The organism is Treponema pectinovorum (genome assembly GCF_900497595.1).
GTDB classification, from domain to species: domain Bacteria; phylum Spirochaetota; class Spirochaetia; order Treponematales; family Treponemataceae; genus Treponema_D; species Treponema_D pectinovorum.
The window spans coordinates 57,672-173,014 of the sequence record NZ_UFQO01000002.1 but is presented as its reverse complement, the minus strand read 5'-3'; the positions used below and the strand labels follow the sequence as shown (position 1 = coordinate 173,014).

The window sequence follows — 115,343 nt, the reverse complement described above, 5'->3', positions numbered from 1 at the left end:
AATTTGAGAAGGATTATCTGATGTGTGAAGAATGTTATTCACAAAAAAATCGTATAACTCCGTTGCTAAATCCGCTGGAGTGTTTGCAAAATCATACTCAATACATTTGCGGAACTTGTGGGCGCTGCATCTGCATTGAACACGACGAAAAGCGAGGACTTCAACGCTGGAACTTCCCTTTTAAATCATTGGAAATCGCGAAACTCTATCTTAGGACGGCAGACTACACTACAAAAAAATCCTGCGGAATTTATGAAATCGAAACGGACAAAGGCCGACTTTCGTACAAAATTTTTAAGGATGACGAAGAGTTGCTTTCATTTCTCAAAAAAAATCGCGACAAAAAATGCGATGGAATGGAAAGCGTTTTTAAGGTTGGATGTTATAAAGAATATCCAAAAACGCAAGTCCGCAAATTGAGCGCGGAAGAAATCGAAAGATATATGACGGAACGGTGATTTTTGAGAGGCTATTACCATGTGGCTGTTATTTGCAATTTTATCCGCTGTGTTTGCGGCACTTACATCGATTTTGGCAAAGGTGGGAATAGATTCCGTCAATTCAAATCTTGCGACGGCCATTCGCACGGTTGTAGTTGTTTTGATGGCTTGGGGAATGGTGTTTTTAACTCATGCTCAAAGCGGTTTGGCAGAAATCGGGAAAAAAAGCTGGCTCTTTTTGATATTGTCCGGACTTGCGACAGGAGCGTCGTGGCTATGTTATTACAAAGCTTTGCAAATGGGTGAAGTTTCAAAAGTTGCTCCTGTCGATAAATTAAGCATTGTAATTACCTGGGTTTTAGCGCTCATATTTTTGCAGGAGCAATTTACCGCAAAATCTTTTATCGGCTGCGTTTTAATCGGAATTGGAACTTTTGTGATGGCTTTGTAGATATAATTTGGGCGTTCGGCGCAAAACTTTGTTTTGCTTCACGAGTTTTTCTTGCTCCGCTATCAAAACTCGTGACGGCGGGCTTTACGGGGCTACGGCTTTTGCCTACGACCACACCTGCGGTGTGTTTTCGCTGCGCTCACCCCTACAATCCCTAACGCTGCAAGGATTGTGCCTAAAGAAAAACATCCGTGTTTTTCTTTAAGCGACAGTTTTTATAAAACTGTCAACATTGTTTGTAGGTGTACATCCGTGTACACAGCCGTCGACCGCAGGAGCGTAGCGACGAGGACGATGCAGCGATAGCGGAACCACGCAAAGCCTGTTTTTGCGCAATGTAATGGAGCAAAAGTCGCCCCAAAAAAACTCATTTTACTTTGCTTTTATAGCCTTTATATCTGCTGTCTATCAATAGAATTTATTTTATCTATATGCTAAAAATTGTGTTTATATATCGCTTTGTGTTTTAGTTTGCCAGGCGAACTTTATAATTTTTTGCGAGGGATAAAATGACTTTGCTAATCTCTTTTTTGATTATTCTTGCGATTATTTCCACAAAACTTAGTTCAAAATTTGGGCTTCCGCTCCTGATTGGGTTTATTCTGATTGGTGTCGTCGTGGGAAGCGATGTACTCAATCTTTTTTATTTTGACAATGCGGATTTAACAAAACGAGTTGCTGATATTCTTTTGATTTTTATTATTTTTGACGGCGGATTTAGAATTACAAAAAAAGCGTTCACCAGCGTTGCAGGTCCGTCTTTAACGCTCGCGACTTTTGGTGTTGCGCTGACGGCAGGAATTTTAGGATTAGCGATTCACTTTATCTTTAATTTTGACCTTGTTTATTCGCTTGTAATTTCTTCTATTATTTCTTCGACCGACGCCGCCGCTGTTTTTATGATTACAAAGGCGAATCCCATAAAAAAGAATTTGGCGACAACTCTCAATATTGAGTCCGCAGCTAACGACCCTATGGCAATTATTCTGACTATAACATTTATTCAGATTGCGACTGGATCTTTTAGTTCACCTTTTTTGGCAATCATAAAACTTTTGTGGCAGTTTGCTGGCGGAGTTCTTGTGGGATACGTCTGCTTCAGAGTGTCGCATTTTATGTTCGATAGGCTCAATTCTGATTCTCGCGGAGATTACAGCGTGCTTTTAATAGGATGCATTTTGCTAACTTATGGACTTTCTGATTTATTAGGGGCGAACGGAATAATTTCTGTGTTTTTTATGGGCTACTGGCTTGGAAATTCGCAGTTCCCGGCGAAAAGATATGTTACAAGTTTTTTAGAAAGCATTTCTACGATTTTTAATATGGCGCTGTTCATAATGCTTGGACTTTTGGCGTTTCCTCATCGTTTTGTGAATATATGGAAAGACGCTTTAATAATTGTCGCGGTTATGATGTTCGTTGCTCGCCCTTTTGCAGTCCTTATTTCCACAATCCCTTTTAAATACTCACTCAAAGAAAAAACATTTTTGATGTGGGGCGGTATAAAAGGTGCAGTTCCTATTGTACTGGCAACTTATCCAATGGCAGCAGGAATAGACAGCAATGGTTTTATTTTTGATACAATTTTCTTTGCGGTATTTTTGTCTTGTCTTATTCAGGGAATGACGCTTGCTCCGCTTTCAAAATTGTTTAAGTTTACAGAAAAGCGCAAGGTTGATTCGCCACACACAGTTGAACTTCACTCGTTAAAGTCGAGCGAAATTGATATGTTTGAAGTTACAGTCGATGAAAAATCTGCAAATATCGATAAAAAAATCTCTGAACTCAATTTTGATAAGGATGTTTTAATAAGTTCTATTGTTCGCGATGGGCAAATTATTTTTCCAAAAGGAGATACTAAACTCAAAGAAAACGACATTCTTTATATATTAACTCATTCATCAAAAATTAAGGAAGTAAAAAAGAGTATAAATGTGACAAAGCCAGCGATTGCTTCAGAGGGGTGATATAAATTGATTGCGTTGTTAAGGGGCGTAACTCCAACTGGAAGAAATAGTATTCAAAAGATGTCTTACTGTGCAGAAATTCTTGAAAATTCGGGCTTAAGCTCGGTCAAAACTTACATTCAAAGCGGAAATATTATTTTTTCAACGGAGAAAGACGAAGCACAAGTACAAAAACTCATACACGACATTATTTTAGAAAAAATAGGGGCTAATCTATCTGTTATAATAAAGAAAAAAGGGCAGTTGGAAAATGCCATAAACGAATGTCCATTCGAAAAATTTCTTGATGCTTCGAGGATTCATCTTGTTTTTACGAATGATAAAATTGATTTGCTAAAACTCAATGCTATTTTGCAAATCGACTTTGGTGCTGAACTTTTTGCAGCGGGAAATCACTGTCTTTATATGTATCTTCCGCGCGAAGCCTCAAAAAAAGTTTTGAACAACACCTATCTTGAGCGAAAACTAGGAGCCGTTTTGACAATGCGAAAAATTAATGTTGTAAAACGTCTTGTAGAAATGGATGAGTAAATGGGTGATTAGGATAAATAAACTTATCTGGGCGTTCGCTGAGATTTTTGCCGCTTTGCTTGCAAAACTCTCAGACGGCGGGCTTTTCGGGGTTCCGCTAACGCTGCATTGGCTTAAGCCAATGGCTACGCCACCCCTACAATCCCTAACGCAGGCGAGGAGTTTTTAATATGGCATCAACTAAAGAATACTTACAATTTATATTAGAGCAGTTATCCGACCTTAAAGGAATAACATACCGTGCAATGATGGGTGGGTACATTATCTATTATCGTGGAAAAATTGTTGGCGGTATTTACGATAACCGATTTCTTGTAAAACCGATAAAATCTGCAATGGATTATATGCAGAACAGCGCGTATGAAAAGCCATACGACGGTGCAAAACAAATGCTTCTTGTAGATAATATAGATGATAAAAACTATTTAACAGGTTTGTTTAATGCGATGTATGACGAATTGCCTGGACTTAAAAAGAAATAATTTATAACACGTCTTACTTTTAGTGTATTTTGGTAAAATAAAAACATCCGTGTTTTTCTTTAAGCGACAGTTTTCTTACGAAAACTGTCAATATCGGTTGTGGGTGTACATCCGTGAGCGGCAAGGATTGGAGTGGCGGCAAAGCCGTTGGCGTAAGCCAATGCAGCGTTAGCGGAACCACGCAAAGCCTGTTTTTGCGGAATGCAATGGAACAAAAGCCGCCCAAATTATCCTATATTAACCGTTTCTCCTTGATTTTATAGTTCCTTTGCTATCTGAACTCCAAGTCCAGAAGACTTTCCTGCAACAGGAACAACCTGACTTGTTAAATCGAAATATTTTTTGTAGGAAAATACTTTCAATTATTAAAATAAACTTCCTTATTTGGATTCTAATATAGAAAAAAATTAGACTTTGCTCGCGAAAGCTTAAAAGATTGAATTAAATATATTCTAAATTTGACAGTTAAAAAAAACTGTCTCAAAATTACTAAATAATAAAATTATAAAAACAAAACGTTGGTTTTTGTAAAAAGGAGGTAATTTTATGAAAAAATCTTTGCTAATTCTTCTAGCGGGAGCTCTTGTAACTGTGGGGTTTGTTTCTTGCAATAAATCTACTGCAAAAAAATCTGCTGTACAGGAAATAATTGCTCAGGCAGAGAATATGAGCTTTGACGAATTGTGTAAAAAGGCAATTGAAGAGTCAAAATCTGCAACTCTTAAGGGTATTGGTAATTCGAGCCGTGGAAAAACTGCTGGTGCAGCTTTTATAAAGTATCTTCAGTCTGTAGATTCTTCTTATGGCGGAAAAATTGAATGGTCTCAGCCAAAAAATAACTCAATATTTACAACTCTTAATGTTGACTATAAAAGTGCAAAACCTGAATATTTTATGACACTCATTCAGGACGGTAATCAGATTCAGAGCAAAATGATGGATACTGGCGTTCTTCGTACATTTATTCCAAAAGAATGGGCAGAAGCAAATAAATTGGCAAAAAAAGACTATCCAGAACTTCTTCCTTTGCAGACTTTGAATAAAGTTTTTATGTACAACAATGTTAACGGTGCTAAATTTTCAAACTGCTGGGATTTTGTTGCACCTGGAAAACACGGTCTTTTTATGGGTGTAAACTCTGAACTTGTAGGAAAAAACTTCCTTTATATGCTTACCGCAGATAAGTATTCAACTTGGCTCAAAAACGCTTTTGATAAACTTCCTGCTGACAAAAAGAGTCTCTATACTGAAACTATTAACGAATGCGAAAAACTTGCAAAGAATTTTGGCCTTGAAAGCAAAAATGCAAAATACGGACTTGCTTTTGTAAAACTTTGGGTTGAAAACTATAACGAAGAAACAGATGATGGTCCAATCTGCAATAGTGTTGTAAAAAAATCTGCTGCAGATGAATTTGCTTTAATCGTTTATTCAAAACTTCGCTCAGTTGCAGAAACTGCTGATGCATCTGTAAAAAATATTTCTGTTGCTGCTTATGAAAATGGTTATGCAGGAATTGGCGGATACGGATATTGTCACTACTTGGAAGTACTGGATTCTTCTCCTTATCCTTGGACTGCATGTGCATTTATCTCTTTCATGGTTACAAAATTGGACGGTTTTGCTGCATGGGGAAAAGACATGGGTGGATATTCTGCTAATCCTGTTCTTGCTGTTCAAAACGAAGCAAAATTCAATCATAGCAAAGCTGGCGGAACAGAATTCACTGCAAAAAATGACAGAGGATATGATTGGTGGACTGCTGAAAATGGTGGCGAACTCGTACTTGAAGATCCAAAATACTGCGCTATGGTTTCTGTAGACTTGGGCGACTGGATTGATATAGTTCGTTCTAATCGCAAGTAAATTGCAGGGCATATAAAAACATCGCGGGTCAAATACGGCTCGTGGTGTTTTTATTTGGAGGTTTCTAAGATGGCCGATACAAATTTAAAAGTTCAACTTAAGTTAAATAAGGTAAAAACCTTTTTTAATAAACCACAGAACGTTATTCTTCTACTTTGTGGAATAGTTTTGTCTATAACTACGATTGCCCCAATTCTGTATCTTTTGCAGGACACAATCGCAGTTCATGCAGGAACTGTTGATTCTTTAAAAACTGGTTTAAAAGAAGGGCAAATAACTTTATATAACTGGAAAGATCTTATTGCAGGAAATCTTGCAAAGGCAAACCTTTGGAAACCTATGCTCAATACGATTCTCCTTTCGGTTTTTACCTGTTTTATAGCAATCGTTTATGGAGGATTTTTTGCTTATTTGATTACTCGCACTAATATGAAATTAAAAAAATACCTTAGTGCGATTTTTATTTTTCCTTATATTATGCCACAGTGGACTTTAGCGATGGTTTGGAGAAACGCTTTTAACAGCAACGCTGTAACTGGTGGCTCTGACGGACTTTTAGCGAGTCTTTTTAATTTACACATGCCTGGCTGGTGGTGTCAGGGGCTTTTTCCGTCTGCATTGGTATTGGGACTTCACTATGCAGCGTTTGCCTATATTTTGATAGGCGGAATTTTCAGGAATATGGATGCAAACCTTGAGGAAGCGGCAACCATTTTGAACACACCAAAATGGAAAACCATGTTAAATGTAACTATTCCTCTTGTAAAACCTGCTGTGCTCTCTACAATTCTTTTGGTTTTTGGAAGTGCAATGGGAAGTTATCCTGTTCCTCATTATTTAAATTTGGAAACACTTTCGACAAAATATGTTGGACTCAGTTCTGCAAGAGCAGGACAGGCGAGCGTTATCGCTGTAATGATGATGATTTTTGGAATTGCAATTCTTTTGTTAAATCAAAGGAGCACCTCTGGTCGTCAAAGTTTTACAACAGTAACAGGAAAATCCGGTCAAATAACTAAGTCGAACCTTGGAAGTTTTGGCAAGTATTTTATCGCTTTGATATTTGTGGTTTTAACTTTGTTTACAAGCATTTATCCAATTATTTCGTTTGCTATAGAAACATTTTTACCAAACCCAGGCGATTATAGTTTCTTAAAGACTGGAGATATGAGCATGCTGACAACAAAGTGGTGGACAACTTCCGACACTTTGGGCGAATATGGTCTTTTTGGTCAACTTGGAATGTTATACAACGTGCAGATAAAAAAATCATTTTTTGGTCAGCTTTTTGTAGCGGTTTGCTGTTCTTTATGTGCAGGAACTATCGGAACTTTTGTAGGTTATGCAGTCAGCAAAAATAGAAGAAGCAAAGGAGCTTCTTATGTAAATTCCGTTGCTTTTCTTCCTTATTTAATGCCTTCGCTTTCTGTTGGTGTTGCATATTTGATTTTTGGAAAAGCGCTTTCTATTGGCGGAACATTTTTAATATTGATTTTGGTTGGAACCGTAAAATACATTCCTTTTGCCAGCAGAAGTTCGCTCAATTCGATGCTGCAACTTTCTGGCGAAATTGAAGAATCCGCTATAATCCATAATATTCCGTGGTTTAAGCGAATGTTCGGCATTATAATTCCAATACAAAAAAATTCGATTCTTTCTGGATTTTTGTTGCCTTTTATGACCTGTTTAAGAGAGTTAACGCTCTTTATGTTGCTGTGCGACCAGTTCAAAATTATGACAACGGCAATGGATTATTTTGACGAAATGGGATTGTACGCTTTTTCAAGCGGAATGAACTTAATTTTGATTATTACTATTTTATTTTTTAACGCGCTCGTAAACAAACTTACTGGTGCAAGCATAGATAAGGGCGTAGGAGGTAACTAATGCCACAGATAAAACTTACAAATGTTACAAAACGTTGGGGAAAATTTTTTGGTGTTGATAATTTAAGCATGGTTATAGAAGATAACGCTTTTGTTACTCTTTTAGGACCTTCTGGCTGTGGAAAAACAACTACTTTAAGAATGATTGCGGGGCTGGAAACTCCAACCAGCGGTAAAATCGAAATAGGCGACACTGTTGTTTTTGACAGCGAAAAAGGGATAAATATTCCAGCCAACGACAGAAGAGTTGGTTTCTTGTTCCAGAATTATGCGCTTTGGCCAAATATGACGGTTTATAAAAATATTGCTTTTGGTCTTGGAAACATAAAACAGGAATTACCAATCTATGATTTTGAAGCAAAGGTGAGCGAGCAGATTGTCGAAATCTTAAAAAGTTCTGTTGAAGTTGTTGAATTGATAAACAACTGTCGAGATAAAGACGGGAAAATTGATGAAGACAAGATTCTTTTAAAACTGATAGATACTTTTACAATTTCGATGTTCACTGCAAAAAAAATATTCAAAATGAATTTGCATGAAGAAGAATTTCCTTCAAAAAAAGCGGAAGAATTGTGCAAAGAATACGAAGCAAAGATTGAAAAAATTACTTCATCTTATCTTGAAAAAGGACTTTCACTGAATGATGATTTTGCTCTAATTCAAAATGGAGCGAAGATAAAAAAATTGCGAAAACTCACGCAGGAAGAAATAGATCTTGCAGTTCGCCGTGTAAGTCGTGTTGTAAAAATTGGAATGTTTATGGATCGCTATCCTTCGGAATTGAGTGGAGGACAGCAGCAGAGAGTTGCGATTGCTAGAACGCTTGCCCCAGAGCCAAAAGTTTTGTTTATGGATGAACCACTTTCCAATCTCGATGCAAAACTCAGACTCGAAATGCGATATGAACTTCAGCGTTTGCATATAGAAACTGGAAGCACCTTTGTTTATGTAACGCATGACCAAATGGAAGCGATGACGCTTGCAACAAAAATCTGTCTTATGAACAATGGTGTTTTGCAACAGTACGATGCTCCATTGGATGTTTATAACAGACCAAAAAATCTCTTCGTAGCAGATTTTGTCGGAAATCCTTCTATTAACTTTATAGAAGCAAAAGGTCAACAAGAAGGCGATGAAATTAAGTTAAAGGTTTTTGGTGAAAAGGATTTGGTATTTAAACCTTCAAAATCATTTAATCTTGAAAAATGGTATGAAGAACGCGAAAAGAATTCTTTGCTTGCACAAAAAGAATTAGAAGAAGCTTCTAAACAAAAAGGTTATGTTGAAAAAGCGAATAAAGATGAAGTTTTTAAATATCACATAGCAAAAGTAGTTGATGAAGAATCGGTTTATGCCACAAAAGAAGTGCCTTTAGATAAGGGAGATTTTATCCTTGCGGTTCGTCCTGAATTTATAAAATTAGAAAAAAATGCTAAATTCGAGGGCGAAATAAGTGGAGCAATGCCTACCGGTATGGAATCTACGATAAAAATCAGCACAGGAAATTTTCTTTTAACTGGAGTTGTATTTGGCGGAACAACATTTACTATTGGAAGCCATCAAAATTTTGATTTTGTAGGTGAAGGAATAATGCTTTTTGACAGGAAGAGTGGGAAGTTGATTACGCTAGGCAGCGTTGAATAGATTTTTTATGTCACCGAAGAATGATTTGTTTTTTTCGGTGACATTTTTTGTTTAAAACTATATAACAGAGAGAATGGCTTCAATTAAAGGTTTTGCACAAATAGATTTAATAAAAGGAAACATTTTTAAATCTATAATTCTTTTTACTCTTCCTCTCTTGGTTTCCTATATTTTTCAGCAACTTTATAATGCTGCGGATACTGTAATAATAGGTCGCCTTCTTGATGAAAATTCTTTAGTTGCTATTGGTGCGTGTGCCGCTCTTTATGAACTTTTGACTGGATTTGGAATAGGCTTTGGGAACGGATTGAGCATCGTTGCAGCAAGGGCTTATGGAGCAGGCAATTATGAATCTTTAAAAAAAATAACTGCTGCATCACTTTTTATAACCTTTGGGATAACAATTCTTATAATGGTTATCTGTCAGATATGGTTAAAGCCAATGATGATTTTATTAAAAACGCCTGCCGAACATTTGGAAGAAGCATATTCATATATTTCTGTAATAACGTTTTTTTGTGGTGTGCTTTTTGCTTACAATCTTTTTGCAGGAATGCTTCGAGCGATTGGAAACTCTGTTGTCCCTCTTATATTTTTGATTTTTTCTTCAATATTAAACGTTATTTTAGACATAATTTTTATAAAGCAGACTGGAGGAATAAAAGGTGCTGCCATTGCTACTGTTTTGAGCCAATTTGTATCTGCTTTGCTTTGTTTGATTTATATTTTTTTTAAAGCAAAAATATTGGTTCCGTCGGCAAGACATTTTTTGCCAGATAAAAAATTGTACAAAGATTTAATTGGGCAGGGGCTTTCTATGGCGCTGATGGGCTCAATAGTACACACAGGAACAGTAATTCTTCAGACCGCGATAAATTCTTTAGATGCAATGATAATTGCAGGTCATCTTTGTGCTCGAAAAGTTTTTAGTTTAACAAATATTCCAGTAGTAACTTTGGGATTTTCTGTTTCTACTTTTGTTTCTCAAAATTTTGGTGCAAATCAAATTGAACGCATAAAAAAAGGTGTAAAAATTGCAATTTTTATAACAGGAATATGGACTTTAATTTTAATCTTACCTGCACGTTTTGTCGTGGTTCCTCTAATAGAATTTATGACAGGCTCCCAAAATCAAACGATAATCGATTATGCTTCAAAATATATATTTTTTACGATTCCTTTTTACTTGGTTCTTGGAGGACTTTTAATAACAAGAAATGCGTTGCAAGGGTTGGGGAAAAAATTGCTTCCGCTGATTTCTAGCCTTATAGAATTTTTGGGGAAGGTATTTTTTACATATTTGATAATTCCAAGAATTGGAAGTTGGGGCGTTATTTTGTGCGAACCGCTTATTTGGTGTGCAATGCTTTCTCAACTTCTGTTTGTATTTATTAGATTACCGATTTTTAGGAGAAAAACTGTATGAATCATTTTGTAGTTTTACAGCAGATGGTAGTAATTTTGATACTCGTTATGGGAGGATTTGTCTGCCAGCGAATAGGAAAAGTTAATGAAACAAATAAAAAATTCCTTTCGTTTTTGGTTGTAAATATCTTTAATCCTGCACTTTTAATTTCCAGCGTAATAACAAATCATGAAGAAAGAGATTACACGAGTGTTTTTGTTTCTTTTGCAATGGCAATAGCGATGTTTGCAATATTCATCATCATTGGAGCGTTTGCATCGCGCACTCAAAAAGAAAAGTCAGACAGAGTTACATTAAATTTGATGTTCATATTTTCAAATTTGGGCTTTATTGGGCTTCCTGTAATAAAAAATGTCTTAGGCGACAAATATGTTATCTACAATGCAATATACAATCTTGTCTACAACATAGTTTTTTACACTTACGGAATTTCTTTAACGAGCACAAAAAAGGGTTTTAAACTTGCAAATTTAAAAGGCATTTTTTCTATTGGAACTGTAGGTGCAGTTGTTGCGATAACGCTTTTCTTTTTAAATATAAGAATGCCACTGATTGTAGAAGAATCTGTTCAATATTTTGGTGCAAGTTGCGTTCCTTTAGCGCTTTTTATGATAGGCATAACTTTAGGCGAAGAAAAAAGTCTCTTTGGAATATTAAAATTGAAGCGAAACTGGATTTTTGTATTCGTAAAAATGTTCATTATTCCTGTTGTGTGTGCAATCGGCATAAAATATTTGCCTATAAAGGAAGAATTAAAATTCTTAGGACTTTTGATGTTTGCAATGCCTGTAGGAAGTCTCCCTCTATTGCTTTTGGCAGAAAAAGGCTGGGACTGCACTTTTGCATCAAATGTGACAATAATGACAACAATAGTTTCTGTATTGTCGATTCCGTTTGTTGTTTTTGTCTATCAATTTTTATAAATCTTGCAGAAAAAATTGTATATAAAATTCATTGCTTGTGTGGCAAAAATTTAATGGTATACTTTTTTATAAACTTTTATTTTGGAGGGAAGATATGAAAAATTTAAAAGATGGATTTAATTCTGCGACAAAAGAATTTGGTGCTTTTAAAAAATTTATTTCCAGAGGAAATGTCGTTGATATGGCCGTTGGTGTTATAATCGGCGGTGCGTTTGGAAAAATAGTAAGCAGCCTTGTGAATGACATTGTTATGCCATTTTTAGGATTGATTTTGGGAAAAATTAATTTTGCTAATTTGACTCTAAAAATAGGCGAAGTCGAAATAAAATACGGAAATTTTATTCAGACGGTTATTGATTTTATAATCGTTGCAATCTGTATTTTTATCGTGATTAGACTTTTTGAACGGTTTAAGAAGAAAGAAACAGAAACCGTTGAGCCACCAGCAGCACCTGTAAAATCTGATGAAACGCTTTTGCTTGAAGAAATAAGAGATATTTTAAAAAATAAATAAGATTTTTTGAGAAAATATCTATATAAATTTTAGATTGAGTGTTTATGTGCGACAAAGATTGTTGTTCAAGAAAAACGTCCGTGTTTTCTTGAACGGACAGTTTTTTGCAAAACTGTCGATTATGGTTATAGGTCGCACTTCCGTGTGCGACAAAGATTGGAAGGGCTGGCGTAGCCAGTTCGTAAGGGACTACGATTAGTAGTCCCGTCGAATGAGCCGCGGTTAGACGGCGAACCCTGAAAAGCTTGTTTTTTGCGACAGCAAAAAGTCGCCAAAATATAAAAATTAATTTTAAGGATATTTTATGTTAAATATAGGAACAAAAGCTCCAGATTTTTCTTTGCCAGACCAAAATGGCGTTATTCATTCACTTGCTGAATATGCTGGAAAGCGTCTTGTTTTGTATTTTTATCCGAAGGACAATACTTCGGGATGTACAAAACAGGCGTGCTCTTTTGCAGAACTTTATCCTAATTTTAAAGAAAAAGGTGTTGAGATTTTAGGAGTGAGCAAGGATAGCGTTCAAAGTCATAAAAAGTTTGAAGAAAAATATGAACTTCCGTTTACGCTTCTTTCTGATACAGAATTGACTGTTATAAAAGCCTATGATGTCTGGAAAGAAAAAAAACTTTATGGCAAAACCTATATGGGCGTTGTGCGAACGACTTATCTTATAGATGAAAATGGAATGATAATTCGTGCAGAAGAAAAAGTGGACGCAGGTAAAAATGCAAACGACACTTTAAAACTTCTGTAAAACAGATTGTTACAATTTTTTATATTTGAATGAAGTTTTTTTGCGAAATTTAGAGAAAATTGTAAAATTTAATAAAAAGAATTTGACAGAATTCTAGTTGAACCACATAATCTAATATATTAGTATACCACTTTTAAAAATTCTAAGTGGATATGGAGGAAATAAAAGTATGAAAAAAACACTCATTGCTGTTTCTTGTGCAATTCTCGCAGTTGCAGTTGGAATGACAGGCTGTTCAAAAAAGGCACCTGAAAAAATGGTTCTTCGCTATGCAGAAAATCAACCACAAGATTACCCTACAACAAAGGCTGCTTATAAATTTGCAGAACTTGTTGAACAAAAAACAAACGGTCGCATTCACATCGACGTTTATTATGGTGCTCAGCTTGGCGATGAAAAATCTGTAATCGAACAGCTTCAGTTTGGAGCAATCGATTTTACTCGTGTATCGCTTTCGCCACTTGCAGAATTTGATAAATCCCTCAATATTCTTCAGCTTCCATACCTTTACAAAGACGCAGCTCAAATGTGGAGAGTTCTTGAAGGCGACCTTGGAGAAAAATTCCTTACAAACGTAAGTTCTTCTAACTTGATTGGTCTTTCTTGGTTTGACGCTGGTGCTCGCAACTTCTACAACTCTAAACGCCCAGTTACAAAACTTGAAGATTTGAAAGGATTGAAGATTCGCGTTCAGGAATCTCAGTTGATGATGGGAATGGTAAACGCTGTTGGTGCAAATGCAACTCCTATGGCTTATGGCGAAGTTTACTCTTCTCTTCAGACTGGAGTAATTGACGGTGCAGAAAATAACTGGCCTTCTTACGAATCAACTTCTCACTACGAAGTTGCAAAATACTACGTGCTTGACGAACATACACGTGTTCCAGAAATGCAGATGATTTCTAAAGCTACTTGGGAAAAACTTTCTCCAGCAGATCAGAAAATCGTAAAAGAATGTGCTCTTGAGTCTGCAAAAGTTGAACGTGAACTTTGGGCTGCAAAAGAAAAAGCATCTGAAGAAAAAGTTAGAGCAGGTGGTTCTACTATAACTCAATTGGAGCCTGGTGAAAAAGAAAAATTCCAGAAGGCAATGGCTCCTCTTTATGCACAGTATGGTGCTGGATATGAGGATATAATCAAAGCTATTCAGAGTAAGTAATTAAAATTCACTTAAAAATTTGGTCGGCTTTTTAGCGGACAGCTATATTTGCCGACCTATTTTTTTATCCAACAACTGATATTTTAATATATTAGGTAATCTAGATGTCGGAAATATTCCGATTATAAGGGATGTATATGAATATAAAGGACGAAATCTTTAAACCAGAGATGAAACTTTGGGAAAAGATTGTTTCAGTAATCACCTTTGTATTTGATTCAATTTATAGAGTTCTTGTTGAATTTGCTAAATTGGTTTTATTGGTGATTGTCGTTGTCGTTAGTGCACAAGTTTTTGCGCGATTTTTCCATCGCTCTATTATGTGGTCTGAAGAAGTTGCACTTTTATTGATGGTTTGGACAGCGTTTATTTCGATGGCGATTGGAGTTGAAAAAGGCTTACACATTGCTATTACGATTTTTTATGGGCTTTTTCCAAAAAAAATTCAGAATGTTATCTACAAGTTGATTCTTGTTGCGATGATTTTCTTTGCATATATCTTAATAAAATACGGAATAAACCTTATTTCTGTTTCTATGGGAAATAAATTGCCTGCAACGCAGTGGCCTAACGGAATTAAATTTATAATGATGCCTGTTGGCGGTATTTTTATCTTCTATTTTGCAGTTTTAGACCTTTTTGGTTTGAATCGATTCCGTCATACATTGATTGAAGATGGAAAAAATGATGATGGTGAAAAAACTGACCAGCAGATTATTGATGAAATGCGTGCTGCTAAGGCAGAAATGCGCGCTGAACAGAAGGAGGGCAAATAATGTTTAATCCTACCGTTGCCATGTGGCTTTTGCTAGGAAGTTTTGTGGTATTTATTTTGCTTAGAATGCCTGTAATCTTCGCTATAGCAGTTTCTTCTTGTATTACTCTTTTTTATGTAAACATTCCTCTTATGTCTTTTATTCAGCAGATGGGAAAAGGTGTAGACAGTTTTAGCCTTATGGCGATTCCGTTCTTTATACTTGCAGGCGAAATAATGGGTGCCGGTGGTATTTCTGACAGATTGCTACAGGCTGCAAATGTTATTGTAGGTAGATTTAGAGGCGGACTTTCTTATGTAAACGTTTTGGCGTCTATGTTCTTTGGACATCTTTCTGGTTCTGCTGTTGCAGACGTTTCTTCTTTGGGTTCAATCGAAATTCCTATGATGGAAAAAGGCGGATATGACAAAGACTTCTCTGTTGCGGTAACTGTTGCATCGTCTTGTCAGGGAGTTTTGATTCCTCCAAGCCACAATATGATAATCTATTCTGTTGCAGCAGGGGGAGTTTCTGTTGGTGCCTTGTTTATGGCAGGTCTTGTACCTGGTGTTATGCTTGGTATTTTGATGCTTATTCTTTGTGCAGTAATCAGCATAATTCGCCATTATCCAAAGGGAGAAGCAATAAGCTTTAAAGAGGCGTGCAAGATAATAGTAAGTGCAGTGCTTGCTTTGTTTACCGCTGTAATTATTTTGGTTGGCGTTACGGCTGGTCTTTTTACAGCAACTGAATCTGCGGCGATTGCTTGTATTTATGCATTTATAATTTCTGTATTTGTTTATAAAGAGTTAAAACTTTCGCTCATGCCAAAACTTTTGATGAATACGATAAAAACTTTGGCGATGGTTTTTTCTTTGATTGCTGCGGCAAATGCTTTTGGTTGGCTTTTGGCTTTCTTAAAAGTTCCTACTTTGATTACAGAAGGATTGCTTGCAATTACAACTAACAAAATTGTTCTTTTGCTTTTGATTAACCTTATGCTCTTAGTGCTTGGTTGTATCATGGATATGGCTCCGCTGATTTTGATTGTAACTCCAATTCTTATTCCTGTAATATCAACTTTGGGAATGAGCAAAGTTCAGTTTGGCGTAATGCTTATATTCAACCTTGCAGTAGGACTTTGTACTCCTCCAGTTGGTTCTGCATTGTTTGTAGGTTGTGGCGTTGGAAGGATAAATATTGAGAGAACTGTAAAAGCGATGTTGCCGTTCTATGGAATTATGGTTGCAGGACTTTTGCTCGTAACTTTTGTTCCTGAAATTTCTCTTTTCTTGCCAAGAATATTAGGATTCCAGGTATAAGTTTTACGAAAAACGTCCTTGTTTTTCTTGAACGACAGTTTTTTATAAAACTGTCGATAGAACTTGTAGGTCGCACCTCGTGTGCGACAATGCGGCAAGGATTGGAGGGGCGGCGAAGCCGTCGACCGCAGGAGCTTAGCGACGAGGACGATGAGCGCTTAGCGAACCCCGCAAAGCCTGTTTTTGCGGAATGTAATGGAGCAAAAGCCGCCCAAAATTAAAACGGATATATAATCTTGCCAATGTTGTAAACCTCAGTAGCAACTTTTGGCAAGGTTATATTTTATCAATTTAGCTGATATACTAGTATACAAGTAGTTTTTGGTAACAAGCATTTTATCGGAGGTAAAAGATGGAAATGACTTTAAGATGGTACGGAACAAAATTTGATTCTGTAACTTTGGAGCAGATAAAACAGATTCCTGGCGTTAAAGGGGTCATAACAACTTTGTATGACCTTCCTGCTGGAGAGGAATGGCCTTTGGAAAGGGTTAAAGAAATAAAGGCGACTGTTGAAAAAGCTGGACTTAAAATTGCAGGAATTGAAAGCGTAAACATTCACGACGCTATAAAAATTGGAACTCCAGAACGCGACAAGTACATAGACAATTACATAAAGTCTTTGGAAGCTTTGGGTAAAGAAGATATTCACATGGTTTGTTACAACTTTATGCCAGTTTTTGACTGGACAAGAACAGACCTTGCAAAGATGCGCCCAGATGGTTCTACAGTTCTCGCTTATGACCAGAAAGTTGTTGATACTATTGACCCTCAGACTTTTTTTGACCAGACAACTGGCAGTTCAAATGGTTTTGTTATGCCTGGTTGGGAACCAGAAAGACTTGCAAAAGTAAAGGATTTGTTTGAAGCGTATAAAGATGTTGATGCGGAAAAACTTTTTGAAAATCTTGTTTACTTTTTGAAAGCTATTGGACCTGTTTGCGAAAAATACAATATGAAGATGGCAATTCATCCGGATGATCCTGCATGGCCTGTTTTTGGACTTCCAAGAATAATAACTGGCAAAGAAGCTATTTTAAAAATGCTAAAAGCTGTTGATAAAGAATACAACGGTATAACTTTGTGTATGGGAAGTCTTGGAACAAATCCAAAGAATGATATTCCAGATATTATTCGCTCATGCAAGGGACGCATTCATTTTGCGCATGTTAGAAACCTTCATCATTTTGCACCAGGAGTTTTTGAAGAAGCAGCACATCTTTCTTCTGATGGAAGCTTTGACATGTACGAAGCTGTAAAAGCGTTGTACGATATAGGATTTTCTGGACCAATGCGACCAGACCATGGACGTACAATTTGGGGAGAAAAATGTATGCCTGGCTACGGACTTTATGACCGTGCTTTAGGTGCAACATATATTGAAGGTCTTTGGGAAGCAATAGATAAAAGCTCGAAAAGAGGCTAAAACTAAGATTTTTGATGATGATTATTTGCATTTATAAAAGTGAATAGAAGGTTTTTATGAAAAAATTAGAAGTTTCGGTATACGAAATTTTAAGAAATCAAATAATAAACCTAGAGTATAAGCCTGGGCAGGAATTGAACGTTAACGCCTTAGTTGAAAAATTAGGCGTTAGTCGTTCGCCTGTGCGAGACGCACTTTTGAGACTTTCTTTAGACAATCTTGTTGATATTTTTCCACAAAAAGGAACTAGGGTTTCTTTATTGGATGTAAAAATAATTCAGCAGGAAAGGTTTATGAGAATAAATCTTGAGCTTGGGGTTCTAAAACAGTTCATGAAAAGTTTGGACGAAACCAAGCAAAAAGTCTGCGGAACAAAACTTCAGGCTATACTTTTGCAGCAGCATGCAAGCCTTATGGATTCTAACAGAAAAGATTTTCTTCAATACGATGATGAAATGCATCACTTTTTTTACGAACAATCTGGAAACGAGTGGATTTGGAACGTAATCTGCAATCACACTGGAAATGACCACAGAATTCGTATGTTAAGTTATAATGCGCATCATATTGCAGACAATGTAGAAGAAGAACACAAGGCTCTTGTAAATGCAGTAATGGCAGGTGATTTTGAAAAAGCGTTGGAGATAGACGAAGCTCATTTGCAAAAACTCACGGAAGTTTTTGAACCGCTTATGAAAAATTTTCCTGAATACTTTTGCGAATAGTTTAAAATCACTCAAAAAATTTCTCAAAGCAAATTTCTATAAAATAAGGAAGGCAGATATGAAACTTACATTGGCAGAATTAAAAGATAAGTCAAAATGGCCAAATTATAAATTTTTTGAATTTGACCACGATAAAGTTCTCTCAAATACTAAAGAGCGCCCAGAATGGATTCATTTTGGAGCAGGAAATATTTTTAGAATTTTCCCAGCGGCACTTTGCCAGAAACTCTTAAATAATGGCGACATGGACACTGGAATTGTTGTTGCAGACAGTTACGATTTTGAAATTGTGGACTTGCTTTTTAAACCTCATGACAATTTAACTTTGGGTGTTACTTTAAAAAGCGACGGAACAATTCAGAAAGAAATAATAGGTTCTGTAGTTGAAGCGGTAAAGGTAAGTCCAGAAGAAAAATCCGATTGGGAAATTCTTGAAAAAGCTTTTACAAACAAGAGCTTAAAAATGATTTCTTTTACGATTACAGAAAAAGGCTATGCTCTCTATGATGCAAAAGGAAATCTCTTAAAACAGTATGAAGAAGATTTTAAAAATGGACCAAAAAAGGCAACTATGCTTCTGTGCTATATAACAAGGCTTTTGCTTTCCCGCTTTAATGCTGGAAAAATTCCTTTGGCAGTAGTTTCAATGGATAACTGTTCCCATAACGGAGAAAAGTTGGGGCAGGCGATTTTTGAAATTGCTGAAAACTGGAAGAAAAATGGCTTTGTAGGGCAGGATTTTGTTGATTATGTAAAAGACGAATCAAAGGTAAGTTTCCCTTGGAGTATGATAGACAAAATAACTCCACGTCCAGATTCCAATGTTGCTCAAATGCTCGAGAAAGACGGTTTTGAAGAAACCAAATTGATTGTTACAAAGAAAAATACTTACTGCGCAACCTTTGTAAATGCAGAAGAGCCACAATATCTTGTAATTGAAGATAAATTCCCTAACGGTCGTCCACCTCTTGAAAAAGCAGGAGTTTATTTTACAGACAGAGAAACTGTGAACAAGGTAGAAAAAATGAAAGTCTGCACTTGTTTAAATCCTTTGCATACTGCACTCGCTTTGAGCGGCTGCCTTTTGGGCTTTAAACTTATTTGCGATGAGATGAAAGACAAAGATTTAAATAAGATGACGAATACTTTGGCTTATAAAGAAGGTTTGCCAGTTGTAGTTGATCCAAAAATTTTAAATCCAAAAGATTTTATCGAAGAAGTAATCAACAAGCGTTTGCCAAATCCGTTTATGCCAGACACTCCACAGCGAATTGCAACTGATACGAGCCAAAAACTTTCGATAAGGTTTGGAGAAACTGTAAAAGCGTACAAAGCAACAGGCAAAAATCTTAAAGATTTAAAAGTTATTCCGCTGGTTTATGCAATGTGGCTAAGATATCTTATGGCAATGGACGATGACTTGAATCCAATGGAACTCTCGCCAGATCCACTGTTAGAAACTGCAAAGCCTTTTGTTGCAAAAGTAAAGATTGGAAGTAAGAAGGGCGATTTTGAAAACGACATAAAACCTCTTCTTGCAAACGAAAAAATCTTTGGTTTTGACCTTACAAAAAGTGAACTTTACGATGCCGTTTTGACAAATTTTGAAAAAATGCTCGCAGGTAAAGGTGCGGTTAGAAAAGCAATTTGCGAAGCTATCGCATAATTAAAAACTCAGGGCGTTCGCCGTACAGTCTGAAAAACTTCGTTCTCAGACTGTACGGCGGCAGGCTTTGCAGGGCTACGCCTTTCGGCTCCGAACAAACGCCATACAAAAATCTTCATCAAAAAAATAATTTTTTTTGCAATGCATATTTCGTTTTGTTTTAGACCACACTACGTGGCGTTTGTTTTCGCTACGCTCACCCTTCCAATCCTTAACGCAAAATTGTCGCATACGAGGAGCGAGCTAGAATTAATGTCGACTGTTTTGCAAAAACTGTGTGTGTTTATACACAAAATTTTAGTCTTTTCTATACCAGTAACTGTTTTGACCTTTAACATTAAAGTATGTTGCATTTGTTATGGGATTAGTTACATCAAAAAGTTGACCATTCATTCCGCTTTCCCAATCATGAAGATTGTCTGTTTTATACCAATTGTTTGTGTTTGCAAAAGCAAATCTTTTTAAAGAAGTACAACCTTCAAATACAGTTTTTTCAATTAAATTGATGGAAGCGGGTATTGTTACACTTTCTAGTGCAGAGCAACCATAAAAAGCAAGATTCTGAATAACAGTAACAGAATTTGGAATAGCTACTTCTTTGAGAGAAGTACAATCCTTGAATGCACCTTCGCCTATTTCAGTAACAGAAGAAAGTATATTTGCACTTGTTATACCGCCTGCTGCGCATAAAAGTAAATCTTGTTCTTTTGTATAAATTATATTCTCTCGACTTGAGAATTTGATATTTTCTTCTTCAACTGTAAGAGTTTTTAACGAAGAACATCCGGAGAATGCTGTATGGTCTAGATAATTAACAGAGGCAGGGATATTTATACTTTTTAACGATTTGCATCCATTGAACGCACCTTCGTCAATTTTGTTAATATCACTGGATAAGATTATTTCTTCAAGAGAAGAACACTCGGAAAAAGCATATCCGTTTATTATTTTTAAATTGGAAGGCAAAATTATTTTTTTAAGTGAGTTACAATTTGAAAATGCTCTTTCGTCAATAGTAGTGAGCGAACTAGGAAGTGCAATTTCTGTAAGCGAATTGCAAGATTCAAAAGAATCGGCAGGAAGAGTTGCTAAATTGGTTGTAGCACTCATGTTTAAAGAAATCTTTGCATTTGAGTTTGCTTTTAATTCATTTTTTATTGAATTAATGTTTTCGTTTGTTATTGTTCCAGTAATTGTAATCTTATGAGGTCCTTCGCCTTGTAGATTTTTAATTATATTTGCGATGTTCTCTGAAGTTGCAGGAATAACTGGATTGGAATGGTCTTCTGTGGTTGTCTTGCAGCCAGCAATAATAATTGCAGTGGTTAAAACCAATGCGATGCGTTTTATTTTGTTTGAGTTTTTCATATAGAAATTATAACACAGGGGTATTCTTTTGTCTGATTTGTTTTGCGTAAGCGATGTGAAAGGCGGCAAAGCCGGACAACTATGCAGTGTAACGAAATAGTTGTCTGGAGCGAAAGCGGAACCTGAAACGTAGCGACCCCCACCGCAAAAAAAATGCACAGTCATAAAAAGTATATGTTTTGTTTGTACATATATTTTTCTGACTGCGCTATTTGGGGGATACGCCCTACTTTGAAATAAGAGAATTCATCGCTTTTATAAAGTCTGTAGGATTTGAAAGTTCTGCACCGCTTACCAAAAGCGACTGATCCAGAAGAACTTCCGAAACATTAGCAATATAGGCTTCGTCTGTTGTGTCTGAGAGCGTTTTTACGATTGCATGGTCTGCGTTTACTTCGAGGATTGGTTTTACCTCTGGCGCTCTTTGACCCATTGCCCGCATCATTCGCTCCATTTGGATTCCCGGGTCATTTTCGTCTACAACTATGCATGCAGGACTGTCGCTAAGTCGTTTTGAAAGAACGACATCTTTTACGCGTTCGCCAAGTGCTTTTTTGATTTTTTCCTGGATTGGCTTAAATTCTTCTTCTTTCTTTTTTGCATCTTCTTTGTCGATTCCGAGTTCTTCGTCCGAACCTGCACGGTTTACGCCTTTAAGTTCATAATCTTTGTACTTCATTAGGCTTGGAATTACTATGTCGTCTATATCGTCCGACATTATAAGGACTTCAAAACCTTTTTTCTTGTATGCTTCGAGGAGTGGGCTAGCGCGAAGATTTTTTTCGTTGTTGCCTGTTATGTAATAGATTGCCTTTTGGTCGCTCTTCATTCGACCGACATAATCTTTAAAACTTGTCCATTTGCCGTCGCCTGTGCCACTTTCGTCGGTAGATTTAAATCGCACGATTTCTGAAATTTCTTCGCGGTTTGCATAATCTGAATATAGACCTTCTTTTAAAGGACGATTGAAGTTTTCTACAAATTTATTCCATTTTTCGATTGCGGCTTTTTCTTTGTCGGTTGGATTTTCGGCTTTGCGAGCTTGGTCGGCTTCTTCTCCCATTTTTCTAAATTCACTTAGAAGTTTTTTTACAGAAGCGGTTTTTATGTTGTCTAAGATTCTGTTTTGCTGGAGGATTTCGCGGCTTACGTTTAAAGGCAAATCTTCGGAATCGATTATTCCTCGAACAAAACGCAAATACGAAGGCAATAATTCTTTATCATCATCTGTTATGAATACTCGTTTTACATAGAGTTTTACACCACTTTGGTAATCTGCCTGATACATATCAAACGGGGCTTGCGACGGGACATAGAAAAGCGTTGTGTATTCTTGAGTGCCTTCTGCGTGTGTGTGAACACAGTGCAGTGGGTCTGATGAATCGTGGCTTATTGTCTTATAAAAATTGTTGTAATCTTCTTCTTTGAGTTGAGATTTTGGTTTTTTCCAAAGTGCAGAGGCGCTGTTTACTTGCTCAACTTTGTTCTCGCTACCTGAGATGTTTCCTTTGTCGTCATATTTATTTTGTGTGTAGTGCAGGTAGATTGGAAACGCGATGTGGTCAGAATAGCGTTTTATGAGCTCTTCAATTCTCCATCTGGAAGCATAATCTTTGCTTTCGTCATTTAAAAGGATTTCGATTGCAGAGCCGTGAGTTTCTTCTTTGTCAAATCCATATTTTTTTGCGGCTTCGCTATCGCTTGCAATTTCTTCTATTGAGTAACTGTTTGTGCCGTCGGAAGACCATTTGTAGATTTTTGAAGTGCCTGCCTTGCGCGTGTAAACATTTATCTGTTTTGCAGCCATAAATGCTGAATAAAATCCTACACCAAATTGACCGATTAAATTGTTTTCGCCAGCATTTTTGTCGTTTGCGATTTTTTCGATAAATGCTTTTGTGCCTGAGCGGGCGATTGTTCCCAAGTTGCTGTTCAAATCTTCTTCGGTCATTCCAATTCCAGTATCTTGAACTGTAAGGATTTTTGCGTTTTCGTTAAATGAAATGTCGATTCGTGGTTCTGTTTTTACATTTTTGTATGAATCGTCGGAAACCATAAGATAGTTTAACTTGTCCAATGCGTCCGAAGCGTTGGATACGATTTCTCTAAGAAAAATATCCTTGTTTGAATACATCGAGTGAATAATCAATTTAAGAAGCTGGTTTACTTCTGTTTGAAACTGATACTGTGCCATTTATTTGTATCTCCAAAAACTTGTTTTGCAGTTTGCAACGCAAACTTTTTATAATCTATCCTTATAAATTAGTAAAAAAAAGTTTTATCGTACAGTAAAAATTAAAGCCGAATAAGATGACTGATTTTATTTTTTGTGTTCGAAAAAATTCTATTATGATAAAATGCGAGTATGAATGTTTTGATTATTCAGCCACCGCTTATGCAATTGAATACCGTTTATCCAAGTGGAGCATATCTTTTTGACTTTTTTAAAAAGCAGAGGTGCGATTGCCGTTGGCTAGATTTGAATATAGAACTTTTTTATTCGATTTTTTCTAGGGAAGGTTTAAAAAAAATATTTGAACTATCTTCTAAAAATGCTTTAAAACTTGCTGAACAAGCAGAGAAAAACGGAGATATTACGACTTGTCTTAATCTTAGACGCTATGTTTCGCAAGCAGAACTTTGGTGTAATTGGATTGAAAAAATATGTTTGATATTGTGTGGCAAAGGTTTTGAAAGTGCACATTCTTTTGTGTTTGGTGCGCACGTTCCTCGTGGTAGCAGAATGGAAAATTTTTTAGAAAATTTAGACCACGATTTAACAACCGACGACGCGAGGAGTCTTGCAAGTTATGCACTTGCAGATTTAGCGGATTTTATAACGCTTGCTTTTGACAAAAATTTTAGTCTTGTGAGATATGCAGAAAGCCTTACGATAAGCGAGTCGACTTTTGCTCAAGTAGAACAAGGAATTGATTCTCCTATTTTAAAAGAATTCTACGAGCCACTTTTAAAAAAAATTGTTGCGAGAGAAATAGAAAATTTTATAAAAAAACAACGCAAAAATTGTTTTGACTGCAATCATAATGTGAACGAAAAAATTTTGGTCTGCATAAGCATTCCTTTTCCTGGAGTTTTTGCAGCAGCGCTTTCTACTGGGCGTTTTATCAAAGAAAATTATCCAAAACAAACATACATAAGTTTTGGCGGTGGTTTTATAAACACAGAGTTGAGAGAAACCTTTGAAAGTTCACTCTATAAATATTGCGATTTAATTTGCTATGACAGGGGTTATGCTTCTTACAAAAAAGTTTTAATGGAGTTAAATGATTGCGATGAAAACAATCTATTGTTTGAGCAGGTTTACAATGTCAGAAAATTTTCTTTTTTAAAGAGAAAAGATGAGGTTAGCACGATTGCGGTCGTAGACCCTATAAACCCAACTGATGAAGAAATCGAATTTGAAAAACTGATGACCAAAACAGTAATCCCAGATTTTTGTGATATTGATTTTTCGCGCTATCCCCGTTTAATAGACGATACAAATTCAATGCACAGATTGTGGTCGGACGGAGCGTGGATAAAAGCATATATGGCACACGGCTGTTATTGGCATAAATGTGCTTTTTGCGATGTTACGCTTGACTATGTAAAAAGTTTTTGCATGACCGACATAAAATCGCTTTACGAAGGGCTTTTGGAACAGTGCAATAAAAAAGGAATATATGGAATTCATTTTGTGGACGAAGCGATGCCACCAAGCATGATGATAGAATTTGCAAGGCTCAATATAGAACACGGAACTCCTTTAACCTGGTGGGGTAACATTCGTTTTGAAAAAAACTTTACTCGTGATGTTGCAGATTATCTTGCTTATGGCGGTTTGATTGGAGTTAGCGCAGGGTTGGAAAGTGCGACAGGAAACGGCTTAACAACTATCCATAAGGGAACAGATTTGCAAACTATTGTAGAAGCTTGTTGTGCTTTTAAAGAAGCGGGAGTTTTAGTTCACGCTTATATGATTTATGGTTATTGGTTTGAAACTCCGCAGGATTTGATAAATTCTATGGAAACCTTGCGTCAATTTTACGTAAACGGACTTTTGGACAGCAGTTATTGGCACAAATTTGTGCTTACTCGGCATTCTAGGGTTTATGACGAATGGAAAAAAGGTGAGCATCCAGAGTTAAAGGTGATTGAGAAAAAATCGATTCCAATTTTTGCAAAAAATGCACTTCATTTTGAAGGCGAAAAAAAATCACAAAAATACGGTGCAGGGTTGAATTATTCTTTAAACGAATGGATGCATTTTGCGCAGATTGAAAAAACAGTTTCGCATTGGTTTGATTTTTCTGTTCCAAAGCCTACAGTCGCAAAGGATTTTATTAAAAAGTTGATAAGCAAGTACGAAGAAAAAAGAGATTTTATTTTTAGAAAGGAACTTCCTCTAGACAGAAAAAAAATAATTTGGTTAGGTGGTCAAAAGTGCGAAATAAAAAGCAAAGGTGAAAAAAAAGTTGAGTGGTTTTTCATGGGAGAAAAATTTATATTAAATGCAGATGCGGATGAAATAGAGTTTAGAGGAAAAGGTTTGTGCGTTTTACCATAAATTAGGAATATTTGCATGAAATGAAATTCCCACTTCTGAATTTGAAAAAGTATATGTTTCCTTATCAAAAAGTTTTGAATCTTCGTTAAAGCCGTTTTTGAATGCAAGGAAAACTTTTAGAGAAACTGGGGTGGCAGATATGGTTACCTCTGTGCCGTAGTTGTAATAAAAATATCGTTTTTTTCCAGAATTATTTAACATTATAGGCGAAAAAGAAAAATAATAGGAGTTGATAAGAAATCTGGTTATTCGCGCATTATATTCAAGTCCTACAGAAAAGGAGTGAAATTGAAAACTTTCTCGCTCATCAGTTGAATATGACTTATAGTATGAATAATTTAAAAATGAATATCCCAAAAAAGGGTAAAAAAATCCTTTGTATCCTATAATAGACGGCATAAGAAAGTGCACGTCTACTTCTATGCAACGCAGGCTTTCGTTTATCGTTATGTTTTCTTCATTTATATTGGGATTGTCTGTCCATAATATGTTTTCTTGTTCGCTAAAACCCATATTCATCTGTGCTTTTAAGAAAGGAAGTTTATTGTAATACGCTGAATATAAAATTCCAGAGAAAAAAAGCGCTTCGTTTGTTTGTGAACTTGAGCCACCTTCTTTTGCCATCATATTATTTAAATTTTGAAACCCCATTGTTGTTTCAAAAATCCAGTCTATTCCTTCAATTGGAGCAACATGAGCCACTGCTTGAGAAAATGAAATATATGAAAAAAGACAGGAGAAAACTGATACAAATATAAGTTTTCGAATAAAAGTTAAATGCCCCATGCCTTTTTATTACAGGCGAGCTAAACCCGCTTTTTTTGCTTCGTCCGAAACCGCTTTTGCTACAGTTTTTGCAACGCGTTCATCAAAAGCATCTGGAATTATTTTGTCTGGACAGAGTTCTTCCTGAGAAACCAAAGAAGCCAGCCCACGGCTTGCGGCAATCTTCATTTCCTCTGTAATTTTTGTTGCTCTGCAATCCAATGCACCTCTAAAAAGTCCAGGAAATGCCAAAATGTTGTTTATTTGATTTGGATAGTCGGAGCGACCTGTTCCAACTATAAACGCTCCTGCTTGTTTTGCTTTTTCGTAAGTTATCTCTGGTTCTGGATTTGCCATTGCAAAGATGATTGATTTTGTTGCCATTGATTTTACCATTTCTTGAGTTACAAGATTTGGTGCAGAAACCCCAACAAAAATATCTGTTCCGACCATTGCTTGTGCCATTGTAATGCGACGGTTGTCTGGATTTGTTATTTGCGTTAACTCTTGTGTTAAAAAATCGTATTTGTCGTAATCATCTTTTATGACGATTCCATTTATGTTAAATCCGTATATTTTTTTTATTCCCAGTTGGTGAAGCATTCTTATTATTGAAGAACCAGCTGCTCCAGTTCCAGAAACTATAACGGTACAATCTTCTGCTTTTTTTTGGGCAACTTTTAAAGCATTTATAACCGCAGCGGTTACAACTATTGCTGTTCCGTGCTGGTCATCGTGGAAAACCGGAATATCCAGTTCTTTTATTAGAGTGCGTTCAATTTCTACGCAGCGTGGTGCTGAAATATCTTCTAAGTTTATTCCGCCAAAAGTTGGAGCAATCTGTTTGCAAAATTCAATTATTTTTTTTGGGTCTTTTGTATCTATGCAAAGGGGAACTGCATCAAGACCTGCAAACTTTTTAAAAAGCACGCATTTGCCTTCCATAACGGGAAGCCCTGCCGCAGGACCTATATCGCCCAGACCCAAAACCGCCGTTCCATCGCTTACAACTGCAATAGTGTTTCCTTTCCAAGTGTATTTGTAAACATCGTCAGGATTCTTTGCAATTTGACGGCAGGGTTCTGCAACGCCTGGAGTATATGCGAGAGAAAGATCATCTCGTGTTTCCAGCGGTGATTTTAATTCCGTAGAAAGTTTACCTTTCCATTGCTCGTGTTTTTCGAGTGCTTTTTCGTAAATTGTTGCCATAGTAGAAAAAGTATAATCCAAAACAAGTAATTGATAAATAACCGCCGAGATTTATTGTTAGTTGCACCTCCTGTGCGACAGATGTCAGTTTGCGACAATGCGTTAGGGTCTACTTGTAGCCCCGCTACCCGCCTGCGAGCTTACAGCGTTAGGGCTTGAAAGGGTGAGCGTAGCGAAAACAAACGCCTTTAAATTTTATGCAACGCAAGGCGAAATATTTATTGAAAAAAATAAATTTTGCAATGCGATATTTTTTTGATGGCGTTTGGTCGAAGCCGAAAGGCGTAGCCCTGCAAAGCCCGACGGCACAAACTTTAGATTGTGCCGAACGCCCTTATAAGTTAGCAAGTGCTAATTATTTTTAAGTTCACCTAACTGAAAATGCTTTGATATATTAATTTTACTCGTGAGGGAGTAGCAGACTTTGAGTAAGTAGAAAGTCAACATGCTGGTTTTTCCTGGCTTTCTTTAATTTGCGAGACTCATGTGCAGATGGATTTTCTGTGCATGCGTTCGTTTTGAATTGACCTGTGCAGATTTTGCAGGTCATTTTTTTTGCTTTGTGCATTTTTGATTTTTAGGAGTTTTGCTTTATGGAACAAAATCTTTTTTCTGTATTCTTTACGATTTTTTTTGCGGAATTTGCAGCGGAATTTGGTGATAAAACTCAACTGATTTTGGTGGGAATGACATCTAAGTACAAAATGCGGCAGATTATTTTGGGATTTTTGCCAGCGGTTATTTTGTTGAATGCGATTGCGGTTTTTATTGGCGGTGCCTTGAATCAAATATTAAATTCTTATCTTTGGTCGGTAAAATTTGTAGCTGCGGTAGCCTTTATGTACTTTGCATTTTCGAGTTTTTTTAAGGAAGAATGCGAAGGCGGAGAAAAAGAATGCAAGATGAAATTCGCAACTTTTGCTATTTTTTGGACTTTTTTTGCTGCTGAATTGGGCGATAAAACTCAGCTGACCGCTTTAACTTTTGGGGCAAATTACGGTTTGAGCGGAATTTTCACGGTATTTTTGGCTTGCGTTGCAGGTTTTTTTGCGGCGGATTTTATAGGAATGATGATTGGATTGCTTTTAAAAAAGAGGGTGCCAGATTCAATTATGAAAATTCTTTCATTTGTGCTTTTTGCATTTTTTTCTTTCTATACTTTTTATCAAGCGCTTGTCCTTTTACAGCAAAACTTTTTTGCTAAGGGATTGGAAGTTGATATTCCAATTTTTGTAATTATGAGTTTAATTTTTGCCTGTTTTTGTTGTGTTTGGTGGCTTACGATGTATCTTAAAAAGAGAAAACTGTCTTGCAAAACTTCTTTTGGGCTGGTTGAATTCCAAAAAACTTGTTAAAATAAAGCAACTTGCGGATATAGTACATCGGTAGTACGTGGGCTTCCCAAGCCTGAGAGACGGGTCCGACTCCCGCTATCCGCTGTGTCTATAAAAAAGCACCATTGCGTAGATGGCAAAACAAAATGCTGTTTACAATGGTGCTTTTGTTTTATCGCGTGAGTTTCCTGTAGACAGTTTTGTGCGGAACTTCATCGTCAATTCCCAAAACATTTTTCTTCCATTCAACATATTCTGACCAGTTGCCTTCAAAAAAGTGAATGTTTGAATTGTTTTCAAAAGCGAGGATGTGCGTACAAATTCTGTCTAAAAAATAACGATCGTGGCTTATGACCATTACAACGCCTGCAAAAGAGTTAATCGCTTCTTCTAGTGAACGAGTTGTTGAAATGTCCAAGTCGTTGGTTGGTTCGTCGAGCAAAAGAACATTGCCTGCTTCTTTGAACATCATTCCCATATTCAGACGATTTTTTTCGCCACCAGAAAGAACGCTTATCTTTTTATTTTGTTCGGAAGAATTAAAATTAAACCAGGAACAGTAAGCGTGAGCGTTTATTTCTCTTATCGCTCCATTTACGGGGCGGCCTTTTTCGTCAACTGCACCCAGTTTTATCATATCGCTACCGCCGCTCAACATTTCGTAAACGGTTTTGTTTAAATCGAGTTTAGAGCGCATCTGGTCAACATAAACGAGTTTTACTGTGTCGCCAATTTTTAAACTTCCAGAATCTGGTAATTCTTTTCCGAGTTTGCCGTCTGGCATTTCAACTTCTTGACCCGCCGCTGTTGCAATCATTTTAAAGAGAGTTGTTTTTCCTGCTCCGTTTGGACCAACAATTCCAACGACTGCTCCAGCTGGAATATGAAAGTCAAGATTTTCGAATAGAAGCCTGTCGCCAAAAGATTTTGTAAGTTTTTCTGCATCTACAATAACATTTCCAAGTCGTGGACCTGCTGGAATAGAAATTTGGCTGTCTTTTAATTGAACACGTTTGGATTCTTCTGCAAGCAAAGTTTCATATTTTGTAATGTGTTCTTTGTGTTTTGCCTGTCTTCCTTTTGCACCAGCGTGAATCCATTCCAATTCTTCTTGCATTTCTCGTCTGCGTACACTTGCTTGTTTTTCTTCAAGGGCCAATCGCTTTTCTTTTGCTTCAAGCCACTGGGTATAATTTCCCTTAAACGGATAGCCTTCTCCCCTGTCCATTTCCAAAATCCAGCCAGCAACGTTGTCTAAAAAATAACGGTCGTGGGTAATTGCGATTATGGTTCCAGGATAGTCTTTTAGATGACGCTCAAGCCATGCGACAGTTTCCGCATCCAAGTGGTTTGTAGGTTCGTCTAGCAAAAGAATATCTGGTTTTTGAAGCAACAGGCGGCAAAGAGCAACACGGCGGCGCTCACCACCAGAAAGAACATCGACAATTTGTTCAGGCGGCGGGCATCGCAAAGCATCCATTGCGAGCTCAAGGTTTGCATCCAAATTCCATGCATCTGCGGCATCCAATTTTTCTTGAATTTCAGCCTGTCTTGCACACAACTTGTCAAAATCCGCATCAGGCTCGCCAAACGCTTCATTTACTTTGTCGAATTCTGCAAGAAGGTCGGTTATAGGTTTTACCCCCTCTTTAACAACTTCAAGAACAGTTTTCCCATTTTCGAGATAAGGCTCCTGTTCAAGATATCCAATGGAATACCCGGGTAAAAGATGAGTTTCCCCAGTGTAGTCTGTGTCGAGCCCTGCAAAAATTTTAAAAAGCGAAGATTTTCCGGCACCGTTTTCGCCGATAACGCCGATTTTTGCACCGTAATAATACGAGATAGAAATGTCCTTTAGGACAACCTTAGTTCCATAGGCGCGGCTTACGCGATCCATGGTGTAGATAATTTTTTTGTCGTCAAATGTCTTAGCCATGCAAAAAGTATAACAAAACCTAAAGGAAGTTTGTAGGGGTGTTTTTTTAAGTGCTTTTAATCTGGGCGCTTGCCGCAAGCGGCACCGGGCTATTCGTGGCTACGCTAACGCTTCGGTGCGATGCACTCGCTTCGCGACCACTACTATCCCTAGCGCTGTAAGCTCGCAGGCAGGCAACGGGGCTACAAGTAGACCCTATCGCAAACATCGTCGCACAGGATGTGCGACCTAAGTTTGTCTGCGCAAGGGATAGTAAGGGCGCCGTTAGGCGTTCGCCGCTTGCGGCGAATGGAGCGAAAGCGGAACCCTGAATAGCCCGGTTTTAAGTTTGCTTTTAGCAAACTTAAAATGCGCCCAACTTTTTTTATTTTACTGCTGCAAAACCCCGCGCAAGATCGGCAATTATGTCGTCTATATGCTCGGTGCCAATCGAAAGTCGGATTGTGCTTTGTGTAATCTGCTGGTCTTCCAATTCCGCTGGGCTTAACTGAGAATGTGTTGTCGAAGCAGGATGAATTACAAGCGATTTTACATCGGCAACATTTGCAAGCAAACTAAAAATCTGCAAGTTGTCGATAAATGCCCAAGCAGCTTCGCGCCCACCTTTTATTTCAAAAGTAAAAATCGAAGCTCCACCGTTTGGAAAATACTTTTTAAAAAGCGCATTGTCGGGATGTGTTGCAAGCGACGGATGATTTACCTTTTGCACCTTTGGATGCTTTGCTAAATATTCGACAACTTTTTTTGTGTTTTCTGCGTGCCGTTCAAGTCGGAGCGAAAGCGTTTCTGTTCCTTGAATCAATGCCCAAGCATTAAAAGGTGAAATTGCAGCCCCCTGGTCGCGGAGTAAAATTGCACGAATGTAGGTTACGAATGCTGCATTAGGAGCAGCATCCACAAAACTCACTCCGTGATAACTTTTGTTTGGTTGCGACAAAGTTGGAAATTTGGAATTTTTCCAGTTTGATTTTCCAGATTCAATTATGATTCCGCCTAGAGTTGTTCCGTGCCCGCCTATAAATTTTGTTGCAGAATGAACGACAACATCTGCTCCGTGTTCAAGCGGACGAATAAAATACGGAGTTCCAAAAGTATTGTCTACTATAACTGCAAGCTCATGTTTGTGCCCCAATTCAATTAACGCATCCAAATCTGGAATGTCGGAATTAGGATTTCCTAAGGTTTCTAAATACAAGATTTTTGAATTTGGTTTTATTGCCGATTCAACTTCTTTAAGATTGTGAACGTCGACAAAAGTTGTTTCAACGCCGAATTTGCTCAAAGTGTGCTTTAAAAGGTTGTACGTTCCACCGTAGATTGTCTTTTGCGAAATAACATGGTCGCCATTTTGTGCAAGTGCTTCAATCGCGTAGGTAATTGCCGCAGCCCCAGAAGCAACTGCCAAAGTCGCAGAGCCACCTTCCAGTGCAGCAATTCTTTTTTCTAAAACGTCTTGTGTGGAATTTGTGAGCCTACCGTAGATGTTACCCGCATCGCTAAGTCCAAATCTGTCTGCCGCATGTTGCGCATTACGAAAAACATACGAACTTGTTTGATAAATTGGAACAGCTCTTGAATCTGACGCAGGGTCTGGAGTTTCCTGCCCAATATGTAATTGTTTTGTTTCAAAATGTGTATTAGAAAAATCTGCCATAATTTACTCCTGTTTACTGTCTTGCATTAACGCAAAACAAATTCTATTTTTATAAAGGGGGAGCGACTCCCCCTAGCTACTGCCACGGCTTAAAACCGAATTTGCCGTGTCATTCGCTACCCCCTTGCCTAAGGGTTCCACCCTTAAAAACCCGGATGGTTAGTTAAAAGTAAAACTACTTCGCATGACTCCATTACGGAAATTTTCTCGAACTAATTTTTCAAAATAAAATTTCATATAAACCCTCCTAAAAAATTTGGTAATAAGCAACAAAATGTATCTTAAAAAAGATGTTTAATTTATAACCTACTATACCTACTAAATCAATAGGTAATAAAAGAAAAAATTGTTTTTTTAAGACTTTGTAAAAAATCTTCGCTGTTTTTTAATAAATAAAGGGGCAATTACAATTTAATTTTGATATATAAAAATCTTTTTGCAGGGATGGATAAAATGTAAAAATATATGCGAACAAAATAAAAAATATTCGTAAGTTAAGGATATAAAAAACGCCCATCACAAAAAAGCGATGAGCGTTTGAATTAAACTTTAATCAGTTTTATATACAATTTTACCAAGTTCTTTCGATTTCTGGTTCGCAGATGTTTATCTCTGTATCCATTGCAAAGAACTTTGCTTTTTCCATATTTGGAGTAAAGTTCACAGTGTCGCCAATTTTTGGATTTACTGTTGGTTGGCACTTTGCTACAACTTTTGAATTTTGAATTTGAACAAATACGTGGGTTTCTGCTCCGAGTGGTTCTTTGTTTGTAACTTTTACAGACATATTATTCACAGATGCTGGTGCATCCTGATATTCCAAATCTTCTGGGCGAACTCCAAACCAAACTTCTTTTCCAACGTATGCTTTTAAATGTTTCTGCTGAGTTTCTGTTGGAACAAGAGAGAATGTTCCTTCTTCTGCTACAACTTTGCCGTTCTTTTCTGCAATCTTTACTTTAAAGAAGTTCATTGGAGGAGTTCCGATAAAGCCTGCAACAAATTTGTTGATTGGATGATTGTAAAGGTATATAGGAGCGCCAATCTGCTGAATGCGTTTTTCCGACATTACAACGATTTTTGTGCCCATCGTCATCGCTTCAATCTGGTCGTGTGTAACGTAAATCATTGTAGCCTGCAAGCGATGATGTAAATCTGCAATTTCAGCACGCATCTGTACACGGAGTTTTGCATCGAGGTTAGAAAGAGGTTCGTCAAACAAGAATACTTTTGGTGAGCGCACTATTGCTCGTCCTACTGCAACGCGCTGTCTTTGTCCACCAGAAAGAGCCTTTGGCTTACGGTCAAGGTAGTTATCCAAATCGAGAATGCGAGATGCTTCGCGAACACGGCGTTCAATTTCTGCTTTATCTACTTTTCGAATCTTAAGTCCGTAGGCCATGTTGTCGTAAACTGTCATGTGTGGATAAAGAGCATAATCTTGGAATACCATTGCAATGTTGCGGTCTTTTGGCGGAATATCGTTCATCAACTCGCCATCGATGTAAAGTTCACCACCAGTGATGTCTTCCAAACCTGCAATCATGCGGAGTGTTGTCGATTTTCCACAACCAGATGGACCTACGAATACACAAAATTCGCGGTCTTCTATAGTTACATTTGATCTTTCTACGGCGAGAACGTTACCGTCGTAAATTTTTGTAATGCCTTTAAGTTCAATCTTAGCCATTTTATCCTCTTTGCGATTAATAAAGTAAAAATTACTCTTGCGTAGTCTAGCATTTTATAACAGGCAAAATCAATATTGAATAAAAGTGCATTTATTGGAAAATACTGATTTGTCATTGTGTGCTAACTGGCGAAAAGTCCATTCATTTTCCGTTTTAAAACTAAGGAAATTCGACATATAAAATCTTTGCAAAAAACGCTTGGAAGCCTTAAAAATGGCACAGGTTTTCGCTTGCTTAAAAAATTAAAGACCTGTGCCTTCGTCTATTGCCATCATTATGTTCATGCATTGGACTGCGGCTCCGCTTGCCCCTTTGCCGAGATTGTCAAAGCGGCTTGTAAGAACGAGCCTTTCGTCGTTTCCACAGATGAATATCTGCATGTTGTTCGTGCCTGCGAGTGTATTTGCTGCTATAAAATTCTCGCTTAAGATGTCTTGTCCCATAAAGTCCGCACATTTTACGAATTTGCTCGAATTATATTGTTCTTTAAAAATTGATGTGAGTTCTTCGCCTGTCAATTTTTTTTGCATCAGGCGAGTATGAATGCTGACTGTAACCGACATTCCGCTAAAATAATCGCAGATGTAAGGATTGAAAATCGGTTTATATTTTAATCCGCTTATGAGAGCCATTTCTGGAAGGTGCTTATGCTCCTGCGTTAAAGCGTATAAGCGCGGAGAATCCAATTCGATGTTTCGTTCTGGAGAGTTGTATTGTTCTATTGCTTTTTTTCCTGCTCCTGAATAGCCAGAAACTGCGTGGCAGACTAAAGGATAATCTGGTGAAATGATATTATTTTTAACAAGCGGATAAACAAGCGACGCAAAACCCGAAGCGTAACATCCTGGAACTGCAACTCTTTTTGATGAAGCGATTTTTTTTCGGTGTTCTGCTGAAAGTTCTGGAAATCCATAAGCCCAATCTGGATTTGTTCTGTGTGCAGTTGATGCGTCAATTATTTTTACATTGGGATTTGTACATAACTTTACCGCTTCTATAGAGGCAGAATCTGGCAGACACAAAAATGTATAATCCGAGGAATTTATCATTTTTGCACGCTCTGCTGGGACTTTGCGTTTTTCTTCGTCTATCAAAAGAATTTCTATGTCTGTGCGTTTTGCAAACCTTTCGTAGATTTTTAAACCTGTTGTGCCTTCTTTTCCGTCGATAAAAACTTTGTACATTTTTGTTTCCTTATATTTTTGTAGGTCGCACATCCTTGTGCTGTTTAAGAAAAACTTCCGTGTTTTTCTTAAACGACAGTTTTTGCAAAACTGTCTGCATTGCTTCTAGGTCGCCCCTCCTGTGCGACAATTTTTGCGTTAGGGTCTACTTGTAGCCCCGATGCCCCCGCCTGCGAGCTTACAGCGTTAGGGATAATAGTGGTCGCGAAGCGAGTGCAACGCACCGTAGCGTTAGCGCAGCCACGAATAGCCCGGTGCCGCTTGCGGCAAACGCCCACTTTATTAAAAAATATATATTTTTTGGTCGATAAATTCGATATGAAAAACAACAAAAAGATTTTTTTATCGGCGATTTTTTCTGTACTCGTTTTGATTTTTGCCGATGGATTTGGATTTTCGGACGACGGCAGCGCACAAAAAATTGTGTACAAAGGCGACGGAGGATATTCGCTTGTTGAACGCATAAATTTACGGCGATATGTTGATGGCAAATACGTTGGACTTACGAGCAGGGAAGTTCGCTCGTTTATAAGCGTTACCGAAGTGCCAAAGCAATTTTTTAACGCAAACGGCTTGGCGAGCGAAGGCGCTACCTGGTACGACGGAAGTTTTTATGTTCAAGAGGCGACAAAGCGAAATTCTGTTTCTGTAGGTTCTGGAATTCACGAAAGCGTTCAGGCGATTTTTTGTATTGCTAGCGACGGAAAACTCACGATGTTTAAAGACAATGGGTATCCGAGTTTTAGAAATTTTCCTGCATATTCAATGCAGGCTGTAAAATCTGGCGACTCGTGGAAGGCTTCGGGTGAGCGAAGTGTTGACCCTTTAAACAAGGGCGTTTTTACAAAGATTCCTATGCTCGTTTTGTACACTTTTGCAGGTGAAGAAATTTATTCTGTTGGTGGCGCTCATAAGGGCGAAAATGTCTACAGAATAAAAGCTGTTTGGCAGACAAATTATGGAAAAGAAAATCTGGATTTTGCAGGCGATTCTTCTTTGGTAAAAGCATTCGGTGGTCATAAGGCGGATATCATTGTCTTAAAAAAGAGCGGAATTCCAATTTTGATTAGCGATATTGTTGACGAAACTTTTGTTTTTGTTGATGGAACACAGGTTAGTTTTAAGGGGAATATCACTCTTTTTACTGAATTTCCTGTTCCGATTGATTCGCAAAAAATAATGTCTGCATTAGATCGCGTTGCAACTGCAAAAAACAATATTTTGGCGGAAGAAACTGCCAGTGGCATAAAACTTAGCATTCGCGATATAAAATTTGCCCCCGACAGTGTAGAAATTTCAGGGGATGAAGAAAAACGGCTCGACGAAATTGCGGAGATTTTAAAACTTGCTCCAAATTCTAAATTTCTGGTGGAAGGGCATACCGCAAGCGTTGGAAAGTTTGCAGGCGAGAAGATTCTGTCCGAAAAACGCGCTAAAAAAATTTGCGAAGAACTTGGAAAACGAGGCGTTGTTGCTTTGGATTTTATATGCAGAGGTTTTGGAGGAACAAAGCCTGTTGCATCCAACGATACAGAAGAAGGGCGAGCACAGAATAGAAGAGTTGAAATTACGATTTTAAAATGATTGTTTAATGATTTGTTTTGTGGGGAGTTTCGAACTTTAAATAGTTTTAAATAATAGAAGTAAAAATTTCTTCTTTGTGCAGACTTCCTAATTTTTGAACTGCTTGAACTTTGTCGGCTTCGCAATTTTTTTTCATAAAATCTGCAAGGTCGATAGAAAATCTATTCATAGAAAAATGCTGAAATACAAAAACTTTATCCCAAAATTCTTTTTCGTGAAGATACGCTTGTTTTAAGCTGTCGCGGTACGAAATGAAAATTCCTTTGTTTTTTAATTCCGCATAACCTACGAGCCAAAGTTCAACAGTTGAGTTTTGCTCGCCATATTTACAAAATTCTTGATGAAATTTTGCAGTTTCTTGCGCCATCCAGACTATGCTGTTTTGAATTGCCTCTTTTAATGGTTGTGATGCATTTTTTAATATAAAGTTAAGATGATTTGTCTTTGCAGAATGAAAAGGGGTCTTATTTAAGATGATTACATTTTTTCTAAAATCCGTATTAAATTCGGGATTTTTGTTAAAAAAACTTGTGGCAATTTTTCCTGCTTGCCCTACAAGATATTTTTGATTTTGTGCAAGTTGTTCGTTTTTGCCCGGGTTGTCGCCTATGACGATTTTTTTTATTTCGGTTTGTTTTGTAATTTCATCTAAAGCCGTGTTGTAAACCACTGGAGTTTGAATCGGATAAAAAGGAGTGTCTTTTTGAGCTGCCGCTTTTTGTAAAGGAATTAGTTCTTCGGCAAAGCGTTCATTTAAGGTGTGGCAGTAATTTTTTAGTTGATTTCGGAATGTATCAAAAATTGAAAATTGTTCGTCTGTCATTTATTCTGTCTTTTTATTTTTGTTCAAATTCAGATTCGATTTCTTGTGTGCGGAAAAAATCTGCTGGCGCACTCATCAAAATTCCATCGGAAAAATCTGCATGCAGACTTGGGAAAAAATCTTTTAAAATTCTTAACTTGGTAAATCCCAAATTTTTATAGATTTTTTTTGCTCCAGTCCATTCTGAATTTACTAGTAACAAGACCGTTTTTATTTTTGGAAAGGTTTTGCAGATTGTGCATAGACAGTCCTTAAAAAACTGTGTTGCCAGATTTTTTCCACGGTATTCGGGAAAGAGTGCAAACGAAGAAACATATAAAACTATTCCATTATCTGAGTGGAGTTTTGCAGGGTCGTGTCCTAGTGTAAAAAAATCGTTGTTCGTTGGAATTGTCTGCCAAATTTCGCTACAAAAATAACCTGCATTTTGAGCGGTTTTTTTTTCTTTTATGGTTTGTTCGCTTGCATCTTGCAGCAATAAAAAACCATTTGGAAAAATCTTTAGGCGTTTTTCAAAAGTTTTTTCGTTTTCTTGAATTTGAGGAATAAAGGACGCTCGTTCTATGTTCATAATTTGAGGAAGGTCAAAATGTTTTGCGGGAACAATATTCATGAGTTTACTTTACTGTTAAACACAAAAAAATAACAACTGTATTTTTATTAAACGGCGAGAAAAGAAGTTTTATTTTTACGACAAAACTTACGCCAGATGGTAGCAGCGCAACGCGTCCAGCATTTTGCTGGATGGAGCGAAGCGCAACTGCGGACAGCTGGTCGAGTAAAAGGATGTCGTCCTTCTACCCGGTAGGCTTTTTTATTTTTATAGGAATTTTTTTTTGGCATAGAGATTTTAGAGAAGGAAAAATGATTAAGAGAGATTTTTTGTAATAATTTTAATTTTTTTGCTATTTAAAATTGAATAAAAAAATAATTCGATGAAATAATAATTATGGTGTTAAAATTGATGTGTATTGTAGGTTTTAATTTTTTTTTATACGATTATTACGCTTAAATAAGTTTTAACTGCAATAAATATTTTAGCACATAGGTTTGAGTGAATTTTTATAACCGAATCTATTAGGAGGATTTATATGAAAATTACAAAGATTTTAGGTTTTCTTTGTGTTTCGGCGCTGTTTTTTAGTTGTGGAACTACTGCAAATACTACAATTTCAAAAGATGATAAATCTTTGAATGATACGAATGTAGTTCAAAAATATAATGGTTTAAAACGGACTGTTGCAATTGCTCGTTTTTCTAATGAAACCGAATATGCAAAGGGAGCGTTCTACGATAAAGACAACGATCCTGTAGGCAAGCAAGCTTTAGATATTTTGTCTGCAAAATTGGCTGCTACTGGAAAATTTATTCTTTTGGAGCGTTCGGATGCGGATAAAATTCAAGCGGAATTGGAAAAATCTGGTTCTTCTACTTCTGGGGCAGTTGCGGATTACCTTATAGTTGGTTCGGTAACGGAATTTGGTCGTAAAACTACTGGCGATGTTGGGCTTTTTACTCGCTCAAAAAAACAGACTGTAGAAGCTGGAGTAAACTTGCGTCTTGTTGAAGTTTCTTCTGGACAGATAATATATTCGGAACAAGGAAAAGGCTCTGCAGAAACTTCTTCTTCAACAACTTTGGGCATGGGAGGCGTTCAAGGATATGATGCTACTTTGTCCGATAAGGCTATTTCTGCTGCTATTGAAAAACTAGTTGAGAATATTGAAAAGACATGTATGGACAGACCTTGGAAGTCTTATTTCCTTTCTTATGATAAGGATGCTGTAATTATTGGCGGAGGAGCAAAACAGAATTTATCTGCTGGAAAAGTTCTTTCTGTCTATGAACGAGGAAAAAAAGTAAAAAATCCGCAAACTGGATTGACCATTGAATTGCCAGGAACAAAAGTTGCAGAAGTTACTGTTCTTTCTACAGGGGGAACTACTGTTACGGATGAATATTCAATAGTAAAAATTTCTAATGGAGTTGTGGATTCTAGCAAATTGAATAATTACGTTATTCAGGAAAAATAATGTTGCCAAAAATCTCGCAAAATAAATCTTAACATAGAGATAATTTTTTAGTTAAAGTTTGCGTTGCAAACTTCTATTAGGAGGAATTATGAAAAAAAAATTGGGGAAGATGGCTTTTGCTTTTCTTTTAGGTACAGCGCTCGTACTTTTTGCATCTTGCGGTACGACAAAGCTCTATTCTTGGTATGATTATCAGGAAGATTACTATCATTTTGTAAAAAATAATGATAAAAAATCGCTTGAAACTCTTATTAAGACTTATGACAAATTAATTAAAAAGCAAAATGAAACTAGAGGTGTTGTTCCTCCTGGAATTTATGCTGACTATGGGTTTGTCTTAATTCAATCTGGAAAAACCACAGAAGGTAAAGCGATGCTTGCCAAGGAAATTGAACTTTATCCTGAATCAGAAGTTTTTGTTGGTGCTATTTTAAAGAGGGCTAAATAATGAAAAAATCTATAATCATCTGTTTTGCGGCAGTATGTGCTGCCTTTATGTTAAATTCCTGTGCAACTACAACAAAATCTGCTGAATTTGCAGCTATGTACAGCGAAAAACCTCAAGTTATGTTGATAATGCCGCCTATAAACAATACGAGCAATGTTGAAGCAAAAGACTTTTTTTACACAACAATGAATGTTCCTATTGCAGAAGCTGGGTATTATGTTCTTCCTCCTGCCGCTTGCTATTCTGTAATGCAGAGAGAAAGTGCTTACGATGCAGAAAGATTTATAGATGGCGATTTGAAAAAATTTAGACAACTTTTTGGTGCTGATGTTTGTATATTTACAATAATAAAATCGTGGACAAAATCATACGTTGGTTCGGCTGTTACAGTAGAAATTGAATACAGGTTTAAATCTACTAAGACTAACGAAGTGCTTTATGTTCGCGATGCAACTCTTATCTGTGATACTTCTTCTAATGCTAAAGTTGGAGGATTTGGTCTTATTGGTGCACTTGTAAATGTTGCTGCTGACGCTATAAAGACTGCAACAACAGATTATGTTGAAGTTGCTAAGATGTGTAATAACAACGCTATTACTGATTTACCTGTTGGAAAATATCGTTCAAATTATGGTGCTGACGGTGGCGAAAGTGCAATGCCTAAAAAGATTCACAGAAGTTTGAAAAAATAAAGTGAATTATCAAAAATTTAAACGGCGAGAAAATAAGTTTTATTTTTACGAAAAAACTTACGCCAGATGGTAGCAGCGCAACGCGTCCAGCATTTTTGCTGGATGGAGCGAAGCGCAACTGCGGACAGCTGGTCGAGTAAAAGGATGTCGTCCTTCTACCCGGCTGGCTTTTTTTATTTTTCTAGGAATTCTGTTGTTGAATAGGCTTCTTTCATTATGTTTTTAATGTCTTCCACAACTGGAACTCTAGGATTTGCTGGGGAACACTGGTCTTCGTATGCTAAGAATGCGAGTTTGTCCAATGAATCCATCCATGCTTTTTCTTCTATACCTTGACTTTTGAAATTCATCTGAATTCCAACTTTCTTTCCGAGTTCACCGCAGGCTTTTGCGTAAGATTCTACGCCTTCTTCTGTGGTTTTTGCTGGAAGATTTAAAAGTCGTGCCAATTCTGCGTATCTTTCTGCTGCCTGATAGTAATTGTACTTTGGCCATGTTGAAAGTTTTGTTGGTTGTGTTCCGTTGTAGCGGATTGTGAACGGCAAAAGTATTGCGTTTGTTCTTCCGTGTGGAACATGGAATTCTGCACCGATTTTATGTGCCATCGAGTGATTCATTCCCAAGAATGAGTTTGCAAATGCCATTCCTGCCAAGCAAGATGCGTTGTGCATTTTTTCTTTGGCTTCTGGGTCGCTTGCACCGTTTTTGTATGAGCGTTCAAGATAAGCAAATACCATTTTTATCGCTTGTATACAAAGTCCGTCTGTAAAATCGTTTGCAAGTGTTGAAACATAGGCTTCTGTCGCATGCGTTAAAACGTCCATTCCTGTGTCGGCAACTATTTTTTGTGGCAGACTCATTACAAATGCCGGGTCGATTATTGCAACTGTTGGTGTAAGAGAATAGTCGGTTAATGGATACTTTTTTTGTTCTACTCTATCGGAAATTACTGCAAATGGTGTAACTTCTGAACCTGTTCCAGATGTTGTTGGAATGCAGACTAAACTTGCTTTTTTTCCTAAAGATGGATAGCGGAATGCGCGTTTTCTTATATCCATAAACTTTTGCTTTAAGTCGTTAAAATCTACTTCTGGATTTTCGTAGAACAGCCAAATTCCCTTTGCACAGTCCATTGCTGAACCACCACCCAAAGCGATTATCGTATCTGGTTGAAAACTTCTCATCAATTCTACGCCTTTGCGTACAGTTTGAATTGAAGGGTCGCTTTCTACATCGCAAAACAGCTGATATTGAACAGGTTCACGGCGCAATTTTAACTGGTCTGTTATCTTGTCTACATAGCCGAGTTCTACCATTGAGCGATCAGTTACGATTATTGTTTTGTGCATGTCGTGCATTTGATGTAAGTATTCGATTGAATCGCGTTCAAAATAAATTTTTGCAGGAATTTTAAACCATTGCATATTGTTTCTTCTTCGCCCCAATTTTTTTATGTTTAAGAGATTTACAGCACTGACATTGTCGTCTGTGGAGTTTTTTCCATAAGAACCGCAGCCTAAAGTTAATGAAGGAATAAATGAATTGTAGATGTTTCCTATTCCGCCAAAAGTTGAAGGGCTGTTCCAAATTATTCTGATTGCTGGCACGAGATCGCCAAATCGTTCTGCAAGTTTTTTATCCTGAGTGTGAATCGCAGCCGAGTGTCCTAATCCGTTGAACCTAACTGATTTTTCTGCTTTTTTTAGTCCGTCTTCTGTGTCTTTTGCTTTTACAAGTGCAAGAACAGGGCTAAGCTTTTCTCTCGTTAAACATTCTTCTTCGCAAACATCCTTGCATTCTACGAGGATTGCAGTGGTTCCTTCTGGGATTGAAAACCCTGCATTTTTTGCCAAAACTTCGGCTTTCATTCCGACTATGTCTGGGTTTAACTTTGCAACTGTTGGATCTGTTGTTACTCCAAACATATATTTTTCGAGTTTTTTCTTTTGTTCTTCGGTTGCCAGATAGGCTCTGTATTCTTTAAAGAGATTCACTGCACTCGTGTAAATTTCTTTATCGATTATTGCAGTCTGTTCAGAAGCGCAAACCATTCCGTTGTCAAAAGATTTTGACATTACTATATCGTTTACGGCTTGTCTTAAATTGCAAGTTTTTTCGATATACGCTGGAACGTTGCCTGCTCCAACTCCCAAGGCTGGCTTTCCGCAGGAATATGCGGCTTTGACCATTGCGTTTCCACCAGTAGCCAAAATTGTTGCAACGTCGTTATGGTTCATCAAAAGCGAAGTTTTTTCCATTGATGGTTCTTCTATCCACTGAATGCAGTTTTTTGGTGCGCCTGCTGCAATCGCTGCTTCGTAAACGATTTTTGCTGCTTCGATTGAACATTTGATTGCGCTTGGATGGAACGAAAATATTATTGGATTTCGAGTCTTTAAGCAGATTAAAGATTTAAATATTGCCGTTGATGTCGGATTTGTAACTGGTGTTAAGCCTGCAACAACTCCTACAGGTTCTGCAATTTTTATTATGCCTGTAACATCATCGTCTTCTACAATTCCAACGGTTTTTAGGTGGCGCATATTGTTGACTACATATTCACAGGCAAAAAGATTTTTTGTTGCCTTGTCTTCAAATACTCCACGCTTTGTTTCGTCTACTGCCAATTTTGCAAGATAGCCGTGTTTGTCTAAGGCTGCAACACTTGCTTTTGCTACGATGTAATCGATTTTCTCCTGATTAAAATCAGAAAATTCATTTAAAGCAACCAACGCTTTTTCTACAAGCGAATTGATTTCTTTTTGTGGTTCGCTCAATTTTTCTGCCATATAAATCTCCCTAAATAGTATTTTTCTTTTAAATTTTAATTTTCAAATTCCGCAACCATCTGCGTTATTGTCTGTTTTGCGTCGCCATAAATCATAACGGTGTTGTCGTTTGTAAAGAGCGGATTTTCTACTCCAGAAAAACCTGTCCCTTTACCGCGCTTTAAAACAAAGACCGTGCGCGCTTCAAAAGCATTTACGATAGGCATTCCATAAAGAGGGCTTGATTCATCGTTTATTGCGTCTGGATTTACTACGTCGTTTGCTCCAATTATGATTGCAACATCTACGTTTTTCATCTGAGGATTTAATTCATCGCTTGTTTTTAATTGCTCATAAGGAACGTTTGCTTCTGCAAGTAGTACGTTCATGTGTCCCGGCATACGACCTGCAACAGGATGAATTGCAAAATTGACTTCTGCTCCATTTGCTTCGAGTTTATCGCACAATTCTTTTACCGCGTGCTGCGCTTGCGCAACGGCCATTCCATATCCTGGAACAATTACAACATTTTTTGCTGCTTCCAAAATCATATAAGCGTCTTCTACAGAAAGTGCTTTTGGTTCTTTTGCAGGACCTGCGTTTTTCTTCTTAGTTGCACCAAAACTTTTGAACAACAGACTTGTAAATGTTCGGTTCATCGCTTTGCACATTATCAAGGTTAAAATGAGACCCGACGCTCCTACTAAGCAGCCAGAAACTACCAATACCGTATTGTTGATTGCAAATCCTGCAAAGGCTGCCGCAAGACCAGAAAGTGCATTCAAGAACGAAATTATTACAGGCATATCGCCACCACCGATTGGTATTACCATCGTAAAACCAAGTATTAAAAATGCTGCCGATGAAATGACGATTCCCAAAAATTCTATGTTTTCTAAACCAAGCGAATTTGAACTTGTAAAAAATGAATAAGCGAATATCGAAACCAGTCCAACGATGCACAACAAAGCGTTTATAGCATTTTTTGCAGGAATCGCTATGTTTTTCTTAAAGAGTTTTCCGCTTAGTTTTCCCCATGCAACTAAAGAGCCAGTAAAGGCCACCGCACCGATTGCTATTGTGAGTCCCAACGAAACTGAAGTGAAATAATCACCTTTTTGTTCTGCGATGTATTGGGTTATTGCAACCAGAAATGAAGAAAGACCACCAAAACCGTTTAAAAGTGCTACGAGTTCTGGCATCTGCGTCATTTGCACTCGCTTTGCCCAGATTGCACCGATTATAGTTCCCACTAAAACTGCTACTGCAATCCAAAGGTAGCCATTTAAAAGAGGCTGTGAATTCCAAGAACCTAAAACTTTATTTTCTGCAAGGACGGTTACAACTGCTATGAGCATACCAACAGACGAATATAGATTTCCTTTTTTTGCTGTTGCTGTTTTACCCAAAAGTTTTATTCCGCGTATAAAAAAGATACACGAAATCATGTAAAGAATTTTGATTAAAATATCACTCATGTTTATTTACCTGCCTTTGAGTCGTCTTTCTTTTTGAACATTCCAAGCATTCTGTCCGTTACCATATATCCGCCGATAACGTTTATAGTTGCAAAAACTATCGCCAAAAATCCAAGAATTGCACCAAGCTTTCCGCCTGTTTTTACTGCGACTGCTGTTATGCTGATTGCACCTACAACAGTGATTCCAGAGATTGCGTTTGTTCCAGACATCAATGGTGTGTGCAGCTGACTTGGAACTTTTGCTATGAGTTCAAGACCTAAAAACGCTGCAATTACAAAAACAAAAATAAGCATTATATCCATACGATTAACTCCAATTATAAAATTTTTCTTTTAATATTAATTTTCTTTAAATCTAGGATGAATGATTGCACCGTCTTTTGTTAAAAGACAACCTTTCATTATTTCATCTTCGATGTTTACTTTTAATTCCTTTTCTTCTTTGTTGTAAAAATGAGTGAGGAACGCTGTTATGTTTCCGGAGAACATTTTGGAAGCGTCGTAAGGAACTTGTCTTTCGAGCAAATCGCCAGACATTATGGTAACTCCGTTTGGTGTAACAACATTTTCAAAAAGTTTAGACCCTTCTACGTTTCCACCAGTTGAGCAAGCCATATCGACAATTATTGAACCACTCATCATGCGTTCTATTACATTTTTTTCGATTAAGAGAGGTGCTTTTCTTCCAAAAACTTTTGCAGTTGTTATTACGATGTTTGCTTTTTCGCAAACTTTTGCCTGTGCTTCTTTTTGCATTGCAATTTGTTCTGGAGTCAGTTCTTTTGCGTAACCTTGTTCGGTTTGACCCATTTGACCCAAATCAATCTTTACGAAATTTGCACCTAAAGATTTTACTTGTTCTTCTACAACTGGACGAGTGTCAAAAGCGTCTACTCTTGCACCGAGTCGTTTTGCGGTCGCGATTGCCTGTAAGCCTGCAACGCCAACACCAATTATGAAAATTCTTGCAGGATTTATCGTTCCTGCTGGAGTTACCATCATTGGAAGCGCTTTAGGAAGGTGAGCAGCTGCATTTAATACTGCAACATAACCTGCGAGTGAAGTTTGAGAAGACTGAACGTCCATTTTTTGTGCGAGCGTTGTTCTAGGAATCATCTCCAAACTTACTGCTTGAATTCCTTTTTCTGCAAAATCGTGCAATAGTTCTTTGTTATTAAAAGGGTCCATATAACTCAAATGAAGAGTGTCTTTTTTTATGCCGTTAAGACTTTCGGGCTTCATTATGCGCACGATGATATCTGAATCTTCGTATGCGGCTTCTTCGTTTGTTACGATTGCTGCTCCTGCATTTTTATATGCATCGTCTGAAAAACCACTTTTTTTTCCAGCTCCAGATACGATTTTTATTTCAAAACCTAGCGGCACAAGTTTTTTTACGTCATCGGGAATAAGGGCGACACGAGTTTCTTTTTCGTCCTTTTCTTTGCAAATCAAGACTTTTTTCATAAGTTCTCCCATTAAAAAAATTCTATTAGTAGATTTTAAATCTGAACAAAGAATTAGGCAAATGGTGCTTAATGAAAATTATTGAAATTTAAAAATATTATTTTGTTTTATCTGCGCTAGTGGGCGGAACGGCGCGAAGCGTTCGTAAGCAAATGCGCTCTTAGCATTTGCGTCGAATGGAGCGGCAGCGGAACCGTGCAGCACACGACGGCAAAGCCGGAGCGCCCATCTTAAAACAAGTTTTTTTATTTGAACACGCCTGCTTTTTTTTGTAGAATGGGTGCCTATGGAATTTACTCAGGAATCTATCGACGCACTCGTTGTTAACGAAGTGGAAATTATGAAAAGAATTGCGGAAGAATTGAATATCCGCGTGAGTCAGGTGAGCGCTGTAATCAGTTTGATTAACGAAGATTGTACGGTTGCTTTTATTAGCCGTTATCGCAAGGAAAAAACCGAAAATCTTAACGAAGTTGAAGTTGCCGAATGCGACCACAAATTTAAATCTTATAAAAATCTTGAAGAGCGCAGATTGGAAATTGTGCGCGGAATTTTTGGTCAAAATAAATTGACCGAAAGCCTTTATAACGCTGTTATGGGAGCTAAAACTCTTACCGAACTGGAAGATTTGTGGGCTCCGTTCAAGAAAAAAAAGAAAACTCGCGGTATGGTTGCAATTGAAAAAGGGCTTGAACCTTTGGCGGACTTTATTGAAGGGCAAAATGATGAAAAAGCGGTTGAGGATGAAGCTGCAAAGTTCATTAAAACCGACAACGAAGATTCTGCTCTAAATGTTGAGTCTGCTATGGATGCGATTTCTGGCGCTAAAGATATTATTGCAGAAAGAACTGCTCAAAATACGGACAACCGCTCGGCTGTCCACGATTTGTATATGGCTACTGGTACTATTGAAACTAAAGGAATTGTTCCTGAAGGTAAGGATGCCGAAACTGCGGAAAAAACTTCTGTTTACAAAATGTATTGGGATTATTCAGAGCCGCTGAATCAGGTTAAGCCACACCGTATTCTTGCAATAAATCGTGCAGAGCGTGAAGGTGCTTTGAGTGTAAGTTTAAATGTTAGCGTTGATGATGCAATTCTGTTGTTGCAAAAAAAGGTTAAAATTTCAAACAAGTATCATTCAGAAGCGATTGAAGATGGACTTGTTCGTCTGCTTTCGCCTGCTGTTCTTAGAGAAATTAGAAGCGATGAAACTGACGGTGCAGACAATCACGGGATTGAACTTTTCTCTGAAAATTTAAAAAATCTTCTTATGACGCAGCCTATAAAAGGAAGCCGTGTTCTTGGTGTTGACCCTGGTTACAGAAACGGAACAAAATGCGCTGCTTTGGACGAAACTGGAAAATATCTTGGATTTTTTAAAATTTATCAGGAGCAAAATCCTCAAGATGCTTACGACCAGATAAATAATGCTATAGACAAATACGATATTCAAGTTATAGCTTTGGGGAACGGCACTGGCTCGCAAGAAGTACAGGCGATTGTTTCTAAAGTTCTTTCTGAAAATTATTCCGACTCTGATGTTCAATACACTGTTGTTGACGAAAGTGGGGCTTCTGTTTATTCAGCAAGTCCTGTTGCTACGGAAGAGTTCCCAGATTTGGATGTTATGGTTCGTGGTGCAATTTCTATGGGAAGGCGTTTGCAAGACCCTTTGGCAGAACTGGTAAAAATCGATCCTAAATCGATAGGTGTTGGCTTGTATCAGCACGATGTAAATCAGAAAAAACTTGCAGAGCAGTTAGACGAAGTTGTTGGTTCGGTTGTTAACAAAGTTGGCGTAAATTTAAATACAGCTTCTTATATGCTTTTAAAATATGTTTCTGGAATAAATCTTTCTACGGCAAAAAAGATTGTCGCCTATCGCGATGCAAACGGAAAAATTACAAGCCGTGAAGATCTTAAAAAAGTTCCGGGGCTTGGTCCTAAAGCGTTTGAGCAGTGCGCTGGATTTTTAAAGATTGCAGAAAGTTCCGATCCGCTCGACAACACTTGGGTTCATCCAGAAAATTACGAAGTTGCAAGGGAAGTTCTCTCTTTTGTAAAAGAAGGAAAAACCGTTCCTGTGGATGTAAAAAAATCGCTTTGCGAAAAATATTCGATTGGAGATACGACCTTAAACGATATAATCGACGAACTTGGAAAACCTAACCGCGACCCTCGCGACGATTATCCAGCACCAATTATGCAAAAAGGCGTTGTAAAGTTTGAAGATTTAACTGTTGGAATGAAAGTTACAGGAAAAATCAAAAACGTTGTTGATTTTGGCGCTTTTGTTGATATTGGTCTCCATGAAACCGCGCTTATTCATATCTCTGAACTTAGCGACAATTATGTAAGCGACCCAATGGACATTGTAAAAGTTGGCGATGTAAAGGAATTTACAATAATCGATTTAGACAAAGACAGAATGAGAATTTCACTTTCTCTAAAAAGCGATGCGAATAATCGTTTGGGACAATCGAACGAAGGCAAAAAGCCAAATTCAAATGCAGCAGGCGACGGCAGAAAAAAAGTTGTTGTTGTAAGAAAAGGCACGGAAAATCGCAAAGAACATTCCTTTGCGGGGCGCAATGGTGAAAAACCTAGACGAGATAATTCGCGCTCTTCTTATGGTGGAAGTTCAGACGGCGACACTTATAACCCATTTGCAGCGTTCTTTAAAAATCAAAAGTAAATTTTGATTTAATTTATTTGCAATTCAAAAAAATATAAAGAATATTCAAAAAATCCAAAAAGGCGGAAGTTCGCTCGAATTGATTTTATTTTCAGTTAGAGAAAACTTCCGTTTTTTTTATAGAATTTTGCTTTGCAAAAATCTGTCCATAATTCATTTATCCTGATTAGCTGATTTTTAAAAATTACTTAAAATTTTGATAATTTCCAGATATATTTTTGAGTTTGTAAAGAATGACTTAAAAATGAGTTATAATTACATCTAACGAATGTTATTATAGAAAAAACTTTGCGATGGAGTTCATTATGGAAAAACAAAGTATAAAAAAAGCAGTTTCAATTTCGATTTTGTCGTTTGCAGTTTTATTGGTATTTTCTTGTTCTCTTATAAGCGATATAAAAAATTTTGAAAAACCAGAATCTTTGGGTATAAAATCTTCTGGTGCAGAGTATTCTGTTCCACTAGGCGATGCAGAGTCAAAATTAAAGGAAAACCTTTCTGTTGCAAAAATTGAGGAAATGGTTGCAAAAAAATCCAAAGAGAAGGCAGAGTCTAATCCTGCGTTAAAAAATGCAAAAATTGAGATTTACGACTTTTTGGACAATAGCGAAAACGATGTTCAAAAATACATATTCGATTATCAACTTGCAGATATTCCTCTTGATTTTTCTTCATATCTAAAAAAACTTGATAATTTTAACTTTGATTCAAATGAAAATTCGATTTCTCAAAAAATTTCTATTCCAAAAAACGATGTAAATTTTTCTCAAAATTTGAATTTAAACTTTGATGATGTTATCCGAAACGCTGTAAACATTCCTATTCCGCAAATTCAAATTCCTCAAAGTGGAAATCCAAGCCCAACTCCTATCGATATAAATAGAATTCCTGTCAATTTTTCAGCTCCAGATTTTTCTTCGATTGAATTTTCGCAAGGAAATTTGATTTTTTCTTTTGAAGAATTGCCAGATTCTGATGGTGGAAATTCTTTAATCTCTTTGCAGGCGACTATCTTTGACTCTAGCGAAACCCAAATTTCTTCTTCTGCAGGCTATTCGGTTGTTAGGGAGCAGGACGGAACTTTACATTCGCTTTTAATTCCAATGGCAGGAAAGACTTTACCAAAAAATATTTTAATCGCACTTAGCGCAAAAACTCAGCATGGAACTTTGGGCAAAATTTCAAAATTTAAAGCGGAGTTAAAATTTTCTAGCGACACAAAGATAAAAAAAGCGAGCGGGCTTACAATAAACCGAGAATTTCTTGAGCCATATTTTTTCAATATCTCTACTACGATTGACACTTCGAGCATAAAAAATATTTTAAAATCAGGAAAAATAAATTCCGGTTCAATTTCTTATTATTTAAAAATTCCTTCAACTTGGACGGGAATTCAAATTTCGCCAAATATCAACCTTTCGCAAGATTTAAATGTGGCTGCCACAGATTTTACAGATTGCCCTCAAAAAGATGGCTCTGTTGTAAATAAATCTGCAAATCTAAATGGAAAAGTTTTTGAACCAAATGCTGGCATCAAGGTGGAAGGTCAAATTCCTTTTTCTATAAACAATGCAACTTTAAATCTTTCGGATAGCGATCAAGCGGTATTCTTTGGAGAAGGCGAATTTTCTAAAATTGAAGAAGCAAAAATTTATGCGGATAAAATTCTTGACTCAGCAACAGCCACAAAATCCATTTCGCAAAGCCTTGGCGATGGAATTCAAGAATTTATAGAAAGTGTAGATTTTTCAAAAATCGGGCTTGAAGGAAATTTCTCGTCAGATTTGCCACATTCGAATTTAAAATTGACGCCTGCAGTTACATCGAATTTTTTTGCGATTCCTGCAAGCGACCCTATAAGTCAGGAAATAAAATTGGGAGAATCTTCTGCATCAACAATCTCGCTCGTAAAAGAATATGCTCCTTCTTATACGGTTTCTGATTTTACGCACGATGTTGACTTAAAGATTGAAATGAAAATTTCTTCCGATGACGCAATAGAACCAAATCTTGTAACTTTTGAATCTATAACACTCGGCAAAACCTATAACGTTAATTTTGCGGTAAAACCGATTTTTGACTGGAACGAGTTGCGTGTAAAAGCATTTGGCAAAACCATAGAAGGAACTTTTGGTGCTGGATTTAATTTAAATTCATTGCTGGAAACAGGAATTTCGGACAACACGATAATAAGCGATGTGCTTTCTAAGGTAGAATTTTCTCCTTCAACTCTTTCCGGATATCTGTTCATAACAAAACCAAAAATGAATAACCAAGATGGAGACGATTTTTTAAAGAGTTTTGATAGGTTGGTTGGAAGCGTAAAAGGGATTTACGGTTCGCATGAAGATTACATTTTTCCAAGCAGTGGAACGAGCGGAAATTTAAAATTTGCAAAAAATGTAAAGACCTTTTCAGAACTTGCAGATAGCGAAAAAGTTATACGAGATATTTCTCCTGCCTTTGAAAACGCAACAGATATGGAGTCGCGAAAAATAAAAGGTGAAACTTTGCTTGCTATGATAAATTCAAAAGATGATTTTTCAATTAAATATAACCTAGGTTTGCAAACTACAGAAACAGGCAGCACTGTTATAAGAAAAGCGGATGTTGAATCTCTAAAAAATTTGGGGCAAGACACTTCGATAAAGGTGAGCATTGCTATGATTTTTGCACTAAAACTGAATGTTACAAATGCAATTAGGATTGACGACACTTTTTCTGCCTTTGGGCTTGAGTTAAAGGATGATCTTCTGGGACGAAACGATGAAAACGATGTTTCAGATTTTAAAAAATTTGCTGATTTAGTAAAAGAAGTAAAATTGAAGTATCTCTTTAAAAATAATTCTGGATTTAATGTTTCTGCATATCTTACAGCCGCCGACAAAGATGGAAATATATATCTTGGACAATCCGGCACTGAATATACAAAAAAACTTGAAATAAAATCCAATTCTACAAGCAATTGGGAAAACGACAGCCGCTCGATAAATCTTTCGCACTCAGAGATAGAAAGTCTGTTCAATAATTATCCTTTTATTCCTAAAGTAACGCTTGAAATAAAACCTGGAGAGATAAAAATCCCTAGAAACGCAAGCTTTGGTGCACGTGCGGTTTTGACTGCGGTTACAGATGGCAAATATAAAATTTGGGGAGATAAAAAATGAATAAAAAACTTTTTTTTCTTATAAATATTATTGCGGTTCTTTTTGTTCCGATTTTTGCAGAAATTGCAGATCCTCATAGATATGTTGAATTTGGAGTTGAAGGTGGTGTTGGGGTTTCGAACAATTATTTTGCGGCGAGTGAATTGCTTGTAAAAGATGTTGTAATAGATTTGAACAAAATTGCTAACGAAATTTCTGATGAAGGTCTTATACTTGATTTTGATGTGAAGTCTAGCTGGCATTTTTCCATAGATAAAAATAGCAAATTCCGTCTGAAAGTTTTTATGGGAATCGAAGGAAATGGACTTGGCAACATTTCTCAAGATTTTTTTAAACTGATTGGCAATGGAATTTCGGAAAATACTTTTAAAAAAATTGATGTAAAACTTTATGGCGACATTTTTGCTCAGGCTGGAGTTTCTTATAAGACAGAAATAAAAGGTTATGGAGTTCGTTTTACGCCAACTTTTTTTGCTCCGATTTTTCATGTGGCAGATACAAAAGCAACTGTTTATTACAGAGCTTCGGACACAGGGCACATAAAAGCAGAAGCGGACCTTCCTGTTAACATCTATTCTCTTTTTAGTTTAGAAGGATTAAAGGCAAATTCTGTGGATTCAGCATTTGTTCAAGATGCTTTGGGCAAAGCGATTAGAGCAGTTGGTTTTGATTTTGAAGGTGCTATTGAAAAAAAACTTACAGAAACCTTTGATATTGCACTCTTTTCAAGATTGCCACTTGTTCCGGGAAGGCTAAAATACAAGACCACAAAACGTTATTGGGGATATTTTGAGCAAAATAACCTTTTGGGATACCTCAACGGTACTCAAAGTGGCTCAAAAGATTACGGAAGCGATGAAATGGTTTATGGTTCTGCGTATAAATTGGTTCACAGACCTTTTATATTAGGTGTGGAAGGTGCTTGGAGACCTTTTGGCGATTGGTGTGTTTTTAGACCAAAATTAAATCTTGCGGTAAGAAACCCTTGGTCTTCAGAAGCACAGCTTTATGGCGAATACAATCTTTCTGCAAATTTTTCTCTGTTTAAAATTATTGGACTTAATTTTGCAACTGCGTATGAAAATTTCGTATTCAAACAGACTATGGGTATTATGTTGAATGCACGAGTTGTAGAAATAGATGCATATTTTCAGTTGAGAGGCGGAGATTTTGCAAAGAGTTTTTCTACAACTGGAGCAGCAACTTACATAGCTTTAAAAATTGGATATTGATTATCTGTAACGGTGAGCCCAGGCGCGTGGGCTCATCCCTGTGTTCTTTTTAAATACTGAACTAAAATAATTTTGATTTTGGAAACCTAATCTTGAAGCGATTTCTGAAAGTTTTATAGATTCAACTTGCAGAAGATTTTTTGCTTGTTCAATTTTTAGTTTTTCATGAAGATTTTGAATAGTAAAACCTGTTAATTCTTTTGCACGCCTTACCAAGTGGCTTTTGCTTACCATGAGATCTTCTGCCATTTTGTCTAAATTAGTCATCTTATTTAAATTTTCAACAAGATAGTTTGTAATTTGTCTAACGGTTATTCCATTTTTGATTTCTTGATCATTTTCGGACGGTAAATGGAGAATGCTAACTAATTGTTCCCCACTTAGAAGCATTGAGCGTTCTTTTGTTCGACCTTCTTTTAAGTAGACAGAGTAAAGCGCATTGCTTAAAAGCATGCGAACCGTATCGTAAACAGAGATATTTGGAGTTCCAATTTCTAAAAAAGCGTAACCAAAATATCTATCTGCATGATAAAGAATTTCCAACATCAAAGAATATCGCCTTCCTTGAGGGAAAAAATTTCTTGGAATGCAAGATGGGTCATAAATCTTAAACGGCAATTTTTCTTTTATATCGCTTGGAGGCTCGGGCAATATGAGTTCGATATTTGAAGCGCTTAAATCCATCGTCATATTGTCAGAAAGGCAGAGTATTATTCCAGGAATTTCCATTTCTGAAAGCTGATAGCGAAGTACATCTTGAATTTGCCTTCCCGTCGTAGCACTCGCAAAATTCATTGCAATCTGCGACATATTGTTCATCATATAGGAATTTTCTCTGGTCGAAAGCGTGTCGTATTCTATAAATACAGAAACCAAAGCTCGCAGTTGATGAAATATATTTTCTATTGACGAAAATTGCTTTTCATCATCGTGCACCATTGGCAAAATTACGCGACGCAAATTTGTTATGCTCTGTTGAAGTTCGTTGTTGATTAAAGTCGAATCTTTTCGAATATCCTGCAACATTCGCTGAAACCATCGCAGCATTGCGCTTGGATTTGAAGGCTCGTATATATCTAAAAAAATTGAATCTATAAGTTCTTCGATTTCTTTTTCTGTTTGGTGTGTAAAAATATTTTTTGTCTGATTTAAAAGATAATTGCGCACTTCTTCTTCAGAAGAGTTTGGATTGATTTGATTTTGAATGGAATTTTCTATCGGCTTTCCAGCATCGAGAATGCTTTGTTCAAAACATCCGCAGGACTGGCGCAAAAGAATCGTAGTCGGTACAAGCCTAGTTTGATATTTTGTTTCGGGGTTCATTATGCGGTCGATTAAGAGTTCTACCGCAGCATAGCCACGCCTAAAATATTCAAGATTCATAGTTGTAACTGGCGAGCGTGCATTTATTCCGTTGTACTGATTGTTAAAGCCTGTGATTGCAACATCGGACGGAACATTTATTCCTTTTTTATCCAATTCTTCAATAACGATTTCTGCAATTATATCGGAAGTTGTGATTATGCAATCTATTTGAGAGCGATTTTTTAGATTATATGCGGAGCAAAGTTGGTTAACGGCCATTGCAATGTCGATTGAATCCATTGTTTTTGTCATATAGATTGAATTTGGTAGTTCTGCTATTCCATATTTTTTTAATTCCGCTTTATATGCTTCTAAACGCCGTAAGTGCGGTTCAGAAACTTTTGAGCCCATGAAGATAAAATTTTTATATCCGTGAGTATGTACAAGATGGCTTATAAGCAAAGCGATTGAAGATGTGTTGTCGATTCGTATGCATGGAATTCCTTCGATGTCCAAATAACCAATGTCGACCATTGGAAGAGGTTTTAAAGCGTTAAATGTGTTGAGCAAGGTTTTATTATCTAAAAACGAGCAGAGCGAAGAAGCCCAAGTTACAAGCCCATCGACTAAAGGAGCTTTCATAAATCGAAAGTTTTTTAGGTAGTGAGAGATAAAATCTATGTCATCAAAAAGTGAATATTTTATTGCACCTGCAAAATTTATAAAGTTAAGGTCGTAGTCGCTGGCGGCTTTCATCATTCCAGCGATATATTCTTGTCCTATAAAAGAGCGAAAATCTGCGATTCCAGTAAAACCTATTGTTACTCGGCTACCATGATTTTTTCTTCCAGTTAAAAAAGCTCTTCTTTTTGCTATGCTTTGGTTCATATAATTATTGTATCAATTGTTGAGCATTTTTTATAGAAAATAAGTTTTAAAACATAAAAAAATCGCAGGAAGATATGGATTACAAAAGGATATCGGCTTATTTATTTTATGTAGAAATTGAAAACTAAGATAATCTTTTGGCCAAAGATTATGAATTTTTGCAGTCGCAGCTTCAGTTAGATTCTATTATACTTCTGTGTTTGATGTAGCGTTCAAAACAGCCAGAAATAAAAAGAGCGTGCGATACTGTCCATGGTACTACGGTCTTATAACGTGCAAATTAGCCTTTTGTAATTTTTGGTGTGCAAGAATGCCGTACTTCGGTGCAAAAATCATCGTCAAAACGAAAAACAACGATTCGGTTAAAATAATGCACGCTCCGGTTGCTCCGTTCAAAAAGTAACTCACATAAGTTCCGATGAGCGCACTCAGCACGGCCGACAGCGCGGAAATAAAAAGCATGCGGTTAAGCCTGTCCGTTAAAAGATATGCGATACAGCCCGGAATAATCAGCATTGCGACCGTAAGTAAAATTCCAACTGCCTGTAGCGAAGCGACAATCGTTAGCGCCGTGAGCGCAAGAAAAAGATAATGTATAAATGCTACATTAAGACCAATCGCTTTGGCATGATTTTGGTCGAACAGATACAACAAAATGTCCTTTCGTTTGAAAATTATCAAAACAAGCGTTATAAGCGCACAGACGACGGCCTGTATCATATCGTCCTTTTCAATTCCCAAAAGACTTCCAAACAAAATATGCATAAAGTGAATGTTAGAACGCACCTTCGTAACGAGTATAAGCCCCAGTGCCATCATTCCTGTAAACACTGCCCCCATAACCGAGTCTTCCCTGATTCGACTTCGCTCTTTTATCCATCCAGTTGTGGCCGCATTGAGCAATCCCGCAACAAAAGCTCCCACACCCAGAGGGATATGAACTAGGTATGCTACTACAATTCCTGGCAACACTGCGTGCGAAATTGCATCTCCCATGAGCGACCATCCCTTCAAAATAAGGTAGCACGAAATTACCGCGCACACGCAACCGACAAGCGCCGCAATCACAAGCGCTTTTATCATAAAGCCATACATAAACGGTTCTATAAGTTTTGTCCAAAACATAACTTTCTCCAAATAATCTTCATTGCATCAATTTCTTTTCGGGCGGCACGGTTTTCGCTTCTTCGAAAACCGTCGGACTTTTCGGGGTTCCGCTACCGCTGCATCGTCCTCGTCGCTAAGCTCCTGCGGTCGACGGCTACGCCGCCCCTACTATCCCTTCCGCGGGGTCGCACACGGGTAGCGGGACTACAAGTAGACCCTGCCATAAAAATACTTTTAGCCTTCGTTCATCCTTTTCACAAAAAAATCTTTCAAGGATTTTACAGCGTTCAGTTTTGCGGCAAGTATTCCATGCCGTGGTGCAAAAAACAAAACGGCTAAAAAAAACAAAAATTGCAGCGTAACTATGCAACCACCTGCCGAGCCGTTCAAAAAATAACTGATATACGCGCCCAATGCGGAAGTTGTCAACCCAATGAGCGACGAAAGGCACATCATCGACGAAAATTTATCCGTAAGCAAATAGGCGGCCGCCCCTGGAGTTACAAGCATTGCAACGACCAAAATACTGCCGACCGTTTGCAGAGCGGCAATCGCAGTAACGGCAAGCAGCGTAAGCAGCAAAAGATAAAGTGCGTTCGTGTTGAGCCCTATCGCGCGCGCTTGTGTCGGATCGAACGAAAACAGTCGCAAATCCTTCCACTTAAGCAAAATAATTGCCAAACTGCTTCCGGCTATTATCAACGTTTGAACGATATCTCGGTCGGCGATACCGAGGATGTTTCCCATGACTATTGTCGAAAGCGTTATGTTGCTCGGAAACAGCGAAATTAGCAAAACTCCCAGCGCAAAAAACGTTGTATACACGATTCCTATAACGGCGTCTTCGCGAATCCTCGTCTGTTTTTTTACAAAACCCATCGCAAGCGCGGCGAGCATCCCGCTTATAAAAGCGCCGAGAGAAAACGGTATTCCAATTATGTACGCGACCGCAACTCCAGGAACCACCGCATGCGATAAGGCATCGCCGAGCAGCGACCAGCCTTTGAGCACGACAAAGCACGAAAGCAGGGCGCACACCCCGCCGATAAAACCGCTGACGAGAATCGCCTTTACCATGTATTCATACTGAAATGGAATCAATAAATTCGAAAGCATTTGTATTCCTCCGCAATTTTTGTGCGCCGATTATTTTGGCGAAACGATTTCCGTATTTCTGACGCCACTTCGATAAGGCTTACCCTCACCCTTTGTAACTAACGCTCCTTCATCATCTGTAAATACTCTAAACTCGTGAGTACTTTCTTCTGGATTGTCAGTGTGGTCGAGTTTAATGCTGCGCAACGCTCCCCCAAAGGCTTTTATAAGATTGTCGGCCGTAAAGGTCGTTTCTGTTGGCCCCGAAGCGAGCACCGTTCTGTTTATAATCACAACGTGATCGCAGAATTCTGGAACCGAGCCCAAATCGTGCGTCGATACAAAAATCAAGTGTCCATCGTTTTTAAGTTCGCGCAAAAGATTGATGATTGCAGTTTCTGTTTTTACGTCAACTCCGGTAAAAGGTTCATCGAGTAGGATGATTTTTCCCCGTTGTGCCAAAGCACGCGCCAGAAATACTCGCTTTTTTTGTCCGCCGGAAAGCTCTCCAATCTGTCGGTCTTTAAAGTCGAGCATTTGGACTCTCTCGAGGCTGCGCTCAGCAATTTCTTTGTCTTCCTTATTCGGTACGCGCAAAAAATTCATATAGCCGTAGCGCCCCATCATAACGACGTCCCACACGCTCACCGGGAACGACCAGTCAACTTCTTCAGACTGTGGAACGTATGCAAGCAGGTGCTGTTTTTGAGCCTGGCGTACAGGTTTGCCACAAATCGTTACACAGCCGTTCATAGGTTTAATAAAACCCATAATCGTTTTAAACAGCGTAGATTTACCACTGCCATTTACGCCGACAAGCGCTGTAATCGTTCCTTTTTGCAGATGGAATGACGCATCGTACAGCGCAACGTGGCCGTTATTGTACGCGACGCTCACATTTTGTACCGCAAGTTCAACTGAAACTTCCGTATCGATATTCATATTCGCCTCTCGTATTATTTTGACAAACTGTCTTGAAAACCTTTTACAATCGTATCCGCATTGTATTCGAGCATCTTCAAGTAGGTCGGTGCGTCTCCGTCTTCGTAGGTTAGCGAGTCTACATACAAAACTCCGCCGTAGTGTGCACCCGTTTCTTTACACACTTGAAGTTGAGGTTTATTGCTGATTGTACTTTCGGAAAATGCTACAGGAATGTGATTTTTGCGAATTGTGTCCACAACCTTTTGTATTTGCTGAGGAGAGCCTTCTTCGTCGGCATTTACCGGCCACAAGTACAATTCCTTCATATTGCAGTCGCGAATAAGGTACGAAAAAGCACCTTCGCAAGTTACAAGCCAGCGTTGCTCTTCTGGAATTTCTGAAAGCTTTTCTGCCAAAAATGAGTCAATCTTTTTTATGCTTTCGCTGTAGGACACCGCATTTGCATTGAAAGTGTCGGCATTAGCAGGATCCAAAGCGACAAAGGCTTTGCGGATATTTTCGACATACACAAGGGCGTTTTTCGGCGACATCCACGAGTGAGGATTTGGCATGCCATTGTATGGACCTTCGCCGATACCCAAAGGTTCAATGCCGTCGCTAAGAGTTGCACTTGGCACGTTTTTAACGCTCCCCATAAATTTTTCAAACCAGCGTTCAAGACCAAATCCGTTCCTCAAAACCAAATCCGCTGATTGAGCCTTTACAACGTCGAGAGGCGTCGGCTCGTATTCGTGAATTTCCGCGCCTGGCTTTGTAATCGATTCGACGAGAATCTTATCGCCTGCAATAATCTGCGCCATATCCTGCAAAATTGTAAACGTAGTTACAACGCGTTTAGGGCGTGCTGAATTTTGAATGTTTGCTACATCAGCATTTTTTTTTGTGCATCCAGTGAAAACTCCTACGCACAACGCTGCCACAACAATAGAAGTGGCGATAAAACTTATGTTCTTTTTCATATAAACTCCTAAAAAAACTATGAGAATTTCATACAGAAAGTTTTGTAGTATTTACTACATATTCTGTATCTCGAAATGTAGTATAAACTACAAGATTTTGTCAAGCGATAAGCAAAAATTGATATTGAAAAGCGGTTTTTACTTTTTTGACATTTTCAATCATTTTCCCTTCGTTTAATTTGTTATCAATATATTCACTTTCCTTGCTTGAAACGGCGTCTTTAAAAACTATACAATGTGATAAAACAGAGGAACACCTGTTCGTTTGAATGTTGCTGTATGCCGCTTGCGTCCTTTTCAATCGAAAAAGGAAAGGGGAAGCACGCTAGTTGTCGTTATCGCAATGGGGAGGAACCGAAAATGCCAGAAAAAAAAACGGAAGCGTCGGTCGCTTTTTCCCGAACGCGCGCCGACCATGCGATGGAAATCTTAGAAGACTATACAGAAGTTATCTCAAAAATAATCAAAGAAAACGGCGAGTGTCGCGTTATGGATCTTGCACGGTATTTTGGTGTGAGCCACGTATCTGTAATTCAGGTTTTGCAACGTTTGACTGCCAATGGTTTTATAGAAAGCGAAGCGCGAAAGCCAATCATTCTTACAGAAGAAGGTTGCGCTTTGGCACGCACGTGTGCAAATCGGCATAGAATTGTCCGTAGCTTTTTATTGAAAATCGGCGTGAGCGAAAAAACTGCCCTCATCGATTCCGAAGGCTTGGAACATCACGTTAGCGCCGAAACGCTTGAGTGCATGAAAAATTTTATCGCCGAGCATTAAAGGCTCTTATCATTTTTATCTGCTTCTTCCGTACAAAAATCAACTGTTGAGAATTTTTATAGAAAATAAAATTTAAAAATTAAAAAAATGATATTTTAGAGGAAATTTTGCGTTTTTATATGGAATAATTTAACGTTTAACTTTTTTATTCGTCTGATAACAAAGAATATTGTCGTTATAATGTGAAAAATCATGAATATTTTAACTTTGTGAGCTTTTTGCTGCACAGAAAAAATTAGGAGAAATTGGGAAAAATGAAAAAATTTGCAAAAATTATTATAGCACTTGCAATTTTGGGTTGTGCTTTTGCCTTTAGCAGTTGTGGGGATTCTTTTGAAGAGATACTTGCGCCAAAAGATATGTGGTGTAAAGATGTTATTGAATATGGTTCGGGGGAAGATGTAAGCAAAGTAAGATGCTATTTTTATTACGCAACAAAATCTACAGCTATGACACTTGCAAAAACTTCAACTGTTCTTGAACCAGGTTTAACGATTGCCGTAATTTCTATTGCAGACGATGGTAAAGTTCTTGATATTTTAGCTGGGAAGAAAGTTGTTATTAAAACTTTTAAAGAAGGTGTAAACTACAACGCAAATGGAGAAGAAGATTCTTCTGGAAAATTTTCTATGAGTTATCTTTTGTGGAATGGAATTTGCCTTTTTAATTCTGACATTCCTAAAACTAAGAGTAGCTCGACTCAAGAATATCTGGAAGATTTTACTAAATTTGACGGAACTTTTGACTGGTCAAAGATTACAAAAAAGTTTTTGATAAACAAATTGGTTGAATAGTTGTTTAAAAAATTTGCCTTGCGGGAAACTGCAAGGTTTTTTTTATTTTTTTAGAATTTGCCATTTGGCTTTTTTAAACTAAATCTTTTGATATTCAGCGAGTGCAGGATTTGTTTGTTTAAAAATAAAACTTAGCCCGGCATAGAGGGGCGCGAAGCGGTGCAGCGCACCGGAGCGTTTAGCGTAGCCCCGGCACGCCGGTCGAGTAAAGGATTGTGCTCCTTATCCGAATTTATTTTATGGACTTTCCGTTTACGGTTATTGTGCCGATTGTTGGAGATTTTCCTGTTGGAATTGGGATATCGCTCGACCCGCCTAAACCGTAGAGTATTATGCGGACTGTTATTGTTTCACCTTTTTCTACTGTTTTTGGCGATACAACTTTGTAACTTTTTTTGGTGCTGCGCACTGTTCTTGAGTCGTCGTCAAAGATGTTGCCGCGCTCGCCGCCTTTTAGCCACATTATCTGGCAGGCTATGTTGCCTGTGCCGTGATTTCCATAAGCAACTTCTACATCTGTTAAAATAAGTTTTTGTTTTGCTGTGATTGGTAAATCGATGTAGACTTTGTCGCGGCCTTTTATGTCTTCGCTGTAGTCGGAATATGTTAATGCTGCTTTTGCTACGTCCGAAGTTATTTTTCCTTGATTGTATGCCCATGTTCCTGAGGAAAGTATTGCGTTTTGTGCGGTAATAACTTCTGGTGCGTCGCCAATTCCTTGCAGAGTTTTTGTGCTTTCTACAGTTGAAAGCCAGGTTGCAGAGAATGAGCCTTCTTCTGGTTTTAAAATTTTGAGTTCTTTTTCGCCTTTTACAGCGTTTGAATCTTTTGCAGTTGCAATAACTTTTATAACGGTGTCTTGTGTTACGCTTTTCGCTTTTAAAAATCCGTTCTGGTTAATTTCTGCGGCATCTGTATTTGACACTGACCATGAGTATTCTGGGTTTGTTGGATTTAGCGGAGTTAAAACCGCACTCATCTGTATATTTTTTTTGCCCATAACTTCGTTCTTGTTTTTGTGCGATTTTACTTCGATTGCTGTTACAGGTCTTAAAGTAAGGCTTTCATCAGATTCTACAGTTATTTTTGAGATGTAAGTTTTTGCGTCTGCCGTTAAGGTAAAATCCGTTGCTCCTTCGTAAACTACATAATATTTGTCGATTGTTATTTCTGTTGAGCCGTTATTAAAGTCGTAAGCGGATTCTCCCTGATTTGTAGTTTTTATCGTTCCGTTGCCAGCATTCAAGCCTGTAACTTTTACTATTGCTTTTGAAACGAGTGGAACTGTGATTGAAGAACCAGCGTTTCCTACAAAATAAGATTTTCCTTGTTCTTGGGCAAAACCGTTTATTTTTAATGATGAGAGGTCGCTTTTTCCGTCAAAACTGTATACAATTTTTTTGCTTTCAACTTCGCCTTTTAAAAGCGAAGATGATTTATCTTTTGAAACTTTCCAACCGAGTTTTTCTGCAAGTTCTGTTGCGTTCCAGTTTGTGTCCAAATCTTTTCTGTATTTGTCGCTTAAAATGTCAAAATAGCGATTTAAAATTGCGTCGCGTCCTGCAAATTCTGTTTTTACTTCGCTCTCTGGAATAATATCGTTGCGTCCTTTTATTGACGCTTTTATGTTCTTTGCAGTTTTTGTGTCCATCTTCCAGCCAATTTTTGTGCGTTCTACGCCAGGTGCTGTAAGAGGAGTTCCTGACCAGACATCTTTTTCAATTCCGCTTGCTTTTGTGTTTATAAAAGCAAGCTGGTTGTAATAGCCAGAACTCCAAGGTGTGCGTCCAAAGTAGGTTTTTTGGTTAGTTGCACAACTTATGTTTGAATTAAAAATTACGAGTCCCTTGCCTGCGGTTGAGCCAATTTCCATTCTAGGAGCGCCAATATAAGAAGTATGTGCTGAATGTTTTTCGTCGTAATGTGAATAAATTTCGCATTCTTCAAAGAGCGCAACTTTTCCAGCAGACTCCATCCAAATAAAATCTGTGTCGCCTTCTACAAAGCATTTGTAAAACCATGTTTTTCCAGTCATTCTAAGAGTGTCTTGGGTGGATTTAAAAGAGCAGTTGTAAGAAGCAACCCAGCCTGTGCCGTCATAGCCAAGTGTTTCTGCCTGAGTGTTTGAACCTTTTACAGTTCCTCGAACATAAGTGTTGTGTAAAGTTAAATTTTCAAGAATTAAATTTCCGCTTCCTTCAAATTCAAAAAGACAGCGGCGTTTTTGTATTCCGCTTGCGCGAGTATTTAGCGAAAGGTCGCCGTTATTTGCTTTTGCAATTATTACATCGCTTCCGTATTTTTCAGAAGTTTCGCCCAAAAGTCTTACGGTTGCAGGCCCATTATAGTAAAGAACTTCTTCATAAATTCCTTTAGGAATACTTATTGTAAATTCTCCATCTCCTTTTATTCCGTCTAAAGCGTCTTGAATTGTTTTATACGAAGTTTTTTCGATTCCTGTCCCGGAAAGAGTTACAGCAGGAGCAGCACTCAATGCGCATATTGAGCTTAGAGCAACGGCAAGTGCAAAAAATTTTTTTAGCATAAAAACCTCCATAATTTATGTTTATACTTTATTTTACATGATTTTTATTGATTTGGACGATGTTTTATTAGGAAAAATAAGTTGTTTTTTATTTTGGGCGGCTTTTGCTTCATTACATTCCGCAAAAACGGGCTTTGCGTGGTTCGCTAACGCTCATCGTCCTCGTCGCTACGCTCCTGCGGTCGACGGCTTCGCCGCCACTCCAATCCCTGCCGCTGTGGACTCGCAGGCAAGATGCGGGGCTACAAGTAGACCCTTCCGCTTGTGCACTAAGAAACCTAATTTTTATAAAAAAATAGGATAGATTTTATAAAATATCGTAATTCTCCAAAAAAAAGAAAATTTACTGATTTTTCTTTGTTATTTGTAAGCAATCTTGATATTTATCTAAAAAAAAGTTCGTAAAAATCTCTTTTTTATCAATTTTTAGCATATTTTATAAATTCTTGCTAAATCTTTATAAAAATAATGGTCAATCTTTAAATTCAGACTAAATTTTGAAATTTCTAGCATATAAATTCAATAAAGTTTATTAAAACTTATATATCTTTACAGTTAAAAAGCCCTTAATCTTTATATTAGGTTAAAATTTTAGCCGTTTTGTTAGTAAATAAAAGAAAGAGGTATTTAGAAAAAGGAGGATTTTCTATGAAAAAATTATGGAAAGCATTTGCAATCTTTGCTGTAACCGCAATGCTTGGTTCTGCTTTTATCGCTTGTAAATCGGATGATAGCGGTGGTGGAGGTGGCGAGTCTGGTAGCCAACCAACTCCAAGTGGAGAAGGAAAAAAGATTACAGTTATCGATTCGAGCAATAACAATACAGATTTTGATACAATTCAAGCTGCGTTAAATTCTATTACTGATAGCGGTTCTTATACAATAAAACTTGGAAAAGGAACATACAACGAAAATTATATCAATTATAATGGTGCAGCTACAATAAAAATTATAGGTGATACATCTGAAAAATACGGTTCAGACGTAATAATAACTGGGCACGGTACAGCAATGGGACAAGAGCGCGGACGCGAATTGATTGAAATTCAAGGTACTGCAAACATCATTCTTGAAAATCTCACTTTGCTTAGCGACTACAGTCGAAAAGATCATCCTGGAGATGTTCAAGCAGAAGTTTTAGGATTCGATTCTACAGGAACACTTGCTGCATACAACTGTGCATTTAAAAGTCATCAAGATACAATGCGCACTACAGGAAAAACTTGGTTCTATAAGTGTTATGTAGAAGGTGATACTGATTTTATTTGGATGGAGTCTGCTGGAATAGTAGCACTTTACGAAGAATGTGAAATTGTATCTGTTTATGATGAATTTGCACCAACCCACGCTTCTTATATTCTTGCTCCTAGGGCAACTGTTGCAAATACACTAGGAAAGGGTGCTGTAATATTCAACTCTTCTATAAAAGTTACAGAAAATCAAGACACTTTCCTTTTCAGAAATCCTTGGGGAAATAACAACAACTACTATAACCAAGGAGCTTTTGTTGGTTGTAATGTAACTGGAACTTTAAATCCTGTTCTTGCAAAAAGTGCTGCAATGGGTACTTCTGATCAGCAATATATAGGCTGGAAAATTGATTCTACTTTTGCAACTGCTTATCCTTCAAAGATGGCTTCCGTTGGAACAATTTCCGATGACAATCTTTCAAAAGAATACAGTGGTCGTCGTGCAATTCTTAACAGAAATTACAGCATAAAAACAGGTGCTTTTTCAAAAGATGCTACAAACGCTTGGGATATTGATGCTCTTATCGCTTCTGCTGGATGGGAAGTTACTCCAGATACTTCTAAACAAGTTCTTGATGGAGAAACAGAAACTTCTTCAACGACTTATGTTCTTAACACTGCAACAGTTGCTGGAGTTACTGGAACAGGATTTGAACTTGAAAATGGAAAAACTCACTGGAAAGGAACTCCATCTTCTACAATTACATTCAATGTAACTGGAAAATGTACTGTTGCTGTAACTGGCTATTATGCAGGAAATGGAACTATAAAAGCTGGAACTCAAGGAGAATCTTTCTATAGTTTTAACAATGGTTCTACAAATAAGACAGAAACAAAAGAATATATCGTATATACACCTGGAACAAACACAGTAACTATAACTGCTACAAAAACATCTTATATTACAAAAATAGTTGTAATTTATGATGAAGCAATAACTTTTGTACCTGTAACAGCTATTGCAGTTTCTACTGCTGATAATACAGCAGAAATTGCTGGAAAAAAATCTTTGCAGTGTTCGGCTGTTGTTTCACCGTTTAATGCTTCTAATACAGATTTTTCTTGGTCTGTTTCTCCTGCAACTGCAGCGACAATTGATGAAGATGGACTTCTTACTGCTAACGATGTTTCTGCGGAAATAGATGTTACAATTACTGCAACAGCAAAAGACGAAAATGCTGCAATCGGAACTAAAATTGTAAAAATAGTTCCAGCTAGTGCAAGTGCTGTTGACTTTGTATGGTTAGATAACACAACAGGTAATTTTGCAGGTTCAACTTCTAATGCTGCAATCGCAACTGTAGCTAATTGTGTACCAAAGACAGAAAGCAATGGTGTTACAGGAACTTGGGCTTATAATGCTTCAAAACTTCCTGGCACTTGCAAAACTGGTATTACTCTTAGTGCTGCAGACACAGATCCACAAAAAGGTGAATGGTATGTTGAGTATCCAATTACAGCAGTTGTTGATATGAGAATTGACACTCTTAAAATTTACTGGGGAAATCCCGGAACTGGAAACTTACGTACCTATGTTACATTTGTAGACAATGCTGGTACAGAATCTGTCGTTTATGATGTTATGGACGAAACAGGAATTGTTCCTCGCAGTAGTGTAAATGATAACTCGACTTATAATATATACAAGGTTGTAAAGGCTGGCGAAACTGCAAAAGTTCGCGTTTGTATACACGGCCATAGAACTGTTAGCGGAGCTGAGAGTGTACAATCAATTTCGGGAAAATCTCCAACCTGGGGAAAAACCATTATATCTGCAGAAGCTGGTTCATTCCCTGAGGCAGGCAAGTCTTATACTTATAATCTATGTTTAGCAGAAAATTTGAAGGCTGCAGGTTCTACTAGCGACGGCTTACTTAGTTGGACTGGAGCAAATCCTGGTTCAGGACATGGATTAAACGGTGGTAAAGGAACTTTGAAAGTTGCTGGTACTGTAAAGATTTTTGTAGGACTTTGTAGATATGGGCAAGGAACTATTACAGTAAAAAATGGCGATACCGTAGTTACAACGTTAAATGTTGTAAAAATGACAGAGTGTTATGCAAAAGGAGTTGCAACTCCAGAATTTAAAACTGTTAATTCACAGAATTTTGTATACACAGGTGACCCTACAGAGTTGACTTTTGAATGGCCAAGTGGGTTGTATCTGGAAGGTATAAAAATGGGACCTAACGAATAATCTATAAAAAATAGATTATAGTTTGAAAAATTTTAGGGCGTCTAAGATTTCTTAGACGCCCATTTTTTTCCGAATAATCAGCGAGAAAAATAATTGTTTTAATTTGTATATACTTACGCCGTGCCAGAGCCATGCCGCAAGGCAGTGCGTAGCACCGAGCGTAGCGAGTGGCGGCGGGACGGTCGAGTAGAGTGGCTTCGTCCTAATTAATTTTTTTTATTGCAAAACATAGAACGATTTTATTTTTGTTTTGAGTCGTCGTCTTTTGTGGCAAAATAATGTGATTGTTGATTATGCTTAGAAAGGCTTCGAAACGCTTTTAGCAAGCGGCTGACACGATTTTTTTTGCCAGCAGACAAAGCTCTTCGAATTTTCCTTCGTTGATAAGGCTTTCTTTCATTATATTCGAGCCTATTCCACAACTACAGTAGCCTGAGTTTAAGAAATCTTTTATATTTTTTTCATCTACACCGCCAACTGCCATTAGAGGAACGTTGCTTATTGGAGCTCTGACTGCTTTGATATAGTCAAGTCCCAAATATCCTGCTGGGAAAACTTTTACTATGTCGGCTCCTAGATTCCATGCATTTTGAATTTCTGTAGGGGTCATTGCACCAGGAACGCAGATTAGACCTAGTTTTTTTGCTTCTGAAATTACGGCGGGATTTGTATCTGGGGCAAGTATAAAGTCTGATCCAGCTTCGAATGCAGCCCTTGCCTGTTCTACGGAAATTACCGTGCCAGCTCCTACGCACATTTTATCGCCTAAGGATTTTTTTACTGCGCTTATAGACTTTGCTGTGTCGGCGATGCAACTGTTTGACGATTGATTAAATGTAATTTCCAGACAAAAAATTCCACCTAAATTTATAGCCGTTGCTGCTTCAACAATTCTATCTGGTGAAATTTTTCGTGCGATTGAAACGATTTTTTTTTGTTTTATAAAAGAAAGTGCGTCCATTTATTTTACCTCTGCGTACTTAGTATTATTGATGAGGAAAATTGCGTCTGTCAATAAAACTTTGGGATAGGCTTGTCTAGCAGCTGTATTTATAGAATATTATGTCGACTTTTGCTAAAATCTTGCCTAGATAGGAGATGTCGCCTTTATGTATAATGTTTATTTTGATTCTGGGACTACAAATACTAGGATGTATGTATTTAATGATAAGGGAGAACTCGTTTTTAAGTCTGAAAAAGCCGTAGGTTCTAAGGATGCGGCTCTTTCTGGCGATAGAGATTTACTTTCTCGCGAGCTACATCATCTTTTGGAAAACTGTTGCGTCGAATCTAAAATTGACTGGAAAGATGTGGGTGAAATTTGGATGAGCGGGATGATAACTTCTCCTAACGGAATCGTAGAAGTTCCTCACATTACAGTTCCCGTAGACTTGCATAAACTTGCCCAAAATGTGTTTGTGTTTTATGAAAAAAAGTTTTTCAAAAAAGAAATTCATTTTATTCCTGGAATAAAAAGTCTTCCTGCTGAATGTAAAATAACCGCTGAAAATGTGGACAAAATAAATAATATGCGTGGGGAAGAAACAGAGATATGCGGAATTATGAGTTCTTTTTCTGCTTCAAAAGGGAATTTTATCTTTGTTCTGCCTGGTTCTCATACACAGGTTGCTGCTGTAAAAGATGGAAGTATTGTGAATATCGTTTCGACGATTACTGGCGAACTTTTTAAAGCTTTAAAGAGTCAGACGATATTGGCTTCCTCGCTTGAAGGTGAATATGAAAAAATCGATACCGAAATGGTTAGGCTAGGCTATAGGAATCTTCAAAACTATGGGTTTAACCGTGCAATCTATATAGCTCGCTCTTTGTTGCTTTTTACAGATTCTACTGCGGAACAACGGCATAGCTATTTGGAAGGGGTTTTAAATGGCGGAGTTTTACAGGCGATAAGTGCAGCTTTTGGTTTTAAATCAAAATCTGATACGGATTCTAAAAATCTAAATAAAGAGGAAGATAAAAACTGCGATTTAAAAAAAGTAGACGAACAAATCGATATGTATATTTGTGGTTCTGAAAACCAATTCCAGATATATAAAGCTATAGCGCAGGATTTTTTCCCTGAGTATTCTGTAAAGCAGATGGATTGCGGTAGCTTACCATTTTCCGTACTTGGCTATAAAGCGGTATCCGCGGAATACAAAAAACTAAGGTAAGTCGAATTTTTTCCGAATAACCAGCGAGAAAAATAATTGTTTTAATTTTTATAATACTTACGCCGTGCCAGAGCCATGCCATAAGGCAGTGCGTAGCACCGAGCGTAGCGAGTGGCGGCGGGACGGTCGAGTAGAGCGGCTTCGTCCTGATTAAATTTTTCCTTTGGTGGAAGGAATTTCGCCGTTTCTGCGTGGGTCTATCGAAACAGCTTCGCGGAGGGCTCTTGCGGCAGCTTTAAAAAGTCCTTCTATTTTGTGATGGTCTGAGCGGCCGCGGATTGTGTCCAAATGGATATTGCATTTTGCATTTGCGGAAAACCCCTGCCAAAAATCTTCAAAGCAGTCTGTTTGGAAAAGTTCTTGCGCTCCTTTTTCGTTTACGCTTACGAGTGGAATTCCTGTGAGTTTTGCATTGCATACGCAAAATGGTCTGCCACCAAAATCCACTGCAACCTGACTTGTCGCTTGTTTTCTCTCTTGTGTTGAGTCTTTTTCGATTGTTGTAAAATCGACTCCGCACCTTAAAAGGCTTTCGTCCATTGGGTAAATAAAATAGCCGGCTCGTTTTATTCCTGCGCAGTCGCCTAGTGCCATTGCAAAGGCTTGCCCCAAAGCGATTCCTGTGTCTTCTATAAGATGGTGCTGGTCTACGTCTAAATCTCCGGCGATTGAACCAGAAAGGTCAAAAAGTCCGTGCTTGCAAAAAGAATTTAACATGTGGTTAAAAAAACCGATTGGATTTTTAACCGTGCATTTTCCTGAACCATCCAGGTTTAAGGTGAGTTCTATCTGCGTTTCTTTTGTTTCGCGTTTTATTGTTGCTGTTCGTTCCATAGTTTTTCTTGTGCAAAATTCTATTATTGCATTACCTTTCTAAGCGCGTATTCCAAAATGTCTGTTGCGCCAAGTTGATGTAGTTTTGGAAGTAGTGTTGGAACTTCGCTTTTTTTGACTGCAATTTTTACAGCATAACCGCTGTCGCCAAAAAGTGGAGAAACCGTTGGGCTTTTCATAGAAGGAATGCCGCTTATTAAAGCGTCAAAATTCTCTTTAGAAACATTCATTTCTAACATTACTCGGCTTCTTGCCGCAAGAACTGCTTCGAATAACATTTTTAATTCAAGGATTTTTTGTTTTTTTTCAGGATTTTTTAGCGCGAGTTTTGAAGCGTACATCCTTGTCGAAGATTCCATTATAGTGTCGCAAATTTTCAAATTGTTTGCCCTAAGGCTTGAACCTGTCGAAGTGTTATCAATTAAAATTTGTGCGAGTGCCTGCTCGTTGTCCTGCACAAAACCTTCTGAAGTTCCCCAAGTTCTAAAAATTTTCCCATTAATTTTTTTTGATTGCACCCATTGCTTGCTCAAATTCTGGTATTCGGTTGCTATTGTGAGTGGAGTTTTTATCAATTTTTCGTAATCAACTGTTTCAGGAATCGCAACAACGATTTTTACGGGGTCAAAACCCAAATCCAATATTTCTTCAATTTCGTCTTGAACGGAATTTTCATAAACCCAATCTTTGCCAGAGAATGCAACATCTGCCTTGTTGTCTGCCAAAAGTGCGCTTGAAATTTGCGGTTTTACAACTTGAAACGCCAAATCCGGCTGATTTGTAATTGGATAATAAGTGCGCTCTGGAAGATAGATGGAAATTCCTACGTCTTTTAAAAGTTCAACTACAGATTCGTAAATTCTTCCTTTTGCAATGAGGATGTTAAGTTTTTCCATAGAAAATTCCTTTTGGGTCAAAACCCTACTTATAGATAAAAGTTTGATTGCAAACAAAAAAGCAACGCCAATTTTGGAGCCTTTTTCTTATATGATAAAGAAATATATGCTTAAATTCAATTAGAGTATTGATTTAGAAAATTTGGGCGACTTTTTGCTCCACTTTGTTTTGCAAAAACCGCGCTATCCGAAGTTCCGCCTTTTCGGCTACATTCGTAAGCAAAAATTTTTGTTTTGCTTTTAATTTGTGTAAAGCGAACATTTTTATGCAGATATTTCGCTCCGCTTAAATATGTAGTTTTGTATTGCTTACGAACTGGCGCTTTGCGCCAGCTTCTACTATCGCTGTCGCAAAATCAAACGCTAATCGATTAGGATTTTAGTATATTTTTCTGACCAAATCTATCATTTCGATTGCACCTAAAGCACAGTCGTAGCCTTTGTTGCCAGCTTTTGTGCCTGCGCGCTCAATCGCCTGTTGAATCGTGTCAGTTGTAAGAATTCCAAACATTACAGGCAAGCCAGTTCTTAAAGAAACCTGTGCAATTCCCTTTGAAACTTCTGCGCAAACATAATCGTAGTGGCTTGTTGCCCCACGGATTACCGCACCCAAACAGATTATTGCATCGTATTGTTTTGTTTCTGCAAGGCGCTGTGCTGCAAGAGGAATTTCAAAACTGCCCGGAACCCAGCAAAGAGAAATGTTTTCTTCTTTTACATCGTGCCTTAAAAGTCCGTCGCGTGCACCTTCTATCAATTTGCTAACGATAAATTCGTTGAACCTTGAAGCAACGATTGCGATTTTAATTCCTTCTCTGGAAACTAATTTTCCTTCAATGATATTCATAGATTTTCTCCCTTTTGGAAAACTTTTATGCAGCCGTTTGTATTAAATTTAACGGCAAAAATTGGAAAGTTTGCAACGCAAACTTGTTTACTAAAGAAAATGTCCCATCCTCACCTTTTTTGTTGTAAGGTAGCCAATGTCTTGTGGTCGTGTTGGAACGCAAAGAGCAACTCGCTGTGTTATTTCAATTCCGTTTTCTTTGCTGTTTATCTGCTTTATTTTGTCCGGATTGTTTGTCATGAGTTTTATTTTGTGTATTCCAAGCGATTTTAATATTTGAATTCCGCAGTTGTAATCTCTGGCATCTGCCGGAAGTCCCAGCGCAAGATTTGCGTCTACGGTATCCATGCCTTTATCCTGCAAAGCATACGCTTTTATCTTGTTTAAAAGTCCAATTCCTCGGCCTTCCTGTCGCAGATAGATGAGAACGCCTTTTTTTTCTTCTGCAATTTTTTTCATGGCGGCATCAAATTGATCTCCGCAATCGCACTTTAATGAAGAAAAACAATCTCCTGTAAGGCATTCGCTGTGGACCCTGCACAAGATGCTTTCGTTTCCGCTTATATCTCCCAAAATTAAGGCTGCATGTTCTGTGCCTGTTATCTTGTCTGCAAAACCTACAATTTTAAAATCACCATATTTTGTGGGCAGTTTTGCTTCTGCAACTTTTTCTACGATTGGTTCGGTCGCTTTTCTGTATCGTATTAACTGCTCGATTGAAACCAGTTTTAATCCCCATTCCTTTGCCAGCTTGGAAAGTTCTGGAAGGCGAGCCATTTGTCCGTCTGCACTCATTATTTCGCAGCAAAGCCCTGCTTCTTCAAGCCCTGCAAGCCTGCAAAAGTCCACAGTTGCTTCTGTATGACCGGTTCTGACAAAGACTCCGCCATCTTTTGCTATTAACGGAAACATGTGTCCGGGTCTTCTAAAATCACCTGGTTTTGAATTTTTATCTACCAATTTTTTTGCTGTAAGCGAGCGGTCATAGGCGCTTATACCTGTTGATGTTTCAATGTGGTCTATGCTAACGGTAAAAGCGGTTTCGTGATTGTCTGTATTGTTCGAAACCATTGGATCTAGTTCAAGAGAGCGTGCAATTTTTTTGCTTATTGGCATGCAGATTAAGCCTTTTGCGTTTGTTGCCATAAAATTTACGATTTCGGGACTTGCAAATTGAGCTGCACATATCAAATCGCCTTCGTTTTCGCGATGCTCATCGTCGGTCACCATTATCATTTTTCCATTTTTTAGATCTTCCAGTGCTTCTTCTATCGTGTTAAATGTGTTTTCCATCTTATACCTCTTTTTTTTCGTGAATCTTAAAAATTGATTTCTTATTCATCAATGAAAACTCGTAAATTCTGTCATAAAAGATTGCAAGTTTTGTTCATCATCTTTTTTTTGATTTTTATCCCAATTTAAAAGATGTTCTATATATTTACCAATCAAGTCGCATTCTATGTTAAGAATTTGCCCCGATTTTTTTTTGCATAAATTTGTATTTTGCCAAGTGTGCGGAATTACTGCTACTGTGAACAAAGTTTTTTCGCCTTCCGTTTCCACTCCAGAAACTGTAAGGCTTATTCCGTCGAGACAGACAGAGCCTTTTTCTATTATATAGCGACCAAATTTTGACTCGACCGAAAGTTTTATGTTTACGGCATTTTCTTCTTTTGTGGAACTTATAAAACGCGCAGTTGTATCCACGTGTCCGCTCACTATGTGGCCGCCGAATCTTCCGTCTGCTTTCATTGCGCGCTCAAGGTTTACAATGCTTTCTGTGCTTAAAAGAGAAAGGCTTGTTCTTCTAAAAGTTTCTGGTGTTACATCTGCGTCAAAATCTTCCTGAGTTTTTTTGCTCACCGTAAGGCACGCTCCATTTACTGCGACGCTTTCTCCAATTACGAGCTCTTTTGCAAACGAGCAAGAAATTTTTAAGATTAGCGATGTCGTGTTTTTTGCGATGGATTTTACAATTCCTGTTTCTTCTACAATTCCTGTAAACATCATTCTTCTCCGCAGTCTTTAAGCGTGTATTTTAAAAGTATATCATCTTCAAAAAATGAAACTTCAGGCTTACCTAAATTTATACATTCGTCTGGGAATTCAATTCCTTTGTTTTTTACAGGAGAAAAAATTGATTTTCCGTCGTTGCCAAAAATTTTTGGCGCAATATAAGCGTGAACTTCTTGAACAAGATTTTTATCGTCAAAAAATAAACTTGCGTTCAAAGTGCCGCCGCTTTCTACCAAAATTGAATCTATTCCAAGTTCTGCAATCGCAGAGAGAATTTTTTTTATCGGCAGATGTTTTTCTTTTGCGGGATTTTCAACTTGTATTATTTTTGCCCTAAGTTTTTCTAATTCATTTTTTTTTGCCAAAATTTGTGCATCAACTTTATTTTTATCACAAAAAATTATCAGTGGAACTTGTTTTGCAGTTTGCACCAGCTGGCTTTGCAAAGGAATTTGAAGGCAAGAATCCAATACAATTCTAGTCGGCTGCCTGTATTCGCCTTTTTCGTTCAACCGCACAGTAAGAAGCGGATTATCTTTTTTTACGGTTTCTATGCCGGTCATAATTGCCATAACATTTGAGCGAGTTTTGTGAACATTTTTTCTTGCTTGGCTTCCTGTAATCCATTTGCTGTTTCCCTTATAAGTTGCGGTTTGCCCGTCTGCGGTCATAGCATATTTTACAATTACATAAGGCATTTTTGTTTTTATATAATGAAAAAAAACTGGATTTATTGAATCGCATTCCTCTTTTAAAAAATCGAGTGTAACTTTTATTCCTGCATCCTGTAGAGTTTTTATGCCTTTTCCGTTTACAAGCGGATTTGGATCGCGGCTTCCAATAAAAACTTCTTTAATTCCTTCTTCAATTATCGCCTGTGTGCAAGGTGGCTGACGGCCTGTGTGGCAGCAAGGCTCTAAAGTAACAAAGAGTGTAGCACCTTTTACATCCACATTATTTTCTTTTGCATTTTTAAAGGCTTCTCGTTCTGCATGTAAACTACCAATTTTTTTATGATAGCCTTCTGCAATTATTTTGCCATTTTTTACGATTACCGCTCCAACAAGCGGGTTTGGATTTGTAAAGCCTAAGCCTTTTTTTGCAAGTTCTATGGCTTTGTGCATAAACTCTTCGTTTGTCATAAAATAGTTTTATATCAAACTATTTTTACTTGCAATAGGATTTCTTGTTATATAAAAAGAAATTTATAAAAAATTAAGTATGCATTAAGCATATAGATGTATTCTCTCTAACTAAATTAAAATTCTTGGCATAAAAATAATATTTTTGTCGACAAATTTCTCGTAACGCTAGTATAAGGGGTCTGTAAATTATGAAGGTTACTATAAAAGTAAAACTTGGCATTTTGGTTATAGGGTTGATTTTGTTTTCTGGTCTTTCTATTGGAGTGGGAATGTTTATGATTTCCCAAAGAGCCTTAAAAAAGTCTGTTAAAAATCATATGGTAGAAATTACTTCAAATGTTGTAAATATAATACGCAACAATAACGATTCCGAATTTAAGCTATTAGAAAATTTAGCGGCTCTGCATATTTTTAATTCAAATAAGGCAAGTTTAGAAGAAAAATGTGAAGCATTGCGTGATATTGCCAGGAAATTCCCAAATCGTTATGAAAATATTATTTTTATCGATAAGGAAGGAAATACAATAATTTCTGACGGACAGCGAATAAGTCGCCCTAATTCTGATTACTTTAAAATTCCCATCACAGGCAAACGCTATGTTTCTAAGCCTCAGGTTATAGATACCGTGAGAAAGGGACAGAGTTTAATGTTTTATTCAGTTCCTGTTTACGATTATGATAATAAAATAATTGGGGTAATAGTTTCTGTTGTTCTTGGGGATATGTTGGAAGAAACTGTAAAAAAAATAGATATAGGTGATGGATATCACCCTTATATTTTAGATATTGAAACAAAAACCCTTATTAGTAATGCAAACGGAAACAGAACTGCAAACGGAAATAGCATAAATGAAATAGATAAAAATTCCAGCATGTATAAATTCTTAAATGAGGCCTGCTCTGGAAAAACTGGCAGTGGTATCTTTGTCGATACTTTTACCAATAAAAAAATGGGTGGCGTTTACAGACCAATTGGCGGAGATTGTTCTTGGGTGGTTTTCTGTAGTGCACCCTACGATTATTTTTTTGCAGATTTAAATACCCTTGCGCGTACAGCGATTATCCTTACTGTTATAGTCATTCTTATAGGTTTTGCTTTAACAATGCTTGTTGTAATTATGACTAGTCGTCCACTTATTTTTGTAAAAAACAGCATAAACGAAATCGCAACAGGACACGCAGATCTTACAAAAAGAATCAAAAACTTCTCTAATGATGAAGTTGGCGATGTTATAAAGGGCTTTAATAAATTTACAGAAAAATTGCAGGCGATGATTATCAGTCTAAAAGGCGTTAGTGGAAACCTTGCGCAAGCAGGAGAAGACCTAAACGCAAGTACGCAGGATGCAACAAGTTCAATCACACAAATTCTTGCAAATATAAATTCTGTTCATGGTCAGATAAACAATCAGGTTGACAGTGTAGACGAAACTGCAGGTGCGGTTAACGAAATTGCATCCAATGTTGCTTCGCTTGAAAAGATGGTCGAAAATCAAACTGCAGGTGTAAATCAGGCATCTGCCGCCGTAGAGCAGATGATAGGAAATATCGACTCTGTAAATAAATCTATGGATAAGATGGCTGCTTCATTCGCAGATTTGCAAAATCGTGCAAAAAGCGGTTCAGAATTGCAGTTAAATGTAAACGATAAAATTGAATTGATACGAAACCAATCGCAATCTTTGCAGGAAGCAAATGCCGTTATATCGTCCATTGCAGAACAGACAAATCTTTTGGCTATGAATGCGGCAATAGAAGCGGCGCATGCGGGCGAGGCAGGAAAAGGTTTTTCTGTTGTTGCTGATGAAATTCGAAAACTTTCGGAAACTTCAACGCTTCAATCAAAAACGATTGGCGAGCAGTTGCAGGGAATTCAAGAATCAATTCAAACAGTTGTAAATGCAAGCCACGATTCTAGCGATGCATTTATGAGCGTTGCTGGAAAAATCCAAGAAACAGATGAACTTGTAAGACAGATTCGCTCTGCAATGGAAGAACAGGCAACAGGTTCTCAGCAAATAAATGAGGCCCTGCACGCTATGAATGACAGCACGCTAGAAGTTCGCATGGCATCAAAAGAAATGAGCGAAGGCAATGCGCAAATTTTAAAAGAAATCCAACTTTTGCAAAATAGTTCATCTCTTATGAAAAATAGCATGCAGGAAATGGGTGTTGGTGCAAAAAAGATAAATGAAACAGGTTCTGCGCTTTCTCTGATTTCTAAAAAAATGGCGGATTCTATAAAGCAAATGGGCGACGAAATAAATTTGTTTAGAACTTAATTTTATCTGTCGAATATATTTGCCGAAAATCATTTTATGAGCGAAGAACTTTTTGAAAGAACTCAACTGATTTTTGGCAAAGAAAAAATGCAAAAACTTTCGCATGCTCGTGTCATCGTATTTGGAATCGGTGGTGTTGGCAGTTATGTTGTGGAGGCACTTGCACGAGCAGGAATTGGATTTTTGGATATAGTCGATGATGATAAAGTGTGTTTTTCAAATATAAACCGTCAAATTTATGCTTTGCATTCAACAGTCGGCAAAAACAAGGTTGATGTTGCAGAACAAAGAATTTTAGACATAAACCCAGACTGCAAAGTCGTAAAGCATAAAGTCTTTTTTTTGCCAGAAACATCGGCTCAATTTGATTTTTCTTGTTACGACTATGTCGTGGATTGCATAGATACGGTAAAAGGGAAGATAGAAATAATCCAAAAGGCGCAAAAGGCAGAGGTTCCTGTTATGAGTTGCATGGGAGCAGGAAATAAAATTGAACCTTCGCTCTTAAAAATTGCAGATATTTACAACACGAGTGTTTGTCCGCTTGCAAGGGTTATGAGAGCGGAATTAAAAAAGCGTGGTGTAAAAAAATTAAAATGTTTGTATTCAACAGAAACTCCGATTCGCCATCAAGAAACAGAAAAAAGAGTGCCAGGCAGCAATTCTTTTGTTCCTCCGGTTGCCGGGCTTTTAATTGCTAGCGAAGTGATAAAAGATTTAGCAGGATTTTAATATCGTCTTTAAAGAAAATAAAATTATTCACAGAAAAAACAAAAAACGCTACCTAAAAAACTAAATCAGGCAGCGTTTTTTATTTACTATAACATTCAAGTTAAATGCTTTCATAAAGGATGATTTTGGAAAATCTCGTATTTTCATCCTTTTATTTTTTAGAAAACAGTAACAACTTCTCCGTTTGGATATTTTTTGGAGATAAAATCCTTTACTTTCTGGCTTTTGAGCGCTTTTATAAGTTCTTGAATTGCAGGTTTGTTTTCGCTTCCAGCTTTAACGGCAATTACATTTACATAAGGCGATGAAGAGCCTTCAATAAAAAGCCCATCTCGCTTTGCAGAAAGCCCTGCCGGGAGAGCGTAATTTCCGTTGATAACTGCTGCATCCACATCGTTAAGAACTCTCGGAAGAGAAGCGGCTTCGATTTCCTTAAATTTAAGTTTTAAAGGATTATTTTTTATATCGATTGGAGTTGCATCAATTCCTGCTCCAGCTTTTAAAGTGATTAAACCTGCTTCCTGCAACAGAAGAAGTGCACGAGCCTCGTTTGTTGGGTCATTTGGAATTGCAACTGTAGCCTTTTTCTTAAGGTCTTTAAGATTCTTAATTTTGTTAGAATAAACTGCAAATGGCTCAACGTGAATTCCAGCCGCATTTACAAGGTGGTATCCTCTTTCTTTATTAAAAGAATCGAGGTAAGGAATGTGCTGGAAATAGTTTGCGTCTATGTCGCCAGATTCAACAGCATCGTTTGGCGTTACATAATCCGTAAATTCTATAACCTGCAAGTCGATTCCCTTTGCTTTTAAATCGTCTTTTACAAGATTTAAAATTTCTGCGTGAGGTTCTGGAGTTGCTCCAACTTTAAGAACGGTCTGTGCATTTACTGCAACTGCTGCAAGAAATGCAAGTGAAAGACTTAAAATCTTTTTCATATTTTTCTCCTCGCTGTCTTAATTTTACAAAGTCAGCGTAATAAGATAAGTTCGCAAGGCAAACTTTTTAATTACCTATAGATATACTAGGTTGAAAATATTTAGTCAACAGTTTTTTTTATAAATCTAAATTATATAATCAAAACCATTAAATTCTCGATTTTTCTTTGCGATTTTTTCAAGCGTTATACTGTCGACGTATTTGTTTACGGCGTTGTCAAATCCTTGCCAAAAAGCGTCGTTCCCAATATTTGATACGGTTTTTCCCTCTGTGCTTCCTTTTGGATTTAAGTCTCCTTCCATTGCGCGCAAAATTTCTCCAGCGGTGTATTCTTCAGGACTTTTAGAAAGTTTATAACCGCCGTTATTGCCTCTTAATCCTGTTACAAGCCCTGCCTTGCTGAGTTGCATTAAAATCTGTTCCGCATATTTTGGGCTTAAATTGTGCCTGTGGCTCAATATTTTTAGAGCAATATATTTTGTTGGGTCTTGGTCGGCTAAGTCCGTCATTAAAAGCAAGGCATACTGTCCTTTTGTAGAAATTTTAAGCATTTGTACTCCAGCTATAAGATTAGAAACTTTAGGCTAAAACTCTTCTCCTGCGTTTCTATAGGATTTTAGTAGATTCTTGCGATTAAGTGTATAAGATTTTTCTAATAAGGTCTTTCAGAATATTTAAATGTGTAGTTTGCTACGGTAAATTTGCCTATAAAACGGCTTAAAAAGGCAAGAATTTTCCATTTTGCAAAGGTGATTATTATTTTTTTGCCAGAAATAGATTTTTTTATACAATCTCGCACAACTTTCTCTGGCGATTTTCCGTGCCAGACCAATTTTCGTTTTCCATTGCTTGCGATGTTTGCAAAATTTGTGCTTACGCTTCCGGGGCAAAGTGCACAAACTTTTATTCCTTTTGGTTTTAATTCTGCTGCTAAAGCGACTGTGAACGAAAGCACATACGCTTTTGTTGCTGCATAAACTGCAAAATTTCCAAGTGGCATAAAGGCGGCCAAAGAAGCAACATTTATTATGTAAGAATCTTTTGCCATAAATTTTATGCTGAATCCGCAAATACCAGTCAAAGAAGTGCAGTTTAAATCTATCATCGACAATTCTCGTTCGGTAGAAGTTTCTTCAAAAGGACCGTAAGTTCCAAAACCAGCATTATTTATGAGCCGTTCAATTTCAAGCGGAGAGTCCTGCATTTCTTTTTGCAAAATTTCGTTAAAGCCAAAAGCTCCTTGTTTTCCTGCTAAATCTATTGCAAAAACCTTTACAACGATTTTGCCGTTATTTCCGCTAAGAGATTTTGAAATTTCTGTCATGGCATCTTTTGAACGTGCTAAAAGCCATATTTCTCTTGGTTCAGAAAGTTTTTCGTATAAGTTAAAAAGTTGAATTGCAAATTCTTTTCCTATTCCAGAACTTGCGCCAGTTATTACAGTTATTTTTCTCATAAGCAAATTGTATCATGTATTTTAGCGTGCTTTAAATAAAAAAAAGGACTGCCCTTCATTTTTGGACAGCCCTATAATTTAATTGCAGTCGGCAATATTTTTTTTCGTAAGTCGCGGAGATTTACGCAAAATTTCTCCGGATTACCCTAAAACGTGTTCCATCTTATGCCAAAAGTTGTGTTGCAAGATTTTCTAATTGCTTTTTATTTTCTTCTGTCATAGTAATCTTGATTGTAACTTTTTCTGGCAAAATAGAAAGGTCTTTGCAAGGCTCTAAAAGTGTTGTCATTGTTTTTGCCGCAGATGGAGCCCAGGTTCCGTTTTCAACAAAGGCAACCATTCTTTTCTGGAAGTTACGGTGTGCAAGGTGTTCAATAAATTCTCTCATCTTTGGGAAAACACCATTGCAATACGTCGTAGAAGCTAAAACCAATTTGCTGTATCTAAATGCATTCGCAATCGCTTGAGCGGTATCTTCTCTTGCAAGGTCTGCAATTACAACATTTTTGCATCCTTTTTCATGCAAAATTTTTGCCAACAATTCTGCAGCTTTTTTTGTATTTCTATATACGGAAGTATAAGCAATAAATACTCCGTCTTCTTCGGGCGCATAAGAAGACCAAATATCATAAGACTTTACGTATTCGCCTATATTAGAATCTAAAACTGGTCCGTGGAGTGAACATATTTTTTTTATTTCAAAAGCAGGAAGTTTTTTCAAAACCGCCTGAACAAACTGACCAAATTTTCCTACGATTGCAAAATAATAGCGACGTGCTTCGTCTTTCCATTCTTCATTTGAGCCTTCTTCTATTGCACCAAATTTTCCAAAACCATCTGCCGTAAACATAACTTTTTCAGAACTTTCGTAACCCATTATTACTTCTGGCCAGTGAACATTTTGTGCGGTAATAAAGTTAAGGCAATGTTTACCAAGTTCAAGCTTTGAGCCTTCTCCTACAACAACCTGCTTTTCAGGAAAGTCTGTAAAAAACATATTTTTCATCATTGTAAACGCAACTTTAGACGCTACAATTTTTGCTTCAGGATAGCATTCAATGAATTTCATTATGTTGCTTGAATGATCCATTTCCATGTGATGCACAACTAAATAATCGGGTTTTCTATCTTTTAAAACTTCTTTTAAATTAGCAATCCACTCGTCACCAAAATCCGCATCAACGCTATCTAAAACGGCAATTTTTTCGTCCAAAATAACGTAAGAATTATATGACATACCTTTCGGGCAATCGAACTGACTTTCAAACATTATATGTTTTTTGTCGCTAACGCCCACATATTTTATTGAATCTGAAATTTCCATACCTTATCTCCAATAGTATTATTTTAACATCAATTTACCTTTATTCTAGGATTACTTCAAATGTTTTTAAAATAAAAAAATGATAAAACTTTTAAGAGTGGAGAAAGAAATGAGATTTTTTTAGAATTTTTTGGGGCTACCCTTCGGGTCGGATGTTCCACCCTTCCGCTTCGCTTCATTTGCAGATGGCAGCCATAAGGTTTTGCCGTTGGCTGCCATCTGCAAACTGCGGGGTTCCATATCCTAGCCCGTTATTTTTTTGCAGACCAAAGTCCGTGCAAATTACAGTAAGCGTAAACTTCAAAATTTTCTTCAGGGTTACCTACAGTAAAACTTGCTTTTGGTGCTTCGCCAGCTTTTAAAGTTTTTACTCTAAAGCCTTCGCTGTCTACAATACCAATCCATTCTATAAAGTGTATTTCTTCCATAGGATGCAAAACTGAACCAACTGTTACTTCAACTTTGTTTCCACTTACGCTTGCAACAGGAACATGTTTTTCAACTGCCCCATCTGTTGCTCCTGCTTTTAAAAGGCTCATCTCTTCGCCACAACAAACACTTGGTGTGTTTGCGGAATTCAAAAGAGCAATAACTTTTCCACACTTTTTACATTTAAAGAATTTAATTTCCATAAGACTGTTTCTCCTTATTAAATCTATTTTAATTCTCTTTAATCAAAAATATAAAGTAAAAAAAATTAATTGTAAATAGTAATAAGTCCTAATAGCAGTAAGATTTACAGTAAAGTTGAAAATAATCTTAAAACCCTATCAGAAAAAGACATAAAATGTTTTTTTCTCTTTTTATATTTTTCTGAAACATCTGCAGAAACTTTAAAAATTGAATCAAAATCATCCTTAATCGAAGAAATTGCTCCTGTTTTGTACATTAAAACTCCGTTTTCAAAATTGTGATGAAAACTTCTAAAATCCATATTTATCGTTCCAACTGCTGCAAGGCTGTCGTCTGCGAGCATCTGTTTGGAGTGTATAAATCCTGGACTGTATTCGAATATTTTTATTCCTGCGGCAATTAATTCGCTGTAAAAAGAGCGAGTCAATTTATAAATTAACTTTTTATCAGGAATTCCAGGAGTTACAATTCTTACATCAACACCACGCAATGCTGCCAAAAAAAGTTCTCTTTTCATTTCGTCTCCCAAAATAAGATACGGTGTTGTTATGTAAACATAGTTTTCTGCCCATTTTATTATATTCAAATAGACGTTTTCGCCTGTGTAAGAATTGTCTAAAGGTGTGTCCGCATAAGGTTGAATAAATCCGTCGCTACTTGAATTTTTGTATTTGGAATTTTCAAAGTATGAAGATAGGTTTTCAATTTTTTTTTCGGAAGAATTCCACATTTCAAGAAAAAGTTGAGTAAAAGTGTTTACGGCGGTTCCTCGTATTTTTAGACCGCTATCTTTCCAGTGTCCGTAAGGGCTTGTGTAGTTAAAGTATTCGTCTGCTATGTTATAGCCACCTGTAAAGGCAACTTTTTCGTCTATTATCATCATTTTTCTGTGGTCGCGATTGTTCATAAAAAGGCTTATAAGCGGAGAAACTGAATTAAAATCCTTACAGCGTATGTTTAAAGCTGCCATTTTTTCTGTAAATTTTCGATTTATAAAACCTATGCTTCCAACATCATCGTATAATATTCTTACTTCAACTGCGTCTTTTACTTTTTGCTCTAAAATTTTTAGCATTTGAGAAAAGGCTTTTGCATCTTCAATTGCGTGATATTCAATAAAAATAAATTTTTTTGCCAACCTAAGCGCTTTTAATTGTTCTAAGAAACATTCGGTTGTGTTGCCGTAAAATTTTGCGTATGTGTTTATGAATGCTGGAAAGTGTTCGTTTTTTGAAAGGTAAAAAAATTGATTTGCAACACGTTTGTCTAATTTTTCAATTTCGTTAATAACTGAGCTGTCAGATTGAAAAAATCTTTTTACTTCTCGTTTTGTCTTGAGAGTATTTAATCTTACTTTTTTTGACTGATGGTTATTTTCGCTTAAAAAATATAGGCTTATTCCTATAATCGGAAAAACTAAAATTAAAATTATCCAAGGAACTTTTAGCGAAATGCTGTAATTTTGTTTGTTGTAAACGTGAATTATTAGCATTGCAACAAGTATGTCTGTAGAAACTGCGATAAGTGTTGAATATTGTTCAAGACGATGGCTTAGAGACCAAAGCCAAAAAATCTGAATCCCAAATGAAATAAAAGTTACAACAAGGCGAAAAATTCCACCACGCGAAAACCTTTTTAATCCTTTAAGCATATTTTAATAATATAGAATAAAATCGATTATTGTAACCGCGATTTTTTTTGTTTTTTATTTACTCGCTGAATTTTTGCTCTTTGAATTTTTTTCCGTAAATTTTTAATGCAGGCAACTCGTATAAAAGCATTGCAGTCCAACCGGCAAGGCAGGCAAGAGCAATACCTATAATTCCTCGGGAAGTTTCAAATTTAGAAGCAAAGATACTTGCAAGTATATAACTGAATGCAACTCTAAAAACTATCTGTGAGGTTGTTGCAATTACAGTAACTTTCATTATTCCAAGTCCTCTAAAAAATCCCTGGATGCCGTTTGTTGTGGCTGGAAGTATGTAAAGGAGAGACATAACTAAAAGATATTCTTTACCTAAACTTATTACGCTTACTTCATTTTTTGTTGCAAACAATGTTATAAGCGGCTCTCTCATGAGAAATACAAATATACCTATAAAAAGGCCATACACCCATTCTATAAGCATTCCTTTTTTAAATCCTTTGAGCATTCTTTCTTTTTGATGTGCTCCTTTGTTCTGTGCCATAAAGGTTGTTATAGTGTGTCCTATGCTTTGTGCTGGTTGATAGCAAAAATCGTCTATCTTTGAACCTGCATTGAACGTTGCAATTGCGTCTGTTCCAAGTGGATTTACTGCACTTTGGATTAAAAGTTTTCCGACATAAAGCACTATTTGCTGTAACGCTGTTGCCCAACTATAATTTAATGTGCTTTTTACTAATTTTTTATCAAAGATGAATTCTCCTCTTCTTATTGCAAGCATAGGCTCTTTTAAATATATGCTGGTTAAAACCAAAGTACAACTTACTGCTTGACTTAGGACAGTTGCATAAGCAGCTCCCTTTATTTGCATATTTAGCACAGCGACAAAAACGTAATCTAAAATTCCATTTAAAATTGCACTTATTCCAACACAAATTATTGGAGTTTTGCTGTCGCCAACGGCTCTAAGTGCAGCTGCAAAAACATTGTAAAAAAAAGTAAAAACCAGCCCTAAAAAAACTATTCGAAGATAATGCGAAGTAGTTTCTATCAAATCTTGAGGAGTTCTTATTGCCATCAATATATGTTCAACAAATATGTAACACAAAATACTTACAAAAAGTGTAAACGAAAAACCTATTACTATAGTTGTGCTTATTTCTTTCTTTAATTTTTGTTCATCTTTTGCGCCGTAAAATTCACTCATTAAAATTCCAGCTCCAAGACATATTCCAACGATAAAGAAAATCATTATGTTCATAACAGGATTTGCAATTCCAACTGCTGCTAAACTGTGTTTTCCAGAAAAATGGCCGAGTATTATTGAGTCTACGGCATTATATGTTAATTGAAAAAAATTCCCCAATATCATCGGGATTGCATAGGTCACAAGATGTTTTGTCACCGGGCCTGTTGTCATATCTTTCATATTTTGCCTCGATTATTTAAAATTATAGAACTATTGAACTAATGCGACAAGTTAAGTGTTTGTTGAGGAAAGACCTTAAAATATTGATTGCTATAAAAATAACGTTTAATTAATTGCGCCTATAAAAAAAACGCCATAATCTTGTAATAAGACAAACTTTTTGAGGAGAATATGGACATATTCCTACAGGCCGTTGTAAACGGCATCTTAATCGGCGGCTTTTACTCATTGATGGGTATGGGTCAGAATGTAATTTTTGGGGTTATGAAAATCATTAATTTCTGTCATGGCGAAATGCTTATGATAGGAATGTATTTGACTTTCGTATTTGCAAATCTCGGAATCGATCCTTATGCGGCAATCCCTCTGGTTGCCCTGTGTACTTTTGGAATTGGAGCGCTAGTTCAACATACGCTCATAACGCCTTCCTTGGGAACACACAGTTTTACAAACCTTTTATTTTTGACAGTAGGGTTGGGACTCCTATACCAAAACGTAGCATTAGTAATTTTTTCTTCGTTAAACAGAACAATTGTTACATCTTACAGTGGAATTACACTTCACCTTGGTCCTGTTTCAATTTTACTTCCAAAGCTTGTAAGCCTTTTAACTTTGATTCTGATAACTTTTTCACTTTTTGTCTTTTTAAAATATTCTAAAATTGGAAAAATGATACGCGCTGTTTCTCAGAATTCTATTGGTGCAGGCGTAGTTGGAATTCCCGTAAAACGAATATACATCTTTACGTATGGTCTTGGTTGTGCTCTTGCAGGTGTTGCAGGCGATTTGTTGACACTTTTCTATGTAATAAATCCAACGGTTGGTGCTCAATTCAGTTTTAAAGCTCTCATCGTTGTTGTTGTTGGCGGATTTGGTTCTATTCAAGGTGCATGTATAGCAGGAATTGTCTTAGGTCTTATGGAAACCATGAGCAGTTTAATAATAGGACCTACATATCGCGATTTAACTGTTTTTGTTACTTTCATAATAATTTTAGTTGTCCGCCAAGTCATAATAATGAGGAGAAGATAAGATGTTTACTTCTTTAACTACTTATAAAAAACGCCGTTTAATTGCACTTTGTGCATTTTGCGCTTTACTTTTGCTTTTACCAGTTTTGTTTGCAGGAAATCCGTATGTCGTAAACGTTTTTATCGTAATATTTTATACTACTACAATGTCGCTTGCATGGAATCTTTTGGGTGGAATGACTGGACAGAATTCACTTGGACATGCAGCCTATATGGGACTTGGTGCTTATGTTGCCTGTCTTTTTATGGTAAAAAGCGGAATGAACCCTTGGCTTACGATTCCAATTTCTGTGGTTTTTGTAGGCTTGATTGCAGGTGTTATTTTTTATCCTTGCTTTCTTTTGAAAGGTCCATATTTTACGCTCGTTTCCATAGCTTTTGGCGAAACGATAAGACAGTTTATGCTCAACTGGGATTATGCAGGAAAGGCGATGGGAATTCCTCTTCCGTATGGGGATCCTTCATTTGCACAGTTTAGATTTCATTCAAAAACACCATACTATTACATTGCACTCGTGATGGTTATCCTTGTCTATCTTTTGATGAAAAAAATAAATAATAGCAAACTTGGATTCGCTTTAAAAACGATTAGAGAAGACGAAGACGTTGCAAATGCAATAGGAATAAAACCTATGAAATACAAGGTTATAGCCTTGGTTATATCAGCAATGATTGCGGCTTTGGTTGGGTGTTTTTATGCAAATTACAACAGATATATCGATTGTGATCTCATGTTACAATCATTTTCGACAGAATTTATTTTGCCTGCTGTAATTGGCGGTGCTGCTTTTGTTGAAGGCCCTTTGGTTGGTGGAATAATACTTTTAACCTTGAGCGAATGGCTTAGAAATAAATTTGGTGGAATTTTACCAGGCATAAATCTCATCCTTTACGCTATAACCCTTCTTTGCATAATAAGATTCAGGCCAGTTGGAATTTTGGGCTGGTACAATAAGAGCAAAGCAAAACACTGGATTGACCGAAAAATCTTTGGTCTAAAAGATGAGCAGGAGGTTCAACAATGAGCGACTTACCGATTATCAAAGTTGAACATATAACAAAAAACTTCCGTGGATTAAAAGCGGTAAATGACCTTTCTTTTGAAATTGAAGAAGGAAAGATTACTGGAATGATAGGTCCAAACGGTGCCGGCAAATCTACGACTTTTAATATGATTTGCGGTTATTATCCGCCAAGTTACGGACATATTTTTTACAAAGGAAAAGACATAACTCTCTGTAAACCTTACGAATATACAGATATGGGAATTGCAAGAACGTTCCAGATTATGAAGCCGCTTTCATCTCTTTCTGTTTTGGAAAATATCGTTCCAAGTGCATTCTTTGGAAAGAATAAGGCAAAAAATCTAAAAGAAGCAAAAGAAATTGCAGAAGAAATTTTGGAATTTACGGGGCTTTATTCTAAAAGAAATTTGATTGCGGGCGAAATGGGAACTCCAGATCAAAAGCGACTGGAAATGGCAAGGGCTCTGGCAACAAAACCCAACATGCTTTTTTTGGATGAAGTTATGGCAGGGCTTAATCCCACAGAAACAGATCAAGCGATAGACTTGATTCGAAAGATAAACGAAAGCGGAGTTACAATTTTTTTGATTGAACACATAATGCGCGCTGTCGTAAACCTTTGCGAAAAAGTTATAGTTGTTCATCATGGGGAAAAAATTGCAGAAGGAACCCCACATCATGTTATGAACGATCCTTATGTTATTGAAGTCTATCTTGGGAAAAAGAAGGAGTAGTTATGCTAAAAGTTAAAAATCTCTGTTCCGGATATGGCAAAGTTCAAGTTTTGTGGGATATATCGCTAGAAGTAAAGGCCGGGCAGGTAGTTTCAATATTAGGTTCTAATGGTTCTGGAAAAACTACCACTGTTAGAACGATAACTGGAATGGTAAAACCTACGGCTGGTTCTGTTGTTTTTAATGATGAAGAATTGATGGGAAAGTCTAGTCGCTTTATTCTCGATCAAGGAATTATTCAAGTTCCGGAAGGAAGACAACTTTTTACAGGAATGACTGTTTACGAAAATCTTGAAATGGGTGCTTACAACAAAGCTGCAAAACATGCTTTTAAAGAGAGCGAAGAATTTGTATATAAATTTTTCCCAAAGATAAAAGAAAGACGAAAGCAGGTTGCGGGCACTCTTTCTGGAGGAGAACAGCAAATGGTTGCGGTTGCAAGAGCTCTTATAGGCTTGCCAAAACTTTTGATTTTGGATGAACCCTCGTTGGGACTTGCTCCAAACATTGTAGATGATATTCTTGAGGTTGCACTTTTTCTTGCGCGACAAAGGAATATTGGTATTCTTCTTGTTGAGCAGGACATAACAAAAGCTCTTGCTGTTTCTGATTATGGGTATGTAATAGAAAACGGAAAAGTTGTATTGGAGGATGAAGCTTCAAAACTCCAAACAAACGAGCATGTAAAAAAAGCTTATTTAGGTATTTAAATTTTTTTTATGATAAACAAGTTAAATAAGGAGGACTAGTTTATGAAAAAAATCAGTAAAGTTTTACTGGCAAGTGTTGTTGCATCTTCATTGATTTTATCTGTTGGCTGCAGTAAAAAATCTGCTGAACCAGAAACAATCAAAATTGGCGCAATGTATGCACTTTCTGGTGACAAAGCTGCCATTGGAAACAACATCATGCGTGGTGTTGATTTTGCCGTAGAAATGATTAACGCACAGGGGGGGGTAAACGGTAAAAAAATCGAAATTGTACGTGGAGATACCCAGGGAGATCCAAAAGTTGGACGTTCTGTAGCAGAGCGCCTTGTTACTCAAGATAAGGTAAATGCAATTTTGGGTTGCCATCAGTCTACAATAACTGCAATTGCAGCTCAGGTTTGTGAACAGTATAAAATTCCTGAATTAACAGCAATTTCCACTGTAGATAACCTTTCTAGCCAAGGCTTAAAATATTTCTTCCGTATGTGTCCTACAAATACAGATTATGTAGAAGACCAGTATAAATATCTTCAGGACTTGCAAAAAACAAAGAATGTTCCTATGAAGAAAATTGCAATTTTTGCAGATAATTCAAATATTGGTCAGGAACTCATCCGCTGTTCTCGCATCTTGGCTCCAAAGTATGGTTTTGATATCGTAGCAGAAGTTCAATATTCAGGTGGAACAACAGATCTTACTTCTGAAGTTTTAAAAATCCGCAATGCAAATCCAGACGCAGTTTTGTGCGAATCTTATATTGCAGATGCTATCTTGTTTACAAAGACTCTTACAGAACAGAATGCTCATCCTCCTGTAATCGTTGCAAAAGCAAATGGTTTTGCTGATCCTTCATTTATTCCTGCAACACCAAAAATTTCTAACGGAATTGCTTCTGTAGTTGAATACAGTGCTGATCTTCCAAAAGGAAAAGAAATCAATGCAAAGTTTAAAGAAAAGTATGGAGTTGATATGAACGGTCACTCTGCTGAATCTTTTACTGCAGTATGGATTTTAAAGACAGCATTTGAACAAGCTGGTTCTACAGATGGTACTAAAGTTCGCGATGCTTTAGCGAATATGCACATTATTAATGGTTTCCCTAATGGACCAAAAATCATTCTTCCTTACAACGAAATAAAATTTGGTGATGAAGTTATCGATGGAGTTCAGCATCATCAGAATAACCTTCCAGCAAAGGTTGCTATTTCGCAAATCCAAGATGGAAAATGGACTGCTGTATGGCCGTTTGATGTTGCGGCTGCTGAAGTTCAGTATCCAGCACCTTTAAAATAAGGTAAACTTTTAGTCAGCGTGTTTATGCACGCTGATTTTTTTTTGCCATGTACATAGATTTTCATACTCATTTGGATTTTTACAAAGACGAAAACGCACTTTTTGAACAGCTTGCAAATTTTGGCGGAATTATCGTATCAAGTTCTGTCGATGAAAAATCCTATAAAAAAAATATTCAAATTCAAAAAAAATGTGATTCTTTAGGATGTAGCACAAAAATAATTTCGACCTTTGGAATTCATCCTTCTAAAGTCCCCTACGCACCAAAAAATTTAAAAGTTTTTGATGAACTTTGCACAGGTTCTTGCATGATTGGCGAAATCGGAATGGATTTTTGCTGGTATAAAGATGCTAGTGAGGCGGAGCAGGAAAGGGTTTTTCGGTATTTTTTGCAACACTGTAATGAAGAAAAAAAGTACTGTGTGATTCACACAAAAGATGCGGAAGAAAAAATATGCCGAATTTTAGAAGAATATTCTTGTGCAAAACCAATAATCCATTGGTATGACGGCGATAAAGAAATATATAAAGAATTTATAAAAAGAGGCTATATACAGACTTTTGGCTGTGAAACTTGTAGGTCTAAGCATATTCAAGAACTTTTACGGCTCACTCCTTTAAGTCTTTTGCTTGCAGAAACCGACAATCCAGACAGCGAAATTTGGCTTGGCGGTTCTGACAATTCGGTTGGACTTATAAAAAAAGTTTATCGTGATATTGCCGATGTTTTAAAAATCAGTGTGGAAAAGCTTTGCAATATAATTGAAGAAAATTCCACAAAGATTTTTAATAGTTTTTGAAGTGATTTTTATATCACTTATAACGATTATAATGCATCTGCAATTTCAAAAATCAATTTTTCTGTTTTAGTCCAGCCTAAGCAAGGGTCTGTTATCGATTTTCCGTATATACCATCTCCAATGGATTGTGCTCCGTCTTCTATATAACTTTCTATCATCAAACCTTTTACGATATTTCTTATGTCGGAAGAAACATGGCAACTGTGCAGAACATCTTTTGCAATCCTAATCTGTTCCATATATTTTTTGTCCGAGTTTGCATGGTTGCAGTCTACGATAACAGCTGGATTTTCAAGTTTTGAAATCGCATAATTTTCTATCAGATTTTGCAAATCTTCATAATGATAGTTTGAATGGCTTCTTCCGTATGCATCTACATATCCTCGCAAAATTGCATGGGCTAAAGGATTGCCTTCTGTCGTAACTTCCCATCCTCTATACAAAAATTTCTGTTTTGCCTGCGCTGCCGTTATAGAGTTCATCATTACAGAAATATCGCCAGATGTTGGATTTTTCATTCCTACAGGAATTCCCACTCCACTTGCTACCATTCTATGAAACTGGTCTTCTACAGAACGAGCGCCTATTGCCACATAAGCCAAAAGGTCAGAAAGATAGCGGTGGTTTTCTGGATAGAGCATTTCTTCCGCACAGGTAAAACCAGTTTCTTTTACAACTCTTGTATGCATCTCTCTAATTGCAATTATTCCTGCCAGCATATCTTCGTCTTTTTGTGGATTTGGCTGGTGCAACATTCCTTTGTAACCTGTGCCTTTTGTTCTAGGCTTATTTGTGTAAACGCGAGGAATTATAAAAATTTTATCTTTTACTTTTTCCTGAACTTTTACGAGCCTTCCCATATAGTCGAGAACTGCCTCTTCGTTATCTGCCGAACATGGCCCTATAACCAAAAAAAAGCGATTGTCTTTTCCTTCAAAAATATTTTTGATTATAACATCGCGCTCTTCCTTTATCTTTCTAACTTCATCACCAAGAGGAAACTGTTCTTTTAATTCTTTTGGAACTGGCAGTTTTCTCACAAAATTCATCTGCATATCCATAGTTACTAAATTCTCCCGTAAAACTTATTTTTAATTTGCAATAATTACAGCGAGTCGATGTTATCACAAAGAAAGATTTGATAAAACTGTGTAAAATGTGGTATAAATACGAAACGAATAAAAGTCAGGATTTAGCTGCTTGAACATTTTGTATGTTCTTCACCTTTGTGCCTGCAAGGATAAAATATGAAAAAAATTATGTTTATTGCACTCTCTTTGATTGTATTTTCGCTCTTATCTTGTTCAAAAGCAGAAGATAAATCATTAAAAGCGGTTGTTACAAATTCTGGGAGCTATGTTTCTTCAGACGGAAATAAAGTGATTGCGGTTTTTTATGAACTTTCGGATAAAAGTCTTGATTTTGTAAAAGTAAAATTGGGAGACAAAGAATTTACCCTGCCACATGCGGTTTCTGCTGATGGCGCTAGATATTCTGATGAAATTGAAAATGAATTTTGGTTTAAAGGAAACTCGCTTTTTGTCTTTGAAAAAAATGACGCTGGCGAATGGATTCCTTTAAAAGAATATATCGAAAAAAAATAATTCCCGCCATTTTTGTTTGTTAGAAACTACGTTTTTTTTTCATCTTGTTTTATAAAACAAAACCTTGATGAATTTTAAAATCCGCCTCTAGCATAGCCTTCAAAAGTATAGGCACTACTACTATGGTATACAGTAGTAAATCTTGTGGATTTCTTTAGGTAAGGTTAGAGTCTTTTTCTATGATTAAGATTGTTCCTGCCTTGCCACAGGATTTGCCGCCTACAGATATTATTTTTCAAACTCCATTTTGGGGAGAATTTAAACATAAAGTAAACAAAGAAAAATCTCTTTATTTTTGGGTTGGATATACAAAAGATTTTTGCGAAAGTGAGCCTTCTTTTGGGTCTATGAAGATTTTTTCTCTTTTAGTTCAAATTAGAAAAACAAAATTCAATACTGTCTACGCATACACGCCCCGTTCTCCTGCAATAAATATTGCTGAAAATGAGAGAGGTTTTATTCTCGAAGAAATTGCATTTTGCATAAAAGATTTTTTGCCTAAAGAAACCCTATTTATTCGCTTTGATATTCCTTGGGCTGTTCCAGGTGCTTTTAATTCTGATAAGAGAATTGAACTTTCTCAACTTGCAATGAATTTTGGCACAAAACATCACAATTTGTATAAGGCACAATCAAATCATTTGTGTCCAAATACTGTCATAATGGATTTAAGACCTTCTCCAGAAAAATTGCTTTCTATGATGAGGCAACAGACTAGAAATTCCATAAGGCGTTCTTATAAAGAAGGAGTTGAATTTGAAATATACGATAAATCTTCTCCACTTATTATGCAAAAATTAGAGGAATGGCACAAAATATATAAGCAAACGGCAGAGCGCAAAGGCTTTTACTATGAAGAATTCGAATATTTTAAAATCCTTTTTGAAATGCTTTGCCAAAATAATGTAAAAAACGAGCGACGTTTTGATGACAAAAATATAGTTCCGCTTGATGCAACTGCACCTCTTCCTGAATTTTATCTTTTTACTGCTTCAAAAGAAAATAAAATTTTAAGCGGTTTGATTTTGGCAATATGTGGAAGTTCTGCTTATTATATGTATGCAGCAAGTTCTTTAGAAAATCGGCAATGTATGCCAAATTACGGGCTACAATGGGAAGTAATAAGATTTGCTCGTTCAAAAGGTTGCACAAAATACGATTTGATGGGAATTCCCCCGAGCGATGATAAAACTAATTCTATGGCAGGGCTTTTTATTTTTAAGACAGGTTTTGGAGGTCAAAAAGTTCATTTTGGTGGAACTTGGGATTTTCCTTATAATAAAGAAGAATATCATGCTTTTTCCTCAGCAGAATCCTTGCAACTTAGACCTTAAAAATAAAAATCGTATTGTAAAAAAACTTCCAATTCAGTATTTTTAATGCGAAGGCAGGTCGTTGTACCTCTGCCATCTCTCTGGAGAGTTCCTGTTTAAAAGCAGGACGCCGAAGGGTTAAGGTTATAAAAACCGATATCTCAGGCACAAAGGACGGAGTTAAAACTGTTCCACACTTCAGAGAGCCTGTCCAAAAGAGATGGGCTCTATTTTTTTTCTCTGCATTGCATAATTGCATATAAAAAGTTTGTGCATTTACCAGAATTTTTTTATATCTGGTTTTGTGCCAAAATTTCAAAACTGTGTGCATTTATTGTGGAGATTTTCTTTAAAGGAGAACACTATGAGTTCATCGGTGTTCGCAAAAATCAATTCTGTATTGGAAGCGATAGACAATTTTGTTTGGGGGCTTCCGCTCATAATCCTGATTTTAGCAACAGGAATTTTTCTTACAATCAAACTTCGCGGTGTGCAATTTTCTCAGTTAAAATTTGCACTCAGATCAATCTTTCGTAAGACAGACAAAAAACATGGCGGCGAATTATCTTCTTTCAAAGCACTTTGTACCTCGCTTTCTGCAACAATAGGAACAGGAAACATAGTTGGAGTTGCAACTGCAATATCTTTGGGCGGTCCCGGGGCACTTTTTTGGATGTGGCTTGCAGCACTTTTGGGAATGGCAACAAAATATTCGGAATGTCTTTTAGCGATTCATTTTAGAGAAGAAAAATCCGATGGGCATATTTTGGGCGGCCCTTTTTACACTTGCGAAAAAGGAGTTGGGGCTAAATTTCCAAAGCTTGGGAAAACACTTGCCATTCTATTTGCAATTTTTGGCACGATGGTAGGACTTTTTGGAATAGGAACTTTTAGCCAAGTAAACTCAATTTCTGTTGCGATAGAAACATTTGCAAAAATCGCAGCAAATTCAGAACTTTCAACAATTGTAATTCCAGGCATAGGTACCTATTCGCTTGTGGTAGTTATATCGTCCATAATACTCGCGTTGCTTGTTGCCTTAGTCATAATAGGCGGATTAAAGCGCATATCATCTGTTGCTGGTATAGTCGTTCCTATCATGGCGGTTTTGTACGTTGTTTTAGGAGCACTTGCAGTAATGTGTAACCTTTCAAAAGTTACAGATGCCTTTGAGCAAATATTCCAAGGTGCGTTTGGTTTTAAAGCAGCAGCAGGTGGAGCAATTGGCGCAATGATAGTTGCAATGCAAAAGGGAATTGCTCGTGGTATTTTTTCGAACGAAGCTGGGCTTGGCTCCGCTCCAATAGCAGCATCTGCCGCAAAAGTTGAACACGCAGTACAGCAGGGAATAATCTCTATGACGGGGACTTTCTTTGACACAATAGTAATCTGCACAGTAACAGGGCTTGTAATTGTAATTTCAGGTTCTTGGCAGGCAGAATTTGGACTTGCTGGTTTTGGAATAACAAACGCAGCGTTCCATATCCTGCTTCCGCGCATACCAGATATCGTAATTTCATTTATTTTAATGATAAGCCTTGTATTGTTTGCCTTTACAACAATTTTGGGCTGGGATTATTATTCCGAGCGTTGTATAGAATATCTATCAAATGGCAAAATGCTCCCCGTAAAAATCTATCGTTGGCTTTATATATTGGCAGTTTTTGCAGGCCCTTACATGACCGTAAGTGCAGTTTGGACAATAGCAGACATAGTAAACGGCCTCATGGCAATTCCAAACATCATATCAATTCTTGTGTTAAACGGAATCATCGTAAAATTGACCGCAGATTATTTTTCTGGCAAAAGGATATATTCAATAGGATACGACTTTTGGAATAATCCAATCCAAGAAGAATAGCAAAAATTCTTTTATTATAATATGGGCGTTCCCAGCAGGGCTTTGCCCTGTTGGGCGCGTCTTTCGTGGCTACGGCGTCAGAGCGCCTACGGTGTGCTTATGCACACTCGCTTTGCGACCACTACAACCGCTAACGCAAATAATATAAAAATCATTCCGCACAAAAAATTTCTGTGCTAAACTAAAATTAATAATAAGATTCACAAAAAGAGGAAAATTTTATGAAAATAATATACGCAACAGCCCACGGCTCAACACGTAAATTTTTAGACAAACTTGCTGTAACGGATGCTTTAGAACTCAAAGACGGAAGCGAAAAAGTATCTGAAGATTTTATCCTTTTTACGCCAACAACAGGCAATGGCTTAGTTCCAGAAAATGTAAAAACCTTTTTAAAGGATAATCATTTACATTTAAAAGCTGTAGTTGGCAATTGCAGTTCAGCAAGGCACGCAAAGACTTTTGGTTTTGCCGCAGATTCAATTTCTCAAGAATACAAAGTTCCAGTTCTTTTTAAATACGAAGGCGAAGGTTCACAAAGCGATGTAACCATAATGAAGAATCTCATTGCTGCATGGTAAACGATTATGATAGAAGTTAAATTTGAAGCGTTAAAAAATAAGAGTGCGGCCTACGACGCACAAACAGAAATTGGATATTGCTCATTTATAGCAGATGGCGATATTTGGACGGTAAACCACACAGTTGTCGACGAAAAATACGGTGGACAAGGAATTGCAAAAAGACTTTTGACCTGTGTTGTGGAAAATGCAAAATCACAAGGCAAAAAAATAAAACCTGTCTGCTCCTATGTAGTTAGAGAGTTTGAAAAACATCCGGAACTCTACAAAGAAGTAGCAATTTAATTTTTTATTTTAGAACTGCCCAAAAAGCGTTTTGCTCCTTAGATTTGGCACTCGTATATGCTTTTTGGGCGACTTGTTAAAACACATACTGAACTTTTATATATTGGGTACTTAAATCCTTGTAAACCCCATATTTACCGTCGTTCTTTGCTCCTTTAAAGAAGGCTTTTATTCCTGCACCTATTTTTATCTGGTCGGAAAGTTCGTATTCTGCTTTGAACGAAGCGGCACTGTCAAAATCGTTCAAGCCGAGAACTGCCGATAAAGATAATTTTAAAGTTTCGCTCAAAAGCGTTTTTGATATGCTTAAAGTTGAAGCGTGTTCGTAGGAAGATTTTCTTTCAAGACCTTCAACGCCGCTAAAAACATTATCGCAATAATACTGTGCGGTTAGGGTCCAGTTGTCTTTCATCCAGTCCACTCCAATTAAACCCATAATTTCGTTCTTTTCGATAAAACTGTTTTTTCCGCCCATTATGAGTACGCTTGCTGATTGCATTTTTCGATTTGGAAAATACGCAGTTTCTGCACGCAAAACAATCTCTTTTATTGGAATTGCCATATCGAGTCCCAGCATTGCAAGGCGTTCGTATTTGCCGTTGATTGTGATAGTTGGGGGAGTTGCCCCATCCGTTTTGTAAGTTAAGTTTGGAAATTTGTCCCAGCCATAAAAACCGTAGATAGAAATGTCGCATAAAGAAAAATATCCGCTTGCTTTTATGCCGTATTCGCCGTTTTTTAAGTTTAATTCTGGTGAATTAAGAGCAATACTAATAGCTTGCGGTGGAATTACATATTTTTTTAGAGGATTTGAATTTTCAAGCGGAAGTTTTGTTCCTCTAAAAAATGGAAGCCAAAGAGTTTCTATGTTGAATGTGCTTCCATAGACAGAAAATTTTAGTCCGTTTACTGCAATCGTGTTTTCATCTTCAAAAATTGACGATAAATCTTGTGGAAATACATAGTTTGTAATATCAAGGCCGTCAGCTTTGCCCCAAACTATTTTTTGCCTGCCGATTTTAAAGCCCCAGTTTTCTTTTGAATAATCGATATATGCTTCGTTCAATTCAAAATCTGTTTGAGAGGTAATAAAATCGTGATTGATATTGCCTTCGATGAACGCTCTACTTTCTTGAAAAGTAGATTCTATCTTCCCAGTAAAATCTATTTTTCCAAGCGAAAAATCCCAGCTGTCGCTAGTCCACGGAGAGAGTGCTCCCCATTGATTGCTTAAATTTCCAGAAAAAGAAGTTTCTTGAGCAAAAAGTCCAGTAGAAAAAATTGATACTGCAAGAAAATAAATTAGTTTTTTCATTTAAAATCCTCTTAGTGTTTTTGCAAAACTGTCGACATTTGGTTGTAAGTCACACGTCCCTGTGTGACTATGCGGCAAGGGTCTACTTGTAGCCCCACATCTCGCCTGCGAGCTACCTACGGCAAGGGATTGGAGTGGCGGCGAAGCCGTTGGCGTTTTACGCCAATGCAGCGTAAGCGGAACCACGCAAAGCCCGATTTTTGCGAATGCAAAAAGCCGCCCAACTATAAAAATTGCAAAATTTTATGCTAGCGAATGCGACCTTTTTCCAGCGATGCAACGGTAAAAAGTGAGTCGTCAATGTCGGTCGAGTTGTAGACGATATTTTTAATTTCGATAACCGACCAGGTTCCTGATTGCACATTTTCCATCTTCATAAAAGTTGTTGCCATATATCCGTCGATTTCTTTTATGCCAGAAGTCGTTAAAATTCTGTGCAACTGATTTTGGCGGTCAAAGTACTCCGCTTTGCGAAGAACAAAATCTTTTTTTGCGATATAGACAATTCGGCGTGGATTTTTTTCTGTTTTTGTTTTACTTACACATTCAACTTTGTAGCAATCAACTCCATCCACCGCTTCTTCGCCCAAGAGAGTGTAAACATCTTTGTTGATTGAACGGTCGCCCATATCCTGATACGTAAAATCTGTTCCCATAAAGTTGCCTTCGGATTCCGTTCCACTTGAAGCGATTCGGCGAACCTTTTTCATTGCAGGCATATAAAGCCAGTTGTCAGAATCTTTTTTTGAGCCGTCTTCTTTTTCTTCATAATTGAACATGAGATAGCCAACTCCTGCAACATCTTTTGGAGTTGTAAACACGATGACTTCTTTTTTTACATCGCCATAATCTTTTGTCTTCATTATAACTTCGCGGAGTCTGTCGCCTTTTTTTGTGTGGATTGTCAAGGTTGCAGTTGATGCAGAAGTTTTTGGCGAAGGCAAATCATCGTTTTTTTTGACGATATCGTAGCCTGATAGATTTTGTGCGGATATTGCAGCAACAACAAATGCGAATGTAAAGATTGATGATAAAATTTTTTTCATAATAACTCCTAAAAAACTCTAATTCCAAATATTTTTAAGCCTACAATGCAAACTTAAAACCTTTTATTCGATATTTTTTTCTTTTCCAAATGGCTTACAGATGTACATGAGCACTGGTGTGAGCGTGTAATCTGCAATTAAAGCAGACCCAAGTCCAACTAGCGAGAGAATTCCTATTCTTGCGAGCGTTGCCATTGGGCTTGTCGTAAAGATAAAAAACATTGCACACAAAATTACTGTAGACATAATCATAGATTTTCCGATTTCGCGGAATGATTTTTCTATTGAAAGCCTGTAATCCCCGCAAAGTTCAAAATGATATTTTATGTGGTTTGTAAAATGGATTGTATCGTCGACTGCAATTCCTAAAATCATAGGAACAATCATTGCGGTTATCATGTCTAGGTTGTATCCTGCGTAGCCCATTACAGAACCGCATAAAAGTACAGGAACAATGTTTGGAATCATCGCGATAAGTCCAGTTTTTATTGAAGCAAAGGCGATTATGAGCAGGATTAGTATGATGACAAGCGACGTTCCGATTGATTTTATTGAACCGCTTACAATTTTTTCGTTCATCACTGCATAGTTCATAACTACGCCAACAACACCAGCGGTTTTTGTGTCTGGGAACAACTCTTTAATCCATTTTTCTACAGTTTGCACGTTTTGATTGCACTCTTTAGCATCGTAGCCTTTCATATCGACATGAAGATACGCCGCTCTAAAATCTTGGCTAACATATTCGTTTAAATCTGTGCCACCAGAAATTTCGTAGAGGAACATTATCTGGCTTACAAGGTCATAATCATCCGGAATTGAATAAAATTTTTCGTCGTCATTGTTGAGTGTGCGGTTCATCTCTTTTATGATTTTTGTTACAGAAGAAACGCGTGGTTTGCCTCCGCTTATCTTTGTCATGCTTAAAGTCGCAATTCTGTCTGTAAGTTCATCCATATTTTTTAAAACTTGCGGATTTTTTATTGCATCTTCATCAGCATATTCGATTAACACATCGTAACTGTACTGCGAGCCGATTTGTGAGCGTGCAATTTCTAGCATGCGCTTTATGTACGGTATTTTTTCGCCCATCATCGACGAATAGTCCAAATTTACTTTTATCTTAAAAATTCCGGGTATGCTTACGGCAACTACTATGGCGCTTAAAGCGACTGTAATCCATTTTTTGTTTAAAATCGCTTTGCCCATTCGCTCAACTCCTAAGTCAAAGGTTGTTGAGCCTTTTCGTTCTATGTATTTTTTATCTTCTAATTTGTCTTTGCCAAAACTGTAGAGGCAAGGAAGCAAAATAATTATATATAAAAAAACCATAAATACTGCGGCAGCGGTGATTCCTCCAACCCAACGCATAGGTTTTATTCCGCCTGCCAAAAACGAAAGCATACCGCCCATCGTTGTTACAACTGTAAAAAATAGTGGCCAGCCTGAATCTCGAAGTCCCTTTATTACAGAATCTTTTCGTTTGCCTGTTTGACGAAAGTGCAGTTTAAAAGCATTTATATAGTGAACCGAATATCCTACTGCAAGTGCCATCGTAAGCATTATTGCAACCATAACCATTGTCTTATCGCCTGTAATTCCAAGCCAAGCGGAAGCGCCAAGCGTTGTTCCAAGCGAACAAAAAGTTGCAACGGCTGGAACAATAACTCCGCGCATTGAGCGTATAAAGACAATCAAGAAGAAAATCATAACTAAAAATCCAATTGCAATCTTGCTTATCAGTTGCTCGGTGATTACAACGCCTTCTTCGTATTCTGTATAAGAAAGTCCTGCTGGTCTAATCTCCCATTTATCAGATTTAAATTCGGGAGAATTAAAGACATTCATTGCAGGAGGAGCAATTTTACGTTCAGCAGTTTCCATATCTTCTGTGTAATGTTCAAGGTTTAAGATAAGCCAGGTTTCTGTCGAGTCCTCGCTCACGAGAATGTTTTTTAAAGATTCTCTGCTCAGAATGAATGCTTTTTTTTCTGCAAGAATTTTTGGATCGTCAGGAACTCCATCTTCAAAAGGCGAAGCTACTTCAAATCCGTCTTCAGTTCCAATCGGAATAGAAAGACTCATAAGACTTGTAACGGAGTCTGCATAAGGAACTTCGTTTAAAAGCCTATCTCCAAGATTTTTTATCATTTCAAGAACTTCTGGAGCAAAAACATCTTTTGCTTTTATGTGTGCCATTACAGAATCTGTGCTTCCAAAAATTTCTTCAAAATGGTCTTGGTTCATCTTTACAGTGTCCCAGTTGTCAAACCATTCTGCTTCGTTTGTGCTTAATTTTAGGCGAGAAAGTCCTGCACAACAAAAAAGCGTGAGTATAAAAAGTCCTATTATAAAATTCCAGCGGTGGCACACCATGAATGCACCCGCTTTTTCAAACCAATCATTTATTTTTTTTATTGACATAAAGCCTCCGTTAGCAATGACTAACCTCTACAAATACTATAATCCTATTGCTCTATACAGGCAAGGCGAGAAAAATCTGGTTGCATTGAATGCGAAAAAAAGAAAATCAAAGGATTTTATAAAAATGAAACAAGCATATTTCTTTATGATTTTAATATTTCATACAATGCTGTAAGATATATTCAAGGTTTTCTTATTGAAAGAAAGTTTCAAAGTATTATGGAGTATGGACATTTTTATCGCATAAGAGCATTAGGATATTTTGTTTTTACACTTTGTTTTTTTATAAAATAGATTTGGAGTATTTATGATTTTAAATATCATTGGTCAAATTATGGGATTTATGGGTTCATTGTGTTTGTTGCTTTTTGGTATGAACCTTCTCTCAAATGGTATTCAAAAAGGAGCTGGAAAAAATCTCCAAAAACTTTTGAGCAAAATAACAGGAAATCGCTTTACTGCTTTACTAACTGGAATTGGAGTTACTGCGATAATTCAATCGTCTGGCGCTACAACCGTAATGGTCGTAAGTTTTGTAAACGCCGAAATTTTAACTCTTAAACAGGCGATTGCCGTCATCTTTGGAGCAAACATAGGAACAACGGTTACCGCTTGGATTGTCGCAATATTCGGATTTAATTTTTCAATAGCAACGCTTGCAATTCCGCTTTTTGGCGTAGGTTATATTTTAAAATATTTTAAGCATTTAAAAATTCATAATTTTGCAGACAGTTTTATGGGATTCGCGCTGCTTTTTATGGGACTTGGACTTTTAAAAGAAGTGCTTTCGTTAAGTCCTTCTTCAACGGCATTTTTGTTGAAAATTTCATCATTGGGCAGGCTGGGAATTCTCATAGGAGTTTTTTTTGGAGCTCTTATCACCGCACTGCTTCATTCTTCGTCTGCAATGACCGCTATAGTTCTTACAATGGCAGCGAATGGTTCTTTAAGTTGGGAAATGAGTGCCGCGCTGATTTTAGGAAGCAATATTGGTTCCACAATAGATGCGGTTATGTCGAGCTTTGGGGCATCGGTCAATTCAAAAAGAACAGCGCTTGTCCATGTTGGATTTAATGTTACAGGAACTTTGATAGTTTTGTGTATATTTAGACCTTTTCTATCGTTTATTGATTTTATAGTTCCAGGAACGCCTGCTTCAAATATAACAACTCATATTTCGATGTTGCATACAATTTTTAATGTCTGTGCAACTTTGATATTTCTTCCATTTATTGACCAAATTGCAGCGCTTTCTTCAAAGTTAATAAAAGACACTTCAAAAGAGAAAAATATCCATTACACTTTTCCTGCGATTCTTCCATCAAGCCATATTTCTGCGGATATTTATTCTTTCCAAATCCAAAAGGAAATTTCAAAAATGGCTGCAAAAGTGATGGAAATGTTCGATTTTATTTGCGACACCGTTTTGAATGCAGGAATATCTATAGAAGAAAATTTACAGAAAGATGTTTCGTTAGATTCTTTAGAAAATTCTGTGGAAGAAGTGGATAATATTGAAAACTACATAGACGAAATGAACGAAGCGATAACTCAATTCTTGCAAGATTGTACAAGACTTCCTAATGCGAATCATGAAGATAGAGTTCATTTTTATCATCTGCTTGCAATAACCGATTCTTTGGAAAATTTGAGTGATGAATGTTCTTCTATAATGTTTACTTTGAAAAAATATCTTGTAAACGACAATTTTGAAATGCAAAAAGAATCTACAAAGAAAATTGAATCGTATCTTGATTTGGTAAGAAATTTTTTTGAACAAGTTTGTCTGTATCTTACGATCGGTATGACAAGCGAAGAAAAACAGCAAAGTGAATTGCTGGAACAAAAAATTGATTCAACAAAGCGAGAATTAAAACTTTCTAGCCGTAATAGACTTGAACATGGTGGAGATGTCAAAACCGAACTTGCATTTATAGATTTGGTCAGAAAAATTGAAAAAGCAGGCGATTGCGTTTATTCATGTGCAAAAGCGATTTAAAACTTTGAGATTTTCTTATCGACGTGTTAAAAATAGCGTCTATAAAAAATTTTATGTTTCTGAATTTCCGTCGCTGTAGTCATCATCTTCTACGATATCTTCTTCTTCATCTTCGTCATCATCATCGAATTCTTTTTCTCTAAGGTATCTTTTTAAGATTTTTACAGCATCTTCTTTTTCTAAATCAAATTCATCCATCAATTCGCGTAAAATATCATTTTTTGTTACTTGTTCTTCTTCAAGCGCTTTGATATACGAAACATAATAATCAAAATCGTCTAAATCATCTTCATCGCGAACATAAGAATCATCATCGAACATTTTTTTACCTCGTGGTTATAATAACACAAAAGTGGAGCTTGCCTGCAATAGAACAAAAATTTAAGTTTTGCGTTTTTTATATTGAGTTTGCAAGTCTTATCTTGATGCTCAACGAGTTTTAATTAAGTGTTGCGATTTTTTTGCGAAAATTGCTTGGAGAACATCCGTTGCGTTTTTTAAAAGCGTCGCCAAAATAATTTGCGTCTGTAAAGCCACAGGCGCCTGCGATTTGCGTTATCGTTAGCTTTCCGAACGAAAGCATTTCTTCGCTGTGCTTTATTCTTATGTTTGTAAGATATTCTTTAAATCCAAAACCTGTGATTTCCATAAATTTTTTTGAAAAATAAGTGTCGCTCATTCCTGCAACCCTGCTCGCAGTTTTTAATGTTATTTCGTCTGAATAATTTTCGAATATATATTTTGCTGCTTTTTGAATTGATTGCTCTGTATGATTTTCTGTGCCGATTATTTCGTTTTTTTTTAAATTTGAAGAATTTCGTTTTACCAAAATAAAGATTTTAGTTAAGAGTGCTTTTGTGTTTGCTTCCGAAAAACTGTCTTTGTTTTTGCTTTCATGTAAAAGCTCTTGAAGTGCTGATAAAAAATCTCCTCTGGATTTGCCGAAAAAACTCATTTTGCCGACAAAAAGTTCATTCAAAAGATTGAAATTTAATATTTGTGCAAAAGAATTTATATAATCGGCTGTAAAACTAAGGGTTATGCGTTCCACAGGATGTTCGCCATCGTATTGGCTTCTGTGCAAGGTCGAAGGTGGAATTATAACGAGTTCGCCAGCATTCACAGAAAAAAGATTGTGTTCTGCAAAAATTCTGCACGAACCTTTTACAACATAAAAAAATTCATAATAAGGATGATAGTGCGAATCTGCCATCGATTTTGCTTGAATTTTGCAGTCTATAAAAAAATCTTTAATTCTATCTCTGTAAAGTGCGTTTCGTCTGCTGTCGTAAACAGTTTGTTCCATTCATCGTTTCCTTTTTATGATAATAACAAAAAATCTGTAGTTTATTAAAGTTTATCGCAAAATACTCGTATTTTTACATTTTATTTTAGATTATACTTTTTTTAAGAGTAAAAAAATGAAAGCAGAATTATCAAAAAAAGATGAAAAATTTCGCAACTTTGCATTGAATGCAAATGTAATGCATGTAGTTTTATATGTTTGTCTGCCAATCGCTTTGTATCAAAGCCTTACGCAAATTTTTAAGGCTTTTGACACGATGATTGCGTCAAACATAAGTGCAATGGCTGTTTCTTCGGTTGCATATATCGGACAAATACAGATAATGCTTTCTGCGTTGGGCAGCGGTCTTGCAGTTGGTGCGAGCATAAAAGTGAGCGAAGCGTATGGTGCTGGCGATTATGAACTTGTTCACAGGCGAGTTTCTACGATGGTAGCAATGTGCGCTGTTTTGGGAATTTTTCTTTTAGCTGTTTTTATTCCTGGGGCAACTCAGTTTTTAAGATTTATGAAGACTCCAGAAGAGTTCATCCAAATTGGAACAACATATTTTAGAATAGAAATCGTCGCTCTTGTAATCACTTTTTTTAACAATATCTATATTGCAATAGAACGCGCAAGGGGAAATTCAAAACGAATTCTCTATCTAAACATGGGGATAGTAATTTCAAAACTTACATTAACCGCAATTTTTGTTTATGTATATCATCTTGGTGTAACTTCAATAGCGATTGCAACCGTAATTTCTCAAGTAACAGTTCTTTTTGCTGCAGCATACAATATGAGCCGCAAAAACAATCTTTTTAGTTTTTCAGTAAAGGCAATTTCTATAAAAAAAGAAATAATAAATCCTATGCTTTTGCTATCTTTTCCTGTAATACTTGAAAAAATGGCCTTTGCAATGGGAAAAGTCATTGTAAATTCAATGTGCACAGTTTATGGACCAAAGACTGTAGGTGCACTTGGAATTTCCAACAACATTGGCGGAATTACAACAATGCCTCAAAATGGATTTCAAGAAGGAGCGAGTGCGGTTATAAGTCAAAATCGCGGAGGAAAAAAGTTTGAAAGAACAGTACAGGCTTTTTGGTGCGTATTGTTATGCAATCTCATTTTGGGCGTAGTTTTGATGACCGTGTCGCTGATTTGCCTTGAACAGATTTCTCATTTTTTTGCAGGTAAAGATACAGATTTTCAGGAAATGATAAAAATGATTTATCGCTATGAAGCTTGGGGCGCAATTCCACTTGGAGTAAATGCCAGCGTTTTGGCACTATTCTATGGTTACGGAAAAACAAGGATTACTTTGTTGATTAACTTCTGTCGAATTTTTTTGTTTAGAGTCCCTGTTTTAATATTTTTGCAGAAATGTACTTCTTATGGAACGGAAAGTGCGGGAATCGTAATGGGTGTGAGCAACATTTTAACTGGAATTTTGGCCGTTATTTTAGGTATTCCTGCGTTACACAACATAAAAAAGAATTATCAAAGCGATTAGAGTTGCCTTTGCAGTGTCTGCATATTAGAATTTATTAGATTTTTACTTGGGAGTTTTTTTGTGGATTCTAACATAAAATTTATTAAGGGAATTTTCTTATTGCTTTTTTTCTTTGCCTTTGTTCTTTCTTGTGTACTTTTTAAAGTGATGGATTCGTTTTTTAAACCAGTTATTCTTTCGATTCTGCTTTCGTTTGTTTTTTATCCACCAATAAAAAAATTAAAGACAAAATTAAAGATGCCATGGTGGCTTTCTACCACGATAATTTTTTTGATTTTTTTTATTGTATTCTTTTTGATTGTAAATCTCTTGACAGTAAGTTTTAAATCAATTGCATCCGCTCTTCCACGCTATGAACGAAAATTTTTTATGATTATGGAAGCGCTAAAATTAAAACTTTCCGAAAATTCAGGTTCAAGGCTTTATGCAATTTTGGGTTTTGATACTGATATTTCAATTTTTTCCAATATAGAAAATCAATTTAATGTGCTCAAATATTTGCGTAATTTAGCACTTGATTTTACAACATCTGTTGTAACTTTTATGAAAACGCTCTTTCTTGTCGTATTGATGTCTGGATTTTTACTTTCAGAATTTAGGAAGATGAAACAAAAAGTAAGTCTTGCCTTTGACGATGAACATAATTCTAGAGTTCTAAGAGTTGTTCAAAATATAATTGCAGATGTAACGCATTACGCTTCGATAAAATTTGTAATTTCATTTTTTACAGGACTTTTAATTTTTTTTGCCTGTAGTTTAACAAAAATGGATTTCCCTTTAATTTGGGGATTTATTGCGTTTTGTCTTAATTTTATCCCAACTTTTGGTTCTATAGTTTCATGCAGCGTAACGATGATTTTCGCTTTTATTCAATTTTATCCTTCGCTTTTGCCGGCAATTTTTATTTCAATTTGGGTAATCGTAGTAAATTTCGTTTTGGGGAATATCTTAGAACCAAAGATTGAAGGCGATAATTTAGGAATTTCTCCTTTTGTAATTTTGGTTGCACTTTCTCTTGCAGGCTGGCTTTGGGGAATTTTGGGAATGATTATTGCGGTTCCTTTGATGGTTATTACAAAAATCGTATGTGAAAACATCTCTTATTTAAAACCAATTGGTATTTTAATAGGAAGTAAAGCAAAATAAACTTTTAATCGGTCTTTAATTTTTCTTCTCGTCCAAATTCCGTTGTATAATTTAATTGAAAATTTTTAGTGGAGGCTTTTGTTATGATAAATCTTGGAATAATTGGAATGGGCGATATGGGGTCAAAATATGCGGAAAGAATCTTTTTGCATGAAGAATTGGGATTTAAAATAACAGCCTGCACACGCGTAAAAGGAAAAAATCTTGAACGCGTTCACAAATTTTTAAACCGTGGCGACATAAAAATATACGATTCAGACGAGAGTTTTTTTCAAGGATTTGATGATGGAGAATTTTCTATTGATGCTGTTTTGATTGTAACTCCACATTATTCACACAAAAATGTTGCTAGAGCAGCGTTTAGAAGAAATCTTCATGTTTTGTGCGATAAGCCTGCTGGCGTTTACTTGCGTCAAGGACGAGAGATGGTGCAAGCACGTCCAACTTCCAAAAAATTGGGTTTTATATTTCATCATCGAAAATATCCTATAAATCTCGAAATTAAAAAGATAATTGAATCCGGTAAATACGGAAAAGTAAAAAGGCTCTCTTATACTGTTACAGATTGGTTTAGAACGGATTATTATTACAAAAGTTCACCGTGGAGAGCATCTTACAAGACAGATGGCGGCGGAACACTTTTAAACCAGTGTCCACACAGTCTGGATCTTCTGTGCTGGCTTTTTGGTATGCCAGAAAAAATTAGCGGATTTTGCCACGAAGGAAAATATCACGATATAGAAGTTGAAGACGAAGCGACCATATATATGGAATGGCAGGGTGGGCTAACTGGTGTTTTTACAGCGTCCACTGGCGAAAATCCAGGCGTAAACAGATTGGAAATCAGTTTTGACCGTGCTCTTGTAACCTGCACTCCAAAAAGTATAAAAATCATAGAAAATCCACAACCAAGCGATTTTTACAAAAAAATGTTGCCAGAAGAATATAAAAATCCTGTTCCAACGACTACAGAATTGGATTTTGAATTTCCGCCACCAGATACATACCTTGACGTTTTTAAAGCTTTTGCAGATTCAATAAATTCAGAGTTACCTTTGATAGCAACAGGAGAAGACGCATTGATGAGCCTTTATGTCTCTAACGCAGCGTATCTTTCCAGTGCCCAAAAAAAACAAATTCAGCTTTACGAAATAGGTTCAGAAAACGAACTTAAATTTGAAAAGGAGTTTGAGGACTGGCTTGCTTCTAAGAATTAGAAGGAGGGGGGGAATAAAATCCTCCCTCTTCACGCCCACTTATTGCCGTGCGTTATAGCAAATTGTTTGACAACAAAAATCTTCTCGTGTATCATTACCTAGATTAGTTAATCATCAGACTGGTTAATTTTTAACTGGGCTGTCGCATCAGTTTTCTATAATTTCGGAAGATACTAGCCATGCAATTTTTTGATACTCACGCTCACATCGGGCTTATTTACGATGACCCTATTGAACAATTACGCGTTGTGCAGCAAGCACGCCTTGCTGGTGTTACTCGCATTATTTCTATAAACAATTCTCTACACGATTTTAAAAAAGTATATCAAAATTTAAAATCCTTGCCAGGAATCTATCATGCGGTTGGAGTTGCGCCTTCAGAAGTTACAACGCCTGGCAAAGATTGGATAAATACAATAGAAGAAAGTCTTAAACTTCCAAATGTTGTTGCTGTTGGCGAAACTGGGCTTGATTATTACAAGCAGTTTGGCGATAAAACGACTCAGATGGAAATTTTTATAACTCAGTTGGAAATTGCCGAAAAATATCAACTTCCTGTTGTAATTCACAATAGAGATGCAGGAAAAGATGTGTTCGATGTTCTAAAAGAGCGAATTCCGTCAAAGGGAGCAATTCTTCATTGTTATAGCGAAGATGCAACCTACGCAAAAAAATGCTTGGATGCTGGACTCAACATATATTTTTCTTTTGCAGGAAATTTAACCTATCGCAATGCAAGAAATTTGCATGAAACTGTTTTAAATGTTCCACTCGACAGAATTTTGATTGAAACAGAAAGTCCTTTTATGATTCCGTCTGAATATCGTGAAAAAAAGCGCACAATGCCTGCTTATCTTCCTTCTACTGCAAGATTTTTGGCAGAAATGCTTGAAATTCCTTTGGAAGATTTGAGCAAGCAGTTGTGGACAAACAGTTGTAAAATTTTTAATTTAAGCGAATAAATTTTTTATTTAAAAATTTTGCGCTCTTGTATGTACAATCCTTTTTATCATCCTGTACAGATTGGAAATCTCTTTTTAAACGGAAATATTTTTCTTGCTCCAATGGCGGATTTTTCCGATGCTGCATATCGTAGCATCTGTGCGGACTGTGGAATGGATTTTGGCTATACAGAATTGATAAGCAGCGAAGCTCTGGTGCGCGACAATAAAAAAACTTTTGCTATGATGTCTCGTTTAAAAAACGAAAAAGCGTATGCGGTTCAAATTTTTGGCTCAAATGAAGACACTATGGCGGAAGCCGCAAAGATTGTTCTGGCAAATACTTCGTGCGAATGCATAGACATAAATTGTGGCTGTCCTGTTCCAAAAGTTACAAAAACTGGTGCTGGCAGTGCTCTAATTCGGAATCCAGAAAAACTCTATTCAATAACAAAAGCGGTTGTTCAGGCGGTAGAAAATTTTAAAGGTGAGCGCAAAGATGAATTAGGGCTCCAATCGTCTGTAAAAGGAACTGTTCCTGTAACGGTAAAAATTAGAACAGGCTGGGATTCTTCTCATCTTACGTATAAAGAATGTGCGGACTCTGCGATAAGTGCAGGAGCGTCTGCAATAACGCTGCATGGAAGAACGACAGTTCAAGGCTATGGCGGAAAAGCCGATTGGAATGCGATTCGTGATTTGGTTCAATATGTCGACAGGCGAATTTTGGTTTTTGGAAACGGAGATGTAAAATCGCCGCAAGATGCAAAAATGATGTTTGAACAAACGCTTTGCGATGGAATTATGATTGGGCGTGCAGCACAGGGAAATCCACTCATCTTTAAAAGGGTAAAAGAATATCTTACAACTGGAAAAGAATGCGAAATTTCGCTAAAAGAAAGCCTCGCCCTCGGTTTTAAAGAAATGCAACTTTTGGTTTGTACTATTGGAGAAAAAGGTGCTTGCATGAAAATGCGCGGCAGGTTCAGCAACTATATTAAAGGGTTTGACGGTGCAAAAGAACTGCGATTAAAAGTTATACAATGTTCAACTCAGGAAGAATTTAAGGCTGTGTTGGAGCCATATCTGTCGTAAAACCTTGTAAAATCTTACTTTTAACCCTAAAATATTTCGTATGGGGATTTTTTCTTTTATTGCAAACCTTTTAGAATCAATTTTTATGGGTTCATCCCCAGAAGTCAAAAAAAAGCAGGCTTTGCATAAAATTCAAAACGAGTTAAAGGCATTTCAACCTAGCATATATAAAGATGGGCTTTTGCAGCCAAATTTTGCAGAACTCTTTAGAATTCTATATGAAAATACAAAGCCTGTCGGAGATTTGCTTTCTGCAACTATAAGTGGAGAAGATTTAAAAAGAAAAGAGCATTATGAAAATCAGCTGTTGCTCACGGGATTTACAGGCGCAAGTCAGGAAAAACTTGAAAATTTGAGCGTAGAAAAGCGAAAACAAGAAGTTATAGATTCAAAACTTCCTATGAGCAGAGTTTTTGAAAATCAAAAACACACTCTTGAGTTTTTAATAAAAGAATTGAATACTCCGGATTTTATAAAAATTGATGAAGTTATTTCGAAGTTGAATCAACTTACAGATTTCTGCCGTTTTAATTACATTTCGCTTATCCACAATTTTGATCCGGCTTATACAGGTCTTATTCCAGATTACCAGCCAGCGTTTGCACCTTGCTCTTTGGAGTCGCTTTCCGCATATCTTCAAGATTTTTATTATCTTGCAGCAAATCTAAAGATAACGACCTCTGTTGGTCGGGCTTTAACTGCACTTTTGAATATTCGACACGGAAAAGTTGTTTCTGTAGACGATTCGAATACATATTTTTCAGCTTTAAAAAAGATTAACACTGTGCTTTCAAAATATTTAACTGGAGATATACTTTTAAAACTTGCCAGAGTTGCAAAAAAAGATGCGGATTTTGTTCCTCCAACTGCTTCATATAAGATAAATGCAAGACAAAAATTTGCTTCACATCTTCAAGAAAAATTTATTTCGGATGAAACGCGGATAAAATCAGAAATAAAAGATAATACGATTTCTGTGGATTTAAAACAGTTGTTTGGAGAACGAAGCCTTTTGGAATTGAAGGGCTATAACGAAGAAAGCAGCGAAAAAATTCATTCGAACAGTACAAAGTCTTACACCTGGATTACTCCGTTACAGATTTTAAAAACTTTTATAAACGTATTCTTTGATGAAAAAATTCGCTCTCTTTTGGATGACATAGTTATAGAAGGATTTTTTGAGAATTCTGTTCAAAAATCAGAGTTTGCAAGTCAAGTTTATTCCTGTGTAGAAAGTTTGAATGAAATTGAAGTTTTTGAAAAATCGTTTGAACGTGGCGAAGAAAATGACCAAATCATAATCGAAGGTTACATTCGCGACGGAAGGAGAGATGCGGATTTTATAAAAAAACTGGAAACTTCTGTCGATACTATAAACGAACAAGCGCATAAAATTGTGCAGGATTTGAGCACGGAATTTTTTGGTCTTTACAAGCAAATTGAAGAAATTTTGATTGATTCAAAAAAAACAACCCCAAGCCTAGTTTCTAATATAAAAGTTTTGCTGGGTTCTTCAAGAAATCGAGAGAATGCTTCAAAACTTGAACAAGAATTTGAAAACTGGACAACATTTTTGGGTATAATGAAGAATTATGCAATAATGGGCGAGGTAGAAAGAAAGTGACCCAATATACTACGCAGACTGATTTTCCGTCAGAATACAGCGAAGTTGTTAAATATGATGAAATTGCCCAGCAATACGAAAAAAGAATTTACGATTTAAAACAGCTTTTGGAAATTTCGCGCTCGCTTTGCTCAACTATAGAATTTTCGCAGTTGATAGAATCTATTTTGTACACTTGCATGGGACAATTTAGAGTTTTGGGCGCAGGACTTTTCGTTTTGGATGCCTTAGATTCAGATCAATTTATTTTGGACAAAAACTATAATGGGCTTGAAGTTGACAAGAGCATAATGTATAAAATTCCAACAAATAATCCTTTAGTTCACTTAATTACAAAGGGCGACAAAGTTTTTACATTAGAAGAATTAAAAATGGAAATTCCAGCGGATACAAATATCGAGGCGGTTGGTTCTTTAAAAACTTCGTTAATCGTCCCTCTTGTTCAAAAAAATCACCTTGATGGAATTTTAATTTTTGGCGAAAGGATAACGCTCCCTCAAGAAAGCGGTTACAGTTCATATGAAAAAGAGCAGATTTTAACGATTGCAAATCTTGCAGCGATTGCAATTTATAATTCAGTTTTGCTTGAACGCTCTTCTACCGATATGATGACGCATTTAAAATTAAAATATTTTTTTTATAATGCGCTTGCCGATAAACTTGATTTTGCACTTGCTCAAAGTCTTCCTCTTGCTGTAATCATGTTTGATATAGATTTTTTTAAAAGATTTAACGATTCCTATGGGCATTCTTGTGGAGATTATGTTTTACAGACCGTTGCAAAAATTATCCGCTCGTGCATAAGAGCAAAAGACGTTGCAAGCCGTTACGGTGGCGAAGAATTTACCGTTATGCTCGACAATACAGATAAGGATGATGCAATGACAGTTGCAGAAAGAATTCGCTGCCATGTTGAAGAGTACGATTTTTGTTATGAAAATCAGCATGTAAAAGTTACGATTTCGGTGGGAGTTACCGTATTTAACTCTAAAACTAACCCTGTTACTTCTCCTAAACAACTCGTTGACCAAGCGGATCAGGCACTTTATATTTCAAAACGAAATGGAAGAAACCGAGTTACTCTTGCAGATCAAAAACTTATTTCAGAAATAAAAATAGCGGACTAAAGAATGGCATCAATAATACGAAAACCTTTTTCCTACAGTTTTAAAAATGCAACTCTCGCAATCATCTTAATCAATACAGCGATTTTCCTTATCCAGCAGGTTATTCCAAGTTTGAGTTACATTCTTTCATTAAATGTTTATAACTGCATTGGTGGAAAAATGTACTGGCAACCCTTTACATATATGTTCGTCCATGGGAATTTTCAGCATCTTTTTTTTAATATGCTGGGACTTTTCTTTTTTGGACTTTCAATAGAAAAGGCTTTGGGAACAAAAGAATTTTTATTGATGTATCTTTTAATTGGAACTTTGTGCGGACTTTTTTCGCTTGCGGTTTATTTTTTCACTGGGCAGTGGCGTATAATTTTATTAGGTGCAAGTGGGGCAGTTTATGCAGTTTTGCTTGCCTATGCGGTTGTTTTTCCAAAAAGTAGAATATTTATTTGGGGCTTGATCCCTGTTCCAGCTCCAGTGCTGGTTGTTGCTTATGCGATAATCGAATTTTTCAGTCATTTTTTAGGAATGCGTAGCGGAGTTGCACATTCTGTTCACCTTGCAGGTTTTGGTTTTTGCTGGTTGTATTTTCTTGTTCGGATGGGAATAAATCCTATAAAAGTATGGAAAAACGCTTATTTTTAATATTTTTTGCTTTATCGTTTTTTTCTGCAATTTGTTCGGCACAAAGCGTAAATCAGGAACAAAAAATTCAGATTCTTTTGTGGGCAGAAAAAGAAGCATATCCAGGAATTAATTGGCAAGAAGGAAAAGTTGACTTTGCAGAACAGGACGAAAATGAAAATCCATATTCGCTTGCAGTAAGCAGGCTAAAAAAAACTGGACCGTTTTTTGTTCAAGGAATGCTTTACGGTTGGAAAATCGACTATACGCCTTACGACAAAACGCGCGCAGTAAAAGAATACATAGATTTTTCGACAGTTCAAGAATTGACGGAAAAAGAATTAAATTCAATTCAATATGAGAATGTTGCTTCCAAAGATGACAGACTTTATTGCCGCGTTGAATTTAAGCGAAGTGCAAGTCAAATAAATCTTTATAATTCATGGAAAAGCATAAATAATCCTAAAATTCGAGGAGTCGGATACGGAAAACTTGAAGA

94 protein-coding genes, 1 tRNA gene and 1 riboswitch (1 of these 96 only partly in view) are annotated in these 115,343 nt (G+C 36.9%); of the genes, 55 read left to right on the top strand and 40 right to left on the bottom strand.

The genetic code is table 11. The features are described from left to right. Window positions 1-20 precede the first annotated feature (20 nt). The 18 genes from FXX65_RS03130 to FXX65_RS03045 all read left to right on the top strand — a co-directional run bounded on the left by FXX65_RS03130 (window position 21) and on the right by FXX65_RS03045 (window position 19,940). A complete protein-coding gene (locus tag FXX65_RS03130) occupies window positions 21-458 on the top strand; it encodes a hypothetical protein (RefSeq protein WP_147615048.1) in 438 nt (145 codons plus the stop codon). 19 nt (window positions 459-477) lie between these two features. Further along, a complete protein-coding gene (locus tag FXX65_RS03125; RefSeq protein ID WP_147615047.1) occupies window positions 478-891 on the top strand; it encodes an EamA family transporter in 414 nt (137 codons plus the stop codon). Window positions 892-1,400: 509 nt separating this feature from the next. Next, window positions 1,401-2,858 (top strand): potassium/proton antiporter, encoded by a 1,458-nt coding sequence (locus FXX65_RS03120; protein WP_147615046.1) that lies wholly within the window; start codon window positions 1,401-1,403, stop codon window positions 2,856-2,858. Between the two features lie 6 nt (window positions 2,859-2,864). Then, window positions 2,865-3,389 (top strand): DUF1697 domain-containing protein, encoded by a 525-nt coding sequence (locus FXX65_RS03115; RefSeq protein ID WP_147615045.1) that lies wholly within the window; start codon window positions 2,865-2,867, stop codon window positions 3,387-3,389. Window positions 3,390-3,559: 170 nt separating this feature from the next. After that, the gene (locus tag FXX65_RS03110) at window positions 3,560-3,871 is read left to right on the top strand and encodes a TfoX/Sxy family protein (protein WP_147615044.1); all 312 of its coding nucleotides are present in this window, start codon (window positions 3,560-3,562) and stop codon (window positions 3,869-3,871) included. A gap of 546 nt (window positions 3,872-4,417) precedes the next feature. Beyond that, a complete protein-coding gene (locus tag FXX65_RS03105) occupies window positions 4,418-5,737 on the top strand; it encodes a hypothetical protein (protein WP_147615043.1) in 1,320 nt (439 codons plus the stop codon). 69 nt (window positions 5,738-5,806) lie between these two features. Continuing rightward, entirely contained in the window at window positions 5,807-7,624 is a 1,818-nt protein-coding gene (locus FXX65_RS03100) for an ABC transporter permease (protein WP_147615042.1), read from the top strand. Then, a complete protein-coding gene (locus FXX65_RS09815; protein WP_147615041.1) occupies window positions 7,624-9,267 on the top strand; it encodes an ABC transporter ATP-binding protein in 1,644 nt (547 codons plus the stop codon). The genes FXX65_RS03100 and FXX65_RS09815 overlap by 1 nt, the downstream gene beginning before the upstream one ends. A gap of 73 nt (window positions 9,268-9,340) precedes the next feature. Beyond that, window positions 9,341-10,693 (top strand): MATE family efflux transporter, encoded by a 1,353-nt coding sequence (locus FXX65_RS03090; protein WP_147615040.1) that lies wholly within the window; start codon window positions 9,341-9,343, stop codon window positions 10,691-10,693. Continuing rightward, a complete protein-coding gene (locus FXX65_RS03085; protein ID WP_147613396.1) occupies window positions 10,690-11,616 on the top strand; it encodes an AEC family transporter in 927 nt (308 codons plus the stop codon). The genes FXX65_RS03090 and FXX65_RS03085 overlap by 4 nt, the downstream gene beginning before the upstream one ends. A gap of 94 nt (window positions 11,617-11,710) precedes the next feature. After that, entirely contained in the window at window positions 11,711-12,130 is a 420-nt protein-coding gene (gene mscL, locus FXX65_RS03080) for a large-conductance mechanosensitive channel protein MscL (RefSeq protein ID WP_147613395.1), read from the top strand. Window positions 12,131-12,434: 304 nt separating this feature from the next. Further along, window positions 12,435-12,887: a thioredoxin-dependent thiol peroxidase gene (bcp, locus tag FXX65_RS03075; protein WP_147615039.1), complete on the top strand. Its 453-nt coding sequence runs from the start codon at window positions 12,435-12,437 to the stop codon at window positions 12,885-12,887. A 169-nt stretch (window positions 12,888-13,056) separates the two neighbouring features. Continuing rightward, complete coding sequence (locus tag FXX65_RS03070; RefSeq protein ID WP_147613393.1) at window positions 13,057-14,046, top strand: TRAP transporter substrate-binding protein; 990 nt, start codon at window positions 13,057-13,059, stop codon at window positions 14,044-14,046. A 137-nt stretch (window positions 14,047-14,183) separates the two neighbouring features. Next, window positions 14,184-14,822: a TRAP transporter small permease gene (locus FXX65_RS03065; RefSeq protein WP_246104337.1), complete on the top strand. Its 639-nt coding sequence runs from the start codon at window positions 14,184-14,186 to the stop codon at window positions 14,820-14,822. Further along, entirely contained in the window at window positions 14,822-16,123 is a 1,302-nt protein-coding gene (locus FXX65_RS03060) for a TRAP transporter large permease (RefSeq protein WP_147615038.1), read from the top strand. The genes FXX65_RS03065 and FXX65_RS03060 overlap by 1 nt, the downstream gene beginning before the upstream one ends. A gap of 352 nt (window positions 16,124-16,475) precedes the next feature. Continuing rightward, window positions 16,476-17,549, top strand: coding sequence for a mannonate dehydratase (uxuA, locus tag FXX65_RS03055; RefSeq protein WP_147615037.1), 1,074 nt, complete (start codon window positions 16,476-16,478; stop codon window positions 17,547-17,549). Between the two features lie 56 nt (window positions 17,550-17,605). After that, entirely contained in the window at window positions 17,606-18,274 is a 669-nt protein-coding gene (locus FXX65_RS03050) for a GntR family transcriptional regulator (protein ID WP_147613390.1), read from the top strand. A 58-nt stretch (window positions 18,275-18,332) separates the two neighbouring features. After that, on the top strand, window positions 18,333-19,940 hold the full coding sequence (locus FXX65_RS03045) for a mannitol dehydrogenase family protein (RefSeq protein ID WP_147615036.1): 1,608 nt from the start codon (window positions 18,333-18,335) through the stop codon (window positions 19,938-19,940). Window positions 19,941-20,237: 297 nt separating this feature from the next. Here the strand turns inward: FXX65_RS03045 and FXX65_RS03040 are convergent, their stop codons facing one another. Continuing rightward, on the bottom strand, window positions 20,238-21,308 hold the full coding sequence (locus FXX65_RS03040) for a leucine-rich repeat domain-containing protein (protein WP_187116199.1): 1,071 nt from the start codon (window positions 21,306-21,308) through the stop codon (window positions 20,238-20,240). A gap of 226 nt (window positions 21,309-21,534) precedes the next feature. Further along, window positions 21,535-23,502 (bottom strand): molecular chaperone HtpG, encoded by a 1,968-nt coding sequence (gene htpG, locus FXX65_RS03035; protein ID WP_147615034.1) that lies wholly within the window; start codon window positions 23,500-23,502, stop codon window positions 21,535-21,537. Between the two features lie 171 nt (window positions 23,503-23,673). Between htpG and FXX65_RS03030 the strand changes: the two genes are divergently transcribed. Continuing rightward, a complete protein-coding gene (locus tag FXX65_RS03030; RefSeq protein ID WP_147615033.1) occupies window positions 23,674-25,875 on the top strand; it encodes a radical SAM protein in 2,202 nt (733 codons plus the stop codon). Here FXX65_RS03030 and FXX65_RS03025 read toward each other — a convergent pair. Next, entirely contained in the window at window positions 25,867-26,661 is a 795-nt protein-coding gene (locus FXX65_RS03025; RefSeq protein WP_147615032.1) for a hypothetical protein, read from the bottom strand. The genes FXX65_RS03030 and FXX65_RS03025 overlap by 9 nt on opposite strands. A 9-nt stretch (window positions 26,662-26,670) precedes the next feature. After that, entirely contained in the window at window positions 26,671-27,849 is a 1,179-nt protein-coding gene (locus FXX65_RS03020) for an NAD(P)-dependent malic enzyme (protein ID WP_147615031.1), read from the bottom strand. Between the two features lie 593 nt (window positions 27,850-28,442). Between FXX65_RS03020 and FXX65_RS03015 the strand changes: the two genes are divergently transcribed. Both FXX65_RS03015 and FXX65_RS03010 read left to right on the top strand, forming a co-directional pair. Then, window positions 28,443-29,204 (top strand): TMEM165/GDT1 family protein, encoded by a 762-nt coding sequence (locus tag FXX65_RS03015; RefSeq protein ID WP_147615030.1) that lies wholly within the window; start codon window positions 28,443-28,445, stop codon window positions 29,202-29,204. A gap of 13 nt (window positions 29,205-29,217) precedes the next feature. After that, window positions 29,218-29,288: transfer RNA gene (locus FXX65_RS03010), tRNA-Gly, on the top strand. A gap of 67 nt (window positions 29,289-29,355) precedes the next feature. On the opposite strand, the gene ettA is transcribed toward FXX65_RS03010, so the two are convergent. From ettA to argC, 4 genes are all read right to left on the bottom strand, one after another. Further along, on the bottom strand, window positions 29,356-31,119 hold the full coding sequence (gene ettA / locus FXX65_RS03005; protein WP_147615029.1) for an energy-dependent translational throttle protein EttA: 1,764 nt from the start codon (window positions 31,117-31,119) through the stop codon (window positions 29,356-29,358). A gap of 364 nt (window positions 31,120-31,483) precedes the next feature. After that, entirely contained in the window at window positions 31,484-32,773 is a 1,290-nt protein-coding gene (locus FXX65_RS03000) for an O-acetylhomoserine aminocarboxypropyltransferase/cysteine synthase family protein (RefSeq protein WP_147615028.1), read from the bottom strand. 571 nt (window positions 32,774-33,344) lie between these two features. Continuing rightward, a complete protein-coding gene (locus FXX65_RS02995; RefSeq protein WP_147615027.1) occupies window positions 33,345-34,463 on the bottom strand; it encodes an ABC transporter ATP-binding protein in 1,119 nt (372 codons plus the stop codon). Between the two features lie 243 nt (window positions 34,464-34,706). Further along, entirely contained in the window at window positions 34,707-35,648 is a 942-nt protein-coding gene (gene argC / locus FXX65_RS02990; RefSeq protein WP_147615026.1) for an N-acetyl-gamma-glutamyl-phosphate reductase, read from the bottom strand. A gap of 318 nt (window positions 35,649-35,966) precedes the next feature. On the opposite strand from argC, the gene FXX65_RS02985 reads away from it, so the two are divergent. Beyond that, window positions 35,967-37,232 carry an OmpA family protein gene (locus FXX65_RS02985; RefSeq protein WP_147615025.1) on the top strand — a complete coding sequence of 422 codons (1,266 nt, stop codon included), beginning with the start codon at window positions 35,967-35,969 and terminating at the stop codon, window positions 37,230-37,232. Window positions 37,233-37,278: 46 nt separating this feature from the next. Here FXX65_RS02985 and FXX65_RS02980 read toward each other — a convergent pair whose 3' ends face one another. Both FXX65_RS02980 and FXX65_RS02975 read right to left on the bottom strand, forming a co-directional pair. Beyond that, window positions 37,279-38,055, bottom strand: a complete 777-nt coding sequence (locus FXX65_RS02980) for a hypothetical protein (RefSeq protein ID WP_147615024.1) — start codon at window positions 38,053-38,055, stop codon at window positions 37,279-37,281. Between the two features lie 13 nt (window positions 38,056-38,068). Continuing rightward, window positions 38,069-38,668 carry an N-acetyltransferase gene (locus FXX65_RS02975; RefSeq protein WP_147615023.1) on the bottom strand — a complete coding sequence of 200 codons (600 nt, stop codon included), beginning with the start codon at window positions 38,666-38,668 and terminating at the stop codon, window positions 38,069-38,071. Between the two features lie 478 nt (window positions 38,669-39,146). Between FXX65_RS02975 and FXX65_RS02970 the strand changes: the two genes are divergently transcribed. The 3 genes from FXX65_RS02970 (at window position 39,147) to FXX65_RS02960 (ending at window position 41,228) form a co-directional block, all read left to right on the top strand. After that, window positions 39,147-40,088 (top strand): CsgG/HfaB family protein, encoded by a 942-nt coding sequence (locus FXX65_RS02970; RefSeq protein WP_147613375.1) that lies wholly within the window; start codon window positions 39,147-39,149, stop codon window positions 40,086-40,088. Between the two features lie 88 nt (window positions 40,089-40,176). Next, window positions 40,177-40,536 carry a DUF4810 domain-containing protein gene (locus FXX65_RS02965; protein WP_222704214.1) on the top strand — a complete coding sequence of 120 codons (360 nt, stop codon included), beginning with the start codon at window positions 40,177-40,179 and terminating at the stop codon, window positions 40,534-40,536. Continuing rightward, window positions 40,536-41,228 carry a GNA1162 family protein gene (locus FXX65_RS02960; RefSeq protein ID WP_147615022.1) on the top strand — a complete coding sequence of 231 codons (693 nt, stop codon included), beginning with the start codon at window positions 40,536-40,538 and terminating at the stop codon, window positions 41,226-41,228. The genes FXX65_RS02965 and FXX65_RS02960 overlap by 1 nt, the downstream gene beginning before the upstream one ends. 173 nt (window positions 41,229-41,401) lie before the next feature. Here the strand turns inward: FXX65_RS02960 and adhE are convergent, their stop codons facing one another. From adhE to FXX65_RS02940, 4 genes are read right to left on the bottom strand one after another with little or no spacing between them, the layout of a single operon-like run. Beyond that, window positions 41,402-44,017, bottom strand: coding sequence for a bifunctional acetaldehyde-CoA/alcohol dehydrogenase (gene adhE / locus FXX65_RS02955; RefSeq protein ID WP_147615021.1), 2,616 nt, complete (start codon window positions 44,015-44,017; stop codon window positions 41,402-41,404). 35 nt (window positions 44,018-44,052) lie between these two features. Beyond that, window positions 44,053-45,474 carry an NAD(P)(+) transhydrogenase (Re/Si-specific) subunit beta gene (locus FXX65_RS02950; protein WP_147615020.1) on the bottom strand — a complete coding sequence of 474 codons (1,422 nt, stop codon included), beginning with the start codon at window positions 45,472-45,474 and terminating at the stop codon, window positions 44,053-44,055. A gap of 2 nt (window positions 45,475-45,476) precedes the next feature. Beyond that, window positions 45,477-45,779, bottom strand: a complete 303-nt coding sequence (locus FXX65_RS02945) for an NAD(P) transhydrogenase subunit alpha (RefSeq protein ID WP_147613371.1) — start codon at window positions 45,777-45,779, stop codon at window positions 45,477-45,479. Between the two features lie 36 nt (window positions 45,780-45,815). Then, complete coding sequence (locus FXX65_RS02940; RefSeq protein WP_147615019.1) at window positions 45,816-46,943, bottom strand: NAD(P) transhydrogenase subunit alpha; 1,128 nt, start codon at window positions 46,941-46,943, stop codon at window positions 45,816-45,818. Between the two features lie 286 nt (window positions 46,944-47,229). Between FXX65_RS02940 and FXX65_RS02935 the strand changes: the two genes are divergently transcribed. The 3 genes from FXX65_RS02935 (at window position 47,230) to FXX65_RS02925 (ending at window position 54,040) form a co-directional block, all read left to right on the top strand. Next, the gene (locus FXX65_RS02935; RefSeq protein WP_147615018.1) at window positions 47,230-49,641 is read left to right on the top strand and encodes a helix-hairpin-helix domain-containing protein; all 2,412 of its coding nucleotides are present in this window, start codon (window positions 47,230-47,232) and stop codon (window positions 49,639-49,641) included. 305 nt (window positions 49,642-49,946) lie between these two features. Then, complete coding sequence (locus FXX65_RS02930) at window positions 49,947-52,808, top strand: hypothetical protein (RefSeq protein ID WP_147615017.1); 2,862 nt, start codon at window positions 49,947-49,949, stop codon at window positions 52,806-52,808. Further along, window positions 52,805-54,040: a hypothetical protein gene (locus tag FXX65_RS02925; RefSeq protein ID WP_147615016.1), complete on the top strand. Its 1,236-nt coding sequence runs from the start codon at window positions 52,805-52,807 to the stop codon at window positions 54,038-54,040. Before FXX65_RS02930 ends, FXX65_RS02925 begins: the two co-directional genes overlap by 4 nt. Here the strand turns inward: FXX65_RS02925 and FXX65_RS02920 are convergent, their stop codons facing one another. The 5 genes from FXX65_RS02920 to FXX65_RS02900 all read right to left on the bottom strand — a co-directional run bounded on the left by FXX65_RS02920 (window position 54,041) and on the right by FXX65_RS02900 (window position 60,339). After that, window positions 54,041-56,233, bottom strand: a complete 2,193-nt coding sequence (locus FXX65_RS02920) for a substrate-binding domain-containing protein (protein WP_147615015.1) — start codon at window positions 56,231-56,233, stop codon at window positions 54,041-54,043. It abuts the gene before it with no gap. 258 nt (window positions 56,234-56,491) lie between these two features. Next, window positions 56,492-57,358 carry a metal ABC transporter permease gene (locus FXX65_RS02915; protein WP_147615014.1) on the bottom strand — a complete coding sequence of 289 codons (867 nt, stop codon included), beginning with the start codon at window positions 57,356-57,358 and terminating at the stop codon, window positions 56,492-56,494. Window positions 57,359-57,574: 216 nt separating this feature from the next. After that, complete coding sequence (locus FXX65_RS02910; RefSeq protein ID WP_147615013.1) at window positions 57,575-58,456, bottom strand: metal ABC transporter permease; 882 nt, start codon at window positions 58,454-58,456, stop codon at window positions 57,575-57,577. Between the two features lie 30 nt (window positions 58,457-58,486). Then, complete coding sequence (locus FXX65_RS02905) at window positions 58,487-59,377, bottom strand: manganese/iron ABC transporter ATP-binding protein (protein ID WP_147615012.1); 891 nt, start codon at window positions 59,375-59,377, stop codon at window positions 58,487-58,489. Between the two features lie 14 nt (window positions 59,378-59,391). Next, window positions 59,392-60,339: a metal ABC transporter substrate-binding protein gene (locus tag FXX65_RS02900; RefSeq protein WP_147615011.1), complete on the bottom strand. Its 948-nt coding sequence runs from the start codon at window positions 60,337-60,339 to the stop codon at window positions 59,392-59,394. Between the two features lie 360 nt (window positions 60,340-60,699). Here FXX65_RS02900 and mntR point away from each other — a divergent pair, with 360 nt between their 5' ends. Beyond that, window positions 60,700-61,116, top strand: a complete 417-nt coding sequence (mntR, locus tag FXX65_RS02895) for a manganese-binding transcriptional regulator MntR (protein WP_147613361.1) — start codon at window positions 60,700-60,702, stop codon at window positions 61,114-61,116. 254 nt (window positions 61,117-61,370) lie between these two features. Then, window positions 61,371-61,910: a hypothetical protein gene (locus FXX65_RS02890; RefSeq protein WP_147615010.1), complete on the top strand. Its 540-nt coding sequence runs from the start codon at window positions 61,371-61,373 to the stop codon at window positions 61,908-61,910. 232 nt (window positions 61,911-62,142) lie between these two features. On the opposite strand, the gene FXX65_RS02885 is transcribed toward FXX65_RS02890, so the two are convergent. Then, window positions 62,143-64,455 (bottom strand): pectinesterase family protein, encoded by a 2,313-nt coding sequence (locus FXX65_RS02885; protein ID WP_187116198.1) that lies wholly within the window; start codon window positions 64,453-64,455, stop codon window positions 62,143-62,145. A 648-nt stretch (window positions 64,456-65,103) separates the two neighbouring features. On the opposite strand from FXX65_RS02885, the gene FXX65_RS02880 reads away from it, so the two are divergent. Beyond that, window positions 65,104-67,902 carry an Ig-like domain-containing protein gene (locus FXX65_RS02880; protein WP_147615008.1) on the top strand — a complete coding sequence of 933 codons (2,799 nt, stop codon included), beginning with the start codon at window positions 65,104-65,106 and terminating at the stop codon, window positions 67,900-67,902. Between the two features lie 319 nt (window positions 67,903-68,221). Here the strand turns inward: FXX65_RS02880 and FXX65_RS02875 are convergent, their stop codons facing one another. Then, a complete protein-coding gene (locus FXX65_RS02875; protein WP_147615007.1) occupies window positions 68,222-68,863 on the bottom strand; it encodes a bifunctional 4-hydroxy-2-oxoglutarate aldolase/2-dehydro-3-deoxy-phosphogluconate aldolase in 642 nt (213 codons plus the stop codon). Between the two features lie 148 nt (window positions 68,864-69,011). Between FXX65_RS02875 and FXX65_RS02870 the strand changes: the two genes are divergently transcribed. Next, window positions 69,012-70,076 carry a 2-dehydro-3-deoxygalactonokinase gene (locus tag FXX65_RS02870; RefSeq protein WP_147615006.1) on the top strand — a complete coding sequence of 355 codons (1,065 nt, stop codon included), beginning with the start codon at window positions 69,012-69,014 and terminating at the stop codon, window positions 70,074-70,076. A gap of 150 nt (window positions 70,077-70,226) precedes the next feature. Here FXX65_RS02870 and FXX65_RS02865 read toward each other — a convergent pair whose 3' ends face one another. The 6 genes from FXX65_RS02865 to ribD all read right to left on the bottom strand — a co-directional run bounded on the left by FXX65_RS02865 (window position 70,227) and on the right by ribD (window position 75,811). Continuing rightward, window positions 70,227-70,910, bottom strand: coding sequence for an imidazoleglycerol-phosphate dehydratase (locus tag FXX65_RS02865; RefSeq protein WP_147615005.1), 684 nt, complete (start codon window positions 70,908-70,910; stop codon window positions 70,227-70,229). A 23-nt stretch (window positions 70,911-70,933) separates the two neighbouring features. Then, a complete protein-coding gene (hisG, locus tag FXX65_RS02860; protein WP_147615004.1) occupies window positions 70,934-71,806 on the bottom strand; it encodes an ATP phosphoribosyltransferase in 873 nt (290 codons plus the stop codon). 379 nt (window positions 71,807-72,185) lie between these two features. Further along, window positions 72,186-72,653, bottom strand: a complete 468-nt coding sequence (gene ribH / locus FXX65_RS02855; protein WP_147615003.1) for a 6,7-dimethyl-8-ribityllumazine synthase — start codon at window positions 72,651-72,653, stop codon at window positions 72,186-72,188. Between the two features lie 90 nt (window positions 72,654-72,743). Next, entirely contained in the window at window positions 72,744-73,946 is a 1,203-nt protein-coding gene (locus FXX65_RS02850) for a bifunctional 3,4-dihydroxy-2-butanone-4-phosphate synthase/GTP cyclohydrolase II (protein WP_147615002.1), read from the bottom strand. Window positions 73,947-73,994: 48 nt separating this feature from the next. Continuing rightward, window positions 73,995-74,660, bottom strand: coding sequence for a riboflavin synthase (locus FXX65_RS02845; protein WP_147615001.1), 666 nt, complete (start codon window positions 74,658-74,660; stop codon window positions 73,995-73,997). After that, the gene (gene ribD / locus FXX65_RS02840; protein WP_147615000.1) at window positions 74,660-75,811 is read right to left on the bottom strand and encodes a bifunctional diaminohydroxyphosphoribosylaminopyrimidine deaminase/5-amino-6-(5-phosphoribosylamino)uracil reductase RibD; all 1,152 of its coding nucleotides are present in this window, start codon (window positions 75,809-75,811) and stop codon (window positions 74,660-74,662) included. Before ribD ends, FXX65_RS02845 begins: the two co-directional genes overlap by 1 nt. Before the next feature lie 191 nt (window positions 75,812-76,002). Between ribD and FXX65_RS02835 the strand changes: the two genes are divergently transcribed. After that, a complete protein-coding gene (locus FXX65_RS02835; RefSeq protein WP_246104336.1) occupies window positions 76,003-78,096 on the top strand; it encodes a methyl-accepting chemotaxis protein in 2,094 nt (697 codons plus the stop codon). A 36-nt stretch (window positions 78,097-78,132) separates the two neighbouring features. Then, complete coding sequence (locus FXX65_RS02830) at window positions 78,133-78,828, top strand: tRNA threonylcarbamoyladenosine dehydratase (RefSeq protein ID WP_147614999.1); 696 nt, start codon at window positions 78,133-78,135, stop codon at window positions 78,826-78,828. Between the two features lie 158 nt (window positions 78,829-78,986). On the opposite strand, the gene FXX65_RS02825 is transcribed toward FXX65_RS02830, so the two are convergent. From FXX65_RS02825 to FXX65_RS02795, 7 genes are all read right to left on the bottom strand, one after another. Continuing rightward, window positions 78,987-79,766: a MetQ/NlpA family ABC transporter substrate-binding protein gene (locus FXX65_RS02825; protein WP_147614998.1), complete on the bottom strand. Its 780-nt coding sequence runs from the start codon at window positions 79,764-79,766 to the stop codon at window positions 78,987-78,989. Between the two features lie 126 nt (window positions 79,767-79,892). Beyond that, window positions 79,893-80,318, bottom strand: a complete 426-nt coding sequence (locus tag FXX65_RS02820; RefSeq protein ID WP_147613346.1) for an RrF2 family transcriptional regulator — start codon at window positions 80,316-80,318, stop codon at window positions 79,893-79,895. 101 nt (window positions 80,319-80,419) lie between these two features. Then, entirely contained in the window at window positions 80,420-81,223 is an 804-nt protein-coding gene (locus FXX65_RS02815) for an SDR family NAD(P)-dependent oxidoreductase (RefSeq protein ID WP_147614997.1), read from the bottom strand. A 163-nt stretch (window positions 81,224-81,386) separates the two neighbouring features. Next, on the bottom strand, window positions 81,387-82,547 hold the full coding sequence (locus FXX65_RS02810) for an FprA family A-type flavoprotein (protein ID WP_147614996.1): 1,161 nt from the start codon (window positions 82,545-82,547) through the stop codon (window positions 81,387-81,389). Window positions 82,548-82,798: 251 nt separating this feature from the next. Next, a complete protein-coding gene (locus FXX65_RS02805; protein ID WP_147614995.1) occupies window positions 82,799-83,179 on the bottom strand; it encodes a desulfoferrodoxin family protein in 381 nt (126 codons plus the stop codon). Window positions 83,180-83,283: 104 nt separating this feature from the next. Beyond that, window positions 83,284-84,831 (bottom strand): cardiolipin synthase, encoded by a 1,548-nt coding sequence (gene cls, locus FXX65_RS02800; RefSeq protein ID WP_147614994.1) that lies wholly within the window; start codon window positions 84,829-84,831, stop codon window positions 83,284-83,286. Window positions 84,832-84,889: 58 nt separating this feature from the next. Continuing rightward, the gene (locus FXX65_RS02795; RefSeq protein WP_147614993.1) at window positions 84,890-86,254 is read right to left on the bottom strand and encodes an MATE family efflux transporter; all 1,365 of its coding nucleotides are present in this window, start codon (window positions 86,252-86,254) and stop codon (window positions 84,890-84,892) included. A 171-nt stretch (window positions 86,255-86,425) separates the two neighbouring features. Between FXX65_RS02795 and FXX65_RS02790 the strand changes: the two genes are divergently transcribed. Genes FXX65_RS02790 through FXX65_RS02765 form a run of 6 tightly spaced genes read left to right on the top strand, consistent with a single transcriptional unit; the run spans window position 86,426 to window position 91,847 of the window. Further along, on the top strand, window positions 86,426-87,286 hold the full coding sequence (locus FXX65_RS02790; RefSeq protein WP_147613340.1) for a branched-chain amino acid ABC transporter permease: 861 nt from the start codon (window positions 86,426-86,428) through the stop codon (window positions 87,284-87,286). Window position 87,287: 1 nt separating this feature from the next. Next, window positions 87,288-88,310 carry a branched-chain amino acid ABC transporter permease gene (locus tag FXX65_RS02785; RefSeq protein ID WP_147613339.1) on the top strand — a complete coding sequence of 341 codons (1,023 nt, stop codon included), beginning with the start codon at window positions 87,288-87,290 and terminating at the stop codon, window positions 88,308-88,310. After that, window positions 88,307-89,044 carry an ABC transporter ATP-binding protein gene (locus tag FXX65_RS02780; RefSeq protein WP_147614992.1) on the top strand — a complete coding sequence of 246 codons (738 nt, stop codon included), beginning with the start codon at window positions 88,307-88,309 and terminating at the stop codon, window positions 89,042-89,044. The genes FXX65_RS02785 and FXX65_RS02780 overlap by 4 nt, the downstream gene beginning before the upstream one ends. A 2-nt stretch (window positions 89,045-89,046) precedes the next feature. Beyond that, on the top strand, window positions 89,047-89,754 hold the full coding sequence (locus FXX65_RS02775; RefSeq protein ID WP_147614991.1) for an ABC transporter ATP-binding protein: 708 nt from the start codon (window positions 89,047-89,049) through the stop codon (window positions 89,752-89,754). A gap of 42 nt (window positions 89,755-89,796) precedes the next feature. Continuing rightward, window positions 89,797-91,047, top strand: coding sequence for an ABC transporter substrate-binding protein (locus FXX65_RS02770; protein ID WP_147613336.1), 1,251 nt, complete (start codon window positions 89,797-89,799; stop codon window positions 91,045-91,047). A gap of 47 nt (window positions 91,048-91,094) precedes the next feature. Continuing rightward, window positions 91,095-91,847 carry a TatD family hydrolase gene (locus tag FXX65_RS02765; RefSeq protein WP_147614990.1) on the top strand — a complete coding sequence of 251 codons (753 nt, stop codon included), beginning with the start codon at window positions 91,095-91,097 and terminating at the stop codon, window positions 91,845-91,847. Between the two features lie 26 nt (window positions 91,848-91,873). On the opposite strand, the gene FXX65_RS02760 is transcribed toward FXX65_RS02765, so the two are convergent. Beyond that, window positions 91,874-92,896, bottom strand: coding sequence for a 3-deoxy-7-phosphoheptulonate synthase (locus tag FXX65_RS02760; protein WP_246104335.1), 1,023 nt, complete (start codon window positions 92,894-92,896; stop codon window positions 91,874-91,876). A gap of 198 nt (window positions 92,897-93,094) precedes the next feature. Between FXX65_RS02760 and FXX65_RS02755 the strand changes: the two genes are divergently transcribed. From FXX65_RS02755 to FXX65_RS02735, 5 genes are all read left to right on the top strand, one after another. Beyond that, on the top strand, window positions 93,095-93,451 hold the full coding sequence (locus tag FXX65_RS02755) for an MliC family protein (protein ID WP_147614988.1): 357 nt from the start codon (window positions 93,095-93,097) through the stop codon (window positions 93,449-93,451). Between the two features lie 179 nt (window positions 93,452-93,630). Beyond that, window positions 93,631-94,785 (top strand): lipid II:glycine glycyltransferase FemX, encoded by a 1,155-nt coding sequence (locus FXX65_RS02750; protein ID WP_147614987.1) that lies wholly within the window; start codon window positions 93,631-93,633, stop codon window positions 94,783-94,785. Between the two features lie 70 nt (window positions 94,786-94,855). Beyond that, window positions 94,856-94,952: riboswitch (glycine riboswitch) on the top strand. Window positions 94,953-95,128: 176 nt separating this feature from the next. Further along, window positions 95,129-96,625, top strand: coding sequence for an alanine/glycine:cation symporter family protein (locus tag FXX65_RS02745; RefSeq protein ID WP_147614986.1), 1,497 nt, complete (start codon window positions 95,129-95,131; stop codon window positions 96,623-96,625). A gap of 221 nt (window positions 96,626-96,846) precedes the next feature. Next, the gene (locus FXX65_RS02740) at window positions 96,847-97,206 is read left to right on the top strand and encodes a class Ib ribonucleoside-diphosphate reductase assembly flavoprotein NrdI (RefSeq protein WP_147614985.1); all 360 of its coding nucleotides are present in this window, start codon (window positions 96,847-96,849) and stop codon (window positions 97,204-97,206) included. A 6-nt stretch (window positions 97,207-97,212) separates the two neighbouring features. Next, window positions 97,213-97,491 (top strand): GNAT family N-acetyltransferase, encoded by a 279-nt coding sequence (locus tag FXX65_RS02735; protein WP_147613329.1) that lies wholly within the window; start codon window positions 97,213-97,215, stop codon window positions 97,489-97,491. A 76-nt stretch (window positions 97,492-97,567) separates the two neighbouring features. Here the strand turns inward: FXX65_RS02735 and FXX65_RS02730 are convergent, their stop codons facing one another. The 3 genes from FXX65_RS02730 to FXX65_RS02720 all read right to left on the bottom strand — a co-directional run bounded on the left by FXX65_RS02730 (window position 97,568) and on the right by FXX65_RS02720 (window position 102,276). Continuing rightward, a complete protein-coding gene (locus FXX65_RS02730) occupies window positions 97,568-98,806 on the bottom strand; it encodes a DUF1302 family protein (RefSeq protein ID WP_147614984.1) in 1,239 nt (412 codons plus the stop codon). 248 nt (window positions 98,807-99,054) lie between these two features. After that, window positions 99,055-99,852, bottom strand: coding sequence for an outer membrane lipoprotein-sorting protein (locus tag FXX65_RS02725; protein ID WP_147614983.1), 798 nt, complete (start codon window positions 99,850-99,852; stop codon window positions 99,055-99,057). A 63-nt stretch (window positions 99,853-99,915) separates the two neighbouring features. Continuing rightward, the gene (locus tag FXX65_RS02720) at window positions 99,916-102,276 is read right to left on the bottom strand and encodes an efflux RND transporter permease subunit (protein ID WP_147614982.1); all 2,361 of its coding nucleotides are present in this window, start codon (window positions 102,274-102,276) and stop codon (window positions 99,916-99,918) included. Window positions 102,277-102,583: 307 nt separating this feature from the next. On the opposite strand from FXX65_RS02720, the gene FXX65_RS02715 reads away from it, so the two are divergent. Next, complete coding sequence (locus FXX65_RS02715) at window positions 102,584-104,275, top strand: Na/Pi cotransporter family protein (RefSeq protein WP_147614981.1); 1,692 nt, start codon at window positions 102,584-102,586, stop codon at window positions 104,273-104,275. Between the two features lie 51 nt (window positions 104,276-104,326). Here the strand turns inward: FXX65_RS02715 and FXX65_RS02710 are convergent, their stop codons facing one another. Together FXX65_RS02710 and FXX65_RS02705 are read right to left on the bottom strand one after the other, a co-directional pair. Next, on the bottom strand, window positions 104,327-104,596 hold the full coding sequence (locus FXX65_RS02710; protein WP_147614980.1) for a hypothetical protein: 270 nt from the start codon (window positions 104,594-104,596) through the stop codon (window positions 104,327-104,329). Window positions 104,597-104,714: 118 nt separating this feature from the next. Then, the gene (locus FXX65_RS02705; RefSeq protein WP_147614979.1) at window positions 104,715-105,581 is read right to left on the bottom strand and encodes an AraC family transcriptional regulator; all 867 of its coding nucleotides are present in this window, start codon (window positions 105,579-105,581) and stop codon (window positions 104,715-104,717) included. Between the two features lie 115 nt (window positions 105,582-105,696). Here FXX65_RS02705 and FXX65_RS02700 point away from each other — a divergent pair, with 115 nt between their 5' ends. The 9 genes from FXX65_RS02700 to FXX65_RS02660 all read left to right on the top strand — a co-directional run. Next, entirely contained in the window at window positions 105,697-107,076 is a 1,380-nt protein-coding gene (locus FXX65_RS02700; RefSeq protein WP_147614978.1) for an MATE family efflux transporter, read from the top strand. 60 nt (window positions 107,077-107,136) lie between these two features. Continuing rightward, window positions 107,137-108,222: an AI-2E family transporter gene (locus FXX65_RS02695; RefSeq protein WP_187115328.1), complete on the top strand. Its 1,086-nt coding sequence runs from the start codon at window positions 107,137-107,139 to the stop codon at window positions 108,220-108,222. Between the two features lie 83 nt (window positions 108,223-108,305). Continuing rightward, a complete protein-coding gene (locus FXX65_RS02690) occupies window positions 108,306-109,439 on the top strand; it encodes a Gfo/Idh/MocA family protein (RefSeq protein ID WP_147614976.1) in 1,134 nt (377 codons plus the stop codon). Window positions 109,440-109,618: 179 nt separating this feature from the next. Then, window positions 109,619-110,401 (top strand): TatD family hydrolase, encoded by a 783-nt coding sequence (locus tag FXX65_RS02685; protein WP_147613319.1) that lies wholly within the window; start codon window positions 109,619-109,621, stop codon window positions 110,399-110,401. Window positions 110,402-110,431: 30 nt separating this feature from the next. After that, complete coding sequence (gene dusB, locus FXX65_RS02680) at window positions 110,432-111,475, top strand: tRNA dihydrouridine synthase DusB (RefSeq protein WP_147614975.1); 1,044 nt, start codon at window positions 110,432-110,434, stop codon at window positions 111,473-111,475. A gap of 40 nt (window positions 111,476-111,515) precedes the next feature. Then, window positions 111,516-113,099, top strand: a complete 1,584-nt coding sequence (locus FXX65_RS02675; RefSeq protein WP_147614974.1) for a DUF5312 family protein — start codon at window positions 111,516-111,518, stop codon at window positions 113,097-113,099. Beyond that, window positions 113,096-114,226 carry a diguanylate cyclase DgcA gene (gene dgcA / locus FXX65_RS02670; RefSeq protein ID WP_147614973.1) on the top strand — a complete coding sequence of 377 codons (1,131 nt, stop codon included), beginning with the start codon at window positions 113,096-113,098 and terminating at the stop codon, window positions 114,224-114,226. Before FXX65_RS02675 ends, dgcA begins: the two co-directional genes overlap by 4 nt. A 3-nt stretch (window positions 114,227-114,229) precedes the next feature. Beyond that, a complete protein-coding gene (locus tag FXX65_RS02665) occupies window positions 114,230-114,865 on the top strand; it encodes a rhomboid family intramembrane serine protease (protein WP_147613315.1) in 636 nt (211 codons plus the stop codon). Beyond that, window positions 114,844-115,343: the 5' portion of a hypothetical protein gene (locus tag FXX65_RS02660; protein ID WP_147613314.1), read on the top strand. 214 nt of this gene lie beyond the right edge of the window; only the first 500 of its 714 coding nucleotides appear in the window; the start codon lies at window positions 114,844-114,846; its stop codon lies beyond the right edge, outside the window. The genes FXX65_RS02665 and FXX65_RS02660 overlap by 22 nt, the downstream gene beginning before the upstream one ends.

Excerpts from the sequence above, each read along its gene's own strand:
- FXX65_RS03130 (WP_147615048.1), top strand. The coding sequence starts at position 21 with ATGTGTGAAGAATGTTATTCACAAAAAAATCGTATAACTCCGTTGCTA.
- FXX65_RS03125 (WP_147615047.1), top strand. The coding sequence starts at position 478 with ATGTGGCTGTTATTTGCAATTTTATCCGCTGTGTTTGCGGCACTTACA.
- FXX65_RS03120 (WP_147615046.1), top strand. The coding sequence starts at position 1,401 with ATGACTTTGCTAATCTCTTTTTTGATTATTCTTGCGATTATTTCCACA.
- FXX65_RS03110 (WP_147615044.1), top strand. The coding sequence starts at position 3,560 with ATGGCATCAACTAAAGAATACTTACAATTTATATTAGAGCAGTTATCC.
- FXX65_RS03105 (WP_147615043.1), top strand. The coding sequence starts at position 4,418 with ATGAAAAAATCTTTGCTAATTCTTCTAGCGGGAGCTCTTGTAACTGTG.
- FXX65_RS03100 (WP_147615042.1), top strand. The coding sequence starts at position 5,807 with ATGGCCGATACAAATTTAAAAGTTCAACTTAAGTTAAATAAGGTAAAA.
- FXX65_RS09815 (WP_147615041.1), top strand. The coding sequence starts at position 7,624 with ATGCCACAGATAAAACTTACAAATGTTACAAAACGTTGGGGAAAATTT.
- FXX65_RS03090 (WP_147615040.1), top strand. The coding sequence starts at position 9,341 with ATGGCTTCAATTAAAGGTTTTGCACAAATAGATTTAATAAAAGGAAAC.
- FXX65_RS03085 (WP_147613396.1), top strand. The coding sequence starts at position 10,690 with ATGAATCATTTTGTAGTTTTACAGCAGATGGTAGTAATTTTGATACTC.
- mscL (WP_147613395.1), top strand. The coding sequence starts at position 11,711 with ATGAAAAATTTAAAAGATGGATTTAATTCTGCGACAAAAGAATTTGGT.
- bcp (WP_147615039.1), top strand. The coding sequence starts at position 12,435 with ATGTTAAATATAGGAACAAAAGCTCCAGATTTTTCTTTGCCAGACCAA.
- FXX65_RS03070 (WP_147613393.1), top strand. The coding sequence starts at position 13,057 with ATGAAAAAAACACTCATTGCTGTTTCTTGTGCAATTCTCGCAGTTGCA.
- FXX65_RS03065 (WP_246104337.1), top strand. The coding sequence starts at position 14,184 with ATGAATATAAAGGACGAAATCTTTAAACCAGAGATGAAACTTTGGGAA.
- FXX65_RS03060 (WP_147615038.1), top strand. The coding sequence starts at position 14,822 with ATGTTTAATCCTACCGTTGCCATGTGGCTTTTGCTAGGAAGTTTTGTG.
- uxuA (WP_147615037.1), top strand. The coding sequence starts at position 16,476 with ATGGAAATGACTTTAAGATGGTACGGAACAAAATTTGATTCTGTAACT.
- FXX65_RS03050 (WP_147613390.1), top strand. The coding sequence starts at position 17,606 with ATGAAAAAATTAGAAGTTTCGGTATACGAAATTTTAAGAAATCAAATA.
- FXX65_RS03045 (WP_147615036.1), top strand. The coding sequence starts at position 18,333 with ATGAAACTTACATTGGCAGAATTAAAAGATAAGTCAAAATGGCCAAAT.
- FXX65_RS03040 (WP_187116199.1), bottom strand. The coding sequence starts at position 21,308 with ATGAAAAACTCAAACAAAATAAAACGCATCGCATTGGTTTTAACCACT.
- htpG (WP_147615034.1), bottom strand. The coding sequence starts at position 23,502 with ATGGCACAGTATCAGTTTCAAACAGAAGTAAACCAGCTTCTTAAATTG.
- FXX65_RS03030 (WP_147615033.1), top strand. The coding sequence starts at position 23,674 with ATGAATGTTTTGATTATTCAGCCACCGCTTATGCAATTGAATACCGTT.
- FXX65_RS03025 (WP_147615032.1), bottom strand. The coding sequence starts at position 26,661 with ATGGGGCATTTAACTTTTATTCGAAAACTTATATTTGTATCAGTTTTC.
- FXX65_RS03020 (WP_147615031.1), bottom strand. The coding sequence starts at position 27,849 with ATGGCAACAATTTACGAAAAAGCACTCGAAAAACACGAGCAATGGAAA.
- FXX65_RS03015 (WP_147615030.1), top strand. The coding sequence starts at position 28,443 with ATGGAACAAAATCTTTTTTCTGTATTCTTTACGATTTTTTTTGCGGAA.
- ettA (WP_147615029.1), bottom strand. The coding sequence starts at position 31,119 with ATGGCTAAGACATTTGACGACAAAAAAATTATCTACACCATGGATCGC.
- FXX65_RS03000 (WP_147615028.1), bottom strand. The coding sequence starts at position 32,773 with ATGGCAGATTTTTCTAATACACATTTTGAAACAAAACAATTACATATT.
- FXX65_RS02995 (WP_147615027.1), bottom strand. The coding sequence starts at position 34,463 with ATGGCTAAGATTGAACTTAAAGGCATTACAAAAATTTACGACGGTAAC.
- argC (WP_147615026.1), bottom strand. The coding sequence starts at position 35,648 with ATGTACAAAGTTTTTATCGACGGAAAAGAAGGCACAACAGGTTTAAAA.
- FXX65_RS02985 (WP_147615025.1), top strand. The coding sequence starts at position 35,967 with ATGAAAAACAACAAAAAGATTTTTTTATCGGCGATTTTTTCTGTACTC.
- FXX65_RS02980 (WP_147615024.1), bottom strand. The coding sequence starts at position 38,055 with ATGACAGACGAACAATTTTCAATTTTTGATACATTCCGAAATCAACTA.
- FXX65_RS02975 (WP_147615023.1), bottom strand. The coding sequence starts at position 38,668 with ATGAATATTGTTCCCGCAAAACATTTTGACCTTCCTCAAATTATGAAC.
- FXX65_RS02970 (WP_147613375.1), top strand. The coding sequence starts at position 39,147 with ATGAAAATTACAAAGATTTTAGGTTTTCTTTGTGTTTCGGCGCTGTTT.
- FXX65_RS02965 (WP_222704214.1), top strand. The coding sequence starts at position 40,177 with ATGAAAAAAAAATTGGGGAAGATGGCTTTTGCTTTTCTTTTAGGTACA.
- FXX65_RS02960 (WP_147615022.1), top strand. The coding sequence starts at position 40,536 with ATGAAAAAATCTATAATCATCTGTTTTGCGGCAGTATGTGCTGCCTTT.
- adhE (WP_147615021.1), bottom strand. The coding sequence starts at position 44,017 with ATGGCAGAAAAATTGAGCGAACCACAAAAAGAAATCAATTCGCTTGTA.
- FXX65_RS02950 (WP_147615020.1), bottom strand. The coding sequence starts at position 45,474 with ATGAGTGATATTTTAATCAAAATTCTTTACATGATTTCGTGTATCTTT.
- FXX65_RS02945 (WP_147613371.1), bottom strand. The coding sequence starts at position 45,779 with ATGGATATAATGCTTATTTTTGTTTTTGTAATTGCAGCGTTTTTAGGT.
- FXX65_RS02940 (WP_147615019.1), bottom strand. The coding sequence starts at position 46,943 with ATGAAAAAAGTCTTGATTTGCAAAGAAAAGGACGAAAAAGAAACTCGT.
- FXX65_RS02935 (WP_147615018.1), top strand. The coding sequence starts at position 47,230 with ATGGAATTTACTCAGGAATCTATCGACGCACTCGTTGTTAACGAAGTG.
- FXX65_RS02930 (WP_147615017.1), top strand. The coding sequence starts at position 49,947 with ATGGAAAAACAAAGTATAAAAAAAGCAGTTTCAATTTCGATTTTGTCG.
- FXX65_RS02925 (WP_147615016.1), top strand. The coding sequence starts at position 52,805 with ATGAATAAAAAACTTTTTTTTCTTATAAATATTATTGCGGTTCTTTTT.
- FXX65_RS02920 (WP_147615015.1), bottom strand. The coding sequence starts at position 56,233 with ATGAACCAAAGCATAGCAAAAAGAAGAGCTTTTTTAACTGGAAGAAAA.
- FXX65_RS02915 (WP_147615014.1), bottom strand. The coding sequence starts at position 57,358 with ATGTTTTGGACAAAACTTATAGAACCGTTTATGTATGGCTTTATGATA.
- FXX65_RS02910 (WP_147615013.1), bottom strand. The coding sequence starts at position 58,456 with ATGCTTTCGAATTTATTGATTCCATTTCAGTATGAATACATGGTAAAG.
- FXX65_RS02905 (WP_147615012.1), bottom strand. The coding sequence starts at position 59,377 with ATGAATATCGATACGGAAGTTTCAGTTGAACTTGCGGTACAAAATGTG.
- FXX65_RS02900 (WP_147615011.1), bottom strand. The coding sequence starts at position 60,339 with ATGAAAAAGAACATAAGTTTTATCGCCACTTCTATTGTTGTGGCAGCG.
- mntR (WP_147613361.1), top strand. The coding sequence starts at position 60,700 with ATGCCAGAAAAAAAAACGGAAGCGTCGGTCGCTTTTTCCCGAACGCGC.
- FXX65_RS02890 (WP_147615010.1), top strand. The coding sequence starts at position 61,371 with ATGAAAAAATTTGCAAAAATTATTATAGCACTTGCAATTTTGGGTTGT.
- FXX65_RS02885 (WP_187116198.1), bottom strand. The coding sequence starts at position 64,455 with ATGCTAAAAAAATTTTTTGCACTTGCCGTTGCTCTAAGCTCAATATGC.
- FXX65_RS02880 (WP_147615008.1), top strand. The coding sequence starts at position 65,104 with ATGAAAAAATTATGGAAAGCATTTGCAATCTTTGCTGTAACCGCAATG.
- FXX65_RS02875 (WP_147615007.1), bottom strand. The coding sequence starts at position 68,863 with ATGGACGCACTTTCTTTTATAAAACAAAAAAAAATCGTTTCAATCGCA.
- FXX65_RS02870 (WP_147615006.1), top strand. The coding sequence starts at position 69,012 with ATGTATAATGTTTATTTTGATTCTGGGACTACAAATACTAGGATGTAT.
- FXX65_RS02865 (WP_147615005.1), bottom strand. The coding sequence starts at position 70,910 with ATGGAACGAACAGCAACAATAAAACGCGAAACAAAAGAAACGCAGATA.
- hisG (WP_147615004.1), bottom strand. The coding sequence starts at position 71,806 with ATGGAAAAACTTAACATCCTCATTGCAAAAGGAAGAATTTACGAATCT.
- ribH (WP_147615003.1), bottom strand. The coding sequence starts at position 72,653 with ATGAATATCATTGAAGGAAAATTAGTTTCCAGAGAAGGAATTAAAATC.
- FXX65_RS02850 (WP_147615002.1), bottom strand. The coding sequence starts at position 73,946 with ATGGAAAACACATTTAACACGATAGAAGAAGCACTGGAAGATCTAAAA.
- FXX65_RS02845 (WP_147615001.1), bottom strand. The coding sequence starts at position 74,660 with ATGTTTACAGGAATTGTAGAAGAAACAGGAATTGTAAAATCCATCGCA.
- ribD (WP_147615000.1), bottom strand. The coding sequence starts at position 75,811 with ATGACAAACGAAGAGTTTATGCACAAAGCCATAGAACTTGCAAAAAAA.
- FXX65_RS02835 (WP_246104336.1), top strand. The coding sequence starts at position 76,003 with ATGAAGGTTACTATAAAAGTAAAACTTGGCATTTTGGTTATAGGGTTG.
- FXX65_RS02830 (WP_147614999.1), top strand. The coding sequence starts at position 78,133 with ATGAGCGAAGAACTTTTTGAAAGAACTCAACTGATTTTTGGCAAAGAA.
- FXX65_RS02825 (WP_147614998.1), bottom strand. The coding sequence starts at position 79,766 with ATGAAAAAGATTTTAAGTCTTTCACTTGCATTTCTTGCAGCAGTTGCA.
- FXX65_RS02820 (WP_147613346.1), bottom strand. The coding sequence starts at position 80,318 with ATGCTTAAAATTTCTACAAAAGGACAGTATGCCTTGCTTTTAATGACG.
- FXX65_RS02815 (WP_147614997.1), bottom strand. The coding sequence starts at position 81,223 with ATGAGAAAAATAACTGTAATAACTGGCGCAAGTTCTGGAATAGGAAAA.
- FXX65_RS02810 (WP_147614996.1), bottom strand. The coding sequence starts at position 82,547 with ATGGAAATTTCAGATTCAATAAAATATGTGGGCGTTAGCGACAAAAAA.
- FXX65_RS02805 (WP_147614995.1), bottom strand. The coding sequence starts at position 83,179 with ATGGAAATTAAATTCTTTAAATGTAAAAAGTGTGGAAAAGTTATTGCT.
- cls (WP_147614994.1), bottom strand. The coding sequence starts at position 84,831 with ATGCTTAAAGGATTAAAAAGGTTTTCGCGTGGTGGAATTTTTCGCCTT.
- FXX65_RS02795 (WP_147614993.1), bottom strand. The coding sequence starts at position 86,254 with ATGAAAGATATGACAACAGGCCCGGTGACAAAACATCTTGTGACCTAT.
- FXX65_RS02790 (WP_147613340.1), top strand. The coding sequence starts at position 86,426 with ATGGACATATTCCTACAGGCCGTTGTAAACGGCATCTTAATCGGCGGC.
- FXX65_RS02785 (WP_147613339.1), top strand. The coding sequence starts at position 87,288 with ATGTTTACTTCTTTAACTACTTATAAAAAACGCCGTTTAATTGCACTT.
- FXX65_RS02780 (WP_147614992.1), top strand. The coding sequence starts at position 88,307 with ATGAGCGACTTACCGATTATCAAAGTTGAACATATAACAAAAAACTTC.
- FXX65_RS02775 (WP_147614991.1), top strand. The coding sequence starts at position 89,047 with ATGCTAAAAGTTAAAAATCTCTGTTCCGGATATGGCAAAGTTCAAGTT.
- FXX65_RS02770 (WP_147613336.1), top strand. The coding sequence starts at position 89,797 with ATGAAAAAAATCAGTAAAGTTTTACTGGCAAGTGTTGTTGCATCTTCA.
- FXX65_RS02765 (WP_147614990.1), top strand. The coding sequence starts at position 91,095 with ATGTACATAGATTTTCATACTCATTTGGATTTTTACAAAGACGAAAAC.
- FXX65_RS02760 (WP_246104335.1), bottom strand. The coding sequence starts at position 92,896 with ATGAATTTTGTGAGAAAACTGCCAGTTCCAAAAGAATTAAAAGAACAG.
- FXX65_RS02755 (WP_147614988.1), top strand. The coding sequence starts at position 93,095 with ATGAAAAAAATTATGTTTATTGCACTCTCTTTGATTGTATTTTCGCTC.
- FXX65_RS02750 (WP_147614987.1), top strand. The coding sequence starts at position 93,631 with ATGATTAAGATTGTTCCTGCCTTGCCACAGGATTTGCCGCCTACAGAT.
- FXX65_RS02745 (WP_147614986.1), top strand. The coding sequence starts at position 95,129 with ATGAGTTCATCGGTGTTCGCAAAAATCAATTCTGTATTGGAAGCGATA.
- FXX65_RS02740 (WP_147614985.1), top strand. The coding sequence starts at position 96,847 with ATGAAAATAATATACGCAACAGCCCACGGCTCAACACGTAAATTTTTA.
- FXX65_RS02735 (WP_147613329.1), top strand. The coding sequence starts at position 97,213 with ATGATAGAAGTTAAATTTGAAGCGTTAAAAAATAAGAGTGCGGCCTAC.
- FXX65_RS02730 (WP_147614984.1), bottom strand. The coding sequence starts at position 98,806 with ATGAAAAAACTAATTTATTTTCTTGCAGTATCAATTTTTTCTACTGGA.
- FXX65_RS02725 (WP_147614983.1), bottom strand. The coding sequence starts at position 99,852 with ATGAAAAAAATTTTATCATCAATCTTTACATTCGCATTTGTTGTTGCT.
- FXX65_RS02720 (WP_147614982.1), bottom strand. The coding sequence starts at position 102,276 with ATGTCAATAAAAAAAATAAATGATTGGTTTGAAAAAGCGGGTGCATTC.
- FXX65_RS02715 (WP_147614981.1), top strand. The coding sequence starts at position 102,584 with ATGATTTTAAATATCATTGGTCAAATTATGGGATTTATGGGTTCATTG.
- FXX65_RS02710 (WP_147614980.1), bottom strand. The coding sequence starts at position 104,596 with ATGTTCGATGATGATTCTTATGTTCGCGATGAAGATGATTTAGACGAT.
- FXX65_RS02705 (WP_147614979.1), bottom strand. The coding sequence starts at position 105,581 with ATGGAACAAACTGTTTACGACAGCAGACGAAACGCACTTTACAGAGAT.
- FXX65_RS02700 (WP_147614978.1), top strand. The coding sequence starts at position 105,697 with ATGAAAGCAGAATTATCAAAAAAAGATGAAAAATTTCGCAACTTTGCA.
- FXX65_RS02690 (WP_147614976.1), top strand. The coding sequence starts at position 108,306 with ATGATAAATCTTGGAATAATTGGAATGGGCGATATGGGGTCAAAATAT.
- FXX65_RS02685 (WP_147613319.1), top strand. The coding sequence starts at position 109,619 with ATGCAATTTTTTGATACTCACGCTCACATCGGGCTTATTTACGATGAC.
- dusB (WP_147614975.1), top strand. The coding sequence starts at position 110,432 with ATGTACAATCCTTTTTATCATCCTGTACAGATTGGAAATCTCTTTTTA.
- FXX65_RS02675 (WP_147614974.1), top strand. The coding sequence starts at position 111,516 with ATGGGGATTTTTTCTTTTATTGCAAACCTTTTAGAATCAATTTTTATG.
- FXX65_RS02665 (WP_147613315.1), top strand. The coding sequence starts at position 114,230 with ATGGCATCAATAATACGAAAACCTTTTTCCTACAGTTTTAAAAATGCA.